Raw genomic sequence first — 113,342 nt, 5'->3', positions numbered from 1 at the left:
GGGTCGCCAACGGCCTCTCGCCGGCGCTGCGCTCGATGATGAAGCGCGGGCGCGGACAGGTCGCGGTCAACGCCTCGCTGGTCGGCTATCGCGGCCTGCCGGGCGCGGCGGCCTATGGCGCCTCCAAGGCTGCCGCGATCCATCTCTGCGAATCCCTGCGCTTCGACTGCGAGGCGGCGGGCGTGCGGCTGCAGGTCGTCAATCCGGGCTTCATCGACACGCCGATGACGCGGCAGAACCGCTTTGCCATGCCGTTCCTGATGACGGTCGAGGAGGGCGCAAGGCGAATCGTCGACGGCTTCGAGCGCGGCGGCTTCGAGATCGCCTTCCCGCGCCGGCTCGCATGGCTGCTCAAGATCGGGCGCTGCCTGCCCTATGGGGCGTACTTCGCGCTGATGTCGCGCGTGGCGCAGCGAACCACCAAGGCAGGGTGATCGGCCGCGTCAGCCGTTGCGGATGCTGGCGAAGGCATCGAGTGCCCTCTGACGGCCGAAGGCGAGATCGACGATTGGCGCCGGGTAGGTCTCGCCGATCCGGACGCTCGCCTCGCGCAGCGCGGCGGCAGACGCCTTCCAGGGCTGGTGGATATCGCCATCGGAGAGCCCGGCCAGCTCCGGTATCCACCGCCTGATGTAAGCGCCCTGTGGATCGTGGGTCTCGCCCTGCGTGACCGGGTTGAAGATCCGGAAATAGGGGGCGGCATCGGCTCCCGATCCAGCCACCCACTGCCAGCTCGCGGCGTTGTTGGCCGGATCGGCATCCACCAGCGTGTCCCAGAACCAGGCCTCGCCCTCGCGCCAGTCCAGCAGCAGGTGCTTGATGAGGAAGGAGGCGACGACCATGCGGACGCGGTTATGCATCCAGCCGGTGTGCCAGAGCTCGCGCATCCCGGCATCGACGAGCGGGATGCCGGTCAGGCCGCGCTGCCAGCGGCGCAGCGAATCGTCGTCCCGATTCCACGGAAAGGCATCGAAGCGCGAATCGTAGTTCCGTGTCGCGAGATCCGGATTGTGGAAGAGCAGATGGTAGGAGAACTCCCGCCAGCCGATTTCCGACAGGAATTTCTCCGCGTCGGTGGCAGAGCCTGCTGCCTCTCCGCTTTCGCGCGCCGTCCCGAGCGCATGCCAGATTTGCCGTGGGCTGATCTCGCCGAAGCGCAGATGCGGGGAGAGCCGCGAGGTCGAATCGCGGGCCGGCTTGTCACGGCCCGGGGCATAGCCGCCGAGCGCGCCGTCCAGGAAATTATCGAACCGCGCCAGCGCGCCATGCTCGCCCGGCGTCCAGCTTTCGCGCAATCCGCCGGCCCAGTCCGGATTCGTCGGTTCGAGGCCGAGCTCGGCCAATCCGCAGATTTTGCCCTTGATCGAATCGGGCAGCGGCAAGGCTGTCAGGCGCTTGGGAGCGGGCAGGGGAGCGTCCGGCTCGCCGCGCTCGCGCGCCGCGCGCCAATAGGGCGTGAAGACCTTCATCGGGGTGCCGGTGCGGGTCGTGACCTGCCAAGGCTCGTTCAGCAGGCTGCCATTGAAGCTGCGGACCTCGACGCCGGCGCCCGAAAGCGCCTCCTTGAGCCGGGTATCGAGAGCGATGGAGGGGGCTTCGTAGCGGCGATTCCAGGTCACGCGCTCAATACGGGCGGATTCGACCAGGGCCGGCAGGAGCTTTTCCGGATCGCCGCGCAGGATGTCGAGCCTTCCGCCCTTGCTGTCTAGCGCTTCGGAAAGAGCGGTGAGCGAGCGCGACAGCCACCAGCGCGAAGCCCCGCCGAGCGGCCGGCGGTCGCTGCCTTCATCCAGAATATAGACGCAGACGGTGGCTTCCGCCTCGGCGGCGCAGGTGAGAGCGGGGTTGTCGGCGAGACGCAGATCGTCCCGGAACCAGTGCAGGGCGCGTTTCGTCATGACCTCGCCGAACGGTGCGGCGCGCATGCGCCTTCTATCGGCGCTGTATACGCCGAAGGCAGGTCATCGGTTCTGTCGAATTTTTTGGAGGCCTCGCCCGGAATCGAACCGGGGTGCAAGGATTTGCAGTCCTCTGCGTAACCACTCCGCCACGAGGCCTTCCGGCGAAAGCAGCGCCTTGGCCGCTTCAGCGAGAGCGCAATAACCACAAGCCGCGCGCGGCCGCAACCCGGCATCGCGCGTTCCACTGAAACGATGATAAAATGCTCCGCCGGCTCGCTAGGGGCTTGCGCGACCGAGATGTCGCGGCTATGACGCCGCCACTGTTCGTTCCCGGATAGCTCAGCGGTAGAGCAATCGACTGTTAATCGATTGGTCGCAGGTTCGAATCCTGCTCCGGGAGCCAGCGCCTCTTGCGGCGCTTTCCAGATCCCAGTCGAAATACTAGCGTTTCCTGGCTTTCCAGGTCGGAGCGAGTTCGGCGGTATCTTTTCGCTTTTGTTGGCGACCACAGTCGTCGTTGGTCCGGTTGCTGGTCGCTGCGACCAAGCAGAATCGGCGAGCCCCGTCTCGGCAAGCCGACCGAGATGCTCGAGAATGTCGGATTTGGTTTTGGCCGGCGGTTCGGATGCCGGCCGTGCGTCTCAGCCGGATTTCCTACAGTCGACAGCGCCCCACTTCCGAATCGAGGACGAGACGGACAACCAATGCCGTCTGAGGACGCAATGTTGCCATTGCGTCGGCTGTCGTTCAGAAGATCCCCGAAGCTTAGGCAACGGCGACGCAAGACGATCCTGCCATCTTGTCTAGACGTCTGGCTGGTGCTCCAAGAGCTCGTCGCGGGGGGATGCATGCGCAAGCTTTACGGAAGGGGAACGCTGGGGCTGGTTGTGGCGCTCGGGGTTTCCGGTTGCGGCTCCTTGCCGCCGCCTGTCGGAAGCACTTCGGTGGCGTGGGTAAAGGGGCCGGTCGAGCCCGCCAAGCTGCCGGCCGCACTCGAGGCTGCGCGAGCGCGCTATCCGAACCGCTCGATCACCGCGAAGGACCTCGTCCGCGTGGTCTGCTCCATGGACGACATATCCTGGTACGAAGGCAATGCGATTGCGCCGGATAGGGCGGGCCTTGCCCGTGGCGCCGTCGTCCGCGTCAAGGTGCTGACGCCGATCGTCGGCATCAACGACAGCCATCTCGACGAGATCGTCGGGGTTGTGGCGCCGCCGGGGCGGGTCGCCACGGAGTTGCCGAGAGCACGAAACGGCAAACTGATCGATTATCCTGCCGCGACACGGAAGAACTACGTTGGCTCGACGGGGTCCACGCTGGCGCTCTCTTGCTTCGCAGAGCTCTGAGAATGTGCAGAGGAGCCCGCTGGCATCAGAAAATGCTCTTCCCCGCGTCGTAAACGCTGCCGCGCCGTACCTCACAAGGTGCGCTTGCCTTTTGCGCTTGCGTCGAACAGAAAGCAGCGATGGACGGCGCAAGCCGCCGCAGCCGATTGCGCGGTCTTAGAGGCCGGCCGGCCGAGCGGGGACTGGCGCTGCGCACGGAGAGTTCTGCGCATGGACGATTTCACCGGGCTTCGCCGCAACATGGTCGATTGCCAGTTGCGCACCTATGACGTGACCGATCGGGCCGTGCTCGCGGCGGCGGACATCGTGCCGCGCGAGGCCTTCGTGCCGGGCAGCCTTTCGCACCTGGCCTATCTCGACCAGTCCATTGCCTTGCCAGGCACCGGGCGCGCGCTGATGACGCCGATGGTGATCGCGCGGATGATTCAGGTGCTGGATCTGCAGCCCGGCGAGGACGCGCTCGAATATGGCGGCGGCTCCGGCTATGGCGCGGCGCTGATGTCGCATATGGGCGCAAAAGTCACGCTTTGGGAGCCCGATGCCGCTGCGCGCAGCTTCGCCGAGACCGCTTTGAAGAGCGCCGGTGCGGCCTCGGTCGCGGTCGTCGCCGCTCAACCGCCGCACGAATCGTTCGATGTGATTCTGGTCAGCGGAGCCTGCGAGACGCAGCCGGAAACGCTTTTTCCGCTGCTGCGGGCCGATGGACGGCTGATCGTGGTGGAGGGCTCCGGGCGGTCCGCGCGGGTCAAGCTTTATCGGAAATCCACTGATATCGTCGCCGGGCGCCCGGTTTTCGATGCGGCCGCTCCGATACTGGCCGAATTTCGTCGCCCGGAATCGTTCGTTTTCTGAAGGGCGGTTCTTAAGGAAGGTGTCGCATTTTTGTGGCAGTTTCTCAGGGAAACGCTTCTGGCATCCGGCATGCGTTGGCGTCGGGCGCCATCACGGGTATGACTTTGAACCTTCTGCCGAGGCTGGGGCGATGCCTGGGCGCGTTTGTACTGCGCACGAGAGACGTCCGGTGAAAAGACATAAAGACAAGGCTTCCGGGTTCGGGCTCTCCGCCGTCATCGCTCTGGCGATAGCGGGAGGATGGGCCGCGCCCGGCAAAGCTCAGACAATGGATGCCGCGCTCGCGCGGGCCTATTCCGCCAATCCTACACTCAATGCCCAGCGGGCTTCCGTCCGCGCTACCGACGAGAACGTTCCCCAGGCGCTGTCGGGCTATCGGCCCCGCATCACCGCCTCCGCCGATATCGGCGCCAGCATCCTCGATACAAATCTGCCCGGAAGCGGCGCGACCACGAGCCGCCTGGCGCCTCGCGGCGCCGGCGTGCAGATCGACCAGAACATCTGGGATTCAGGCCGGACGCGCAGCGCGGTCAGCCAGTCCGAATCGCAGGTGCTCGGCGCCCGCGCCACACTGCGCAACACCGAGCAGAACGTGCTGCTCGACGCTGCCACGTCTTATATGAACGTGCTGCGCGACACGGCGATCCTTGAGCTCAACCGCAACAACGTCGAGGTGCTCGAAGAGCAGCTGCGCCAGACGCGCGACCGATTCCAGGTCGGCGAAGTGACGCGCACCGACGTGGCGCAGGCCGAAGCCCGTCGTTCCTCGGCCCAGTCGCAGGCGATCCTTGCGGAATCGAACCTCAAGACCTCGGTCGCTCGCTATCGGCAGAATGTCGGCGCCGAGCCGCGTTCGCTGGCGCCGGGCCGTCCGATCGAGAATCTGTTGCCGAAGTCGCTCCCCTTGGCGCTTCAGCATGGCCTCACCGGCCATCCGGCGATCATCGCCTCGCTCCACGGCGTCGATGCCGCCGAGCTGCAGGTAAAGGTCACCGAGGCGGATCTCTATCCTGTCGTCGGCGTCCGCGGCCTGGTCCAGCAGCGCTATGACAGCCAGCTCTTCGGCGATAACCGCATGTCGGCGAGTGTCGTCGGCACGCTGACCATCCCGATCTACGAGGGTGGGCAGGTCTACTCCCGCACACGACAGGCCAAGGAAACGGCGGGCCAACGCCGCATCGAGGTCGATACGCAGCGCGACACCGTCCGCGCCGCGATCATCTCCGCTTGGGGCGGTCTCGAGGCTGCCAAGGCGCAGATCACAGCGGCCCAGGCCCAGGTCCAGGCTGCCGAGACGGCGCTCGCCGGCGTGCGTGAGGAGGCCAAGGTCGGCCAGCGCACCACGCTCGACGTCCTCAATGCCCAGCAGGAACTGGTCAGCGCCCGTTCGAGCCTCGTGACCGCGCAGCGCGACCGCGTCGTCGCTTCCTATGCGGTGCTCTCGGCTGTCGGGAAACTCTCGGCCCAGACGCTGAAGCTCAAGGCTGCGGTCTACGACTCACGCCAGCACTACGATCAGGTCAAGGGCCTGTGGTGGGGCACCCAGACGCCTGACGGCCGCTGACGACGCGGCCTGAGCGGCCGTGAGCCGTTCGTGCGCGGCGGCTCAGGCCGCGCACAGGCACATTCGGGCAACATCTCCGATTTCTCTGTGGGATAGCGGCCTGTCGCCTTGTCTGGCCGACAGGTCGTGGAATACTCCCCAATCGGAGAGGCGTTGATTCTGTCGGCGCGCCCGGTGTTCAACAGTCAGGCTTTCATGAGCGCGCAAGCCAAGCCCACCGAGCCGTCAATGGAGGAAATTCTCGCCTCCATTCGTCGGATCATATCGGACGACGACGTAAAGCCGGCCGATGGCGAGGCTGCGGCTGCTACGGACGCCGAGGCTCCCGCTGAAGCGGCGGCGGCTCCTGCGCCAGAACCGGCGCCTGCGACCGCCACTGCGGCCGACGAAGATGTCCTGGACCTCGGCGCGGAGGCAGCTCTGGTCGCAGCGCCTGCCCCCGAGCCGGCCGTTGCTACGCCCGCGCCGTCTCCGATGGCGGAAGAGCCCGACGTCGCGTTCGTCGATCCGCCGCCGCCCGCACCGGCCCCCGAGCCGCCGCCCGCAGCCGTATTCGCTCCTCCGTCGCCTCCGCCTGCACCGCTGCCATCGATGGGGGCGGGGCCAGCCGTCGATATGGCGAGCCTCCTGTCGGATCAGGCGAGTTCCGTCGTCACCAACGCCTTTGGCCATCTCGCCAATACCGTGCTGAGTAACAATGCGCGCACGCTTGAGGACCTGGTCAAGGAGATGTTGAAGCCGATGCTGAAGGCATGGCTCGACGACAATCTGCCGACGATGGTCGAGCGCCTGGTCCGCACCGAGATCGAACGCGTGGCCCGCGGCGGCCGGAATTGATCCGCGCCGCCCAAAGGCAGGCCCGAATTTCTGTAAGTATCTGAACGTTTTATTCGCTCGTCTTGCCATATGATCTTCAAGCGAAGCGGTGCGCGCTTCGCTTGAAGACAATAGCAGGCTCAGCCGGGCCCGGTTGAGCGTACCCGCCGGCTGCGTCGGCGCTGCGCGCTCGCGGACCCGCGGCGCGGGCCCGGAGTGAGGCCGCGCCAGCCTTCGAAGGCACCAGCGTCACGAAGCCGCTTGAGCCCGTAGCCAGCCATGGCGAAGGCGGTCGCCGGCGCGCCGAGCCGGGTCACCAGCATCGTCAGGCCGACGGCGATCGGCCTCGGATAGCGGCCCGAGGCGGCTTCCACGGCGAACCAGGCGCCCAGCCCGTGGACGAGTAGTCTGATCATCATGTTCCACCTTTCTGGCGTTCAGAGCACGACCTTGCGGTTCTCTCCGAATTCGATTTTCGCCCCGGTGAGCGCGGCGGCGGCCATCTTGACGGTGGTGACGATCCGCCCCGGGCTGTCCCAGAACTCGGCCATGCCGGGCCGCACGCGCAGGACGCGGATGTTCGGATCGTTCTCATCGTCCCAGAAAGCCTTGTTGGTCGGGCTCCAGAGCTCGTGCACGCGCTTGCGGTCGTCCAGCACCGTGGCGGTGCCGGTGATCGAAAGGTAGCGCTGCCCGCCAGTGTCGGCGAAAGCGAGGCAGACGTTCTCGTTGACCTGGATCTCGTCGTCCTTGTGGTGACGGCGATCGGTGAGGAAGTAGATCGTATCCTCCTCCCGGATGCCATGCGCGTGCATCGGGCGGGCGCGCAGTTGGTCACCATCGCCGTCATGGGTCACGAGCATGGCGAACTTGATCGAGTCGACGAGGTCCCAGACACGGTCCTGATCATGGCGTTGGCTCATCACGGTCCTCCTGTTGTTGCCGATCCAACGGGCTGCCGGACAGCAGGTTCCCTCATCAGGCACCGTCAAGCATGAGCCGATTGCGGGTCCACCACGCAGCCGGTTAGGCTCGCGGTGCGGCGGAACAGCGGGCGGGCTCGCGCGTAGCGCGATGGCGCCGGCTGTTCGGCTTGCGAGGCGCGCTCAATCCGTCCTGCTTTCGACCCCTGGGAGACCCCGCCATGGCCAAGTCAGCATCCAAATCCGCGACCAAGACAGGATCGTCCAAGACAGCATCGTCGAAGAGTTCCGCTGCGACGAAGATCCCGAAGTCCAGCCGGATCGATCTGGCCTCGAACACCAAGGCCAAGGTGGTCGGCCTCCTCAACGAGCGCCTTGCGGACGGCATCGACCTGGCGCTGGCGACCAAGCAGGCGCACTGGAATCTGAAAGGGCCGGGCTTTATCGCCATCCACGAGATGCTGGACGGCTTCCGCAGCGAGCTGGATAACCACGTCGACACGATGGCCGAGCGCATCGCCCAGCTCGGCGGCATCGCGCTCGGGACGACGCAGGCGACGGCGGATTCGAGCTCGCTATCCGCCTATCCGACCGGGATCGTCTCCGTGCAGGATCATCTCAAGGCGCTGATCGAGCGCTATGCCGATGCCGGCAACAAGGTCCGCGAGGCGATCGACGCCTGCGACGAGGCCGGCGACGCGGGCAGCGCCGATATCCTGACGGGGTATTCGCGCGCGCTCGACAAGTCGCTCTGGTTCCTGCAGTCGAACCTTTGAGCCGGTCTGCCGGGCCAGAGAGTCCGCGCGCCTGCGGAAAACGTTGACGCGCGGGCTCCGCATGGGCTCTTAAGGGCCCAAGACCTTTTGGCCCGTGATGATTTCCGGCCGGGGCAGGTTCCCCGGCCTTTTGGCGTTCGAGCGAAGCGATGATGGACAAGACTTTCGAGCCGGCAGCCGTCGAGGCCCGGATCAGCCAGGCCTGGGACGAGGCGCAGGCCTTCAAGGCGGGCCGGGGCGCCGCGCCCGGCGCCGAACCCTATTGCATCGTGATCCCGCCGCCGAATGTGACCGGCTCGCTGCATATGGGCCACGCGCTCAACAACACGCTGCAGGATGTGCTCTGCCGCTTCGAGCGCATGCGCGGCAAGGACGTGCTCTGGCAGCCGGGCACCGACCATGCCGGCATCGCCACGCAGATGGTGGTCGAGCGCAAGCTCGCCGCCGAGAACCGCTCCGACCGCCGGACCATGGGCCGCGAGGCCTTCCTGTCGGAGGTCTGGAAGTGGAAGGAGGAATCGGGCGGCACAATCTTCAATCAGCTGCGGCGCCTCGGTGCGTCCTGCGACTGGTCGCGCGAGCGCTTCACCATGGACGAGGGTCTGAGCGCCGCCGTCCTCAAGGTCTTCGTCGGCCTGCACAAGCAGGGGCTGATCTATCGCGCCAAGCGGCTGGTGAACTGGGACCCGAAGTTCCAGACCGCGATTTCCGACCTCGAAGTGCTTCAGGTCGAGAAGAACGGCAGCTTCAAATGGGAGCGGGGAGGGGAGGAGCCCTTCGACGCCGCCAAGCTCGACAAGGTGCTGAGCCGCGATCCGAACGGCCATCTCTATTATTTCGACTATCCGCTCGAAGGCGTTGCGTATGACGCCAACGATCCCTCGACCTTCATCACCGTCGCCACGACGCGGCCGGAGACGATGCTGGGCGACAGCGGCATCGCGGTTCATCCCGACAACGAGAAGATCGGCTATCTGATCGGCCGCAATGCCGTGCTGCCGCTGGTCGGCCGTGTCATCCCGATCGTGCCGGACGATTATGCCGACCCGGAGAAGGGCACCGGCGCGGTGAAGATCACCCCGGCGCATGACTTCAACGACTTTGAAGTCGGCAAGCGTCACAAGCTCGATATCATCAACATCCTCGACGGCGAGGCGCGCATCACGCTCGCCGGCAACGAGGATTTCCTCGCCGGCGCCAAGCCGGAAGCCGAGACGCTGGCGCTCGACGGTCTCGACCGCTTCGCTGCCCGCCGCATCGTCGTCGAGCTGATGGCGGCGCGTGGCCTGCTCGCCAAGGTCGAGCCCAATGCCCATACGGTCCCGCATGGCGACCGCTCGGACGTCGTTATCGAGCCCTGGCTGACCGACCAGTGGTATGTCGACGTCAAGCCCCTGGCCGAGCGCTCGATCAAGGCCGTCCGCGACGGCCGCACGAAGTTCACGCCCGAGAACTGGACCAAGGTCTATTACGACTGGCTGGAGAACATCGAGCCCTGGTGCGTCTCGCGCCAGCTCTGGTGGGGGCACCAGATCCCGGCCTGGTACGGGCCGGACGGCGAGTGCTTCGTCGCCGAGTCGGAGACCGCAGCCCAGGCGCTTGCCGTCGGCCATTATGGCGGCCCGGTTGCGCTGACGCGCGACGAGGACGTGCTCGACACCTGGTTCTCCTCGGCGCTCTGGCCCTTCTCGACGCTGGGCTGGCCGGATGAGACGGACGAGCTCAAGCGCTACTACCCGACGGCGACGCTGGTCACGGCCTTCGACATCATCTTCTTCTGGGTCGCCCGGATGATGATGATGGGCCTCAACTTCATGGACGAGGTGCCGTTCAAGGACGTCTACATCCACGCCATCGTTCGCGACGAGAAGGGCGCGAAGATGTCGAAGTCGAAGGGCAACGTCATCGATCCGCTGACGCTCGTCGACAAATACGGGGCCGATGCGCTGCGCTTCACGCTGGCCGCCATGGCGGCGCAGGGCCGCGACATCAAGCTCGCCACCTCGCGCGTCGAGGGCTACCGCAACTTCGCGACCAAGATCTGGAACGCCGCACGCTTCGCCGAGCTGAACGGTTGCGCGCGGGCGGAAGGTTTCGACCCGGCTTCGGTGAAGCAGCCGCTCAATCGCTGGATCCTGAGCGAGGCGGCGCAGGCGGCCGAGGAGATCGCCGCGGGCATCCCGAGCTTCAAGTTCAACGAGGCAGCGGGCGCGGCCTATCGCTTCGTCTGGAACCAGTTCTGCGACTGGTATCTGGAGCTCGCCAAGCCGGTGCTGCAGGGGGAGGGCGTCGATGCAGCCGCCCGCGCCGAGACGCAGGCGACGGTCGCCTACGTCATCGACCTGATCTGCCAGCTGCTGCACCCGTTCATGCCGTTCCTCACCGAGGAACTCTGGGCCCAGAAGGCCGAGGCCGGCGCCCCGCGCAAGCTCGCGGCCGGCGACGACGCTCTGGTCTGCCTGACGCGCTGGCCGGAGCTGTCGGCGCTCAAGGATGCGGCGGCCGAGGCCGAGATCGGTTTCGTCGTGGATCTGATCTCGGACATCCGCTCGGTTCGCTCGGAGGTCAACGTGCCGGCCGGCACGCAGGCGCCGCTCGTCCTCGTCAACGCCTCGGCCGCGACGCGCGCCACCATCGAGAGCTGGCAGCCGATGATCGAGCGCCTCGCGCGCGTCTCCGAGATTGCCTTCGAGACCGCGGCGCCGGCACAGTCGGCGCAGATCATCGTCCGCGGCGAAGTCGCGGCACTGCCGCTCGCCGGGTTGATCGACCTCGATGCGGAGCGCTCGCGCCTCACCAAGGAACTGGCCAAGCTCGACCAGGACATCGCGGTCGTCGAGAAGAAGCTCGGCAACCCCGATTTCATGGCCCGCGCGCCGGAGGAGATCGTCGACGAGAACCGCGAGCGCAAGGCTGCGGCAGAAGCGCGCAAGCTCAAGATCGCCGAGGCGCTGACGCGGTTGTCCTGAGCGGTCCGAGGGCCGTCATTGCGAGCAAAGCGAAGCAATCCAGGGGACGTAGCGCGCTGCCGCCCTTGGATCGCTTCGTCGCGTAGCTCCTCGCAATGACGAGCGAGCCCGGGGGCAGACGCCGAGCGACGCATTCCGGCCACGGCGTTGTCGTCAAATTGACGCTGAGCGAAGAGAGGACTGGCGTTCTCTCGTCGACCTCTATTAGATGCGCCCGACGCAAATCCGCCATGCACCTGCGTGGCGGCGGAAGGACCGGCTGTTCAGGACCCATGCTCAAGCGAGCCTATGACTGGTGCGTGTCCTACGCATCCCATCCCGCGGCCCCTTGGCTGCTTTTCGCACTCACCTTCGTGGAAAGCTCGGTCAGCCCGCTGCCGCCGATTCCGCTGCTGCTGCCGATGTGCATCGCACGTCCGGACCGCGCCTGGTTCTATGCGGGGATCTGCTCGCTCGGGGCCGTGCTCGGTGGCTATCTCGGCTATGCCATCGGCGCGCTGCTCTACGACTCGCTCGGCTCCTGGCTGATCAGCCTCTACGGCCTTCAGGACAAGGCGGCGCACCTGATCTCGACCTCGCAGGACTACTGGTTCTGGGTGCTCGTGACCAAGGGCCTGACGCCGATTCCATTCAAGATCGTCACGATCATGTCCGGCTTCCTGCATTTCGACCTGTGGAAGTTCACGGTCGGCATGGTGGTCTCCCGCGCGACCTTCTTCCTGATGATCGCGGTGGCGCTGCGCTACTATGGCGACGACATCCGCATCTTCATCGAGAAGCACCTGCCGTTTGCGGCGTTGACGCTGCTAGTGATTGTAGTCGGCGGTTTCTTCGTCCTGCCGCTGGTGCTGTGAGCCACCGGCAGACGGCCTGAAGCTTCGATATTTGTGACATCGTCGCAACAGTCTCAGGGGAACGGTAACCACGGCTACTGTCGCTGCCGTCATCGCCGTGAAGCCGCCACAAACCAAGCTCAGCACAACGTCGCGTTAAGTCCCTGAGATATAGACAAAACGGGACACAACGCACCGGCATGGAAATGGTTCCACGCCGCAGCGGGGCTTTGGGGCGGAGCGTTGCTCCCGACATGGCCGGCATGGCACATCTTTGCCAGGCCGGGCTCGGGGGGACGAAGGCGACGTGACAATGGACGCGCGGGTATTCGACAAGTCGAGGCTGCCGAGCCGCCATGTGAGCGTGGGCCCGGCGAAGGCTCCGCATCGATCCTACTATTATGCGATGGGCATGACCGCGAAGCAGATCGCGCAGCCCTTCGTCGGCGTCGCTTCCTGCTGGAACGAGGCCGCCCCCTGCAACATCTCGCTGATGCGCCAGGCCCAGGCCGTGAAGAAGGGCGTCGCCTCGGCCAGCGGCACGCCGCGCGAATTCTGCACCATCACCGTGACCGACGGCATCGCCATGGGCCACCAGGGCATGAAGTCCTCGCTCGCCTCGCGCGAGGTCATCGCCGATTCGGTCGAGTTGACCATGCGCGGCCATTGCTATGACGGGCTGGTGGGCCTGGCCGGCTGCGACAAGTCTCTCCCCGGCATGATGATGGCGATGGTGCGCCTCAACGTGCCGTCGATCTTCATCTATGGCGGCTCGATCCTGCCCGGCACCTTCAAGGGCAAGCCCGTCACCGTCCAGGACGTGTTCGAGGCCGTCGGCAAGCATTCCGTCGGCGCGATGTCGGATGAGGACCTCAAGGAGCTCGAGGAGGCTGCCTGCCCGTCCTCCGGCTCCTGCGGCGCCCAGTTCACCGCCAACACCATGGCGACGGTCGCCGAGGCGATCGGCCTCGCTCTGCCCTATAGCTGCGGCGCGCCGGCGCCCTACGATGTGCGCGACACCTTCTGCTACACCGCCGGCGAGATGGTGATGGAGCTGATAGCGCGGAACCTCCGCCCGCGCGACATCGTCACCCGCAAGGCGCTGGAGAATGCGGCCATGGTCGTCGCCGCGACCGGCGGCTCGACGAACGGCGCGCTCCACCTGCCGGCGATCGCGCATGAATGCGGCATCGACTTCGATCTGTTCGCCGTCGCCGAGATCTTCAAGAAGACGCCCTATATCGCCGATCTGAAGCCGGGCGGGAAATACGTCGCCAAGGACATGTTCGAGGTCGGCGGCATCCCGCTGGTGATGAAGAGCCTGCTCGACGCGGGCTACCTCCATGGCGACTGCATGACCGTCACCGGCCGCACCATCGCCGAGAACATGGCCTCGGTGAAATGGAACGACCAGCAGGACGTCGTCTACCGCGCCGACAAGCCCATCACCGTGACCGGCGGGGTCGTCGGGCTGCAGGGTAATCTCGCGCCGGATGGTGCGATCGTGAAGATAGCCGGCATGCCCGAGGACCAGCTCGTCTTCACCGGCCCGGCACGCTGCTTCGACCGGGAAGAGGACGCCTTCGAGGCCGTCAAGAACCGGACCTACAAGGAAGGCGACGTCATCGTCATCCGCTATGAGGGGCCGAAGGGCGGCCCCGGCATGCGCGAGATGCTGTCGACCACCGCAGCCCTCTACGGCCAGGGCATGGGCGACAAGGTCGCGCTCATCACCGATGGCCGTTTTTCGGGCGCGACACGCGGCTTCTGCGTCGGCCATGTCGGCCCCGAAGCGGCTGTCGGCGGGCCGATCGGGCTCATCCGGGACGGCGACATCATCGAGCTCGACGCCATCACAGGAAAGCTCGCAGTCCGCCTTTCTGATGCCGAACTTCTAGCGCGTCGTGAGGCCTGGACGCCGAGAAAGACGGACTACAATTCGGGAGCGCTCTGGAAATACGCGCAAACGGTCGGCTCCGCGAAAGGCGGCGCCGTGACTCACCCAGGAGGGGCGGCCGAAACCCATTGCTATGCGGACATCTAGCTCAACCATAGCATGCCTGTTGCTGCTCGTCGGCCCCATGGCCGCGCAGGCGCAGGATTTCCCGGGCGGCCGGCCGTTGCTGCCGCCACGGGCGATTCCGGAGGCCACGCTGGCCGAGCCGGAGGATGAGCCCGCACGCGATTCCGGTGGCGCTGCCACGCGCGCGCCGGCCCCGAACACGCCGATGGCGCATTCCGCGCTTCCTCTCGTGCCCTTCAGCAGCGCCCGCGACGCGATCCGGGCCTGGATGCGCGATTCCTCCGCCGGCAACCAGCTCGGCGCAGTGCGGGCGCTCGAATACGCAGCCTCGCAGGGCCATCTCACCGCCCAGTACAAGCTCGGGAAAATGTATGCCGAGGGCGAGGGCGTTTCGGCCAACGATCTCAAGGCCTTCGAGTATTTCTCGAAGATCGCGGACGATAATGCCGATGCCATTCCGGGCACGGCGGACGGCCGCATCGTCGGCAGCGCCTTCGTCGCGCTCGGCAGCTATTTCTCGGACGGGATCAAGGGTTCCTATGTGAAGCCCAATCCCGACCGCGCCTTCGACATGTTCCACTACGCGGCGTCGTATTTCGGCGATCCGGACGGGCAGTACAACCTTGCGCGCCTCTACATGAAGGGGCAGGGCACCTCCCGCGATCCGCGCCAAGCGGCGCGCTGGATGAAGCTCGCGGCGGAGAAGGGCCATGCGCCCGCCCGCGCGGCCTTCGGCGAGATGCTGATCCGCGGTGGCGAAGGCGTGCCGCGGCAGCCGGTGCTCGGGCTGATGTGGCTTTCGCTCGCCCGCGAGGGCGCCGATCCGGCCCGCGAGGCTTGGATACTCGAGCGCTACGACGCCGCCTTCACGGCCGCCTCCACGGCAGACCGCACGGCGGCGCTGGCTCTGGTCGAGCGTCAGCAGGTCGCGGGCGCGCGGGCCGCTGGTGCACCGACCACACGCTGAGCGACGCCGACCTCGTCATGCTCGGGCTTGACCCGGGCATCGTGGGCCGACGGAGGCTCCAACGCTCTCCCGTCACAAGATTCTCGGGTCTGCGGTTCGCTCCGCCCGACAATGACGACCGCGGTCAGGCCGCCAGATCCAACATGACCGGCACATGGTCCGAAGGCTTGTCCCAACCGCGGACATGCTTGGAGATGGTGACGCCTGCCAGCCTGTCGGCTGCCTGAGGCGAGAGCAGCAGGTGGTCGATGCGGATGCCGTTGTTCCGCTGCCAGGCGCCGGCCTGATAATCCCAGAAGCTGTAGAGCCCGCCGGCATCGGTCGTCGCGCGTAGGGCCTCGGTCAGACCGAGATTGAGGAGCCCGCGGAAGGCCGCACGCGTCGGCGGCAGGAACAGCGCGTCGCTGACCCAGGCGCCCGGATCGCGGGCGTCGCGCGGCTCTGGAATGACGTTGTAGTCGCCAGCCAGCACCAGCGGCTCCTCATGCTCCAGCAGCATCCGGGCGTGCGCGGTCAGTCGCTGCATCCAGCCGAGCTTGTAGGGGTATTTCTCGGTATTGGGCGGGTTGCCGTTGGGCAGGTAGATCGAGGCCAGCCGCACCACACCCTGCCCGAACGGCAGGACACCCTCGATATAGCGAGCCTGCTCGTCGCCATCGTCGCCGGGCAGTCCCCGCCGGACATCCTCGAGCTTGCTGCGGCTCAGGATCGCCACGCCGTTGAAGGTCTTCTGGCCATGCGTCTCGACCTGCCAGCCGGCGGCCTCGATCTCCGCGCGCGGGAAGTCGGCGTCGACGCACTTGATCTCCTGCAGGCACAGCGCGTCGGGCTCGGCCTCCTTCAGGAAGTCGAGCAGATGGCCAAGCCGCTGGCGGACGGAGTTGCAGTTCCAGGTGGCGATACGCACGAGACGCTCCGATGATCCAGTTTCTTGTTTTAGCATCGGCTTTTCCGAAAGCCGCATCCCACTTTTCGAGTCGATGCTCCAGCCGCAGCGTAGAGGCCAGCCGAAGATAAAAAAACTCCCCGCATCGCTGCGGGGAGTCGTTGTCCTCGATCGTCGTGTCGCCTGCCGTCAGGGGCAGTAGCGGACCACGCCGCCGGCGCCAATATAGGTGCCGGTCTCGGGGTTGTAGGAGCGGAAGCGACGCGAGCAATAGGCGACCGCATCGACATCCTCGATGCCGTAGACCGGGGCCGGAGGCGGCGCGTAATAAACCGGGGGCGGCGGGGCCGCGAGAGCGCCGGCTGCGAGAGCACCACCGATAACGCCGGCCGCGATGCCGGCGCCGATGGCGGGGCCACGGCGATAGCCGCCATAATAGCGCGGTCCGGGTCCGTAGCCATAACCATAGCCGTAGCGGCGATACTGCACGTTCTGGACGAGCGGGCTGCCGTCCTTCGCCGTAGCGACGGTGGCGGCTCCGCTCGCCAGCGGCGCGGCCGAAGCCGGCGCGGCAAGAGCCGCCGTGCCGACGAGAGCGGCGGCGACGACAAGCGTCCTGATCATGACGAAACTCCTCTGCTGTCCCATGCGAGTGGAACTGAGCATGTTCCCCCGGCCGGCGTCGATTGTAGCGATCTCACGATCGGAGGGAAAGACTAGTCCCGAATCTCGGCGTAATTGCGCCGTCACATCATTGTCGTTGCACGGCAGCAAAGCGGCGGGTAACGCCTTGCGCACGCACCGGTTTCGCGCCATCTACCGCTGCACTGCACCAGGATCGCGTCTTCTATTCCAAGGACCAGTAACAGGCCATGTCCCCCACCAGCGATCCGTCACGCTCTCCCTCATTGGCCCCGATGCGCCCCTTGCCGGCGCTCATCTTCAGCTCACGCTGGCTGCAGTTGCCGCTCTATATCGGCCTCATCGTGGCGCAATGCGTCTATGTCTTCCTGTTCCTCAAGGAACTTTGGCATCTCGTCACCCATGCCTTCGACTTCAGCGAACAGCAGATCATGCTGGTCGTGCTGGGGCTGATCGACGTGGTGATGATCTCGAACCTGCTGATCATGGTGATCGTCGGCGGCTACGAAACCTTCGTCTCGCGGCTGCGGCTCGAGGGCCATCCCGACCAGCCGGAGTGGCTGAGCCACGTCAATGCGAGCGTCCTGAAGATCAAGCTCGCCATGGCGATCATCGGCATCTCGTCGATCCACCTGCTGCGGACCTTCATCGAGGCCGGCAATATCGGCATTGCGGGCAGGACGGCGAATTATACCGAGACCGGCGTCCTGCTGCAGACGATGATCCACGTCGTCTTCATCCTGTCGGCCATCGGCATCGCCTGGGTCGATCGGATGACGGTCGTGCCCAACCATAAGCCGCACTGAAGCAGGCAGCCGATCAAGAGACCTCAGGCTCGGGCTCGCCCCGAGCATCCCATGCCGAAAGAGGCTTCGGCCCCTTGTCCTGGTCGAGATGCTCGGGTCTGCGCTTCGCTGCGCCCGAGAACGATGCCGCGGGGGCGCGAACCCCTCGCGAACCTCTATTGACCGCGGCCGGTGCGGGCGGCGAAGCGGATCGCTTCCTCGGCGGAGCGGAACAGCGCTTTCGCCTTGTTGATGCACTCGTCCTGCTCGGAAGCGGCGTTCGAATCGTAGACGATGCCAGCGCCGGCCTGGACATGCATGCGCCCATCCTTGACCACCGCCGTGCGCAGCACGATGCAGGTGTCCATCTCGCCATTGGCGCCGAAATAGCCGATGCAGCCGCCATAGGCGCCGCGGGCATCGTGCTCCAGCTCGTCGATGATCTCCATCGCCCGGACCTTCGGCGCGCCCGAGACGGTGCCTGCCGGGAAGCCCGCGACCAGTGCCGAGAGCGCGTCATGCTTGGGATCGATCGTCCCCTCGACGTTCGAGACGATGTGCATGACCTGGCTGTAGCGCTCGATGAAGAAGGAATCGGTCACCTTCACGCTGCCGATCTGCGAGACGCGGCCGACATCGTTGCGCCCGAGATCGAGCAGCATCAGGTGTTCGGCGCGCTCCTTGGGATCGGCGAGCAGCTCCTCGGCCAGCGCCTCGTCCTCTGCCTCGCTGGCGCCTCGCCGGCGCGTGCCGGCGATCGGGCGGATCGTGACCGTGTCGTCGCGTAGCCGGACCAGAATCTCGGGGCTCGAGCAGACGATCTGGAAGCCGCCGAAATCGAGATAGCAGAGGAAGGGCGCCGGGTTGACCCGCCGGAGTGCCCGGTAAAGCGCGAAGGGCGGTAGCTGGAAGGGGGCCTCGAAGCGCTGCGACAGCACCACCTGGAAGATGTCGCCGGCGCGGATGTACTCCTTCGCCTTCGCGACCATCTCGTGGAACTCGGCTTCGGTGGTGTTCGAGACCGTCGCCGGCTCCGGCAGGTTCGCGATGTCGATGTCGGCCTCGGCGGGGAGGGGGCCTTCCAGCGCGTGGACGACAGCCTCCAGCCGCTCCTGGGCCTGCTCCTGGGCCTGTCGCGCGGTGATGCCAGGCCGGTGACGAACCGGAGTCACGACATGAATCTCGTCGCGGACCGAATCGAACACCACCATCAGCGTCGGCCGCGTCAGGATGGCGTCGGGCACGCCCGTTCCCGTGTCCTTCGGCTCCGCCAGCCGCTCCATGAGCCGGACCATGTCGTAGCCGAGATAACCGAACACGCCGGCCGCCATCGGCGGCAGGCCCTCCGCCTCGGGAATGGCGCTCTCGTCGAGCAGCGCGCGCAGGCTCTCGAAGGCCGGGCGCGGATCGGGCAGGAAGTCTTCGCCCAGGGCCGGGCGGCACAACGAGGCCTCGCCGCGGTGACAGCGCCAGATCAGGTCGGGCTCCAGCCCGATCATGGAGTAGCGCCCGCGGACCGCGCCGCCCTCGACCGATTCGAGCAGGAAGGCCGGGCCCGTTGTGGCGTGGCGCAGCTTCAGGAAGGCGGCGACCGGCGTCTCGCAGTCGCCGACCAGCACCTGGCGCAGGAGCTGCGGAGTACCCGTCTCGTAGACCTGCGCGAAGCGCTCGAACGCGTCGGTGGGTTGCATCGTCAGTTCTGCGCCCCGCCTGTCGCGTTGCGGAAGGCGGCTTCGTTGATGCTGACGCCGAGTTCGGCCTGCCGCTTGGCGACATATTCCAGCAGGATGTCCTCCGTGACGCTCGACGACAGGATGCGCTCGAAATTCGCCGCCTCCTGCGTCGTGCGGACATAAGGCGGGACGATGGCCGAATCGACCTTGAACAGGATGCGTCCGCCATCGGCGCCGGCGGCGGAATTGCTCTTGCCCGCGGCCGTGCCGAAGATCTGGCTGACGACGCCGGCCGGCAGCTCGGGACGCTGGTCCTGCCTGGCGACATCGGCGGCGGTCTCGATGGTGAGCCCGGCCGAAGCCGCGACCGCGTCGAAGCTCTCGCCCTTGTCGAGGCGCTCGACCAGCTCGCGTGCCTTGGCGGAGAGCTTTGTCGCCGTCTCGTCGGCGCGCCACTGCTTCTCGACCTCGGCCTTGACCTCGTCGAAGCCGCGCTCGCGGGCCGGATCGATCTTGGTGACGTCGAACCAGACATAGCCCGTGTCGCGCGGCAGGCGGATCGCCTCGTTGTCGACGCCGATGTCGGAGCGGAAGATCGCCTGCAGCGCCGCTTCGGCGCCGGGCAGGGCTTCCTCCTGGGAACCGTCGGGCCTGGCGAGGCTCGCGCTCATCGGGCCCGCCGTCCGCAGCTTCAGGCCGAATTCCTTGGCGATCTCGGCGAGCGGCCGGGCCGAGGCGCGCTGATCCTCGATCTTGTCGTGCAGTTCGGTGATCTGGCTGGCGGCGCGGCTGGTCGCGACTTCCTGCTTCACTTCCGCCGCCACCTCCTCGAAGGGGCGCTCATGCGCGCTGTCGACGTTGGTCACGCGCAGCAGCACCGTGCCGAAGGCACCCGTCACCGGAGCGCTGACGCTGCCCTGCTCGAGCGCAAAGGCAGCGTCGCGCACGACGGGGTCGATCATCTGCTCGCGGGTGAAGGTGCCGAGCGTCAGGTCGTTGAAGGCGACGTTCCGCTCGGTCGCGATCTCGTCAAAGGTCTCGCCATCGTCGATCTTCGCCTTGGCGGCCTGTGCCTCCTCGGCATTCGGGAAGGAGATCTGCTGGACCGTGCGGGTCTCGGCCGTGGTGAAGCGCTGCGCCTTCAGCGCCTCGTAGCGCGCCTTGGCCTCATCGTCGGTGACCTTCGCCGGGTCCGCCAGGGCCTCGGCCGAGATCGCGAGGATGTCTGCGGTGCGGAATTCCGGGGCGCGGAAGGCGATCTTGCGATCGTTGAAGAAGGTCTTGAGCTGGTCCTCGCTCGGCGCGGCGATCTCGCCGGCGGCGCTCGCCGGCATGCGGGCGAAGGTGACGTTGCGCTTCTCGTTGCGCAGGCGGCTGCCGAGCTCCTGCAGCGCGACCGGCGCGGCAAGCCCGCCGGCGAGCATCTCCGAGATCTGCTGGCGAAGGATGTTGGAGCGTTGCAGCGCGACGTAGCTCTGCTCGGTATAGCCGTTCGAGCGCAGCAGCTCGTTGAAGCGTGCGGCCGAGAACTGGCCCGAGGCATCGCGGAAGACCTGATCGTCGAAGATCAGGTTGCGGATCGTCTCGTCGGAGACCGCCAGCCGCATGTCCCGCGCCGTCTGGTCCAGCGTCGCTTCGCTGATGAGGCGCGAGAGCACCTGCCGGTCGATGCCGAAGGCACGCGCCATCTCCGGCGAGATCTGCCGGCGCTGCTGTCGCGTCAGGTTCTGGATCTCGTTCTGATAGGCCGTGCGCATCTGCTCAAGGCCGATCTCGTTCTTGCCGACACGCGCCACCTCGTTGCGGCCATAGCCCCGGAAGATGTCGCCCACCCCCCAGATCGCGAAGGAGACGATGAGGAAGCCGAACATGACGGCGATGAGGAGCTTGCCGAAGAAGCCCTGTCCCGCCTTGCGGATGCCCTGCATCATCATCGAAGCTGTCTTTCCTGACCCTGCATGTGGCGCGGGAGCATGCCCCCGCGCGCGGATTTGCGGCGCTGCTTATAGGAACCGGAGGCGAAAGCCGCAATCGCCGTGGCGGATTCGTGTTCCGGCCTCGCATGCGATTGCGGCGGAGGCCGGGCGTTGCTAGAGGCGAAGGACGGATTTTCGGAGGATCGACGTGACGCGTAGCATCAGGCCGCTGGTGGCCGGAAACTGGAAGATGAACGGCCTCAAGGCCGATCTCGCCATCGCAACCGAAGTCGCCAGGGGCTATGACGCTGCGCTGAAGCAGGCTGTCGACCTCGCCATCTGCCCGCCCGCGACGCTGCTCTTCACCGCGACGGCCGCGCTGATCGGCACGCGCATCGCCACCGGCGGGCAGGATTGCAGCATCCAGCCTTCGGGCGCCTTCACCGGCGAAGTTTCGGTCGCGATGCTGGCCGATGCCGGAGCCGCCTACTGCATCGTCGGGCATTCCGAGCGCCGCACGCTGCATGGCGAGAGCAACGCGACGGTGCGCGCCAAGGCGGAAGCGGCGCGCAGGGGGCTGCTCGTGCCGATCATCTGCGTCGGCGAGACGAAGGAAGAGCGCGAGGCTGGCAAGGCGCTGGCCGTGGTACGCAAGCAACTCAAGGGCTCGGTGCCGGAGGGGCTCGACGCAGCGAGCCTCATCATCGCCTATGAGCCGGTCTGGGCTATCGGCACCGGGCTGACGCCGACGGCGAACGACGTTGCGGAGATTCATGCTTCGATCCGCCAGGATCTCGCCCGGATCGTCGGCAAGGCGGCGGCGGCTGGCGTCCGGCTGCTCTATGGCGGCTCGGTGAAGCCTTCCAATGCCGCAGAGCTGATGAACGTCGCCCATGTCGATGGTGCCCTCGTTGGCGGGGCGAGCCTCAAGGCCGAGGAGTTCCTGGCGATCGCCCGCGCCTGCCAGGGTTGAATGACCGTGCATCGGTTGCCCTCCAGGGGTGGCGCTGCCGGCATACGCGTGTTATGTGCGCCGCCGAAATCATCTCGGCCTTCGAGGAGCGGGCGGCCCTTGCCGGCAACCCGCGCCATGCCCATTTCGTGAGATCATGCAGAACGTTCTCATCGTCATCCATCTGATCATCGTCGTCGCGCTCGTCGGCGTCGTGCTGCTGCAGCGCTCCGAGGGCGGCGGTCTCGGCATGGGCTCGGGCGGCGGCGGCGGTGCCGGCGGCTTCATGACGGGGCGCGGCCAGGCCAATGCGCTGACGCGGGCGACGGCGATTCTCGCCGGCCTGTTCTTCCTGACCTCCATCGTTCTCGCCGTGCTGGCGACGCAGGGCCGGGTCCAGCGCTCGATCATCGACGGCGCGCCGGCGGCGACCACCCCTGCAGTGCCGGGCGCCCCCGCGGCTCCGAGCGCACCGAATGCGGGCGGCGTGCTCGATCAGCTGCGCCAGATGCAGAACCAGAATCAGGGCGGCGCACAGCCGCCGACGCCGCCAGCGGCGCCGCAGCAGTAACCAAGGCAAGGGCCGGGCGACCGGCCCTTCTCTTTTGTGTAGGCCGGGTATCCCCGGCCTTATCTTTTGTGGACAAGCGCGCAGGGCAGGTCGGGACTGCTCTGAAGACGCTTAGCGAATCGAACCCGTGGCGATAGAGGAGAACTCCCATGACGCGGTATGTTTTCATCACCGGCGGCGTGGTGTCCTCGCTCGGCAAAGGCCTGGCGGCGGCGGCTCTCGCGGCCCTTCTGCAGGCTCGTGGCTACAAGGTCCGCCTGCGCAAGCTCGATCCTTATCTCAACGTCGATCCGGGCACGATGAGCCCGTATCAGCACGGCGAGGTCTTCGTCACCGATGACGGCGCGGAGACCGACCTCGACCTCGGCCATTACGAGCGCTTCACCGGCCGGCCCTGCAACCGGGGTGACAACATCACCACCGGCCGCATCTACATGGACATCCTGACGAAGGAGCGGCGCGGCGACTATCTCGGCGCCACCATCCAGGTCGTCCCGCATGTGACGAACGCCATCAAGGAGTTCGTGCTGACCGGCAACGAGGGCTACGACTTCACGCTGGTCGAGATCGGCGGCACGGTTGGCGACATCGAGAGCCTGCCGTTCCTGGAATCCATCCGCCAGATCAGCCAGCAGCTGCCGCGCGGCCAGTGCATCTTCACGCATCTGACGCTGCTGCCCTATATCCCGACGGCCGGCGAGCTGAAGACCAAGCCGACCCAGCATTCGGTCGCCGAGCTGCGCTCGATCGGCATTCAGCCCGACATCCTGCTCTGCCGCACCGACCGCGAGATTCCGCGCGAGGAGCGCCGCAAGCTCGCCCTGTTCTGCAATGTCCGCGAGACCGCGGTGATCGAGGCCCGCGACGTCGCCTCGATCTACGACGTGCCGCTCTCCTACCATGCGGAGGGGCTCGACAACGAGGTTCTGGCCGCCTTCGGCATGGACGCCTCGGTTGAGCCCGAAATCTCGAACTGGCGCCGTATCTCCGAGCGCGTGAAAAATCCCGAGGGCGAGGTCACCATCGCCGTCGTCGGCAAGTATACGGGCATGAAGGACGCTTATAAGTCCCTCATCGAGGCGCTGATCCATGGCGGCATCGCCAACAACGTCAAGGTCCATCTCGACTGGATCGAATCCGAGGTTTTCGAGAAGGAGGACCCGGCGCCCTTCCTTGAGCATGTCCATGGCATCCTCGTGCCAGGCGGCTTCGGCCATCGCGGCGCCGAGGGCAAGATCAAGGCCGCGACCTTCGCCCGCAATCGCAAGGTGCCATATTTCGGCATCTGCTTCGGCATGCAGATGGCGGTCATCGAGGCCGCCCGCTCGCTCGCCGGCATCGAGAACGCCAACTCGACCGAATTCGGCCCGACGCAGGAGCCCGTCGTCGGCCTGATGACCGAATGGATGCGCGGCAACGAGCTGGAGCAGCGCGCCGCAGACGGTAATCTCGGCGGAACGATGCGGCTCGGCGCCTACGCTTCCAATCTGGCCGCCGATACCAAAATTGCGAAGATCTACGGCTCGACCGAGATCTCCGAGCGCCATCGCCACCGCTACGAGGTGAACATGGGCTATCGCGAGCGGCTGGAGGCGCAAGGCATGCGCTTTTCGGGCCTCTCGCCGGACGGGCTGCTGCCGGAGACGATCGAATATCCCGACCATCCCTGGTTCATCGGCGTGCAGTATCACCCCGAGCTGAAATCGCGCCCCTTCGAGCCGCATCCGCTCTTCGCCAGCTTCATCGAGGCGGCGGTGGTCCAGAGCCGCCTGGTCTGACCCCGGCGACGGTCGTTCGGAGGGAGAAGCCGGCCGGCTCTCCATGCTCATCTATTGCCGGACGGGCGGCAGGCGCGCTTGCGCCTCTCGAGCCTGCATCCTTGCTTTAGATGACGGCCTGATGAGCTTGTTCCGCCAGGTTCCGTCGCATTGGACAATCCGTCACGTTTGATGAGATGCTGCGGCGTCGGATTGGCTGGGGCAGGGCGGCATGACGATCTCGATGGCGGGCTTGCCCGCATTTCTCCTCTATTTCGTCGTCGGCGTGGCCCTGATCGCCGCTTTCGCGGTGATCTATCTGCGCATGACGGCGCATGACGAGATCGGGCTGATCCGTGGCGGCAACCTGTCCGCGGCGATAGCGCTCGGCGGCAGTGTTGTCGGCTTCTCGATCCCTCTTGAGAAGGCGATCGAGCAGGCCAGCAGCATCCCCGACTGCGTGCTCTGGGCGCTCGCGGCCATGATCATCCAGTTCGCTGCCTATGGGCTGGCGCGGGTGCTGATCCCGGATCTCTCGAAGAAGATCGAGGAGGACCGCCTTCCCGCCGCGGTGATGCTCGCCCTGATCGCCGTCATCTCCGGGACGCTGGCGGCCGCCAGCATGACGGAGTAACGGCGATGAAGCGCTCGACGCAGATCGGCCTTGGCGCCGCCGGCGTCCTTCTCGTGGCGACCGCCTGGTCGCTGACGGGCGACGATCCGCCCGAGAACCTCGTCTACAACAGCCTGAGCGAGTGCCAGGCGGGCGGCCAACTCAGCCTGCAGCAATGCGAGACGGCCTTTTCGGAGGCTGCGGCCGCACGCATCAAGGACGCGCCGAAGTTTCGCAGCCAGAGCGAGTGCGAGGCGCAATACGGCGCCAGCGGCTGCAATTCGGCGAGTATCGGCGGGGCGCAGTATTTCATCCCAGCGCTCGCCGGTTTCATGCTGGCGCGGGGGTTCTCCGGAGGGCAGGCGCAGGCCCAGCCGCTCCTGCCGCCGACGACGGCGAGCTGCCCGCCGGGCTCGACCCAGCCGGAATGCCAGCAGGCGCGCAGTTCCTCATCGTCCTCCGGCGGCAGCGGAGGCACCTCTGGGCGCAGCAGCAGCTCGTCGCGCGCCTACTCCACGACGAGCGGGCGCGCCTTCAGCGCCGCCTCGGGGGCCGCCATCGCGCGCGCCGGGGTCTCCTCGTCCAGCGTGTCGTCGCGCGGCGGCTTCGGCTCCTTCGCCCGCTCCTTCTCCTCGTCCTCGTCGTCCTGAGATGCGCCGCATCGCGCTGCCGCCCCGCCCGGACTGGACCCAGCAGGTCGAGCGGTTGGGATTCGCCTTCCATACCATCGACGGCGAGACCTATTGGGACGAGAGCGCCGCCTTCGCCTTCACGCTGGAGGAGATCGAGCGCGACATCGAGGCGCCCTCGGAAGCGATCGAACAACTCTGCTTCGCCTTCATCGAGAAGGCGCTCGGAAGCGAGCAGACCCTGACGAAGCTCGCCATTCCGGCAGAGCATTGGGACTATATCCGCGCAAGCTGGCAGCGCGGCGAGCGCAACCTCTACGGCCGGCTCGACCTCGCCTATGATGGGCGTGGGCCCGCAAAGCTCCTCGAATACAATGCCGATACGCCGACAGCGCTCTTCGAATCGAGCGCCGTCCAGTGGGACTGGCTCGAGCAGGCGATGGCGCGCGGCGTCATCCCGCGTGGAAGCGACCAGTTCAACTCCCTGCACGAGCGGCTGATCGCGGCCTTCAAGGCCCTGCGCGAGCCGTCGCCTTACCGGCTGCACCTGACCTGCGTCGAGGGCAGCGCCGAAGACAAGGGCACGGTCGACTATTTGACGGATTGTGCCGTGCAGGCCGGGCTCGACGCCCGCTTCACCTATATCGAGGAACTCGGCCTGCTTTCGGATGGCCGCTTCTGCGACGGCGCCAACCAGCCGATCGAGACGCTGTTCAAGCTCTATCCCTGGGAATGGATGTTCCGCGAGAGCTACGGCAAGGCGCTGGCCGGCTCCGGCTGCCAGTTCATCGAGCCGCCCTGGAAAGCGCTTCTCTCCAACAAGGGGCTGCTCGCCTGCCTCTGGGAGATGGAGCCCGGCCATCCCAACCTGCTCCCGGCCTTCTTCGAGGGCGATCCGCGCTGCGCTACGCTGTCGCCCCGGCATGTCCGCAAGCCGCTTTACTCGCGCGAAGGCGCCAATGTGACGTTGATCGAGCGCGGCAGGGTCTTGGACAGCGATGACGGCCCCTATGGCGCCGAGGGCCATGTGCTGCAGGACGCGGCGCTGAATCTGTTCTCGGAGGATGGCAAATATGCCGTGCTCGGCTCCTGGCTCGTCGCCTCGCAGGCCTGTGGCTTATGCCTGCGCGAGGATGCCTCGCCGATCACCAAGAACACCTCGCGCTTCCTGCCGCATTATATCGAGCCCTGAGCAGCCTCCGACATGACCGCGCCGTGAAGTCTTGCTAGCTTCAAGCTCCGATATGCCTGTCGAAAGAGCCTGTCATGCCCGTCCCAGCGCCATCGCCCCGCGGCCTCGACCATCTCGTCATCGGTGTCCGCGACCTCCACAGCGCCGGCCTGTTCTATGAAAAGCTCGGCTTCCGCGTCGGCGCGCGCAATCGCCATCCCTGGGGCACCGAAAATCGGATCGTCCAGTTCCCCGGCTCGTTCCTCGAGCTGATCGCCGTGACCGAGGAGGCGGCGATCCCGCCCCATGCGGAGCGCAGCTTCTCCTTCGGCGCCTTCGTCCGCGATGCGCTTGCAGGTCAGGGCGAAGGGCTGTCGATGGTCGTGCTGGAAAGCACAGACGCGAAGGCCGACGCCGCAGCCTTCAAGGCAGCCGGAATTGGCGACTACAATCCTTTCTTCTTCGAGCGCCGGGCCTCTCGGCCTGACGGCAGCGAGGTGCGGGTCGCCTTCGAACTCGCCTTTGCCGCGGATTCGCGCGCGCCGGAATGCGGCTTCTTCGTCTGCCAGCAGCTCGAGCCGCAGAATTTCTGGAATCCAGAATTCCAGCGCCATGCCAACGGCGCGACCGCGCTGAGTTCGGTGGTGATGCTCGCCGAGGATCCGGCGGCGCATCGCGCCTTCCTCACGGCCTTCTCAGGCGGGGCGGAGGTGCTGGAGGGCAACGAGGATTATGTGCTTGCACTGCCGCGCGGCCGCATCGACGTGCTCGACCCCGAGGCGGCGCAGGGCGCCTATCACGTCGAGCCGGACACGACGCCGGCCCGCTTCCTCGGCTTCTGCGTCTCGGTGCCGGATCTGGACGCGGTGGCTGAGCGGCTGACCGAGGCCGAGATTCCGTTCCAGACCGGCGAGGCGCGCCTGTTCGTCCCGGCCGAGGCCGCCTTCGGCTGCATGATCGCCTTCGAGCAGGTCTGAGCGGCACCGTCATCCCGGGGCAGGATTAAGCCCTGAACCCGGAAGCGATGAACATGACGTTCCGCCAGCCGTCATGCTCGCCCTTGTGGCGAGCATCCACGTCTTGAACACGACACTCGACCAGCGAAGACGTGGATGGTCGGGACAAGCCCGACCATGACGCAAAACTACTGGTTCATGGATCCGGAGCTTTGCTTCGCAAAGCCCCGGAATGACGGCGAGGCTCCGTCAAGTCTTAGACGCTACGCTTCCGCCTTCGCCGGGGGCAGGGCGGCGAGCAGGCCGATCAGGGCGCGGTCGTGCAGGACGACCATGCGCTCCTTCGGCTTCAGCCAGATCGCCGCATCCTCGATCGTCTCGGCATCGACCAGCTTGGCCTGCGCCACGGCGCGATCCGGCTCGATCTCGCCGCGCCGGCGCGACTGCACCTGTGGCAGCATCAGCTCATGGGCGTGGCGCAGCTCCGGCTCGGCATGCAGCGCCCTGAGGCCGTCGGCATCGTCGTAGCCGGCCTTCTCGAATTCGTCCTGCAATTCATTGGCACGCAGCGCGATCGTCGGCGGGGCGCCTTCCTCCGGCGTCATCAGCAGGCCATGCCGCTTCAGCCAGAGCCCGATGGCGAGCTGGCCGGAAGCCCAGGACAGCGGGATGGCCAGCACGAGGCCGACGATCGTCGGAGACATCCAGGCGAAGAGCGAGGTCGCGATCATGAAGGCCGAGATGCCGGTGATCAGGCCGAGCACGGTATGGGTGCGATGCCGGCGCACGATGTCCTTCATCGGAATCGAGCCGTCGTCGCGTCGCTGCGGGTTCCAGCCGGTGTCGCGCCCGAGCAGGATCTGGAACACCGAGCCGGACTGGATCAGCATCATGATCGGCGCGAAGAAGGCCGAGAACAGCACCTCGATCAGCGAGGAGACGATCAGGCGCAGCGCTCCGCCTCCGGCGCGCCGGAGCTTGGAGTTAAAGAGCGTCAGCAGCAGGCCGAACAGCTTCGGCGCCAGCAGGATCGCCATCGTCAGCGCGAAGAGGTTCAAGGCGCGCTCGGGGTCGAAGCGCGGCCAGACCGGGAAGAGCGTGAACTCCTGGGTGAAATATTCGGGGCGCGCGTAGTTGACCTGCAGCACGATCAGGATGCCGACCACGAGCTGCAGCAGCCAGAGGGGCGAGGCGAGATAGCCCATGATGCCGGTGGCGAAGTGCTGGCGCGTCGCCAGCACGAAACCCTTCGCGCCCATGATGCGCGAATGTTGCAGATTGCCCTGGCACCAGCGTCGGTCGCGCACCGAGATGTCGATCAGCGAGGGCGGGCTTTCCTCGTAGGAGCCCGTCAGCTTCGGCAGCATGTAGACCGACCAGCCGGCCCGGCGCATCAGCGCCGCCTCGACGAAATCGTGGCTGAGAACATGGCCCCCGAACGGCGGCTTGCCCTTCAGGTCGGGCAGGCCGCAATGGTCGGCGAAGGCCTTCACCCGGATGATGGCGTTGTGGCCCCAGTAATTGCCGTCGCGGCCGGACCACATGGCGAGCCCGGTCGCGATGACGGGGCCGTAGACTCGCGCTGCGAACTGCTGCAGCCGGGCGAAGAAGGTGTTGCGGTTGATGATCAGCGGCAGCGACTGGATGATGCCCGCATCGGGATCGGCCTCCATCGCCGCGGTGAGGCGCACGATGCAGTCGCCCGTCATCAGGCTGTCGGCGTCCAACACGACCATATGCTCGTAGAGCCCGCCCCAGCGCGTCACGAAGTCGGCGATGTTGCCGGCCTTGCGGTGGTGGTTCTTCGGGCGATGGCGATAGTAGATGCGCGCATTCGGCCCCAGCCGCTCGCGCAATGCCAGGAAGGCCCGCTCTTCAGACACCCAGACGTCCGGATTGGTGGTGTCCGAGACGATGAAATAGTCGAAATGCTCGCCGAGCCCGGTGGCGTCGACCGATTCCCGGATTGCTGCGACGGCCGCGAAGATTCGCGCCGAGGATTCGTTGTAAATCGGCATCACCACGACGGTGCGATGCTTCAGGCTTTCCGGCCGCTCAGCCTTGCCGGCGCCGAAGAGCACGCCGAAGAAGCCGAGCACCGCGCTGGTGAAGGCGAGAGCGATCCAGGAAAAGTTGATCGTGAACAGCACGAGCAGGGCGTACTGCAGCGAGGTCGTGCGGCTGACCGACACGACGCTGTACATCTCCCAGGCGCCATAGGCCGTCAGCGCCAGTCCGCCACCGAAGACGAAGAGGCGCATCAGCCACGGCGTGGCCCAGCGGCCGATGGGCTTGCGCCGCTCGGAGGCCTTCCAGCTCCGGAAGGACTGTACCGGCATGACCAGCCGCTCTTCTGGCGGCGTCGCCGGCTCGCGGGCGGGGCCGTAGCCATGCTGCTCCGCGTCAGCCGGGTCCGGGCGGATGGCGGTCACCACGTCCATCGGTTCAACCATGTTTCCGAGACGGGCTGCCCGCCCGACTGCAGGACGAGCCTGAGCTCGGAGAGCGAATCCGTGCCGGGATCGACCTCGAATCCGACGCGCATCAGCTTGCGCTCCGGATAGGGCCAGAGCCGGACGCCGTGCACCGCGCCAGGCTGGGCCGTGATCATGGGACGGGTCGAAGCGATGAGGGCCGCGTCCGCCAGCCGATCCCCGGTGAAGTCGACGACGAAGCGCCGGCGGCGGCCTTGCGAGCCCTTGCCCTGCCGCGTGCGGCTGGCGATCGCGAGCGGCGGGCGCTCCGGCGGCTGCCAGCACCAGGCCTGGCGATAGCTCACCGAAGTCTCGCTGCCGGCGGCGAGCGGCTGCCGCGGCCGCCAGTACATGATGATGTTCTTGTTGGGCTCCGAGTCGCTTGGAATCTCGATGAGCTGGACAGACCCCGTCGCCCAGTCCCCGAGCGGCTCGTTCCAGACGCTGGGCCTCAGCTCGAAGCGCTGGTCGTCGTCCTGGAACGCGGCCGGGTCACGCTCGCGCTGGACGAGGCCGAAGCCCTTGGGGTTCTCGTCGACGAAGGAGGACACCTGCAGCGTCGCCGGGTTGTTGACCGGCCGGTAGATCCACTCGCCGCCGCCCGACCACATCTGCACGCCCGAGACCTCGCCGATCGAGGGCCGGACATCATCGAAGGTGCGGCGGCTCTGCGGGCCTGAGAGGAAGGTGGCGCTCGTGCAGCCGAAGCCGACATGCTCCAGCGCCTGGCGGGCGAAGAGCGTCATTTCGACATCGATGAAGGTCACGTCGCCGGGGCGCAGCGTCATCCGCACCGCGCCGCTGACGCTTTCCGAATCGAGCAGGCCGTGGATCACGAGCGAGCCCACCGCGGGGCTCGGCCGCTCGATCCAGAAGGCGCGGAAGAAAGGCAGCTCTTCGCCGCGCGTCTCGCCGGGGCGCAGGATGAGCGCGCGCGACATGGCGCCGAAGTTCTGGCCCCGGGCCAGCGCCCGGAAGAAGGTGCCGCCCTGGAAGACCGCGACCTCGAAGGGCCGCTCCAGCCCGGCCGCGATGCGCATGCCGGAGAACTGCAGGTCCGCATTCGCGGCAGGCGGCGTGACGCGGCCATAGTCGAACCGCGCCCGATCGAAGGCGATGCGGCGCACCGTGCCGTCCTCGATCGTGAACAGGCTCACGGGATTGGAGAAGACATAGCCGCGATGCAGCGGCTCGACCGTAAAGCCGCGATTTTCGCCGGCCCAGACCGTCGCGCCGGGCTGAGCCCGGATGCCGGCATACTGGTCTGCCGGCATCGTCGCATAGCCTTCCGGCAGGTCGGTCGCGGCGAGCGGCACCAGCGGGCGCTGCGCCAGCATCCGGGCGGCATCCACCACCAGGGCCGGGTCGAAGCGCTGGCCGTCGAGAAGGGAGGGGATATTGAAGGCTGCTGCGCCGGTCGGGGCCTGGGCCGAAGCCGAGCCGGCAAGGGACAGCAAGGCCGCGCCACCGGCGGCGCCTTCCAGAAACTGCCTGCGATTCAACGGTGTCGACATCTTATCCAAAACTGCTCGGGCGACGCCCTCGCCCTTCGCGCTTCTAGCATTTCCAGCGCGGCTGAAAAGCGTTTCCATTCAGGAAAATAGTGGCATTTCCCATCAGGAAGCGGGACGCCCCTGAACGGGTCCTGAACAGCCTCAGGAGGGTATGGAAGCTGAGTGCGTCATCGGACGATTCCCCTTTGATCCGGCCGGACTTTGGCAAATGCCCTCAGGATCGGCTATCCACGGCGCCTGCAACGCCAGCATGCGCAAATTCGACCACGACAGGCTGGCGAGACGTCCCATCATGGGCCCGGCCGCCGCGGCCGCCCGTCGTGGCCTGCAAGGGAAATGAGAAACATGACCGAAATGCAGCCGGAGCGCTCCTGCCTCGCGATCGTCCTGGCCGCGGGAGAGGGCACCCGCATGAAATCGCGGCGCCCGAAGGTGCTTCATCAGGTCGCGGGCCGGTCCCTGCTCGGCCATGCCTTGTCCGCGGTCGCAGAGGCGGGGGCGGATGCCGTCGCCGTCGTGATCTCTTCCGAGCGGCCCGAAGTCGGAACGGAGGCGCTGAAGCTTCTGCCCGCGGCGCGCATCGCTACCCAGCACGAGCGCCGCGGCACCGCCCATGCGGCGCTCGCCGCGCGTGAGGCGCTCGCCGCCGGCCATGAAGACGTCCTGATCGCCTTCGCCGATACGCCGCTCGTCCAGCCGGAAACGTTCACGGCCCTGCGCGGCGCGCTCGCCGGCGGGGCTGCCGTCGCCGTGCTCGGCTTCGAGGCGCGCGATCCGACCGGCTATGGCCGGCTCGTCGAGCAGGGCGGCAAGCTCGAGGCCATCGTCGAGCACAAGGACGCAACGCCCGAGCAACGCGAAATCCGGCTTTGCAATGCCGGGCTGATGGCGCTCGCCGGCGAGCACGCGCTCACCATCCTCGAGGCCATCGGCTGCGAAAATGCCCAGTGCGAGTTCTATCTAACCGACGCGGTCGCCATCGCCCGTGCCCGCGGCCTCGACGCCGTCGTGCTGACGGCGCCCGAGAGCGAGGTCCAGGGCGTCAACGACCGTGCCCAGCTCGCCGCCGCCGAGGCCGAGTTCCAGCGGCGCAAGCGCCACGCCGTCATGCTCGAAGGCGCCACGCTGATCGCGCCCGAGACGGTCTTCTTTAGCCATGACACTCAGATCGGCCGCGATGTCGTGATCGAGCCGAATGTCATCTTCGGCCCCGGCGTCAGCGTCGCTGACGAGGCTGTGATCCACGCCTTCTCGCATCTGGAAGGCGCGAAGGTCGGTGCGGGCGCCAGCGTCGGTCCCTACGGCCGGCTGCGCCCGGGCACCGTGCTGGCCGAGAAGGCCAAGGTCGGCAATTTCGTCGAGGTGAAGGCGGCCGAGATCGGCCCCGGCGCCAAGATCAACCACCTGACCTATATCGGCGACGCCAGCGTCGGGGCGGCGGCGAATATCGGCGCCGGCACCATCACCTGCAACTATGACGGCTTCTCCAAGTCGAAGACCACCATCGGCGAAGGCGCCTTCGTCGGCTCCAACTCCTCGCTTGTCGCGCCCCTCACGATCGGCGCCGGCGCCTATGTTGGTTCGGGCTCCGTCATCACCAGCGACGTAGCGCCGGATGCGTTTGCCGTCGGCCGTGGGCGGCAGGTCGACAAGCCTGGCTGGGCGAAGACCTTCCGGGAGGCCGCCGCAGCCCGGAAAGCGGCCAAGAAAGCCGCCGAATAACCCGGAATTTCCGCAGATCGGGCCATCCCCCGTTCACAGTTCGTCATCTAGAGTGATTGGGCTTCGGCGCACTTCGCGGCTATGCGCTTTGGCAACGCAACGTCATGAGAGGTTCGCCCATGTGCGGCATCGTCGGGATTCTGGGCAAGGAAGCGGTCGCGACGCAGGTCGTCGAGGCGCTGCGCCGGCTTGAGTATCGCGGTTACGATTCCGCCGGCGTCGCGACGCTGGAAGCAGGCCAGCTGACGCGCCGCCGGGCCGAGGGAAAGCTCAAGAACCTCGAGGTCCGCCTCTCGAACGAGCCGCTGCAAGGGCTGATCGGCATCGGCCATACCCGCTGGGCGACCCATGGCAAGCCCAACGAGACCAACGCCCACCCGCACGCGACGGACAAGCTCGCCGTCGTCCATAACGGCATCATCGAGAATTTCCGCGAGCTGCGCGCCGAGCTTCAGGCCGATGGCTATGTCTTCGCGACCGAGACCGACACCGAGATCGTTGCCCATCTCGTCACCCGCGAGATCGACCGCGGCAAGACGCCGGTCGAGGCGGTGGCCGCGAGCCTGCCGCGTCTCAGGGGCGCCTTTGCGCTCGCCTTCCTGTTCCAGGGCGAGGAAGACCTGCTGATCGGCGCCCGCCGTGGCTCGCCCTTGGCGGTCGGCGTTGGCGATGGCGAGATGTATCTCGGCTCCGACGCGCTGGCTCTGGCGCCTTTCACCAATCTCATCGCCTATCTGGAGGAAGGGGACTGGGTCGTCCTCCACCGCCGGGGCGCGACCTTCTACGACCGCCACAACCGGCAGGTCGAGCGCCGCGCCCAGCGCGTCGCCGCCGGCGCCTTCCTGGTCGAGAAGGGCAACCACCGCCACTTCATGGCCAAGGAAATCTACGAGCAGCCGGAGGTCGTCGGCCACACGCTGACGCAGTATCTCGACATGGCGAACGGCTCGGTGCGCCTGCCGTTCCAGGACAAGGTGGACTGGAAGGGCCTCTCGCGGCTTTCCGTCTCGGCCTGCGGCACGGCCTATTATGCCGGGCTCACCGCGAAATACTGGTTCGAGAAGCTCGCCCGCCTGCCGGTCGAGATCGATGTCGCCTCGGAGTTCCGCTATCGCGAGGCGCCGCTGCCGGAGAACGGGCTGGCGCTCTTTGTCTCCCAGTCCGGCGAGACGGCCGACACGCTGGCGAGCCTGCGCTATGCCCGGCAGGAGAAGCAGACGGTCCTCTCCGTCGTGAACGTCCCGACCTCGACCATCGCCCGCGAGAGCGATGCCGTGGCGCCGACGCTCGCAGGCCCGGAAATCGGCGTCGCCTCGACCAAGGCCTTCACCTGCCAGCTCACCGCGCTCGCCTGCCTCGCGCTCGCCGCCGCTCGCGGCCGCGGCACGCTCTCGGCTGAGCAGGAGGCGCAGCATGTCCAGAGCCTGATCGCGCTGCCCGGCCTGATCGCCAAGGCGCTGGAGATGGAGCCGGAGATCGAGAAGCTCTCCCGCGAGCTCTCGAAGGCCCGCGACGTGCTCTATCTCGGCCGCGGCACCAGCTTCCCACTGGCGCTCGAAGGCGCGCTGAAGCTCAAGGAAATCAGCTACATCCACGCGGAAGGTTATCCGGCGGGCGAGTTGAAGCACGGCCCGATCGCGCTGATCGACGAGGCGATGCCCGTGATCGTCGTGGCCCCGCACGACGCGCTCTTCGAAAAGACCGCCTCGAACATGCAGGAGGTCGCGGCGCGCGGCGGTCGCATCATCCTGATCACGGACGCCAGGGGCGCCGCCGAATGCGGCATCGAGCCCGAGACGACGATCATCATGCCGGACATGGACCCGACCTTCGCGCCCATCGTCTACGCGCTGCCGATCCAGATGATCGCCTACCAGACGGCGGTTTTCATGGGCAAGGACGTCGACCAGCCGCGCAACCTGGCGAAATCCGTCACGGTGGAGTGACCGTTTGCCGTCATTCTCCGGGCTTGCCCCGAGAATCTCAGCCCGGAGGAGGCGCCAGCGTCTCCTCGTCAGGAGATGCTCGGGGCAAACCCGAGCATGACGCGCGGTGTCAGGCCTCGGGCCGGCTCGCCACGTATGCCGCCGAGCCGAGCAGGCAGATCGCCGTCACGACCAATGCCACCGGCGGCGCCGATGTCCGGGTGAGCAGGACGAAGCTCAGCACCATCGAGCCGCAGGCGAGATATTTCGCGCGCCGGGCGATGGAGCCCGTCTCGCGCCAGCGCAGGACATGGGGTCCGAGCCGGGGGTGGCCGACCAGCCAGGCCTCGAAGCGCGGCGAGGACCGCGAGAAGCACCAGGCCGCTGCGATCAGGAAGATCGTACCGGGCATCAGCGGCAGGATGAGCCCTGCGACGCCGAGCGCCGTGAAAATCCAGCCGACCGCAAACAGAAGCGGCCGCGGCCAACGGCGTCGCGGCTGATCGTCCTCGCTCACGGCCTCGTCCTTGCTTGCTGGGCGTAGATCATCGCGCGTCCTATCGGACGCGATAACGATGATCTACCAGATCGTTATCGCATCGGATTCTTCCGAAAAGTGGGTTCCACTTTTCGGTCCGATGCTAGGGGCTGGCAGATGCCGGCGCCTCGCTTATTGTCATATCGCGGCACGATGCTGCGCCTGCAAGCCGACTCAAAGTCGCGCCCGATGGGGATCAGAGGATGACTGCCGGCCCACCCGATCCCCGCCTCGTCCTGCCGCCAGAGCTTACTCACACCACGCTCGGCACGCGGCTGCGGCGCTATTTCCTGACCGGTCTCGTCATCGCCGCCCCCCTCGCGATCACGGCTTCGGTGACCTGGTGGTTCATCAACTTCATCGATGGGTTGGTGAAGCCGTTGATCCCGGCCTCCTACCTGCCCGATTCGTACCTGCCTTATCCGGTGCCGGGCTTCGGTCTGATCATCGCTCTGGTCGGGCTGACGCTGCTGGGCTTCCTGACGGCGAACCTCGTGGGCCGCTCGCTGCTCAATGCCGGCGAGGCGATCCTGCATCGCATGCCGGTGATCCGCGGACTCTACAAGAGCGTGAAGCAGGTCTTCGAGACGATCTTCTCCCAGACGGGCACCTCCTTCCGGAAGGTCGGCATGGTGCAGTTTCCGCAGCCGGGCATGTGGTCGATCGTCTTCATCGCGCAGGAGGCCGCGCCGGAGATCGCCGGCCGCCTGCCGGATGGGGACGAGCAGATCGGCGTCTTCCTGCCTTGCACGCCGAACCCGACGACGGGCTTCTTCTTCTACCTGCCGCGCCGCGAGGTCGTGGAATTGTCGATCTCGATCGAGGACGGCGCCAAGCTCATCATGTCGGCCGGGCTGATCCAGCCGGGGGAGGCCGGGCCGAAGCCGAAGGCGGGAAGCAGCCTGCCGCCATCGGAAGGCGCGGCTAGCCCGCCCGCAGCAGCCTGATCGCGACGTCGCGCTCGAAGAGGTAGAGCAGCACGCGGATCGCCTGGCCGCGCGGCGTTTCCAGATGCGGATCGCGCTCGATGAGGAGGCGCGCGTCGTCACGCGCCGCGGCCAGCAGGTCGCCGTCGATGTCTGGCCGGGCGATGCGCCAGTCGGGCGAACCGGACTGCTTTGTGCCGAGCACCTCGCCTTCGCCTCGCAGCCGCAGGTCTTCCTCCGCGATTCGGAATCCGTCCTCCGTCTCGCGCATGATGGTCAGGCGTGCTTCCGCAATGGGGCCGAGCGGACCCTTGTAGAGCAGCAGGCAGGTCGAGGCGGCCGAGCCGCGCCCGATCCGCCCGCGCAGCTGATGGAGCTGGGCGAGGCCGAAGCGCTCGGCATGCTCGATCACCATCACGCTGGCATTGGGCACGTCGACGCCGACCTCGATCACCGTGGTCGAGACGAGGACGCGCGTTTGCCCGGCGACGAAAGCCGCCATGGCGGCGTCCTTCTCGCGGCCCGGCATCTGGCCGTGCAGCAGCCCGACCTTGTCGCCGAAGATCTCGCGCAGCGCCTCGTAGCGCTCCTGCGCGGCGGCGACGTCGAGCGTATCGGATTCCTGCACGAGCGGGCAGACCCAATAGGCCTGGGCGCCGCTCTCGACAGCCCGGCCGATGGCGCCGACGACCTCGTCATGGCGCTCGGAGGAGACGGCGCGGGTGACGATCGGCTTCCGGCCCGCCGGCTTCTCGGAGAGGATCGAGATATCCATGTCGCCGAACCAGGTCAGCGAGAGTGTGCGCGGGATCGGCGTCGCCGTCATGACCAGCACATCGACCGCTTCGCCCTTGGAGCCCAACAGCAGGCGCTGGTGCACGCCGAAACGGTGCTGCTCGTCGACCACGGCGAGCGCGAGGTCGTGGAAGGTGACGCCCTCCTGAAACAGGGCATGGGTGCCGACCGCAATGTCGATGCTGCCATTCGCCAGCCCCTCCAGCACCTGCCTGCGACCGGCGCCCTTCTCGCGTCCGGTCAGCAAGGCGAGCTTCAGGCCGGCCTTCTCGGCCAGTGGCCCGAGCCTCTCGGCATGCTGGCGGGCAAGGATCTCGGTCGGCGCCATCAGCACCGATTGCCGGCCGGCTTCGGCCGAAGCAGCCATCGCCATCAACGCCACCACGGTCTTGCCCGAACCGACATCGCCCTGGAGGAGGCGTAGCATCTTCTCGGGCTTGGCCATGTCGGAATGGATATCGGCGATGGCCTTGCGCTGGCCGTCGGTCAGCTCGAAGGGCAGGGCGGACTGGATGCGGTAGCGCAGGCCGCCATCGCCGCTGGTCGCGCGGCCGGCGATTTTCTTCTGCTGGCGGCGCACCAAAGCGAGCGCGATCTGGCTCGCGAGCAGTTCGTCATAGCCGATGCGCCGGCGCGCGACGGTGTCGCCCTCGGCGGCCTTGCGGTCGACCGGGTGATGCAGAGCCTCGACCGCCGCGTGGAAGGAGGGGAAGTCGCTCTTGGCGAGGAAGGCCGGGTCCTGCCATTCCGGCATGTCCGGGCAGCGCTCGGCAGCCGCCTGCGCGATCCGCATCATCACGCGCGGGCCGGCGCCTTCCGTCAGCGGATAGACCGGCTCGAAGGCGGGCAACGTATCGGCGAGCTTGGGATCGAGGATGCGCTCGGGATGCACCATCTGGCGCATGCCCTCCCAGAGTTCGAGCTTGCCGGAGATGATCCGATAGGCGCCGATCGGCAGGCTCTGCGCCAGATGCCGGGAATCGGCATGGAAGAAGACGAGCGTGACGTCGCCCGTCTCGTCCTCGACGAGGATGCGATAGGGCGCCTTCTTGCCGGCCGGGGCTGGGCGGTGCTCTGTCACGCGGGCCGCGAAGGTCGCGACATCGCCGATCGGCGCATCCGCGATGGAGGGGCTCGGCCGCCGGTCGACCGCGCCGGTCGGCAGATGGAACATCAGGTCGACGACGCGCGCTGCCTGCGTCTCGCTGCCGAGAAAGCGATCCAGCACCTTGCCGAGCTTCGGCCCGACGCCGGAAAGCGTCGTTACGGCGGCGAACAGCGGGTCGAGGATCGAGGGGCGCAAGGCGTCTCGCGGAAATGTCAGGAGTGCGGAAATCGCAGCCGCGTGGCCGCTGACTCCGCTGGCTTGGGTCGCTATATAACCCGCAGAGGCGGGCTCCGCGACGGGGCCGGCCCCATTGTCATTGCGCCGTCCCCTAGCATTTCACCCGAAATCTTCTTGCCCGAGGTTGTCATGTCCGGCTCGACCCGCTCCAGCGCCGATCTCGATCCGCGCCGTTGCAAGATCCTCTTCCGCGCCTGGCATCGCGGCATGCGCGAGATGGACCTGATCATGGGCCGCTTCGCCGACGACGCGATCGCCGGTTTCAGCGAGGCCGAGCTGGATGAGTTCGAGCGCCTGATCGAGGTGCTCGACCGGGATCTGCTGAGCTGGGTGACCGGTGAGGCCGCCGTGCCGGAGAACTACGACACGGAACTATACCGGCGGCTGAAGGCGTTTCACCGGCACGACAAGCCGATTCATGTGTGAGTAACGCCGGCCCGCTCCCCTTATCGTCATTCCGGGGCTTCGCGCAGCGAAGAACCCGGAACCCACGACCGGGTGAGCTGCCCATAATCGGGCACAACATGTTTGAACCAGTCGTGGGTTCCGGGTTCGCGCCTGCGGCGCGCCTCGGAATGACGAGAGATAGTCAGAACTGAAGCGTCCCGATGAGCATCCCGCCTCCCTCCCAGATCGCAAAGCTCCAGCTCGACCGCCTGCTCGATGCGCTCAATCGCGGCGACAAGCCGACCCTCGCCGGCGTGCCGGACGGGTTCGACGCCGTCGTCCTCGCCGATCTGACGCGCGCCCGCGCCAAGAAGGCCGAGGGCTCAGCGATGCTGGTCTTCATCGCCCGGGACGGCCAGCGCCTGCAGGTTCTGGAGAACGCGCTGCAGTTCGTCGCGCCCGATATCGAGGTGATGAGCTTTCCGGCCTGGGACTGCCAGCCTTACGACCGTGTTTCGCCCGCTCCTTCCATCGTCGCCCACCGGATGACGACGCTTTCGCGCCTCGCCAAGACGAAATCCGGCGACAGGCCGCGCCTGCTGCTCACCACCGTCAACGCCGCGCTCCAGCGCGTGCCGGCCTTCGGCAAGGTCGCTTCAGAGAGCTTCTCGGCGGCGCCGGGCAACATGGTCGATATCGAGGAGCTGGCGCGCTGGCTCGATATCAATGGCTATCTACGCACTTCGACCGTGCGCGAGACCGGCGAGTTCGCCGTGCGCGGCGGCATCGTCGATCTCTTCCCGCCCGGCATGCCGGCGCCGATCCGACTCGATTTCTTCGGCGACACGCTCGAATCCATCCGGACCTTCGATCCGGAGACGCAGCGGACCACCGGGCAAATGCGCGGGCTCGATCTCGTGCCGATGTCCGAGGCGCAGATGACGAGCGAGAGCATTCGCCGCTTCCGCCAGTCCTATATCGCGACCTTCGGGACACCCGGCCGCGACGACACGCTCTACGAGGCCGTCAGCGAAGGCCGCCGCCCGGCCGGGCTGGAGCACTGGCTGCCCCTGCTGGCGGAAAAGCTCGATACGCTCTTCACCTACCTGCCCGACGTGCCTCTGGTGCTCGACCATCAGGCCGAGGATGCGGTGGGCGAGCGCATCAGCCTGATCAAGGATTACTACGACGCCCGCAAATCCGCGCTCGACCAGCAGGGCGCAGCAGGGGGCATCCCCTACAAGCCGTTGCTCCCGGACGCGCTTTATCTCTCGCCGGCCGAGTGGCGCGCGGTGATCGATGCCGCGGGCGTGGCGGCTCTCACGCCGTTCCAGTTGCCCGATAGCGAAGGTAAGCTGATCCTCGATCTCGGCGGCAAGCAGGGCCGCAGCTTCGCGGCCGAGCGAGCCGGCGATTCCGGCAGCGTCTTCGAGGCCGCCGTCGCCCATGTCCGCGCGCTCGAAGCCGAGGGCAAGCGCGTCATCCTGGCCGCCTGGTCCGAAGGCTCGCGCGAGCGCCTCGCCCATGTGCTCGAAGACCACGGCCTGAAGAGCGTCCAGATGACGGGCTCGCTGCGGGCCGCGTTCGATCTCAAGCCCGGTACGGTCGCGCTCGCGGTCTGGGGCTTCGAGACCGGTTTCGAGGCCGGCAAGCTCGCGGTCGTCGGCGAACAGGACATCCTCGGCGACAGGCTCGTGCGGCCGCGCCGCAAGACGCGACGCCCGCAGGATTTCATTGCCGAGCTGTCCTCGCTCGCGGTGGGGGACCTCGTCGTCCACGTCGACCACGGCATCGGCCGCTTTATTGGCTTGAAGTCGATCACGGCCGCAGGCGCGCCGCATGATTGCCTCGAGATCCATTACGCCGGCGATGCCAAGCTGTTTCTGCCGGTGGAAAACATCGAGCTGCTCTCGCGCTATGGCTCCGAGGACACCGAGGTCCAGCTCGACAGGCTCGGCGGCGGTGGCTGGCAGGCCCGCAAGGCCAAGCTCAAGCAGCGCATCCGCGAGATGGCAGGCAAGCTCATCCAGATCGCTGCCGCGCGCGCGCTCAAGGATGCTCCGCGCCTCGTCCCACCCGAGGGAGTCTATGACGAGTTCGTCGCCCGCTTCCCGTACGAGGAGACGGAAGACCAGCAAAACACCATCGATGCGGTACTGGACGATCTCGCCGCCGGCCGGCCGATGGACCGGCTCGTCTGCGGCGATGTCGGATTCGGCAAGACGGAAGTCGCGCTGCGCGCGGCCTTCGCCACCGCGCTGAATGGCAAGCAGGTCGCCGTCGTGGTACCGACGACACTGCTCGCCCGCCAGCACTATCGGAACTTCGTTGATCGCTTTGCCGGCTTGCCAGTTCATGTCGGGCAGGCTTCTCGCTTCGTCGGCAGCGCCGATCTCAAGGCGGTGAAGCAGGGCGCCAAGGACGGCACGATGGATATTGTCGTCGGCACCCATGCGCTGCTCGGCAAGGGCGTCGATTTCAAGGATCTCGGCCTCGTCATCGTCGACGAGGAGCAGCATTTCGGCGTCGCCCATAAGGAGAAGCTGAAGGAGCTGCGTGCCGAGGTGCATATGCTCACCCTTTCGGCGACGCCGATCCCGCGCACGCTGCAACTCGCCATGACAGGCGTGCGCGAGCTCTCGATCATCGCGACACCGCCGGTCGACCGCCTGGCCGTGCGCACCTTCGTCACGCCCTTCGATCCGCTGATCGTGCGTGAGGCACTGCTGCGCGAGCGCTACCGGGGTGGGCGGTCCTTTTACGTGGTGCCGCGCATCGAGGACATCGCCGACGTCAAGGACTTCCTCGACAAGCAGGTGCCGGAGTGCAAGGTCGGCATCGCCCATGGCCAGATGGCGGCGGGCACGCTGGAGGACGTGATGACGGCCTTCTACGAGGGCCAGTATGACGTCCTGCTCTCGACCACGATCGTCGAATCCGGCCTCGATATCCCGACGGCCAACACCCTGATCGTTCACCGCGCCGACATGTTCGGCCTCGCCCAGCTCTACCAGCTGCGCGGCCGCGTCGGCCGGTCGAAGATCCGCGCCTACGCTCTCTTCACCGTTCCGGCGAACCGCAAGCTGACCGAGCAGGCTGATAGACGGCTAAAGGTTCTGCAATCGCTCGATACGCTGGGCGCGGGCTTCCAGCTCGCCAGCCACGATCTCGACATCCGCGGCGCCGGCAACCTGCTCGGCGACGAGCAGTCCGGCCATATCAAGGAGGTCGGCTACGAACTGTATCAGCAGATGCTGGAGGAGGCTGTCGCGGCCCTCAAGGCCGGCATCGAGTTCGAGACCGAGACGCAGTGGTCGCCGGCGATCCAGATCGGCGCGCCGGTCACGATCCCCGAGCATTATGTCGGCGACCTCTCGCTTCGCCTCTCTCTCTACAAGCGCCTCTCGACCATGGATGACGATGCCGAGTTGCAGTCCTTTGGCGCCGAGCTGGTCGACCGCTTCGGCGCGCTGCCGGAGGAGGTCAATCAGCTGCTGGAGATCGTCGCGATCAAGGCGCTCTGCAAGCGCGCCAATGTCGAGAAGGTCGAGGCTGGGCCAAAGGGCATCATCGTCGCCTTCCGCAACAATGAATTCGCCAATCCGGAAGGGTTGGTTTCTTACGTCGCCAAGATCGGGACGCTGGCGAAGGTGCGTCCAGACATGCGTGTCGTCTTCATCGACGATTTCGACAATGTCGAGCAGCGCCTCAAGGCGACCCGGCGACTGCTCACCGATCTCGCGCGCATCGCTGAAAGGAAGAAGGCGGCCTGAGCGGAGCCTCTTTCGTCTTCGACGTGAAGGGCGCCCCTCGCGTATCATCCCGGACAAGCGGCAAAGCCGCGCCGATCGGTCGCCCGGGATGGCCTCTGTGGTTTCGTGCGCGTTTCGCTTCCCTACAGGTCGAAAAAGGCCGTCTCGTTCTCGCCGGCGATATTGATGTCGAGCCACCATGTCCCGTCCGGCTTGCGCTGGGCGATCAGGGTGTGGCGGCGCGATTCCGGCACGAGATTCAGGATCGGGTCGGTCTCGTTGCCCTCGCCATCGGCGAAATAGAGCCGAGTCGCCAGGCGCTTCAGGAGCCCGCGTCCGAAGACCGAGAGCGCGATATGCGGCGCTTGGAGCGTGTTGCCGGGGCCCGGCACGCGGCCAGGCCGGACCGTGCGGAAGCGGAACACGCCGCCCTTGTCGGTCGAACCGCGGCCGAAGCCGATGAAGTGCTCGTCGAGCGGCACGTCCTCGCGGGTGTCGTCAAGGCTGGCATAGCGGCCGGCGTCATTGGCCTGCCAGATCTCGATCATGGCGTCGTTGATCGGCTGGCCATCGGCATCAAGGACGGAGCCGGCGATCTCGATGACTTCGCCCTGCGGCGTGCCGGAGAGGTTCGATTCCGAGAGCAGGAAGTGCTCCGGCGGCATCAGATCGGGCCGGGCGCCCATATCCGAGCGGCTGACGAGATCGGCCCCGCCCTTCCAGGGCAAGCCGTAATGGAAATAAGGCCCGACCGTCTGCCAGGGCGTCTGGCCGAAGATCGACGGATCCTGGCTGTCCTGCCGCGGGGCAGCGTTGCGGCTTTCCAGATCAGTGGTCGTCGTCATGGTCGTCCTCGAACGGCGTCTGGTCGCGGCCCTTGAGCACGATGTCGAAGACATAGCCCAGCGCCCAGTTCGGCACGGTTGTGCCGATGTCGAAGCGCGAAACCATGCGCTGGCGATACGGCATCGGCACGGCGTTGGCGATCGGGTCGATCTCGATCAGCGGATCGTCGGGGAAATACATCTGCGTGACCAGCCGCGTCGCGAAGGCCGGCCCCAGCAGCGAGAGATGGATATGGGCGGGGCGCCAGGCGTTCTTATGGTTGCCCCAGGGATATGCGCCGGGCCGGATCGTGACATAGCGATAGCGGCCTTCGGCGTCGGTGATCACACGGCCGACGCCGGTAAAATTAGGGTCGAGCGGCGCCGGCCAGTCGTCCTTGGCGTGGATATAGCGGCCCGCCGCATTGGCCTGCCAGATCTCGACGACGGTGTTCGGCACAGGCCTGCCATCCTCGTCGAGCACCCGGCCGGTGACGACGATGCGCTGGCCCTGCGGCGCGCCCTTGTGCTGCGTGGTGAGGTCCTGCATCGCGGGGCCCATCAGCCGGGCCCAGTCGCTCGGCCCGGTCACCTCCGTCAGCGTCTGCGGGATCACGAGCGGGGCCTGTCGCGGGCTGCGTAGCACTGTCGAGCGATAGTCCGGATGCAGCGAGGAGGGCTGCCCCGCATCCGGGGACGTATAGGGGAGAATGAGACCACTCATCGAGAAAGCCCCTTTGTCAGGTGCCGGCGAGAACCAGTGGTTTGGTGACTGCTTTCTTGGACAAGTTCAAGGGTCTCGCCTTGGCCAAGCGCTTCCTCAGGCCGAAAGCTCCAGCTCAAGTGCGCAGGCGACCTGGCGGGCGCTGAGAGGGGCGAGGTGCAGCCCGTCTTCAGTCTGGAGCTCACCAGCGGCGGGGGACAACCATCTCAGCCCCGGCAGGGCAGCCCGCACGGCGGCGCGGATCGCGACCTGGCGCGGCGCGGCGGCGACGAGGGGATCGACCGGCCATTCGAGCAGGACGACCTCCGCCCCGCGTCCGGAAAGTTTCTCGACCGCCACCTTGAGCTCGGATACGCGGCGGTCCAGCTCAGCGGGCACCGGTGCTTGGATTTGCCGCTCTACTTCACGCGCCACCACATCAGCCGCGATGGCGTCGGGCGTTCGGGGCAGGGCTTCGCAAGCGGCTTTCAGGCCTCCCGGGCCCGGAGACTGATGGCTTCCCGGCCGAAGCGCCCCGAATCCGGAGAGCAGGAGGTTGATCGGTCGATTTTCGATGCGCAGCCCGCGGACCGCCTTGCGCAGCGCGAGGGGAATCGGCCCGGACGCCTCGGCCTGAAGGTTGCCGTCCAGCCGCACGTCCACGGTGTTGATCTCGACGACGACCCGGCGAGGTCGCAAGCCGCCCGCCTCGATCAGCGCCAGCCCTGTCGTCGGCCCCATGCCGCCGAGCGACAGGTTGAGCCAGTTCTCCGGCAGCCAGTCATCCGGTATCCGCACACCGAGCGAACTGCCGACGAGCACGGTCGAGGGGTGCCCCTCGGCCAGCAGGGCCCGTTCCGCTCGGGCGAGATTGTAGGCCTGCTGATCCGGATAGAGCGTGATCCGCGGCCGACTGATCTCGATCGCGGCGGCATAGACCGCCACAGCCGCGGCGGCCCAGCCGAGGACGATCCTAAAATTGGAAATAAATGAAGGCATTGGAGCTGCCGCTGTTCAGGATGATGGCGCCCAGCAGCAGACCTTCCACGGCCATCTGCCGCTGCACGGTTCCGAACCGCTGCGACGGAAGCAGGTGATAGGCGAAGACGGGCAGGGCATAGGCCGCGATGACGAGGCAGCGCAGCAGGCTCGGCCTGATATGCGTGTTCGTCGCCATGGCCGAGAGGTACTGAAGCGCATCGCTGAAGTCCGGCAGCTTGAACAGCAACCAGCCGAGCGTGACGAAGACGAAGACGCCGGCGATCCGGAAGGCGCGCAGGAGGAAAGATCTGCTCGTCGGTTCGCTGCCGCCGCAGGCCCGTTCGACCGCGAGCCCGACCCCGTGCCAGAGGCCCCAGACGGCGTAGCTCCATTCGGCACCGTGCCAGAGCCCACCGAGCCCCATGACGACGATCAGGTTGGCATAGGTCCTGACCGGGCCGCGCCGGTTCCCGCCGAGCGGGATATAGAGATACTCGCGCAGGAAGCTCGACAGCGAGATATGCCAGCGGCGCCAGAAGTCGGCGATGCTGGAGGCGATGTAGGGGCGGTTGAAGTTGATCGGCAAGCGATAACCGAGCAGGGCGGCGATGCCGATCGCGATGCTGGAATAACCGCAGAAATCGGCAAAGATCTGGACCGAATAGCCGACGAGCAAGGTCGCCAGGTCGATGCTGGAGAGGTTCTGGCAGGCCGGGCAGGCGATGAAGGTAGTCTGCTGCGCCAGATTGTCGGCGATCACCACTTTAAGGAAATAGCCGACGACAGTGTGGTGGAAGACCGTGCGCCAATCGACATCGTCCAGTTTCTTCCAGCCGATCTGCGGCATGAAATCCGCCGCCTTGACGATCGGCCCCGCCACGAGCTGCGGGAAGAAGATGATGTAGAGCAGGGTGTTCCGATAATGCCGCGCCGGCCGGAAGGGCTCTGCCTTCGGAACCTTGCCGCGCCAGGCGTCGACGACGAGCGATATGCCGTGGAAGGTGTAGAAGCTGATCCCGACCGGCAGCGGGAGCAGCAGCAGCGCCTGGCCGAGTGACCCGATCTGGCCGACCTGGGCGCCGAGGCTCGCCGCTACCAGATGATTGTATTTGAAGAAGGCGAGGATCGAGAGGTTCGCCACCACCCCGAGCGTGGCGGCCAACCGCGGCTCGGAACCTCTGAGGATGGCGTAGCTCGCGGCGCTTGTGATCGTCGCGGATACAAGCAGCAGCGACAGCAGCGCCGGCTGTTCCCAAGCATAAAAGAACAGGCTCGTGAGAACGAGCCATTCAACCTGCCAGCGCCGCGCAGAGGGGAGGTATTAGACGAGGACGACCACCGCCAGGAACACGACGAAGGAGAGGCTGCTGAATATCATCCCTGCCTGACGGTTGGACGAGAAACCAAAGGAAGATACGTCAGAAGCAAGGACGCAGGCCCTGTGCGGCAGCGTGGCGGAAGGGGTGGGATTCGAACCCACGGTGGGCTTGCACCCACGGCGGTTTTCAAGACCGCTGCCTTAAACCACTCGGCCACCCTTCCAGCGAGCCGTTCATTGCAGCCCTCAGGGCGGATTTGCAAGGGCGACATCGCGCCGGCACGTCGATCGCGTTCGAAGCTGGGGTCGCCTCATGACCGGCGCTCGTGAAGATCAGCCGATCGCCGTCCGGGTGTGAGGATTCCGCTCATGTCCAAGGCCTCAGAGGATCGTGGCCGGAGGGCAACGGTCGGTGGAAAAATGGCGGGATCGGGTCCCTCGGGTTGACAGTCGCCGCATTTCCAACACCCATATGCCCGCTCTAGGGCATGGGACGGCCTGCTTCGACGTTGCGTTTTTGCGAAGATCCCGCCGTTTAACGCCCCCTTAATGGAATTGGCCGAAAGCTTTCGGCCAGCCGCCGATGCGGCTTGGCCGGTGTGTTCGTTTGTGGCCAGAAGGCGGAATGACGGAATGACACGAGACGCGCGCTTTTCGGCCGGGGAGACCTCTTCCGAAATGACCGGATCGCTATCGGCGTCTTCGCCCCTTCCTTTCATCCTCCGATTCGGCTGCGTGGTGCTGGTCGGGCTGTTCGTGGCCAATTGCTCCAACAGCCAGGTTTCCCGCCGCTCCAAGGAGATCGGTGCTTTCCCGTCGTCGAAATATGGCCCGGCGAGCGAGCGCGTGGTCGGGGAAAACGAGGACGCCCCGAAGGGCGGCGGCCGCCAGCTCGTCGGCAAGACCTATTCCGTCGCCGGCAAGCGCTATACGCCGTTCGAGAAGCCGGTCGGCTTCAGCGCCGTCGGCATGGCCTCATGGTACGGCGTCGCCTTCCACGGTCGCAAGACCGCCAACGGCGAAGTCTATGACCGCAACAGCATCAGCGCCGCGCACCCCACGATGCCGCTCCCGGCCTATGCGCGCGTCACCAACCTGATGAACAACCGCTCCATCGTCGTGCGCGTGAACGATCGCGGCCCCTTCCATGGCGGCCGCATGATGGATCTGTCGCAGAAGACCGCCGACGCATTGGCATTCCGCCATCTCGGGACGGCGCGAATCAAGATGGAATACCTCGGGCAGGCCTCGCTGGCCGGCTCGGACGACAACCTTCTCCTCGCCACTCTTCGTACCGACGGTTCGCCGGCCCCGATTCCGGGCATGAGCGCCCGTACGATGGTCGCGAGCGCGGCGCCTGTCGCGTCAGCCCGTACGAGAAACATCGACATCCAGCCTGTCGTCGAACAGGAACTGGAGCCCGTCGCGAGGCAGAGCGTGCCGGTCACGCAGGCCTATGCCGCGCAGGAAACCCGCACGATCAGCCCGTCCGCCCCGATCGTTGCGACCCTGGCCTCGACCAATTCGGTCCCGCTCGGCGGTACGCCGGTCCGCGCCGCGCCGCTGCCGCCCAACCGGCCCTTCGACCTTGACACCATCGCTAACGCCGGAAAGCCCGTCGCGGTTCCCGCGAGCCTTCGCGTGACGACGCTGCCGCCGCCGCGGACCAGCATGGCCAGCCTCTTCACCGCGCCGGAAAAGGCGCCGACCGAGCGCTTCGCCGCGACGCATCCGTTCAACCGGATGACCGCACAGCAGCTGCAGTCGCTGACGCGGAACTGACGCAATCGTCTTGACCTGATGCAGGGCGCTCTGCTTCACATCGAAGCATGAGCGCTTTTGCCCGTTCCTTCCGGTCTTTCGGGGCGCCACCGTTGGCTCGGTGGCTGGCAGGCGGGGCGCTTCCGGCGCTCTGCATCTTGGCGTTCGCCACCTCCGGCCATGCCCAGAGCTTCCAGTCGCAGGCGCCCTTCGCCATCCTGCTCGATTCGGACACCGGCGCCGTCCTCTATGAGAAGGCGGCGGACGAATTGATGGCTCCTGCGAGCATGGCCAAGCTCGCGACCGTCCTGGTCGCCTTCGAGGAGATCGCGGCCGGCCGCCTGACGCTCGACAGCGAGATCAGCATCTCGGAGAACGCCTGGCGCAAGGGCGGCGCACCCTCCGGCGGATCGACCATGTTCGCGTTGCTCAACAGCCGGATCAGGCTGTCCGACATCCTCCATGGCGTCATCGTCCAATCCGGCAACGACGCCTCCATCGCCCTGGCGGAAGCCATTGCCGGGGACGAACCGACCTTCGGCCGCGTCATGACGGAGCGGGTGCGGGCGCTGGGCCTGACGAAATCGGTCTTCCGAAACGCCACCGGCATGGCGGACCCGCAGCAGCGCGTGACGGCGCGCGAGCTCGCCCGGCTCTCCGACCACATCATCAAGACCTATCCGGAACTCTACAAGATCTTCGGCCTGCGCGACTTCACCTGGAACAAGATCCGGCAGCAGAACCGCAACCCGCTGCTGACGATGGATATCGGCGCGGATGGGCTCAAGACCGGCAATATCGACGAATCGGGTTTCGGGCTCGTCGGGTCCGCTGTGCAGAACGGCCAGCGCCTGATCATCGTCGTCAATGGGCTCAAGAGCGGACGAGACCGGGCGGTCGAAGCCCGCAAGCTGCTGGAATGGGGCTTCCGGGCGTTCGAGCGGCGCCAGCTCTTCAATGACGGCGAGATCGTCGGCGAGGCAAGCGTCTATGGCGGCGAGAAGGGGCGCGTCGGGCTGCGCGCCAGGGGCGCGATCAGCCTGCTCCTGCCGCGTGGCAGTTCGGAGCGGCTGGCTGCGCGCATCGTCTATCGTGGCCCGCTTGCCGTCCCGGTTCAGGAGGGGGCGGAGGTGGCCCGGCTCGTCGTGACGCGTGGCGACGTCAAGACGCTGGACGTCCCGCTCTACGCGGCAGAGACCGTGCGGGAGGGGACGCTGCAGAGCCGCGCGCTCGATGCGCTTTTCGAGGCGACGACCGGTTGGGTTCGCAAGGCGCTGAGCCGGAGCGTAAGCGGGCCGACGTGAGCCGGGGCTGTTTCATCACGCTCGAAGGCGGAGAAGGGGCCGGCAAGTCGACGCTGGCGCGCGCGCTCGCGGCGAGGCTGAGCGAGAGCGGCCGCGCCGTCACGACCACGCGCGAACCCGGCGGCTCGCCCAGGGCCGAGGCGATCCGCGAGCTGATCCTCTCAGGGCAGGTGAAGGACCATGGCGCCTTCGCCGAGGCGCTGATGTTCTCCGCCGCCCGCATAGACCACATCGACAGCCTGATCCGCCCGGCGCTCGAACGCGGCCAGTGGGTGATCTGCGACCGCTTCATCGATTCGACGCGGGTTTATCAGGGCGTGCTGGGCAAGGTCGATGCAGCGCTGCTGGCGGAGCTGGAGGCCGTGACCATCTCCGGGCTGATGCCGGAGCTGACGCTCATCCTCGACCTCGACCCCGAGATCGGGCTCGCCCGTGCCGCGCGGCGGCGCCGGCCAGGAGAAGCGATTGACCGCTTCGAGGGCGAGACGCTCGCCTTTCACCGCAAGCTGCGGCAGGCCTATCTCGACATCGCTGATCGGGAGCCGAGGCGTTGCGCCGTGCTCGATGCGACGCTACCTCCCGATGAGCTTGCGGAGGCTGCCTGGAGCATCCTGCGCGAGCGCTTGCCCACCAATCCGGATCCGTGATGCGAGAGACCAGTGACGAACCCGACCGGCTGCCGATCGCGCCGCATCCGCGCGAGACGCTGAGCCTCGTCGGCCATGAAGCGCAGGAGCGCGCCTTCCTGGATGCGCTGACCTCCGGCCGGATGCACCACGCCTGGCTGCTCGGCGGGCCGGAAGGTATCGGCAAGGCGAGCTTCGCCTATCGCGCCGCCCGCTTCATGCTCGCCGGCGGCAGGCCGGAGGATCGCGCCACCGGCCGGGCCGACCTCGCCATGCCGGAGGCCGATCCCGCGACGCGGCGCATCATGGCGCAGTCCCATCCCGATCTTCATGTGCTGCGCCGCATCGCGAAGCCGGACGGCAAGGGCTATACCAGCAACATCCCGGTCGACGCGGTGCGCCGGCTGATCGACCGCTTCGGATCGAGTGCAGCCGAAGGCGGCTGGCGCGTCTGCATCGTCGATTCGGCTGAGGACATGGACCGCCCAACGGCGAATGCTCTGCTGAAGCTGCTGGAGGAGCCGCCACCGCGGGCGCTTTTCCTGATCGTCGCCCATGCTCCGGGCCGGATGCTGCCGACGATCCGCTCGCGCTGCCGCCTCGTCACCTTCGAGCCCCTCAGGGAGGCGAGCGTCGTGGAAGCCGGCCGGATCGCGCTTGAGCGCATGGAGGCTCCTTTCGACGATTCGGCGCTGCTGCGGGCTGCGAGGCTCGCGGAAGGCTCGGTGCGGCGCGCTCTGACCTATGTCGACCCCGAGACGCTGGCGCTGGTCGAGGCCGTCCGGGCGCGGCTCGACGCCTTGCCGCAGGTCGACACCACCGCGCTGCTGGCGCTGGCGGAGGATGTCGCTGGCAAGGCGGGCGAGCGGGATTTCGCCGTGATGATCGAGACGGTGCAGGGCTGGCTCTCCGACCATCTTCATGCGCACGCCGGCGCGCGGCCGGCGCGCCTTGCACCGCTGGCAGAGGTATGGGAAAAGCTGGGACAGGCAGCGCGCGAGGTAGAGACCTATAATCTCGACCGCCGCCCGCTCGTGATCTCGATGTTTCATGATCTGTCGGCTGCGGTTTCCCGTTCGCGCGCAGCGTGAAGCGAAGCTTTCGGACAGACCATGGCCACGGCCCCGAAATTCTACCTGACGACCGCGATCCATTACACGAATGGGCCGCCTCATATCGGGCACGCCTATGAGATGGTGGCGTCGGACGCGATCGCGCGCTTCAAGCGGCTCGACGGCTACGACGTCTTCGCCATGACGGGTACGGACGAGCACGGCCAGAAGGTGGCGCGAACCGCCGCCCAGAACGGCCTGTCGCCGAAGGATTTCGTCGACAAGATCGCCGGGCGCTTCCAGGAGATGGAGCAGCGGCTCGGCTGTTCGTTCGACCGTTTCATCCGCACCACGGACCCCGACCACGAGGTCTCGACCGACGAGCTTTGGCGGCGGATGGAGGCCAATGGCGACATCTATCTCGCCAAATACTCCGGCTGGTATTCGGTTCGCGACGAGGCCTTCTACGGCGAGGAGGAAACCACCCTTCAGCCCGACGGCACGCGGCTGGGAGGGCAGGGGACGCCGGTCGAGTGGGTCGAGGAGGAGAGCTATTTCTTCCGCCTCGCCAAGTACCAGGACGCGCTGCTGAAGCTCTATGACGAGGTTCCGGACTTCATTTCACCGGAGACGCGCCGCAACGAGATCGTCTCCTTCGTCAAGCGCGGGCTCGACGACCTCTCGATCAGCCGCACGACCTTCGACTGGGGCCTGCCCGTGCCGGGCGCCCCGAGGCACGTCATGTATGTCTGGGTCGATGCGCTTAACAACTACCTGACAGGGACGGGTTTCCCCGACCCGACAAGCCCGCGCGCGCATTACTGGCCGGCCGATGTCCACATCATCGGCAAGGACATTCTACGCTTCCATGCGGTAATCTGGCCGGCATTCCTGCTGTCGGCCGGCCTGCCGCTGCCGAAGCGCGTGTTCGGCCATGGCTTCCTGCTCTCAAAGGGCGAGAAGATGTCGAAGTCTCTCGGCAATGTCGTCGACCCCTTCGAACTCGCCGGGAGCTACGGCGTCGACCAGCTGCGCTATTTCTTCCTGCGTGAAGTCTCGTTCGGGCAGGACGGCAACTACAGCCACGAGGCCATCGTCGGGCGGATCAATGCCGATCTCGCCAACGACCTCGGCAACCTCGCGCAGCGCTCGCTTTCGATGATCGCCAAGAACTGCGAGGGCAGGGTGCCGCCGCGCGGGACGCTGAACGAGGCCGACGAAGCCATGCTCGCCATGGCCGACGGGGCGCTCGCCAGCGCGCGTGCGGCGATGAAGGATTTTGCCCTTCACACCGTGCTGGCCGATCTATGGGCCGTCATTGCCGAGGCGAACCGCTATTTCGCCAATAACGAGCCCTGGCGCCTGACCAAGACCGACCCGGCGCGCCGCGACACCGTGCTCTACGTTACGATCGAGGTTCTGCGCGAGGTCGCGATCCTGGTGCAGCCGGTGATGCCGGTCGCGGCGGGCAAGCTGCTGGACCTGCTGGGCGTCGCGCCCGAGGCGCGCAGATTCGCAGCGCTGGGCGCGGAGCATCGGCTCGTCAGTGGCTTAAGCCTGCCGGCGCCGAGCGCGATCTTCCCGCGCTATGTCGAGCCCGAGGATGGGCAAGCGGCCTGATGCTGATCGACACGCATTGCCATCTCGACTTCCCGGATTTCGCCGAGGAGTTGCCGGCGTATGTCGCGCGGGCGGAAGCTGCCGGCGTCGGGCGTATGGTCACGATCTCGACACGCGTCGCGCGCTTTGCGGAGTATGCGGCCATCGCCGAGCGCTTCGCTTCGGTCTGGTTCTCGGTCGGCACGCATCCGCACAACGCGCATGAGGAACTCGACGTCACGGCCGAGCGGCTCGCAGAGCTCTCGCGCCATCCGCGCTGCGTCGCCATCGGCGAAGCCGGGCTCGACTACCATTACGACAGCAGCCCGCGCGAGGCGCAGGCGCAGGGGCTGCGCACGCACATCGCAGCCGCGCGGATGACGCAACTGCCGCTCGTGATCCACTCCCGCGAAGCGGACGAGGACATGATCGCGATCCTGCGCGAGGAGATGGGGAAGGGCGCCTTCCCTGCGATCCTGCACTGCTTCACGGCTGGTGAGGGGCTGGCCATGGCCGGCGTCGAGCTTGGCCTCTACGTCTCCTTCTCCGGAATCCTGACCTTCAAGACCTCGGAGAACCTGCGCCGTATCGCCCGGATGGTGCCGAAGGAGCGCCTGCTGGTCGAAACCGATGCGCCTTATCTTGCGCCCGTGCCGTTCAGGGGCAAGCGCAACCAGCCGTCCTATGTCGTTGAGACGGCTAAGATATTGGGCGAGACGATCGGCGTCTCCTTCGAAGAAGTCGCCGCGATCACGACCGCCAATGCGCGGCGCTGCTACTGGAAGATGGACCACGCCGCGCCAGTGGCGCAGGTCGCCTGACCGGCACCATGACGCTGACGATCACGATCCTAGGCTGCGGTTCCTCGGGCGGCGTGCCGCGGCCGGGCTCGGGCTGGGGCGCCTGCGATCCCTCGAATCCGAAGAACCGTCGCCGCCGCTGCTCGATCCTGGTCGAGCGCTCCGGCGCCGAGGGCATTACGCGGGTTCTGGTCGATACCTCGCCAGACCTGCGCGAGCAGCTGCTCTCGGCCGATGTGCCAGCGCTCGACGGGGTGCTGATGACGCATGACCATGCCGACCACAGCCACGGGATAGACGATCTGCGCGGGCTCGTCCTGCACACCCGCCAGCGTATCCGGGTTTATGCCGACACGCCGACGGAGACCTCGCTGCGTTCGCGTTTCGGCTATCTCTTCGAGACGCCGCCCGGCAGCTACTATCCGCCGATCCTCGATCTCGACCAGATCACGGCCGGCCGGCCGCAGACCGTGGAAGGCGCCGGCGGGCCGATCACGGCGCTGCCGTTCCGCGTCGAGCACGGCCCCAACTACGAGGCGCTGGGCTTCCGATTCGGCGCGCTGGCCTATCTGCCGGATGTCAGCCTGATCCCGCCGGCCGCGATGGAGGCGATGGCCGGCCTCGACGTGCTGATCCTCGATTGCCTGCGCGAGACGCCACACCCGAGCCATTTCCATCTGGCGCAGTCGCTGGAGGCGATCGCCGCGCTGAAGCCACGCCGAGCGATCCTGACCAATCTCCACGTCGATCTGGATTACGCGGCGCTGTCCAGCCGGTTGCCGGATGGTACCGAAGTGGCGTTCGATGGCATGGCTGTCGCCGTTCAGGCCTGACGGCGTCGAGCCGCCCCACAAGCGAGATTGCGAGCTTACCGAGACCCGTGCGAGCGCCGGCGTGGCCGCCGCCGCTGCCGGCTCGGCGGCTTATGCTGGCGCTGGCGGTTGTAGTGCAGTTGGGGCCGCTGCTGGCTGAATGCGGCATCCGCGCCGTCGAGCGCGAAGGCCGTCTGGGCCGGAAGCGGCTGGGCGGCTCCGGCTTCTGCCGCAGTGCCTTTCGGCGGCAGCGCCAGCGCGCCCAGGAGCGCCCCAAGAAACAGTCGCCTGTCGATCATGTCTTGCCTGTCCGATCCCGCGGCGACAGCCGATACGTGTGTCCTCGGCCGCTTGGCCGCGGGCCTCATGACAGCCTGGCAGACCCGTAACGCAGCAGTCCCGTCGGTGAGGCGCAAGGAGCGCCGCACCGACCGGGCAGGGCAGGGCAACGGATCATCCGCGATTGGCGCGTCCGTCAGGGGCAGCGCGCTTCGAACCTGCGGCCGTAACGGTCCTGGTAGATGCAGTTGTTGGGGGTGGTGGCACGGCCGATCACGGCGCCCGCCACACCGCCGACGGCCGCGCCGATCGCCGCGCCGCGTCCGCCACCGGCGATGCCGCCGACTATGGCACCGGTACCGGCGCCGATCGCCGCGCCGCCCAGCGTCCGCTGATCGGCCGAGTTGGTGTTGCAGCCGGCGAGCGCGAGACAGACCGCGAGAAGAGCTAGCTTCGAACGCATTGTATTTCCTCCCTCAGAAGTGCCAGATCATTGGCACGATGAAGACAGCGACAACGAAGAACCAGATCAGCAGAGGCAATCCGAGCTTCCAGTAATCGCTAAAGACATAGCCGCCCGGGCCCATCACCATCAGGTTCGTGGGGGTCGCGATCGGCGTCAGGAAGGCGCCGGCGGCGGCGACGGCGGTGCTCATCAGCACCGGACGCGGCGAGATGCCCATGGCGGTCGCGGCCGCGACGCCGATCGGGATGACGATCAGGGCCGTCGCGGTATTGCTGATGAGCTGGCCCATGATCGCCGTCAGCACGAACAGGCCGGCGAGCAACGCCGTCGGACCGGCATCGCCGACCAGGCCGACGAGGCGATCCGCCAGCATCTTCGCGGCGCCCGTCTCGATCATCGCGGTGGAAAGGGGCATCATCGCGCCGACCAGGATCACCGTCGTCCAGCTGATGGCACGATAGGACTGCTCGACGGTCATGATGCCGCAAAGGATGATGGCGCCCGCCGCGAGCAGCCCTGCCACCGCCGAGGGAACGATGCCGGTGGCCAGCATCAGCACCATGGCAAACAGAATGATGATCGCCTGCTTGGCGCCCGGTCCCATCGGCACGGCCTGCCGTCGGACCAGCTCGGGGGAGCTGACCACGAGGACGTCCGGGTCGTCGAGATGGGTGTCGAGTGCCTTCCAGGTGCCCTGCAGCAGCATCGTGTCGCCCGCCTGCAGCACGATTCCGGCCGACTTCACCGCATCGGGGGCCTGAACGTCGCCCGCGCCGCGCTGCACGGCGAGGATGATCAGGTCGCCGCTCTCGGTGACCATGCCCGGAAACACCGTCTGGCCGATCAGGCCGGAACGGGGCGGAAGCACGACCTCGGCCAGGCCGGAGCGGCGGTTGAACAGCGTCTCTTCGCTATCCCCGGCGCTTTCCTCACGGAAGGCGAGGTGCATCTGCGCGGCGAAGTTGGCTGCGGCCTCGGCATCGCCGCGCAGGAGGAGCTGGTCGCCCTCGGCAAGCATACGGTGCAGCGGCCCGCCCGTCGTGCCGTCCTGTACCGCCACGAGCTGGAGACCGGACCACGAACCCAGATCGATCTCGCGGGACGGCCTGCCGATATAGGGGCAGGTGGCGCGCAGGCGCAGCTGATGGACGCCGCTCGCCAACCCGTACTGCTCGATCAGCGTCCTGGCGTGACGGCTGAAATCCGCCGGCATGGTGGCGCCGTTGCGCTGCGGCAGGAGGCGCTCGCCGAACAGGACGATGATCGCCATGGTGCCGGCGAGCAGGGGTATGCCGGCCAGCGCGAACTCGAAGAAGCCGAAGCCGCCGACGCCGGCGTCGATGCCGGCCTCCGCGACAAGCACGTTCACCGGCGTGCCGGTGAGGGCGAGCATGGAGCCGGCATGCCCCGCGAAGACGAGCGGCATCAGCAATTGCGAGGAATTTCGCTTCAGCCGAACCGCCGTGACGACGACGACGGGCAACAGCGCTGCAACGGCGCCGTTGAGGCTGATCAGCGCGACCAGCAGCGACACCAGCGCCATCATCAGCAGCAGGAGCCGTGTTCGGCTTTCCTCTCCCGCTCCCTTGATCAGGAGCTGCCCCGCCCAAGCAGTGACACCCGTCATCTCGAGCCCTGAGCTGACGACGAAGAGGGATGCGATGAAGATGACGGCCGGATCGCCGAGGCCGGCGAGTGCCTGCGGCAGCGTGAGCACGCCGGTCGCCCAGAGGCCCAGCGCTGTACCCATCGCGACGAGCACGACGGGCACCTTGTTCGTGACGAACAGAACGACGGCAATGGCGATGATAAGGCCGGTATAGGCGATCGGGCTCACGCATCAGCTCCTTATGGGTTCAGCTCGTCGGCAGACCCGTTTGACGGGTCTCAGTCCTCGAGCGTCGCCATCAGGATGCCGAGACGGCAGCCCTTCTCGTATTCGTCGAGCTTCACGAATTCCTTGATCGTGTGGATCTCGGCCTGGCCCGCGCCGATCGTGATGGTCGGGACGCCGGCCTTGTCGAGCCAGTTGGCGTCGAGCCCGCCGTTCGAGAACAGGTAGCTCGGTTCGATGCCGAGCAGCCCGAGCGCCTTGGTGGCGCGCTTCACGACGGGCGAGTCCTTGTCGAGCTCGAAGGGCGGATAAGCCGCGGCGCGGCGGAAGGTGACCTCGGCGGTGTCGCCTGCGTGGTCGGTCACCGCGGCCTTGGCCTTGGCGAAGGCCGCTTCGTAACCGTCGACGATCTTGGTGGCGAAGCTCAGCTCGGGGCTGCGCGCCTCGCCCTTCAGGAAGGCGTAGTCGGTGACGACGTTGGTGGCGTCGCCGGCCGGCTTGCCGTCCCTGCCGCCGAAAATGCCGATATTGCTTGTGCCGAATTCCTTGCCCTTGACGACCTTGCCGAACCAGCCGGCCGCCTTGGCCTCGGCCAGGCCGATCGCGCCGACCAGAGTCGCCGAGATGCCCTTGTCGGGTGCGACACCGGCATGGGAGGCGCGGCCCTTGATCTCGACTTCCCAGTTCTCCTGGCCGACAGCGCCGATGATCAGCTCGGAGGCGAGCTGGCCGTCGACATTGATGCACATGGCCGGCTGCTTGAGCTCCTTGGGGTCGAGCTCGCGGGCGCCGTGCAGGCCGCTCTCCTCGCGAACCGTGAACAACAGCGTGATGGGAGGATGCGGCAGCTTGTGCTTGATCAGCGTCTCGGCGACCACGACCAGCAGGGCCACGCCCGTGCGGGCATCGCCGCCGAGCGCCGTCGTGCCGTCGGACACGATGCGGTTTCCCTCGCGCTTCGGCTTGGCGCCGGCGCAGAGCGGCACGGTGTCGAGATGGGTCGAGAACAGCAGGCGCGGACCGGGCTTCGTGCCCGGCAGCTCGACGATGAGGTTGCCCGTTTCGGTCGGCAGCGGGATGCGTTTGTTCGCATCGTCGAAGCGGATGGCCGAGGCCGGGACGCCGACGGCCTTCAGGGCATCGCTGACGGCAGCGGCGATGTTCGCCTCCTGGCCGGTGACGCCCTCGACCGAAAGGAAGCGCATGAGATGCGCGATGGCGGCTTCGACGTCGAGCGGGATGGCGGGTGTCGTCATGATCTGCATCCGGTGCGGTTGGAACGGCGACGGGGAGGGTGGCGTGCGCGGGGTCACAGGCCCCAGGGCAGGCCGAGCATCTTCCAGACGGCGAAGAGGGCCGTCCACAGCACGAACATCCACACGACATAAGGCAGCATCAGCGACACCACGGTGCCGACACCGGCGTGCCTGTCGTATTTCTGGATGAAGCCGACCACGAGGGCGAAGTAGGCGTTCAGCGGGGTGATCGCGTTCATGGGCGAGTCGCCGATGCGATAGGCGGCCAGGACGGCCTCCGGCTCAACGCCGAGCTTCATCAGCAGGGGGACGAAGACCGGGGCGAAAATCGCCCACTTCGCGATCGCGCCGGTCAGCAGCAAGTCGATGAGCGCGACCACCACGATGAAGCCGAGCAACAGCGGCAGCGCGCCGATATTGGCCGCCTGCAGCGCTCCCGAAAGGCTCAGCGCCATGACGGTGCCGATATTCGTGTAGGTGAAGTAGGCGACGAACTGGCTCAGCACGAAGAACAGAAAGATCGTGCCGCCCATGCTCTTGATCGACTTCTCGATCGCGGCGATGACTTCGGACAGGGTCCTCATCGTTCCGGCGCCGATGCCGTAGGTCCAGCCGGTGACAAGAAACATCAGCATGATCAGCGCGATCAGGCCGTTCATGAACGGAGAATTGCCGATCAGCTCGCCGGTCGTCGGGTTGCGCAGGGGCGCACCGGCGGGGAGCGTGAGCAGGCAGAAGACCGCGATCAGTGCGAGGAGGCCGAATCCGGCAAAGCGAAGGCCCCGCGATTCCGCCTCGGACAGCACGGCTCCTTGCTCGGTGACGGTCCCCTCGGCGGCGAGCTTGGGATCATAGGCGCCAAGGCGCGGCGAGATCATCTTGTCGGTGATGAACGCGACCACGACGGTCAGGAACAAGACAGATGCGATCGAGAACCAGAGATTGGAGGCCAGGCCGATCGTACGGTTGGGATCGACGAGGCGGGCCGCATCGTTGGTGAATTCCACCAGCACCGCATCCAGCGGCTTGATCAGCATGTTCACAGTGAACGCGCCCGCGACAGCGGCAAAGCCCAGGGCCAGGCCCGCGACCGGATGACGGCCGACGGCGAGATAGGCAACGCCGGCGAGCGGGATCAGGACGAGGTAGCCCGCATCGGCCGCGATGCTGGCGAGGATGCCGACGAAGGCCAGGATGTAGGTCAGCGCCCAGTGCGGCGACACGATGACCAGCTTGCGGATCAGCGCGGTGACGAGCCCGGACTCCTCGGCGACACCGGCTCCGATCATGGCGACGATCATCAGGCCCACGGCCGTGAAGCTCATGAAATTCGGAATGAGCGACGAGTACATGAAGCGGATGCCGTCGATGGTCAGCAGGCTTTGTATCGCCGTGCGCGCCGTCTCGATCTTGTGCGTGTCCGGGTTGATCCGCTCGAAGGTGACTGCGGTGCCGAAAAGCCCCAGCACGGCCGAGAGGGCGATGACGATGCCAATGAGAATCAGGAAGATCACGACGGGGTGAGGAACCATGTTCCCCACTCTCTCGACCGTGTCGAGGAACCTCTGCATGGTCGTCTTCGGCGCAGCGGTGGCAGTTGTCATCGCTCTTATCCCCCTTGAGCCAAAGCCTTTGACGCAAGACCTCCCGTCCAGGCCGGCAGCCGGCGCGGACAAGACTCCGAGTCTCGGGGCGAACCTAAAATCGAGCCGCCGGGAGGGCATCGGCAGAGAATCCCAAACTCTGGACCGCCTGTCCCAAACTCGAACCGACCCACCGGGCCGGGAACGCTGCAGCTTGCCGTCGGCGGAACGGTTTCCTACGGTCGGTGCAGCGTGGAAACCCTGCCGGTCGACGATGATCCCAGACGAGACGATGCCGGCTTGCGGCAAGGTGCATCAGCGTGGAGACGGGGATATTCCGGGCATGGAAGCACGCGACGCGAGGGGGCAGGAGCGGCGCTCGCGAACCCGGCTCATCCGCCTGCTGCTGAAGCCGCTGGTCCTGGTCGTCGCCGCTGGGCTGGGCGCCTGCGCGTCCGTTCCGCAAGGCTTGCTGAGGCCGGTCGCAGCCGCTCCGGGGACAGACCGCGTCGACATGCTCGCCGCCACGACCCGTGCGCGGTCACCTGATCCCGGCGCCCTGTTCACCGGCGAGCGGGGCGAGGGGGTTTCTTTCAACAACATCGTTGTTTCGATTCCGCGCAATCGCGAGGTAGGGACCATCCAGCTCCCGCGCTCCGTCCCAGGCAACCCCGCGACCGACTTCGTGGTGACCAGCGAGACGCCTCTGTCGAAGCCCGAGCTGATCAACTGGTTCAGATCGACGAGCGGGCGCTCCAAGCGGGTCTTCGTCTTCGTCCATGGGTTCAACACGGCGTTCGACCGCGCGGTCTTCCGCTTCGCCCAGCTGGCGCACGACGCGGATGCAGACGCGGCGCCGGTGCTGTTCTCCTGGCCGTCACGCGGCTATCTGCTCGACTATGCCCGCGATTTCGATAACGCGTCCTATTCGCGCTCCGATCTGGCGGATCTGCTGAGGGTGGCGGTGGCCAGCCCCTCGGTCCGCGAGGTCGTCATCCTAGCGCATTCGATGGGCAGCTGGCCGGCTGTCGAGGCCGTGCGGCAGATCGGTCTCAAGGACGGACGCATCTCGCCGAAGATCAGCAACCTCATCCTGGCATCGCCCGACCTCGATGTCGGCGTGTTCCGCCGCCAGGTCGAGGACATGGGGACTAAGAGACCCCGAATCACGCTGTTCACGGCGCAGCACGATCGCGCTCTGCAACTGTCGCGCTTCATCTCGCGCGGCGCGACACGGCTTGGCGGCATCGACCCCACGCAGGAGGAATATCGAAGCCAGTTCGCGGGGCTTTCCGGGATCACGGTGATCGATCTTTCCGCCGTCAATGCGGGCGACCGGATCAATCACGACCTGTTCGCGGCCAGCCCGGATGCCGTCCGCCTGATCGGCGGCAGGCTGCTGCAGGGCCAGGTCATTACCGATTCTGACGTTCCCGCGCCGGTGGCGGCTGCGGGTGCGTTGAGCTCGGCCGCGGCCCTGCTGGTGACAGCCCCGATCCGGGTGTTCGATGCCGCGGCGGTGCCCTAGGGTTGACGTGGCAAGATGCAGGTGCCAATATTTAGCGCATACTAAGAAATTCAAAGTACTTCGGTTCAAGTACTGTTCTTGTCGCATTCAATTTATGTCGATCAATTCCAATCGAAATTCGGAAGTTGCAGAAATCTAATCCATTTCTGCAAGGTGCAGAATAATCGGAGTGTCCGAAGCCGGCTTTCTCTCATGGCGGGGTGAGAAAGGAGGTCAGCGTGTTTTCTGTGGCGCATTTTCGTACAGACGGCCTGCCGGCGCAGGATCAGTTCGACGCTTGGCGGTCATTGCACAAGGGGACGATCGAGCTTCTGCCGACGTGTGCGGCTCAGGGCGGCTTTGCGGCCGCGTTTTCCTCCTGGCGCCTCGGCGGACTCGTGTTGACGCGTGTCGTCTATTCGGGCGCGCCCGATCGGCAATGGCGGCATCATCCCAAATCATATCTCGATCACTGGTGCGTCGTTCTGGCGCGAACGGCGGCCGCCGACGGAACGCCATGCGTGGATTTGAGCTTCCGCTCTCTCGCGCTGCCCTATGAGGGGAGGGCGCAGGACAGCGAGGTCATTACCCTTTACCTGCCGCGCGACCAGCGCCTGGCCGACGAGCAGCGCTTCGACGGCGTCCACGGGCTCGAGGTCAGCCCGGACTTCGCACAGGTGCTGATCGACTACATGGACAGCCTCGTTCGGCAGCTGCCTCAGGTCACCGCCGAGCACGCCGCGAGCCTTGAGATGCCGACCCGCGCGCTCATCGCGGCCTGCATCATTCCGCAATCGGTCTATCAGGATGCGGCGAGGGCGCCGCTGGGATCGGTTCTGATCGACCGGGCCCGCATGGTCGTGCGGCAGAACATGGCATCTCCCGATTTCGGACCGGAGCGGCTGGCGCGGCTCCTGGCCATGTCGCGCTCGAAGCTGTATCGCCTGTTCGAGCATGGCGGGGGCGTGGCGCATTTCATCAACCGCGAACGGCTCCATGAGGCGCATCAGCGCCTGAGTTCGTTCCGCAACGCGCTCTCGATCCATGCGATCGGCAACGAAGTCGGCTTCATCGATCACTCGACTTTCAGCCGGGCCTTCCGACGGGAGTTCGGCTACAGCCCGACCGAGGCTCGCGAGCGAGGGCTTGTCCGTTCCTTCGCCGGGGAACCGGAGGAGACCGCCGGGGGCGAGCAGTGCTCCGCAGGTCCGTCCTGAGACGTCGCTCGTCCAGCCAAGGCGAGGCAGGCCTGCTTCCATGCCGGCGAGAGCCATGGTGAGCGGTGCCGGCTGGCGGCTGGCGCTCCTCTACGCCTTTCTGTTCTTCGAGCTCGGCGTCAATCTTCCGTTCTTCCCGCTGTGGCTGCAGGCTCAGTCCCTCGGAAGCGAGGCGATCGGCATCATTCTCGCCGCCCCGCTGATCGCGAGGGTCCTGGCGAATCCGCTCGTCGCGTCGGTCGCCGATCGCAGCGGGCGCATCTGGCTGGCGCTCTCGGTATGCGCCGTGTTGGTGGCGGCCGGAACCGGGCTGCTGTTCGCAGTGTCGGGCTTCTGGCCGATTCTGCTGGTCGTGATCGCGATCGCCCTGGCGCAAGGACCCCTGATCGCGCTGGCCGATGCCATGACGCTCGGCCGTCTTGTCGGCACATCCCAGCCCGAACTGGCATATGGGCGGATCCGCCTCTGGGGAGCGATCGGCTTCGCCGTCGCCAACCTGGTCGCCGGCTGGTCCTTCGAGTGGTTCTCGGCTTCGTCCGTCATCGTGCTGCTGCTGGCATCCGCGATCCTGACGGCCGCGGCCGCCTTCAGTTGTTCTGGGCCTGCAACAGCCGCGCCCAGGGCAGGAAATGCCGGAGGCGCGTCACCGGTCCGCCCCGCGCTCCTCGCCGGCGTGATTGCCGGTGCCGCGCTCGTTCAGGCGAGCCACGCCGCATTCTACGGCTTCGGGACGCTGCACTGGCAGGCGAACGGCATCTCCGGTGCGGCGATGGGAGGCCTTTGGGCGCTCGGCGTGCTGTCGGAGATCGCGCTTTTCGCCATGCTCGGCTATCGCATCCGCGGTGCGGCGAGTGCTGCCACCCTCCTGCTCGGCGCGGCCCTGGTCACGATGTTGCGCTGGAGCTTCATGGCGCAGGATCCGGGTGTAACGGCGCTGGCGCTCCTGCAACTGACGCACGGCATCACGTTCGGAGCGACACATCTCGGGAGCATCTTCCTGCTGGCGCGGCTGGCGCCGGAAGGGATGGAGGCGCGCGTGCAGGCCTGGCTCGCAGGCGGCTGGGCCGGCGCGATGGCCGGGCTGACGGCGCTGTGCGGCACGCTCTACGAGTCATGGGGCGAGCAGATCTATCTCGGCATGTCCGCCGTCTCCGCAATAGGGCTCGCGCTTCTGGTCGGCGTCGCACTCGGACTGCGCCGCACTGTGGCGCGGGAGCCGGCGAACCTGGCCTGAGTGGCGGCAAGCCTGCCGGCAACAATGGGATGACCAGCCCAGAGTTGGGATTCTGAGCTAATCCGCGCTCCGCCCGCTGTTGCTAGCGTCTCGCATACCGTCCCGACGGACTTCGCAGGGCGCAACGGCGCTCGCGGAGGCATCGTGCGGCGGCCCTCAGAGGAAGAGTTCGATGCAGAGGCGAGGCTTACGGCGTCCGGGCGCAGTGGCGGGGCACCGGGAAGCTGCCGCGGAGCGGGCATGACGCGCAGCAGGGCTTCATCGCGCACCGGCGGGGTCGTGCTCGTGGTCGTCGTCGCGCTCGCCGTCGCCTCCTGCAACCGGGAGGAGAAGGAGGCGGCGCCTCCGGTTCGATACGTTCGGACCGTGACGGTCGAGCCGCCGCGCCAGGCGCCCGACCTCAGCTTCACCGGTCACATCGAGGCTCAGGATCAGGCCTCTCTGGCTTTCCGCATCGGCGGGCGGCTGGCCGAGCGCCGGGTCGGCGTCGGCGCCAGCGTGGGGGAGGGCGAAATCGTCGCGCGACTCGACCCCGAGAACGAGCTCAACGATCTCCGTTCGGCTCAGGCGGCCCTGACGGCGGCGCAGGGCGACCTTCGCAAGGCCGAGAACCAGTTCCAGAGGCAGAGCCATCTGCTCGAGCGCCATATCACCACACAGGCGGATTTCGACGCCGCCAAGCAAGCGCTCACCGCCGCGCGTGCACAGGTCGAGGCAGCCCAGGCGCGCGTGCGCTCAGCCGAGGACGTCGTCGGATTCACGACGTTGAAGGCGGATGCGCCCGGCATTGTCACGCGCGTCGGCGCCGAGCCTTCGGAGGTCGTCACGGCCGGCCGCATGATCGTCCAGCTCGCGCGACGCGAAGGGCGGGACGGCGTCTTCGAAGTGCCGGCCGATCTGGTGCGCCGGCTCACCCCGGACATGCCCGTGAGGGTCACCATCGCCGGGGAGGCCGGAGCCGAGGCGGCCGGCCGCATACGCGAGATCGCGCCGCAGGCGGACCCCGTGACCCGCACCTTTCGTGTCCGGGTCGGGCTGACCGAGCCGCCGCCGGCCTTCAGGCTCGGTGCAGCGGTCTCGGGCGCTATCAGCGGGGGGGCGGCGAGCGCGATGACCATCCCGGCGACCGCCCTGACACGGCGCGACCAGGCGACCGGTGCCTGGGTCGTCGACCCGAAGAACCTGACCGTCTCGCTGCGCAAGCTCGACGTCGCGAACGCAGATCCAGCCACCGCCAGGATCACAAAGGGATTGGACGTTGGCGACATCGTCGTCACCGCCGGAGCCGGGCTTCTGCGTGAAGGCCAGCGGGTACGCCTGATCGGAGCCGAGCCACGATGAGCTTCAACCTCTCCGAATGGGCGCTGAAGAGCCGCTCGGTCGTGATCTATCTCATGATCGTCGCGGTCGCGGCTGGAATCTTCGCGTTCATCCGCCTAGGCCGCAACGAGGACCCGGCATTCGTCATCAAAACGATGGTCGTCTCGGCGGTCTGGCCCGGCGCCACGATGGAAGACACGTTGAGCCAGGTGACAGAGCGTCTCGAGCGGCAGCTCGAGGAGACGCCCGGCCTCGACAGCGTGCGCAGCTACACCAAACCCGGCGTGACGACGATTTTCGTCAACCTCAAGGGCGAGGTCCCGGGCCGCGTGGTGCAGGATACCTGGTACCGCGTGCGCAACCTCATCGCCGACATGCGGCACACGTTGCCGGCGGGCACGCTCGGGCCCTTCTTCAACGACCGCTTCGGCGACACCTTCGGCATCATCTACGGATTTACTTCGGACGGCTTCACCAGCCGGGATCTACGCGACCATGTCGAGACCGTCCGGTCGCGCCTGCTGCTGGTGCCCGACGTGTCGAAGATCGAGATCGTCGGCGCGCAGGACGAACGCATCTTCGTCGAGTTCTCGGTCAGGGAACTGGCCAATCTCGGCCTCGACCGCTCGGCGCTGCTCGCCGCCCTCCAGGCGCAGAATGTCGTACGGCCAGCAGGCGAGGTCCAGACGCAGGACGAGAAGTTCTCGGTGCGCGTCTCCGGCGCCTTCCAGTCGGAAGCAGACCTGCTGAGCATCAATTTCCCGGTGGGCGACCGCATGGTCCGCCTCGCCGACATCGCGACTGTGCGCCGCGGGCAGGCCGATCCGCCGACCCCGATGTTCCGCGTGAATGGGCGCGACGCGATCGGCCTCGGCATCGCCATGCGCGAAGGCGGAGACATCCTCGCGCTCGGCAACAACATCAAGAAGGCGATGGCCGCGGTCACGGCGGGCCTGCCGCTCGGGATCGAACCCTATCTCGTCGCCGACCAGGCCGTGACGGTGTCCCACGCGATCGACGATTTCATGACCTCGCTCTGGCAGGCCGTGGGCATCATCCTGGTCGTCAGCTTCATCAGCCTCGGGGTGCGCCCCGGCCTCGTGGTCGCCCTGGCGATTCCGCTGACGCTGGCGATCGTCTTCGCCTGCATGCTGGTGGCCGGGATCGACATGCAGCGCATCTCGCTCGGCGCGCTCATCATCGCGCTGGCGCTGCTGGTCGACGACGCGATGACCACGACCGATGCGATGGTCACGAGGCTTTCCGCCGGCGATGAGAAGATGAAGGCGGCGACCTTCGCCTTCGACAAATACGCAACGGCGATGCTGGCCGGCACCCTCGTGACGATCGCCGGCTTCGTGCCGATCGGCTTCGCCGCAAGCTCCGCCGGCGAATACACCTTCTCGCTCTTTGCCGTCGTGACGATCGCGCTCGTCGTCTCCTGGTTCGTGGCTGTCCTCTTCGCGCCGGTGCTCGGCGTGGCGCTTCTGAAGGCGCCCGATGCCGCGTCCCAGCGCAAGGAACCGGGCCGCGTCGAGCGCGGCTTCCGCTCGCTGCTTTCGGGTGCGATCAGGCTGCGCTGGGTGACCATCGCTGTGACGCTCGCGCTGTTCGCGGTATCGATCCTCGCGCTGCCACTCGTGCCACGGCAGTTCTTCCCGGCGTCGGACCGCCCGGAGCTGCTGGTCGATCTCACGCTGCCGCAGAACGCTTCGATCTATGGGAGCGAGGACCTCGTGAACCGCTTCGAGGCGTCGCTCAAGGGCGACCCCGATGTCGAGCGCTGGAGCACCTATGTCGGCCGCGGCGCGATCCGCTTCTATCTGCCGCTGAATGCGCAGCTGCCGAACGACTTCTTCAGCCAGGCGGTGATCGTCGCGAAGGACGTGGCGGCGCGCGAGCGGCTTCAGAAGAAGCTCGAGACGCTGCTCGCCAAGGAGTTCCCGAACGTGGTGGGGCGGGTCTCGCCGCTCGAACTCGGTCCACCGGTGGGCTGGCCGGTCCAGTATCGCGTCAGCGGCCCGGACATTGCCGAGGTCCGCGGCATCGCGATGCAGCTGGCTCAGGTCGTCGCTTCGAATCCCAAGGCGCTGCAGATCAATTTCGACTGGATCGAGCCCGCCCGCGAGCTGCGCCTGCGCGTCGATCAGGACGAGGCCCGGCGGCTCGGTCTCAGCTCGGCGGCGGTCGCTGCGATCGTCAACACCATAGTCTCCGGCACTGTCGTGACCCAGGTGCGGGATTCCATCTACCTCGTCGACGTTGTGGTGCGTGCCCAGGATGCCGAGCGTGCCTCGCTCGACACCTTGCGCAGTATGCAGGTGGCGCTGCCTAGCGGCCGTTCCGTGCCGGTGTCGCAGTTCGTGAGCTTCAGCTACGGGCTCGACGCGCCGCTGATCTGGCGCCGCGACCGCGTACCGAACCTGACGGTCGCTGCCGATGTTCCGCCCGGCACCTTGCCGGACGCCGTGGTGAGTTCCTTGCAGCCCTCGGTGGACGCGCTCCGGAAGACGCTGCCGGCCGGCTACGAAATCACCGTCGGCGGCACGGTCGAGGAAAGCGCCAAGTCCCAGGCCTCGGTCATGGCGGTGATCCCGGTGATGCTGCTGATCATGTTCACCGTCCTGATGGCGCAGCTCAGGAGCTTCAGGCTGTTCGCGATCGTGCTCAGCATCGCGCCGCTTGGCCTCGTGGGCGTCGTCGGAGCGCTGCTGCTGTCTGGCAAGCCGCTCGGCTTCGTCGCGCTGCTCGGCATCCTCGCGCTGATCGGCATCATCACCAAGAACGCTGTTATCCTGATCGGGCAGATCGAAGACGAGCGGGCGGCGGGCAAGGGCGTGGTGGAGGCTGCGGTCGATGCAGCCGGCACACGTTTCCGCCCGATCGTGCTGACGGCGATCTCGACGGTGCTGGGCATGATCCCGATCGCGCCGACGGTGTTCTGGGGGCCGATGGCCTTCGCGATCATGGGCGGCCTGCTGGTCGCCACGGTGCTGACGCTCGTCCTCCTTCCCGTGCTCTACGTCGCCGTCTTCGACCGCGCGACGGCGCCCAGTGGGACAAGGCGGGCCGTCAATGCGGGGGGCTCCCTGTCATGAGCGCGGCCAAGACCAGGCGGGGACCCATGAACAGCTTCGGGCGGGCGGCAGTGATCGCGCTGCTTGGCGCAGCCCTCGGCTCATGCGGCAATGAGCCTGCGCCGCAATCCGAGGGCAGGCCCGTCGGGGTCGTCACCGTCGAGGCGGGGCAGTTCTCCGACGACATCCAGCTCAGTGGCGAGATCCAGGCCAAGAAGGACCTCGGGCTTGGCTTCCGCATCGCTGGGCGCGTCCTCGAGCGCCCGGTCAATGTCGGCGACCGGGTGAATGCCGGGCAGATCATCGCCAGGCTCGAGCCGGCCCTGGAACAGAACGCGCTGACCGCCGCCAAGGCGGCGCTGGCGGCGGCGCGCGGAGAGGTCGACACGGCACGCCGCACCTTCGAGCGTCAGGAGCGGCTGATGTCGGAAGGCTTCACCACGCGGCCACGCTTCGACCAGGCGCAGCGCGCGCAGGAAACCGCCCAGGCGGTGCTGGAGAATGCCGAAGCGCAGGTGGAGCTGGCGCGGGACCGGCTGGGCTTCACGGAGCTTCGCACGGATGTCGCCGGCGTCGTCACGGCGCGGCAGATCGAACCGGGCGAAGTGGTGCAGCCGGGCCAGATCGTCGTCCAGATCGCACGAGACGACGACCGCGACGCCGTCTTCAACGTACCCGCGACCGTGCTCGACACCCATCTCAGCGACGCCAGAATTCGTGTCGCGCTCGCCGATGCGCCCTCGGTCACGGCCTACGGCACCGTGCGCGAGGTGGCTCCGCAGGCGGATCCGGTGACGCGAACCTTCGCGGTCAGGGTCGGTTTGCAGAACCCGCCAGAGGCCATGCGGCTCGGCTCGACCGTCGTGGGCACCATCGAGCTGACCACCGCTGCGATCATCTCGGTTCCGGCGAGCGCCCTGACCCAACAGGGGCTCTCGCCGGCCGTCTGGATCGTCGAGCCCGGCAAGTCCACCGTGTCGCTGCGCAGTGTCGACGTGCTGCGTTTCGATCCCGGGAAGGTCATCCTGGCGCAGGGGCTGGAGCCCGGGGAGACGATCGTCTCGGCAGGCATTCAGGCGCTGCACCCTGGCCAGCGCGTCAGGCCCTTGCCGGAGCGGAAGCCTTAAGGCCGGGATGGCTGGTTGCCGCCTCGCCCCTGCCGCTGTGAGCGCGGCGGCAGGATCTGGTTCCGGCGCCGCAGCCGGTGCGTTTCGGGTCTGGCCGACCAATGTGATGTTTCCCTGGCAGAGGGCATCGATGGAGATCATTCCAGCAGTCGGAGAAGCGGAGAAACTGGGAACGGAACTGCTCGTCCTCGGCGTTTTCTGCGATGGCCCCCTGACGGGCTCGGCGCGCGCCGTGAATGACCGCAGTGCCGGCCGGCTTGCCGCGCAACTCGCGCGCGACGGCCTCTGGGAGGATGCCGGAGCCACGCTGCCGATTGGCCGGCTGCCCGGCGTCGCAGCACGGCGCATCCTGCTGGTCGGTTTGGGGCGCGCCGAGGCGTTCTCGGAGCGCGCGTATCGGCAGGCTCTCGCTGCCGTCGCCAGACGTCTCAACGACGAGCCTGTGAACGAAGTGGTCGTGACGCTCGCGGAGAACGAGGTGCCGCGCCGGACGCTCAGCTGGCGGATGCAGCAGGCCGGGCTCATTCTCGCGGACGGCCGCTACGATTTCGGGCTCAACGATCGGAGCGTGCGGGAGGAGCGACGCAGCCTCATGCTGCTCGTCCCTCAGGCGCTGACTTCGGAGCTGGTCGCTGCGCTTCGCCAGGGTGTCGCGATCGGAGAGGGGGTATCCTTCGCCAAGGAGCTCGGAAACCTGCCGCCGGAGGAGTGCACGACGGCCTTCGTGACCCAGACGGCGGAGGCGATGGCGCGGCAGTTCGGCTTTGGCATCGAAATTCTCGGACGGCGCGAATTCGAACGCCACGGTCTCGCGACCTTTCTCGCGCTCCAGCAGCAGACGGCCGACGACTGCAGGCTGATCGTCCTGAAACGGAACCAGCGCATGGCGGCAGGCCGCCCCATCGTGCTGATCGGCAATGGTTTGGCGGCTTCCGAGGCCGTGCCGGAGCTTGAGCACCGCCTGCATCGCGCGCCGATCCGCGACATGCGCAGCATCGGCAGCGTTCTCGGAGCCATGCGGACCGTGGAAAGGCTGCGGCTCGCCTTGAACGTCGTGAGCCTGATCGTGGTCAGCCAGAGCGAGCTTCCACTGAGCGTTCGGCCACGGTCGCGAAGTGCCGCGCCGGGCCATCGGGCCGCCGCGCCGAGACCGTCCCTGCTCGGCGACGTGCTGAGTTATGCCGCGGATTTCTCGCCGAGCTGCGTGATCGACGTCGCCGCGCTGACCCGGGCCTGCGTCGTGGCGCTCGGCAACCAGGCCAGTGGGCTGTTCGCCAATGACGAGGCGCTGGCATCCGAGCTGCTGAGATGCGGCGGGACCTCGGGAGACCGCGTCTGGCAGCTGCCATTATGGGACGAGGAGGGCGCATTGTCCTCGGTCCGTGGCGAGGCGGAACAGGCCGAGGGGCCTCCGGACGCGGTTGCTGCCGCTTCGAACCTGGCCCGCTTCGCGACCGCGTATCCCTGGGCTCATCTCGATATTTCCGGAACGGCCTCGACCGCCGGATGTATGCGCAGGGCGACCGGACGTCCGGTTCCCCTGCTGTCCGAGTTCCTGCTCGGACGCGCGCGGGCGGCCCCGGGCCGTTCCAATTTCCACCACCCCCAGAGTACGGAGCTGCACTCATGAGCGATCTGGTCTTCATCGGATTTCCGACGGAAAAGCAGGCGGAAGAGGTCCGCCAGAAGGTTCTCTCGCTTCAACGCGAGTACCTGATCGAGCTCGGCGATGCCGTGGTCGTCGTCAAGGATGAGAAGGGTCACGTCAAGCTCAACCAGATGATCAACCTGACCGCCACGGGCGCTGCCTCGGGCGCGCTCTGGGGCACGCTGATCGGGTTCATCTTCCTGGCACCGCTCGTCGGCACAGCCATCGGCGCGGCCTCGGGCGCGCTGGGTGGCCGGTTCAGCGACATCGGGATCAACGACCAGTTCATGAAGGACGCAGCCTCGTCGCTGCAGCCGAATACTGCCGGCCTGTTCCTGCTCATCCGCAAGATGACGACCGACAAGGTGCTGGCCGATCTCAAGGGTGCCGGCGGAACGCTGATCAAGACGTCCTTCGACGAAACCAAGGAAGAGCAGCTGCGCGAGGCGCTCGCTGCGGTGACGAGCGCGCATCCGGCTACGACGTGAGCCTGGACTGGAGCCCGGGAGCGGAGGCCGCCTCATGGGCGGCCTCGACTGCGCGTCTCGACGATTTCCGGCCTCTGCTTCCGGCGGAGGAGGAGATCGTTGCCCGGCTCAAATCTGGCAGCTTCGACAGGCTGGGGGACGGTGTCCTCCCGGCGGAGCCCGATCCCGCGCGCGTCGTGCGGGCGGCATTTCTGCGCTTTCTGATCCTGGGCGGCGAGCCAGGCTGCCGCCCGCATGAGAAGGGCGTTCTGGTCCGGGGCGCCTGGATATCGGATGCGCTCGATCTCGAGGCCTGCCGCGTCTTTCGCGACATCGGGCTGAACGATTGCCATTTCGAGGCGACGCCCGTGCTGCGCGCGGCCATCATCAATCGTCTGTTCCTCGATGGCTCGCGTCTACCAGGGCTTCAGGCGGAACGGCTGGAGGCGCGCGGCGGAATCTATCTCCGCGGCGCCGAGGTCGAGGGTGGCATCAATCTCGATCAGGCCCGTCTCGGCGGCAATCTCGAATGTGACGGCGCGGCGGTGCGCAATCGCGGCGGCTATGCGCTGCTCGGCCGCAGCCTGGAAGTTCGCAATCTCCTCCTGCGCGGGGCGACGCTGAAGGGCGGCGCGAGCCTGTCCGGCGCGGCGCTGGATGCCGATCTCGACGCCGCCGGCGCGGTGATCGCGGCCTTCGAAAGCATGGCGCTCGACGCCGCGGAGATCACCTGCGATGGCAGCGTGGTGCTGCGGAACGCGCAGATCGCCGGCGAGGTGCGGCTGACCGGCTCGGCCATTGCCGGCGATCTCGACTGCTCGGGAACCGTCGTCGAGAACGAGGGAGCGGCAGCGATCGAAGCGAGCCGGATCGCCGTCAAGGGCGCGTTCTTCCTGCGTCGCGAGGCCCGGCTCGGCGGCACGCTGGCGCTCACGGGCGCTTCGATCGGCACGATCCATGACGAGGCCGCCTGCTGGCCGAAGGTCGGCGACCTACTGCTCAACCGCTGCCGCTACGGCGCCTTCATCGACGGCCCCGTGGACGCCCGGAGCCGGCTGGACTGGCTGGCCCGCCAGACGCCGGAGCGCTGGGGCGAGGATTTCTGGCCGCAACCCTATGAGCAGCTTGCCTCCGTCTTCCGCGAAATGGGGCATGGCGAGGATGCCAGCTCCGTGCTCGTTATCAAGGAGAGGCTGCAGCGCCGGGCACGCCGGGCGCGCCGCGAGAACCGTGTCTGGCGCGGAGCCCTCTTCGTTTCCGACGGAATCCTCGGCATCACGCTCGGCTATGGCCGCCGGCCGCTTTTCGCCCTCGTCTGGCTCACCTTCTTCTGGCTGGCGGGCGTTGCCATCTTCGCTCATGCAGAAACACAGGGCGCGGTGATGCCCAACAGCGCCGTGGTGCTGCGCGCGCCGGAATGGACCCTGTGCGGCGTCGAGCGGGGCGAGAACAGGCATCTGGTCGCGAGTGGAACCTCGCAGGGCCTGGCGGAACCGGGGCAGAACCAGCTCGCCTGCTTCCGGCAGCGCTGGGAGGCTTCGAGCTACCCTGTGTTCAGCCCCTGGATGTACTCGCTCGACACGCTTCTGCCGGTGCTGGACATGGGCCAGCGCAGCTTCTGGCGGCCGAATCCGAGCAAGCCGGGCGGGCGCATCGCGATCAACTATTTCTACTTTCAGTCGGTCGTCGGCTGGGCCTTGAGCCTGCTCGCCGTCGCCGGCTTCTCCGGCCTGGTCAAGTCGTCATGATGCGGCTGGTCGCAACAGTAGGGGTGACGTTTTGAGCAAGGCACCTTCCAACCCCGGTCGCGCCGACGACGAGCGCGGCGGAAACCCACGGCGCGCGCCGCTGAACATCGACCTCGCCCTGCAGGGCGGCGGCGCGCATGGCGCCTACACATGGGGCGTGCTGAACCGAATCCTCGAAGAGGACTGGCTGACGATCGAGGCGATCTCGGGCACCTCGGCCGGCGCCATGAATGCGGCGGTGCTGGCTTCCGGCTACGCAAGCGGGGGGCGAGAGGGCGCGCGCGATACCCTGAACCGCTACTGGCGGAAGGTTGCCGACGCTGCACGCTTCAGCCCTTTCCAGCGTTCGCCGCTCGACGTGCTGCTCGGCCGCTGGACACTGGACACCTCACCGCTCTTCGTTGCGATGGACATGATGTCCCGTGTCGTCTCGCCCTATAGCCTCAACCCGATGGGCACGAACCCGCTGACGGACATCCTCGCCGAAATCATCGATTTCGACGCCGTCGCGAAAGGCCCGATCAAGCTGTTCATCTCCGCGACCAATGTCAGGACGGGGCGCAACCGCGTGTTTCGCAACGCCGAGATCACGCCGCAGGTCCTGCTGGCATCCGCATGCCTGCCGACCCTGTTCCACGCGGTCGAGATCGACGGCGAGAGCTATTGGGATGGCGGCTATTCAGGCAATCCGCCCATGACCCCGCTGATCGAGGAGAGCACGGCCAGCGATACGATCCTGGTGCAGATCAACCCGGTCGAACGGCCGGGCACGCCCCGGACGGCGCGGGAGATACTGAACCGCCTCAACGAGGTTTCCTTCAACGCCGTGCTGCTGAAGGAGCTGCGCATGATGGCGCTCCTGCAGCGCGAGGCCGTGTCAGGCTCGGGGGAGGGTGCACGCTGGGCGCGCATGCGTGTCCACCGTATCGCCAGCGACGCGATGACGGAGCTCGGTTACTCTTCCAAGCTCAACGCCGAATGGGAGTTTCTCACGATGCTCCATGACGAGGGCAGGCGCTCCGCCGAAGCGTTCTATCGGACGCATCGCGACGAGATCGGGAAGCGATCGACGCTCGATCTCGCCGAATTCACCAAAGGGGTCTGACGCGTGTCTTTACAGCAGTATCGAGCCGGTGCGGCATGGATTCCGGTGCGGGGTTGGGCAGGGCGATGACGAGCGGCAGCATCCCTCAGGCAGCCCAGGTCGTGGTCGCCACCATCCTGGTGGTCGCGGCGCTGTCGATCGCGAGTTCCGTCTTCGCTCCTGTCGCCTTCGCGCTGTTCATCATCGCGCTGGTCTGGCCGCTGCAGAAAGCCCTGCAGCGCTTTTTGCCGCGGCTTCTGGCGCTGGCCGTCAGTGTCGTCGTCATGACCGTCGCATTCATCTATGTCGGTTCGCTGGTGGTGTCGGCGTTCGGGAGCGTCGGGCGCTGGATCGTCAGCGACGCGGCGCGCTTCCAGACGTTCTATGACCAGATCACGACCTGGCTCGAGGGACACGGGATCGCGGTGGCCGGAGCCTGGTCCGAGGCCTTCAGCTTCAGCTGGATGCTGCGCACCGCACAGACCGTCACGGGCCGCCTCAACAGCACGATGAGCTTCTGGCTCGTCGTTCTGGTCTATGTCTTTCTCGGCCTGCTCGAAGTCGACGATTTCGGCCGCAAGCTCCAAGGCATGCGCAATCGTGCCGCTGGCGCTCTGCTTCTGCACGGCAGCATGCTGACCGCGGCCAAGATCAGGCGTTACATGCTGGTGCGAACGCTGATGAGCGTGATCACCGGCGTCCTGGTCTGGCTTTTCGCCAGGGCCGTCGGGCTTCAACTGGCCGAGGAATGGGGCTTCATCGCCTTCTCGCTGAACTATATTCCGTTCCTCGGCCCCCTCGTCGCTACGGTCTTCCCGACGCTGTTCGCTCTGACGCAGTTCGGTTCCTGGCAGGCGGTGGTCGCGGTCTTTGCCTGCCTCAACCTGATCCAGTTCGTCGTCGGCAGCTATGTCGAGCCGCGGGTGGCCGGTAGCGCGCTCTCGATCTCGCCGGTGACGGTGCTGTTCTCGGTCTTCTTCTGGAGTTATCTCTGGGGCGTGTTCGGGGCATTCATCGGCGTGCCCATCACCATCGCCTTTCTGACCTTCTGCGCCCTGCACCCTTCGAGCCTATGGCTCGCCGAGATCTTCGGCTCGCCGCAGAAGGACGAGCAGCCTGCCGAAAGCGCCGCAATCACGTTGTGATGGCCGGTTGCCCGGGCGCCATCACGATGCGCTGCGGCTCGAGCAATGCGAGGGCGTCCGGAGCCGCCGCCAGCGTGTGGATATAGAAACAGGTCGGCTCGGCATCCGTCGCCTCCATGACCGGGGAGGGGGCGGAAACGATCTTCAGCGCGCCGCAACGGCCGATCCAGTCGATATGGCGATGACCGTGCATCGCGACCATCCGGGGTGCGACCGGCCGGAGCAGGCGCAGCAGGCGGCTGCCGTTGATCAGCGCCGTCCCGATCCGTTCCGAAAAGGCTTTCGCCGGCTTCGGGTACTCGATCGGATGATGATGGAGCGCCAGGATCCAGCGCGCGTCCGGAAAGCTGCGGGCCGCGGCGAGCGTCGCCTGAATGTCTTCCTCGGCCACGAGCCCGAGCGCGTTCGTGAAGGAGAAATGGGCCTCCACATTGGAGTTGAGCAGGATGACGCCGAGCCCATCCGGCTCGGACGGCGGCAACACCATCGGAAACGCGTCCGCCCAGACCGCTTCGAGCCCGGCAGACCGACGCAGCCCGCCGCAATCGGCGAAGGCGGCAATCTTTTCGCGATGCGGCTCCAGCGCGGCGTTCAGGCTCCCCGCCAGGCTGGTCCGGCGTTGATCGAAGACCTGCACGCGACCGCCCTGAAGAGCCGCCATGACCGAGAGCGTCCGCATCTGCCGCAAATGCTTGCCGGGGCTGCCCGGCAGTTCGAGCCGCGCTGGATTGGCGCGGTCGACGATGTTGACGTCGTGGTTGCCCGGCAGGATCAGGCAGCGTTCCGCCAGCGCGGGATGACGCTGCATCGCATCGAGGAACTCGCCCCATTCTGCGGAGCGCCCGGCATCGGTCATGTCGCCGGTGATCAGCAGCAGGTCGAGGGGCTCGCGCCGGTGTATCTCTTCCAGCCTGTCGAGGACCTGGAGGAAGCGTTCGTTGCCGCGCGGGCCGGCGCGCCCGCTTTCGATCCGGAATCCATAGCGCTCGCCGACGACGTGGACGTCGGAGAGATGCGCTACACGCCAGCGGCGTGTGCCTTCCGGCACGATGTCGAAGCCGCCCAGGTCGCGCGGCTGGTCCATCAGCCCGTCGGCCAGGCCCCAGAGCAGCGAGGCGAGCGCCAGGTAGAGCGCCATCAGAGCCACGGCATTGGCCAGCGCGGGGAGCAGCAGTCGCTGGGGGGCGATGAAGTCGGCGAAGCCCCCCGACCAGCGCGTCGCCGGCCAGACCAGGGCAAACACCGCTGCGGCGGCGGCGCAACCGAGCAATCCGGCACCGATAGCGCTGCCGGAGCGCAGCTTGGCGCGGCGATCGGGATCGGCGCCGGCCGGAATGAAGCTCTCGGCCAGGTGCTGCAGACCCTCGCGGCAGATGGCGTAGCCGGGCTGAACCACCAGCGCATTGAGCGACCAGAAGCTCTTCTCTGCCATGCGGAACAGCGGCCGGAACGCATACCAGCCGAGGACGCCGACGAGCGCGAGCAGCGTGAGGCTGCCCATCCCGGTCAGCGCCATCACGCGGCCGGACACGGAGGCGATCCATGCCGTGACGACCAGAGGCGCCGCGCCCAGCAGGAGGCTCGGCAGCAGCGCGCCGAGAACCCAGGCGAGGGCGAGCTTGGGCAGGCTGATCTCGCCGAGGAGGCTGCCCGCAATGGCGATCAGCGAACGCTTCTTGGTGCTGCTGACATCGTCCTCGGCGTCGCCGTCGCGCGGCTCGATGATCATCGGCATGGCGGTCTGGCCGGGCAGGGAACCTCGATGGGCGGAAGCCTTGGCTGATGCATGCTGTCCCCGAGATGCGGCACGGAAAGCCATCCTGCATATCGAGGCGCCGGCCGCCACCCGAGGCAGCCAGAATGGGACGGGGCGCACAGGAGTGAGACGTCGGGCTGATGTTGCCCTTCGGGGCTGAGGCTACCTTGCCGTCGAGCGCGACGATCAGCAGAGGCGGAATTGGCATGAAGGCGGCGGCAGCAGCCGAAGAGACGCCGCTCTCGGCACTTCTCGGCCGGGGCTTGGGGCTGCTGCTGTTGTGGCTGATCCTGATCGGGCCGGCACTCGGCGATCTGCCCGTCGGGCTCGCCGCGAGCGCTGCCGGTGTCTGGGCGAGTACATGGCTCTGGCCGCCTGACGGGAAACTGTCCGGGCTTGGCATCGTCCGTTTCGTCATCCGGTTCCTGCCTCAGTCGGTGGCTGCAGGGCTCGAGGTTGCTCGCCGCGCCTTTGCGCCCACGCCCGACCTGCAGCCCGGCTTCACGACCTGCCGCTCCACGATTCCCGCAGGCCTCGCGCGCGACTCCGCCTGCGCGGTCATGAGCCTGCAGCCGGGCAAGCTGCCCATCTCCGCCGATGCCGACGGCACGTTGCTGATCCACTGCCTCGACATCCGCGAGGCCGTGGCCGAGCAAATTGCCGACGACGAGATGTCATTCCGGCGAATCCTCCAGCAGGGGCGAGCCGATGCCTGAATTTCTCGCCGCAGCGGCGCTCGTCATCCTGGCCGTCACGGCAGTCGCGCTGTTCCGGGTGCTGCGTTCCCGGGTCGCCGCGGAGCGCATGATGGCGGTGCAACTGCTCGGGACGGGCGGCGCCGGAGCGCTCCTGCTGCTGGGGGCGGCCTCCGGATCGCCCGCGACTATCGACGTCGCGTTGCTGCTGGCGTTGTTCGCCGCATTCGCCTGCGTCGCGTTCGTGCTCGATCCCGCCGAACCAGCCGGCGAAGATTCGCCGGAGGAACAGCCATGAACGGGCTGGTCGATATCGCCACCATGGTCCTCGTGAGCATGGGCGCGGTTCTCTTCCTGGCGGGCGCTCTGGGGTTGCTGCGCTTCCCCGATACGCTCAGCCGGCTTCATGCCGTCAGCAAGGCGGACAATCTCGGACTCGGCCTGATCGTGATGGGCCTATTGCCGCAGGCCGAGAGCGTCTCCGGCGGCCTCAAGCTGATCTGCGTCTGGCTGCTCGCCCAGATTTCGGCCGCAACGGCGAGCCAATTGCTCGCCCGCAAGATCCATCGCGATGAAGGCAGGTCATGATGGTCCTGCTCGACCTCGCGCTGGCCGCTTGGCTGCTCGCCCTCGCGCTCCATGTCGTGATGGAGCGCAACGAGCGCAGTGCGATCATCGCCTTCCTCGCCCTCGGGCTTCTGCTCGGGCTGGTCTGGGTTCGTCTCGCGGCGCCCGACGTCGCGCTGACGGAGATCGCCATCGGAGGAGGGGGAACCGGAATCCTGCTGCTTCGGGCAGAGGCCGCGCTGCGCGGCCGCGGCAAGCACGAAGAAGGAGCGACGCGCGGGGGCAAGCTCGCCGTGGCGGCCGGCTGCGCCGTGATTTCCGCGGGGCTCGGATTCGCCGTGCTGGCTCTGGCGTCCCCCGCGCCCACGCTTGCACCGGCGGCATCGGACGCGATCGCCGCGACCGGGCTCGGCAACCCCGTCACCGCCGTGCTTCTGGCCTATCGCGCACTCGACACTCTGCTGGAGAAGGTGGTGGTGCTGCTCGCACTGGTCGGCATCTGGTCGCTGGCGCCCGACGGCATCTGGGGCGGCGCTCCCGAGGTCGCACCCGCTGCCGTTCCCGGCCCGCTCGCCTGGCTGGCCCGCATCCTGCCGCCCTTCGGCGTCGTGATCGGCGTCTACATGTTCTGGGTCGGGGCGGACGCGCCGGGCGGCACCTTCCAGGCCGGAACGGTCCTGGCCGCGATGTGGCTGCTGGTGATCATGGCTGGCCTTCTTCCCCCGCCGGATGCCGCAAGCCCTGCGCTGCGGCTCGTGCTGGTCGGCGGCCCAGCCCTGTTTCTCGCCATCGCCTTTCTCGGCTTCATCGTCGCGGACGGCTTCCTCGCTTACCCGGAGGGGTTCGCAAAGCCGCTCATCGTCGCGATCGAGGCCGCATTGACGCTGTCCGTCGCAGCCGCGCTGGCCATGCTGGTCGCCGGCCCGGCCCGAAAGGCGCCGGCACGATGACGGCGGTGCTTCAGCCCGGCGTCCTGTTCGGTCTGTGTGGCGCGGTGCTCGTCGGCATCGGGCTGTTTGCCATCGTCACGCACCCCGCGCTGCTGCGGCGGATCGTCGGCTGCAACATCCTCGGCGCCGGCATCTTCCTCGTCTTCGGCGCCGTGGCCCGGCGTGGCGCAGGCGCCGGGCTCGATGCCGACCCTGTGCCCCAGGCGCTGGTGATCACCGGCATCGTCGTCGCCTTCTCGGCAAGTGCGCTTGCGGTGGCCCTGCTGAAGAGGCTGTCCGAGCTGAGCGTGGGCGAGGGGCGAGCAGCGGAACCAGCCGCCCCCCGGAGTGAGACGTGACGTCAGTCCACGCCACCACGCCGAGCGGCTTCCTGCTGGTCCTGGCCGTAATCCTGCCGGTTTGCGCCGTCCTCGCCATCGTCGCCTGCGGGCCCCGCAGCGCCGCCCGGATCGCGATGACGACGCTGGCGGCCGGTCTTGCCGTCGCCATCGCGATTGCCATGGAGTTAGTGGCCGGCGGGACGGCGCTCTCCTACGTCGTGGGCGGCTGGCAGCCGCCGCTCGGCATTGCGCTACGGGCCGACGGCCTGTCGGGCGCAATGATCGTCATGACGGCGCTGGTCCTGGGCGCGGTCGGGCTTTTCGCGCGGTCCCAGTACGCGCTTCACGACGGCGGGGGCGCCGGCCGGGCGCAGACGACGTTCTGGATTCTGCTGCTGGCGCTCGCGAGCGCCCTCAACGCGACGTTCGTCGGCGAGGATCTGTTCAATCTCTATGTCGCGCTCGAGCTGCTGACCTTTGCGGCGGTGCCGCTGGTCTGCCTCGACGGCCGGGCGGAAACCGTGAAGGCCGCCCTGCGCTACCTCTTGTTCGCGCTGCTCGGGTCGCTGCTCTATCTGCTCGGGACCGGGCTGATCTACGGGCAGTACGGAACGCTGGATCTGCTGGCGCTTTCGCAACTGAGCCGCGAGGATCCAGCCCTGTCGGCCGCGCTCGCGCTGATGATCGTCGGGTTGCTCGCCAAGGCGGCGCTGTTCCCGCTGCATCTGTGGCTGCCACCGGCCCATGCCGGAGCGCCCGCTCCGGCCAGCGCCGTGCTCTCGGCGCTGGTGATCAAGGCGCCCGTCTTCCTGATCCTGCGGCTGGTGCTCGATGTCGCTCCGCCGCAGGCGGCCGCCGTCGCGGGCCAGATGCTGGCCGTCCTCGGGGCTGTATCGATCCTCTTCTGCAGCGTCATGGCGCTTCGGCAGGCGCGGCTGAAGCTGATGATCGCCTATTCCACCGTCGCGCAGATCGGCTATCTCTTCATCGTCTTTCCGCTCGCGGCCGGCTCCGCCGATCTGCCGCCCTGGAGCACCATCGCCTGGACCGGCGGCGCGCTGCAGCTCATCTCCCATGCGCTTGCCAAGTCCGCGATGTTCCTGGCCGCGGGCGTCGTCTACGAGGCTTTCGGCCATGACCGCATCGCCGATCTGCGCGGCTTCGGCCGGGTGCTGCCGATCAGCGCGGCGGCGTTCGGCCTCGCGGGCCTGTCGTTGATGGGGATTCCGCCGAGCGGCGGCTTCGTTGCGAAATGCCTTTTGCTCACGGCCGCCGTGGCCGAGGGCTATCCCTGGCTGGCGGCGACGATCCTGGCCGGCGGGCTTCTCGCCGGCGGCTATGTCTTTCGCGTCATCGACAAGGCGCTGGCCAATCCCGCCGCTCCGATCGTTGTGCAGCGTGCGGTGCCGCGCCGGCTGGAAATCGTGGCCCTGGCGCTGGCCGCAGCTGCCGTGATGCTCGGCTTTCTGCCTTTACGCCCCTTCGAGTTCCTGCAGATCGGCCGCAGCGGCGTCAGCATGGCGGGGCTGCCATGACCGCCTCGGGCCTGGTTCTCGTCGCAGCACTGCTCTTTCCGCTCGCTCTCGCGGCAGGCTGCCTGTCGGAGAGGCTCCGGGCTCGCGCGCTGGGCGTGCTCGTCCTGGCCCCGCTCCCGGCGCTCGCGGCGGCGCTCCTCGTTCCGGACGGGCGTTTCGCGCTCTTCCCGGCGCCATTTCGCCTCACGCTCGTGCTCGACCGGCCGGGCGCGATCCTGCTCGGCGGTGCGGCCTTGCTCTGGAGCGCGGCCGGCGCCTATGCCGCCTCGTCGATGGCGCGCGATCCAGCGAGGTCCCGCTTCGCAATCTGGTGGCTGCTGACGCTCGCGGGCTGCCTGGGCCTCTTCATCGTCGGCGATGTCGTCAACTTCTACCTCCTGTTCACGCTGGCGAGCCTCGCTGCCTACGGCCTGATCATCCATGAACAGAGTGCGGCGGCGCATCGGGCCGGCGTCATCTACGTCGTGCTGGCGCTGTTGGCGGAGGCATTCCTGCTGATTGCGTTGGTCATGCTCGCAGCGACCTATCCCGACGCGAATCCGCAAATCCGCAGTGTGGTCGCCAATCTCTCGGGCAATCCGATGCGGGACGGCATCGTAGCGCTGTTCATCCTCGGCTTCGCGCTGAAGATGGGGTTGGTGCCGCTGCATGTCTGGCTGCCCCTGGCACATCCGGCCGCGCCCACGCCGGCCTCCGCCGTGCTCAGCGGCGTCGTGGTCAAAGCCGGCGTGATCGGGCTGATCCGCTTCCTGCCTTTCGAGGCGGGCATGCCGGTCTGGGGGGGCGTGCTGATCGGTTTCGGCATTATCACCGCCTATTACGGTGTGATCGTGGGGGTGACCCAGCGGCGCGCCAAGACGATCCTGGCCTACTCCACGGTGAGCCAGATGGGGCTTCTGGCGGTGCTGCTCGGTGTCGGCCTCGACGCCGCCGATCCAGCCGCGACGGAGCTGACGGCCTATTACGCGGTTCACCACACGCTGGTGAAGGGCGCGCTCTTCCTCGGGATCGGCGTTCTGGGCGCGACGGGCGGGCGGCGGCTAGGGCTTGTATTGCTGCTGACGGCCGTGCTCGCGCTGAGCCTCGGCGGGTTGCCGCTGACCAGCGGCGCGCTGGCAAAGCTCGCGACCAAGCCGATGCTCGGCTATGGCTGGATTGCCGGCGCCATGACGATGGCCGGCGCGGGCAGCACCATGCTGATGGTGCACTTCCTGCTGACTGTCCGGAATGACACGCGCGACAACCCGGCTGCATCGCCGCCACGCGGCCAGCTCGTGCCCTGGCTGACCGTGACGGCCGCGTCGCTCATCATCCCGTGGGCTCTCTATCCGATCGTTTCCGGCGAGCCGGTGGCCGGTTTGCTCCAGCCGGCCGCGCTCTGGAAGGTCGCGTGGCCGATGCTGCTCGGCGCGGCGGCGATGCTGATTCTGCTCCGCTTCCCGCGGAGGCTCGGCGCGATCCCGGAGGGAGACATCGTCGAGCTGGCTGGGGCAGGGGAGCCGTTGGTTCGCCGTGCTTCGGATCGTGTCGGCGATGTCGACGCCCATCTCCGCCGCTGGCCGATGGCCGGTTTCGGCCTGATCGCTCTTGCCATCCTGCTTGGCGGGGCTTTGATGCTCCGGGCCTGACGAGCCGCCTCCAAGGGATCGCCGCGTGACACCGATCGAAAGCACTGCAGCCGTCACCGTGGCCGCGATCGCGCTGTTCACCTGGAACCGGCTGCCGGTCGTCGTCGTCGCGATCGGGGCGGCACTGGCCCTATGGGCGACAGGGGTGGTCTCTCTGGAGCAGGCCTTCGCCGGCTTCGGCGACAGGGCCGCGCTCTTCGTCGCGAGCCTTTTCATTGTCAGCGCGGCGCTGGAGAAGACCGGCGTCACGGCCTGGGCCGGGCAGTATCTGATCGCCAAGGCCGGAACCGGCCAGACAAGGCTGCTGATCATCATCATGGTCGCGGCCGGCTGCCTCAGCGCGCTGATCAGCGGCAGCGGCGCGGTCGCGGCGCTGATGCCGGTTGCGGTCATGGCCGCTGTGAGGCTGCGTCAGTCTCCGTCGCAGCTGCTGATGCCGCTCGCATTTGCCTCGCATGCCGGCGCCAACCTGCTGCTGACCGGCGCGCCGAAGAACATCCTTGTGTCGGAAGCGCTAGAGGATATCGGGCTGCAGGGCTTCGCCTTTGCGGAATTCGCGTTGATCGGCGCGCCCCTGCTGGCGGGAACGATCGCGATCATCCTGCTGCTCGGCAAGCGTCTGCTGCCGGCGCAGAACAGCGCGCGGCTGCCGGCCGATTTCAGCCGGCACGCTCAAACGCTTGTCGAGCATTATGGGTTAAGCGACGGGATTCACAGGCTTCGTGTCCGCCGGACGTCGTCCTATGTCGGGATTTCTCCAAACGATGTCGAAGTCGGCGGAGAGCGGATCAGCCTGATGGCCGTGCAGGCCGGAGACACGGGAATGCCGTTGCGGGCGCCCGCCGTTTCCGAAGGCGACTACCTGCTGGTGCGCGGAGACGCCGAGGCTGTCGCTACGCTGGCAGCCGACAGGCACCTGGCTTTGCGGGAGGAGGGCGCCGCGACCGGGCTGTTCAGCCGCCGCTCGGGCCTTGCCGAGGTCGTGATACCGCCGCGTTCGGCGTTGATCGGCCGCGCCCTGTTTCCCGGGATGGTGACGGATAGCGGCGATCTCGTGGTGCTGGCCATCCAGCGCGCCGGCGTCGATATCGCGCCCGGCGAAACCTTGCTGGCAGGCGACACGCTTCTGCTCGAAGGCAGCTGGGAGGCGCTCGATCTGCATCTGGACGATCCCGATGTGCTGGTGGTCAACTCTCCCGATCTCGTCCGGCGCCAGGCCGTGCCGATGGGACCCGGCGCGGGCGTGGCGCTGGCGGTGCTCGCAGGGTTGGTCACCGCGCTCGCGACAGGCATTCTGCCGCCGGCCGTCGCCGGGCTGCTCTGCGCCGGAGCGCTGATCGGCGCTGGAATCCTGAATGTCGAACAGGCCTACCGCGCGATCAACTGGACGACGGTGATCCTGATCGCGGCGATGATGCCGCTGTCCACGGCCATGGTTCAGTCGGGCGCCGCCAAGGTCGTCGCCGACCATCTCGTGGCGCTGACCGGCGGCGGCGGTCCGATCGTCTTCCTCGCGGGCCTCTTCGTGCTGACCGCGTGCCTCGGCCAGGTCATGAGCAACACGGCGACCACGATGCTGGTGATCCCGATCGCCATGGCCGCGGCTGCCGGCATGGGCGTCTCGCCGAGGCCGGTGCTGATGAGCCTCTGTATCGCCGGCTCGGCCTCGTTCCTGACGCCGATCGCGACCGCGACCAACATGATGGTCATGGGTCCGGGCGGCTACAACTTCAACAGCTACTGGAAGCTCGGCACTCCGCTGATGATCTGGTTCTTCGTCGTCGCGGTTTTCGGCGTCCCGATGATCTGGACGTTCTGACAGTGCTTTGCGCCGCTCGCTTAAAGCGCTTTTTCCCATTAGGGCCATACGCGAAAGGTTGCCGGCCTAGGTAATTTAAGTTCCATAATATATCTTATGCGAATCATGAATGTGTGGACTGAGGGCCCGACCGACGCTCTGAGCCGCCTCCCTCTCGTTTCGAAGAAGATGCCGAGTCTCTGTTCTGCTGTGCGCGATTTGGCTGCCGCGAATGCCTCGGTCCGATATAGCGGTTCATCACAGCGACGCTGTACCGGCTCAGCCGCCGCGATTGAGGCGCTGCTTGAAACATGAATGAAGAGCGGACGGAGGGAGATCGGCCCCCTCGGCTCGTAGCTGGCGGAAACCGGCTCGGCCGCACCATCCATTCAGTGGTCGGCCGCGGCGAACCGCTCTCAGGAAATGAGAGACGGCTTGGGGCTGTCGGCGGCGTCGGCGCTTCCTGAAACGCTCCGGCTGGCATCCAGCAGCGCATAGGCGAAAGCCACGAAACCGAGAATGCCGAAAATGGGAAGGATCGCAGTCATGGAGCCTCCGGGCTAGGTCTCCCATCGGCTTAGAGGGCTCGCGCTAACGCTCCGGTGCCAATTATCCTAAAATTGCGCCTATCCCGCCAAATGCGGTTTCGTGTCAGGCGGCACAGCGGTAAATGAAATAGCGCCCTTCGGGCACCTTCCCCGGCCGTGGCAAGGGTTCCAGCCTGTCGTGATCGAGTGGCCAGCCGCTGACCACGATGGCACCGACCTGTGCCAGAGCGACGACGTCGGCAGGCAGGCTGGCAAAGACGACGCGATCACGCTCCGGCACACCGGTCGTGACATCGGCATGGATCAGGATTGCCGCGGCGTCGTGGCGCTCGCGGAACGCCGGCAGCGTCTCGGCGATGTCGCCGACGACGAGAAACGGCGCAGGCGGCATCGAGACCGGGTTCGGGTGCGGATCGCGCTCGAAGACGTAAATCTCGCGGTCAGGCAGCAATTCGCGCAGGTGGTCATAGGTCCGCCCGTTGCCGAGCCCGATCTCGATGACGAGACCCTCCCGCCCCTCGATCGCGGCAGCCGCCCAATCAAGCACGGCGCGTTGCGCTTCGAGGCGGCGGATGAAGCTGTCCAGGCGACTCACGTCCGCTTCCAGCCCTTTCGTTTCCTGTCCGGCCGGATCATGGCCACGCCATGGGCGCTTGCCAAGCCGATCGGGTCGATGGCCTAATCGCGGCACGACTCCGGCGCCAAGACCGGGAGCGACAGCAAGAGCCGCACAGGCTTCTACAGGGAGAGAACTAACCGATGATGACGAAGCGACATCTGCTCGCTGCCGCTATGGCTGTGTCCGTTCTGGCGCTGAACGCGCCGGCTGAAGCCCAGAGCTGGCCGCAACGGCCGATCACCTTCATCGTGCCCTTCCCGGCGGGCGGCGGCACCGACGCCTTCGCGCGGCCGCTCGCGGCACAGCTCGACCAGCAGCTCGGCCAGAGGATCGTGATCGAGAATCGCGGCGGTGCCGGCGGCACGGTCGGCGCCTCGGCCGCGTCGAAGGCGCAACCCGACGGCTACACCTTCTTCGTCGGCGCGGCCCACCACGCCATCGCGCCGGCGCTCTATCCGAAGCTCGACTTCGACATCAAGACGGACTTCATCCCGATCGCGGTCATCGCCCAGCCGCCGCAGGTGATCGTCGTCCACCCGGGCAAGGTCCAGGCCAAAACCGTGGCCGAGCTGATCGACTTCGCCAAGAAGAACCCGGAGAAGCTCAACTACGCCTCGGCCGGCAACGGCACGACGCACCATCTCGCCGGCGAGCTCTTCCAGCTCTCGACCGGGACCAAGCTGACCCATGTGCCCTATCGCGGCGCAGGCCCTGCCCTGCAGGACACGGTCGCCGGTCAGGTCGATATCCTGTTCGATGGTCTCGGCTCCTCCGCGCCGCAGATCCAGAGTGGCGCATTGCGCGGGCTTGCGGTCGCCGCAGCCACGCGTTCGGACGCCGTTCCCGATGTCCCGACCGCGAAGGAAGCGGGCCTGACCGGCTATGAGGTGTCGACCTGGTATGCGCTCTGGGCGCCCAAGAACACGCCGGCCGAGGTCGTGACGCGGATGCGTGCCGAGGTGGCGAAGGCGCTGAAGACGCCGGCCATCGAAGCCGCCTGGAAGAAGAGTGGGTCGCCGATCCCGACGCTGGCCGGCGATGATTTCGCCAAGTTCGTCACCGCCGAGATCGAGCGCTGGGGCAAGGTCGTCAAGGAGGCGCAGGTGAAACTGGAGTGAGGCGCTCCCTCGCCGCTCAGGCCTCCATCTCCGCCTCGCCGTCGATGACGGCGCGCGCCGTGGCATAGTCGAAGCCGAGACGCGCCAGCGCGGCGAGGTCCTTCTGGCGGCAGGCGGCGCGCTGAGCTGCCACCCGCCAGGGGCCGAGACGCCGGCGCCGGGCCGCCACCCGCGCCGCTATCATTTCCTCGCCGGCATCCGCCCTCGCGAGTTCTCCGACGAGGTCGCGCGAGACGCCCTTCGCTGCCAGTCGGGCGGCGACAGCGCGGCTCGACTGCCCTTTCCGCCGCAACGTCGCCGCCCTCGCCTCCGCAAAGCGCCGGTCGTCGACGAGCCCGCTGGCAATGCAGCGCGCGACAACGCCATCGAGCGTGACCGTGTGAAGCGCCGGGTCCTCGCCATGATGGCGGCAACTCGCGGCGATCTTGCGCGCCAGCACCCGGCGCAATTGCGCAGCCGGCACGGAATAGCGCTCGAGATAGTGCAATGCCGCCCGCTGCAGATACGCGGCGGTGATGCGCCGCGGCGCGCGGGCTGTTCGAGGCCCCTGCCCTGGCCCGGTCTTCTGGTCGGCCATTCGCAGCAGCGCCCTAGTCCGATATCGGCTTGGAGCGGCCGGCCTTGACGCCCGAACGGCGCTCCTTCGAGGCGAGCCGGCGCTCTTTCGAGGCCTTCGTCGGCTTGGTCGCGCGCCGTACGGTGGGGCGAACGGCCGCGGCGCGGATCAGCTCCAGCAGGCGCTCCACCGCCTCTTCGCGGTTGCGCTTCTGGCTGCGATGGGCCTGGGCGACGATGACGATCACGCCTTCCTGCGTCAGGCGGCTGCCGGCGAGCTTCATCAGCCGGATCGCGACATCGTTGGGCAGCGTGGGCGAGCGGCGTATGTCGAAGCGGATCTGCACTGCGCTCGACACCTTGTTGACATGCTGCCCGCCCGGCCCGGAGGCCCGCACGAAGCTTTCCTCGATCTCGCTTTCGTCGATCGCGATGGACGGGGTCACTTGAATCATGGGAGGAGGCTACTTCACTTCCCGCAGACTTGCAGCGGAGAGTTTCAGTGGAGATTTGCGGCCTTGAAGCCTTCCCGCGACATCGACCGGCTGATCGAGATCATGGCGGCGCTACGCACGCCCGGTACCGGCTGCCCCTGGGACCTGGAGCAGGATTTCGCCTCCATCGCTCCTTATACGGTCGAGGAAGCCTATGAGGTCGCCGATGCGATCGCGCGCGGCGACCGGCTCGATCTCAAGGACGAGCTGGGCGACCTGCTGCTCCAGGTCGCCTTTCATGCCCGCATGGCCGAGGAGGAAGGCTCCTTCGCCTTCCCCGACGTGGTCGAGGCGATCACCTCCAAGCTGATCCGCCGCCACCCTCATGTCTTCGGCGAAGCGCGCGATCTCTCGCCTAAGGAGGTGAAGGCGCTCTGGCACCGGATCAAGGCCGACGAGAAGGCCGCCAAGGCCGCGGAGCGAGAGACCGCCGGCCTGCCGTCCAAGCAAGAGGATCAAAGCGTTCTCGCCGGCGTGCCGCAGAGCCTCCCCGCCCTCACCCGTGCCTGGAAGCTGCAGGCGCGCGCCTCGACCGTCGGCTTTGACTGGAATGATGCGCGGCTCGTGCTCGACAAGGTGCGCGAGGAAACGCTGGAGATCGAGGAAGCGCTCGCCGGCGGCGACAAGGCGGCGATCCGCGAGGAAATCGGCGACCTGCTCTTCGTCGTCGCCAACCTCGCCCGCCATGTCGATGCCGATCCGGAAGGCTGCCTCGCCAGCGCAAACGCCAAGTTCGAACGCCGCTTCAAGGGTATCGAGGAGGCGCTTGCGACCGAGGGCCGGACCGCGAAGGAGGCGAGCCTCGACGAGATGGAAGCGCTCTGGCAGGCGGTGAAGAAGGCGGAGAAGGCAGGCGGATAGTTCGTTGGCCGAGATGGTCGGGTCGGCGCTTCGCTTCGCCCGAGAATATCGCCGGTCAATTCTGCCGCTGAGCCTCAGGGAAACGCACCGAAAACGCCCCTTCCCGCTCCGGAGGCAGCCTGACCAGAAGGTTGAGCGCGCCGTCCTCGGCATCCTCGCGCGACAGGATCTCGCCATTGGCGTGAAGCCAGGCGAGCGATTTGCCGTCGCCGGGCGCAAGGCTCAGCGCATAGACGGGCCGGGAGAGAGCGATGCGAGCCTCGATGGCGCGCGTCAGCCTGTCCATCCCCTCCCCCGTCAGGGCCGAGACCAGCATGGGCTGCGTCCCCTCTGGCCGAAGCGAAGCGATGCCGAGCTGGCGCTCGCGCTCGGCCGGGTCGAGAAGATCGGACTTGTTCCAGACCTCGACGACGCGGTTGCCGTCATCCGGGTTGATGCCGAGGTCGCGCAGGATCGCCTGGACATCGGCGGCCTGCGCCTGCGTGTCCTCATGCGAGACGTCGCGGACATGCAGCAGGACGTCTGCCTCGATCGCATCCTCCAGCGTCGCGCGGAAGGCGGCGATGAGCTGCGTGGGCAGGTCGGAAATGAAGCCGACGGTATCGGACAGCATGATCCGCGCGCCATGCGGCAGCTTGATCGCGCGCGCCGTCGGGTCGAGCGTGGCGAAGAGCATGTCCTGCGCCAGCACCTCGGCTGAAGTGAGCCGGTTGAACAGGGTCGACTTGCCGGCGTTCGTGTAGCCGACCAGTGCGACGACGGGATAAGGCACGCGCTTGCGGCTGGCGCGGTGCAGGGAACGGGTGCGCTTCACGGACTCCAGATCGCGCTCGATCTTGGTCATCCGCTCCTGGATGATGCGCCGGTCGGCCTCGATCTGGGTCTCGCCGGGACCGCCGAGGAAGCCGAAGCCGCCGCGCTGGCGTTCGAGGTGAGTCCAGGACCGCACCAACCGGCTCTTCTGATAGTTGAGATGGGCAAGCTCGACCTGAAGCGCGCCCTCCTTGGTGCGGGCGCGCCGGCCGAAGATCTCAAGAATGAGGCCGGTACGGTCGATGACCTTGCAGCCGAAGACCTTTTCGAGATTGCGCTGCTGGACCGGCGAGAGCGCGCAATCCATCACGACGAGGCTTATCTCCTCGATCTTGATGCGCTCGGCCAGTTCTTCGACCTTGCCCTTGCCGAGATAGGTCGCGGGCCTCAGCGCCGTGAGCAGCACCTGCACCGGCTCGACCACGGTGAGGTCGATCGCAGCGGCAAGGCCGACCGCCTCATCGAGGCGGGCGGCGAAGGAACGCTGGTTGGCATCGAGCGCGACGCCGCGCTTCTGGAGATAGGGACCGACGACATAGGCGCGCGTGTTCGCCGCGATCTCGCGTTCGATCTCGTCGAGCGGCTTGAGGCCTGTAACCTTCGTAGCCGCTCGTTCCTTGTCGCTTCCGCGGCTGGCCGCCAAATCAGTTCTTGTCCGTTTCCTCGGGCTCGAACAGCTGCACAGGATGGCCCGGCATGATGGTCGAGATCGCGTGCTTGTAGACCAGCTGCGAATGCCCGTCACGCCGCAACAGCACGCAGAAATTGTCGAACCAGGTGACGACGCCCTGCAGCTTGACGCCGTTCACGAGGAAGATCGTCAGCGGAATCTTCTGCTTGCGGACGTGATTGAGAAAGGTGTCCTGGAGGTTCTGTGCCCGCTCAGCGGCCATGGGTAGTCCCTTTTGTTGGGATCGCCGATCGGTTTACGCCCCGCGATCCAGTTCGCCCCGTTACGACCGACGGCGTATTCCGCCGACCTCGGAGCCCGATGCCTTATTAGACCGTCGAGTTCACCTACAACGCAAGTGCAGCATAGCCGCGTTTTTACGCAGGGCCCCTGCGTTGAGCGCAGATGCGCCCAAGCGACAGGCAGTCCAGCCGCTCTCAGCCGACGCCGAGCGACTTGAGCTTGCGATGCAGTGCCGAGCGCTCCATGCCGATGAACTCGGCGGTACGCGAGATGTTGCCGGAGAAGCGCGAGATCTGCGCAACGAGGTACTCGCGCTCGAAAATCTCGCGCGCATCGCGCAGGGGCAGACTCATCAGCCGCTCGCCGCCGGAGCCAGAGGGCGTCGTCGGCACCATGGCGCCGACCTCGGCCGGCAGCATCTCGACCGTGACCTCGGCGCTCGGATCCCCCTTGGTCAGGATCATCAGCCGCTCGACGTTGTTGCGCAGCTCCCGGACGTTCCCGGGCCATTCATGGGACTGCAGCACCGCCATGGCATCCGAGCCGATCCTGCGCTTGGGCAGGCCCGTCGCGACCGAAATCTGGTCCATGAAGAACTCGATCAGCTCCGGCACGTCCTCGCGTCGCTCCGAGAGGGGTGGCACCTTGATCGGGACCACGCTCAGCCGATGGTAGAGGTCCTCCCGGAAGTGCCCATCGGCGATGAGCCGCGCCAGATCGCGGCTCGACGACGAGACGATCCGGACATCGACATGGACCCTTGTCGCGCCGCCGACACGCTGGAAATTCTGGTCGACCAGCACACGCAGGATGCGGTTCTGCGTCTCGCGCGGCATGTCGCCGATCTCGTCGATATAGAGCGAGCCGCCATGCGCCTCCTCGAGCGCGCCGATCCGCCGTGAACGTCCGTCGCCGCCCTCGACGCCGAAGAGCTCCTCCTCCATCGTCTCGGGGGTAATCGTCGCCGCGTTGATGACGACGAAGGGCCCGCTCGAGCGGCTGGACGATTCGTGCAGCGTGCGCGCTGTCAGCTCCTTGCCGCAGCCGGGCTCGCCGGTGATGAGCACGCGCGCATTGGTCGGCGCGACGCGCTCGATCGTCTGGCGCAGCTGGTTCACGACGGTGGTGCGGCCGACGATGCGGTTGGCCTGGACCGAGCGCGTCTTCAGGTCGCGGACCTCGCGGCGCAGGCGCGAGGCCTCCAGCGCGCGCTCGGCGACGAGCACGAGCCGGTCCGCCTTGAACGGCTTCTCGATGAAGTCGTAGGCGCCGCTCTTGATGGCGGAGACGGCCGTCTCGATGTTGCCGTGGCCGGAGATCATCACGACAGCGAGGTCGGGATGGTTCTCCTTGATGATCTCAAGCACCTGCAGCCCGTCGAGCCGGCTGCCCTGCAGCCAGATGTCGAGGAAGACGAGGTTGGGCCGGCGCGCGGCGATAGCCGCCAGCGCCTCGTCGGCGGAGCCCGCCTTGCGGGTGCGGTAGCCCTCATCCTCGAGAAGGCCGGCGACCAGATCGCGGATGTCGACTTCGTCGTCCACCACCAGGATGTCAGCGCTCATAGGCGTATCCCATTCCTCATCTCTTGATCGGACGATGAGGGGCCCTTTTGGGCCGCCACATCGCCACTCTCTTCGTCCTGGGCGGGGCCGGTCTCGGGGAACCACAGCCGGATGCGGGCGCCCCTGGTCCCGCTGGCTGCGTCGGGGCGGTCGAGCAGTTCGATGCCGCCGCCGTGGTCTTCCAGAATCTTGCCCACGATGGCGAGGCCGAGCCCGGTGCCGCCTTCGCGCGTGGTCATGTAAGGCTCGAGCAGCTTCTGGCGCTGGTCGGCTGGCAGTCCCTTGCCGTTGTCCATGACGTCGATGACGATCCGCCCGTCATCACGCCGTTCCAGGCTGACCTCGATCCGGCCCGGCCCGCCGCGCTCTTCCGCCGGCACGGCCTCGATCGCCTCCGTGGCGTTCTTGATGACGTTGGTCAGCGCCTGCGAGATCAGCCGCCGGTCGAAGCGGGCGGTTGCGGGCTCAGCCGGCAAGCTCTCCTCGATCGTCATCTCGGGATTGCCGACCCTCCAGAGGAAGACGATCTGGCGAACGGTCTCGACGATGTCCTCCTGCGCCAGCGAGGGCTTCGGCATGCGCGCGAAGGAGGAGAACTCGTCGACCATGCGCCTGATGTCCTCGACCTGCCGAACGATCGTATCGGTGCACTGGTCGAAGACATCCTTCCCTTCGGTGATGACGCGGCCGAATCGGCGCTTGATGCGTTCGGCCGAAAGCTGGATCGGGGTCAGCGGATTCTTGATCTCATGGGCGATGCGGCGGGCCACGTCGGCCCATGCCGCGGTGCGCTGGGCCGAGACAAGGTCGGTGATGTCGTCGAGCGTCACGATGAGCCCCGCGCCAATCCCCTCCCCTTCGCGGGCGGCGCGGATGTTGACCATGCGGTCCTGCCCGCCCCGGCTGAGCGTCACCTGCCCCGCGCTCTGGCGCTGCCGGCCGTGCAAAGCCTCCGAGACGAACTCGGTCACCTCAGGCGCGATCTCCTCGATCGGCTTGCCGAGCAGCCGCCCGCCGGTTCCGAGCAGGCTCTCGGCCGAGCGGTTGATCGTCGTGATGTGGCCGTCGCTGTCGATACTGAGCACTCCGGAGGATACGCCCGAGAGCACCGTCTCGGTAAAGCGGCGGCGCTTGTCGATGACCTCGCTCGCCGTCACCAGGCTGTCGCGCTGGCGGCGGAGTTCCGCAGTCATCTTGTTGAAGGTCTCGCCCAGATGGGCCAGGTCGCCCTCGGATCTTCGGATCGGGACCTGCACGTAGAAATTGCCGCTGGAGACCTGGTCCGTCGCGTGGATCATCCGCCGGATCGGCGCAACCAGCCCGTTGGCGAAGCTCAGGCCGAGCCAGATCGCCGAAAGCAGCAGGATGAGCGCGATCAGCCCGTACATCGAGGCGAAGGCGATCTGCACGCCTTTGCGGCGCGCATCGATCGAGAGATACTCGACTGCCGCCCCGCGCGCGACCGCAGGGAACTCGACCGCGAGCGGATCGACTTCGCGCGCGATGTGCAGGAAGCCGTTGTCATAGGCCGGCAGTTTCATCAATGCGCCGAAGACGCGCCCGGTGCGCGGGATTACACAGATCGGCTCGGGCGAGGATTGCGCGTCGTCGAAGGCTGCCTGATCGGGCTTGGGCGCATCGCGCAGCACGTCGATATTCGCGCGCGCAAGAACGTTGTCGGGCCCCGACATGATGGCCGCGACGGGTACGCCCAGCGCCGTGGCGCGCGCGGTCATGAAATTGTCGAACCATTTGCGGTCGACGGTATAGGTCGGCCTGGCGCGGGTGAGATCGTCGGCAAGGATGCGGATTTCGCGGCCGAGCGAGCGGCACTGCCCGGCAGCGTAGGCGTCGGCCACCTCGACCGATTTGAAGATCGCGTCGCGCATCCGGTCCGAGAACCAGGGCTCCAGGCCGCGCTCGATCGTGAAAGTGGCAATCACGGCCACGAGCACGGCCGGCAGGGCCGCGATGATGCTGAACAGGCCGACAATGCGGACGTGCAGTCCGGCAGCGGCTGCGCCGGCCTTGCGAGCCCGGATCAGCACCGCCGCCTCGAAGGCGACGATGACGATGAGGGCGAGGATTAGCAGCGCATTGAGGATGAAGACGCCGACCACCACCTCGTGGACTGGCGCGATCGGCGTGGCGCCGGAGAGAACGAGAAAGGTGAACAGCGCAGAGACCAGCGCCAGGACGACGACGGTCGCCCCGATCCATCCGGAGACGCGGCGGGACTTCTCCTCGCCGCGCGGCACCATCCTGGTCTCGCTGACAGAAGCGGACACGTTCTCTGACAACTCCGTTGCAACGCGATCACAAAACGATCGCCTCTCGGCGCGCACTGATGCGCCGCCGCAACGGTGTTGTCAAAATATGACAGGAAGGAGGCAGGCAGGTCGCTCTTTTCCGACGGATCACCGCGGCGAGCGCACCACCTGCATGTCGAGCTCGCGAATCTTCTTGCGTAGCGTGTTCCGGTTGAGGCCGAGCAACTCGGCGGCCCGGATCTGATTGCCCCGAGTCGCAGCCAGCGCAGCGGCGATCAAGGGCGGTTCGATCTCACGCAGAATGCGGTGATAGAGCCCGGGCGGCGGGATATTGTCGCCGAAGCTACCGAAATACTGGCCGAGATGACGTTCGACGGAGCCGGAGAGCGTCTCCGCGCGCTCAGGCGACGCCTGCCCGCCCGAAAAGCCCGTGCCCGCGGCCGCAGGCTGCAGTTCGGCCTCGACGATCGGCGCGGTGATGGTCTCCTGTGGATAAAGCGCGGCGAGACGGCGGACGAGGTTTTCGAGCTCACGCACGTTACCCGGCCAGCGATAGCGCCGCATGACGTCCATCGCTTCCGAATCGACCTGCTTGCGCGGCAGTCCCTCCTTCTCGACCAGCGAGAAGAAGTGACGGACAAGGTCCGGGATGTCCTCCACGCGCTCCCGCAGGGGGGGCAGGCGGATCGGCACGACGTTCAGGCGGAAAAACAGGTCCTCGCGGAACAGGCCCTGCGCGATCGAAATGCGCAGATCCTTGTTGGTCGCAGCGACGATGCGGACATTGGTCTTGATCGGCGTGCGTCCGCCGACCGTGGTGTATTCGCCCTGCTGCAGGACGCGCAGGAGCCGGGTCTGAGCCTCCATGGGCATGTCGCCGATTTCGTCGAGAAAGAGCGTGCCGCCTTCCGCCTGCTCGAAACGGCCGGACGAGCGGGTCAGCGCCCCGGTGAAGGCACCCTTTTCATGGCCGAACAGCTCGGACTCGATCAGGTCTTTCGGGATCGCCGCCATGTTGATCGCGACGAAGGGGCCGTTCTTGCGCTTGCCGTAATCGTGCAGCGCCCGGGCCACCAGTTCCTTGCCGGTGCCGGACTCGCCATTGATCATCACGGTCAGGTCGATCGGCATGAGCCGCGCCAGCGCACGGTAGACATCCTGCATCGCCGGCGAGCGGCCGATCAGCGGGATATCCTCCGGCTCTGCCGCATGGCTGCGGGCGTCGCCGCCGCGCGGCCGCGACATGGCCCGCCCGACGATGGCCACGAGCTCCTTCAGGTCGAAGGGCTTCGGCAGATATTCATAGGCTCCGCGCTCGGACGCCTTGATCGCCGTCATGAAGGTGTTCTGCGCGCTCATCACGATGATCGGCAGTTCGGGCCGAACCCGCTTGATGCGGGGCAGCAGATCGAAGGCGTTGCCGTCCGGCATGACGACGTCGGTGATGATCAGGTCGCCCAGTCCCTGGGCAGCCCAAGTCCAGAGCGTCGCAGCCTGGCCGGTGGTCCGCACCTCATAACCGGCGCGGGCGAGCGCCTGATTGAGCACGGTGCGGATCGCGGCGTCGTCGTCGGCGACGAGGATGTGACCTGTCGGCATCTGTTCTGTTAGGCCTTGCGTTGACTGCCGTGACCGAGCTGGTGCAGCGGCAGGAGAATCCTGAAATGCGTGCGGCGGGGAACGGACTCGCATTCGACGATTCCGCCGTGGTCCCCGATCACTTTGGCCACGAGTGCAAGTCCAAGGCCACTTCCCTGGGCCTTGGTCGTGACGAAGGGATCGAACAGGTGCTGGACCAGATCCGGCGGCACTCCGGGGCCGTTGTCGCGGACGCCGATCTCGAGCGGCAGCGCGATGCGCTCCTGCGAGCCGGGAACCTGCATGCGGATACCCGGGCGATAAGCCGTAGTCAGCATGATCTCGCCGTCGATCGCATGTTCGCCAATGGCTTCCGCGGCGTTCTTCACCAGGTTGAGCAGAACCTGAACCAGTTGGTCCCGATTGCCGGAAACCGGCGGCAGCGAGGGGTCGTAGACCTCTGTGAAGCGGATGTGCCGGGCGAATCCGGACTGGGCCAGCCTCTTCACATGGTCGAGCACGTCATGGACGTTGACAGGGTCGCGCTCGCTCGGGCGTTCGTCGCCGAAGAGTTCCACTCGCTCGACCAGTTTCACGATCCGATCCGTTTCGTCGCAGATCAGCTGGGTCAACATCCGGTCCGAATCCGGGATCGAGCCTTCGAGCAGCTGAGCCGCACCGCGAATGCCGGACAGCGGGTTCTTGATCTCATGAGCCAGCATGGCGCCGAGTGCGGTGATCGAACGGGCAGCCCCCCTGTGCGTCAGTTGTCTGTCCATTTTTTCAGCAATTGTCCGTTCTTGCAGCATTAGGACGACTGCATCGCCCTGGCTGGGCAACGGAGAGGCAAAAACATCGACGATGCGATCAATGCCGAGGCGGGGCGAGCCCAGATCGAGGCGATATTCGCTGACGCTGGCACCGCGGCGCTGCACCTCTTCGATCAACCCCAGCACAGGCGAGCCGAAGGCGATGAGATCATCAATGCGCTGGCGTTTCAGCAGCGCGGCGCTGGACTGGAAGAAATCCTCGGCCGCCGTATTGGCATAGATCACCGCATGCCCGTCGCCGATCACCAGGACGGGCATGGGCAGGACGTTCAGGGCCTGCACCTCAATCGGGTCAAGCAGGTATGTACTCCTGCTTTCGAGCCCCTTTTCGGCAAACATCGCCGTCATCTGGCCCCTCCTTCCACTACTCAGGCTGCAACGCGGTCATATTCGGTGGAAAACAGTCCCCTCAGGGCCGCAAGGACCACTTGGGGATCGTCTGAAGTCAGCAGGCTACGGCGGCGTTCGGCATCGGGTGCGCAGCCCGCCGCGACGGCCTCATCCGCATAGGCGGCGAGATGCTTGCGCGCATGGCGCACGCCATGCGCAATGCCCATCAGGGACAGCAGCCCTTCGTAATGCTCGCAGGCGAGCGCGAGCTTCTCCGAAACCGTCAGTTTTTCGGGGTCGCGGCCATCGAGCTCTGCACCGATCTCGCCGACCAGCCAGGGGCGCCCGAGCGCGGCACGCCCGACCATCACGAAATCGGCACCGGACTGCTCCAGGCAGGTTCGGGCGTCCTCGGAATCGTGGATGTCACCATTCGCCACCAGCGGGAAATCTCCGGCGGCGCGGACCGCGGCGATGGCGCTCCAATCCGCCCTGCCCTTGTAGAATTGCTGGCGCGTGCGGCCATGCACCGTGATCATTTGCGCCCCGGCAGCGACCGCCCGGCGGGCGAGCTCAGGCGCATTGCGCGAGGCGTCGTCCCAGCCCAGCCGCATCTTCACAGTGATCGGAATCTTGACCGCAGCCACGGCCGCCTCGACCAGCGTCAAGGCATGGTCGAGGTCGCGCATCAGCGCCGATCCGGCCCAGCCGCCCGTCACCTTCTTGGCGGGGCAGCCCATATTGATGTCGACGATCGCAGCACCATTGGCCTCCGCCAGGCGGGCCGCCTCGCCGAGCCAGTGCGGATCGCAGCCGGCGAGCTGCACGACATGCGGCGAGACGCCGTCGCCCTCGGCGCGGATGCGCGCTTCCTCGCTGCCGCGGACGAACTCGTCCGAAGCGACCATCTCCGAGACCACGATCCCGGCATGCCGGCGCGCAGCGATGCGGCGCATCACGATGTCGGTCACGCCGGACATCGGCGCCAGGAAGGCGCGGGAGCGAATTGAAATTCCAGCGATATTCAAAATGTTCAGCCTGCTTTTGAGGCAGCCGCGATTATGCATATTTATTGGACATTGCTGCAGAAGCGCAAGCCAATGCAAGCGGATATTGCAATGCAGCAGCGCCGCCCCCCCTGCCGCATGCCGACGAAATTGGCTATGGCTGCCCGTGTAACCCGCTTGCTTAGCCAGGACGCCCGCCCTTGCAGAACAATCCCGACGCGTCGATGCCCGTCGCCGCCCTGCTCGTCGCGGCCGGAAAAGGCCTGCGCGCCGGAGGCGGAGAACCGAAGCAGTATCGCCTCGTCAATGGTCGTCCCGTGCTGGCCCATGCCCTGCTGCCCTTTCTCGCCGATCCGTCCATCGGCCGCATCGGCGTGGTGATCGGCGATGGCGACGAGGGCCGCTATGCCGACGCGGTGGCCGGCCTCGACAGCTCTCGTCTTTCCGCGCCGACGCTCGGCGGCACGACTCGTCAGGAGTCGGTGAGGCGCGGTCTGCTCGCCCTCTCGCGGCAGGGCTTCGAAGGCATCGTGCTCGTTCACGATGCCGCGCGCCCCTTCGTCTCTCCTGCGCAGATCGCGGCGGCCGTCGGGAGGCTCGGCGGGAGCGAGCTCGCTGCGATCCCGGCCTTGCCGGTGACCGACACGGTGAAGCGGACCGACGCCAGCGGCCATGTCGCCGAAACGCCGCCACGCGACCAGCTCGTCAGCGTCCAGACCCCACAGGCCTTCCGTTTCGGACCCCTGCTGAAAGCCCATGAGGCTGCCCAGGCCGCGCAGCTGCACGGGTTCACCGACGATGCCGCCCTGATGGAATGGGCTGGCCATCCTGTCGCGACCTTCCCGGGGGATCCGGCGAATATCAAGCTGACCCATGCCGAGGATTTCCTGCGCGCGGCGTCCCGCTCCGGCAAGGTGCTCGTGACGCGTGTCGGCACCGGCTACGACGTCCATGCCTTCGGGCCCGGCGATCATGTCTGGCTGGGCGGGATCAGGATCGGACACGACCACGGCGTCGTCGCCCATTCGGATGGCGATGTCGCGCTGCATGCCCTGACGGACGCCCTCCTCGGTGCGCTGGCCGATGGCGATATCGGCACGCATTTCCCGCCAAGCGACCCGCAATGGCGCGGCGCGGCCTCGGCTCGCTTCCTGGCCTTCGCGGCGGATCGCGTGCGCGAGCGCGGCGGGCGGATCGACCATCTCGACCTCACCATCGTCTGCGAGGCGCCCAAGGTCGGCCCGCATCGCGACGCCATCCGTGCCGAGATCGCGGCCGTCGCGGGCGTGCCGGTCGGGAAGGTCGCGATCAAGGCCACGACCTCCGAGCGCATGGGCTTCACCGGCCGGCGCGAGGGGCTGGCGGCGCTGGCGACGGCGACGATCCGCCTGCCCGAAGAGGAGTGAGCCCATGTTCGACCTCGACATCCGTTCGTTGGCGGCGGAGCTGCTGAACATCAGCAAGGAGCGCGGCTTCACGATCGCGACCGTCGAATCCTGCACCGGCGGGCTCGTCTGCGGGGCGCTGACGACGGTCGCCGGTTCGTCGATCATGGTTCAGGGCGGGCTCGTCACCTATGCCAACGAGGCGAAGGTCGCGCTCGCGGGCGTCCCGATCGAGCTCATCGAGCGGCACGGCGCCGTCAGCGAGCCTGTAGCCCGGTCCATGGCGGAGGGCGGCCGCGAGCGGCTCAACGCGACCTATGCCGTCTCGATCACCGGCGTCGCGGGCCCCGGGGGCGGCGGCGTCGAGAAGCCTGTCGGGCTTGTGCATTTCGCCTGCGCCGGCCCCTCCGGCACGAAGCATCGCGAGAAGCGCTTCGGCGAGCAATCACGCGACGAAATCCGCCGCCTCAGCGTGCTGGAAGCGCTCGACCTGCTGCGCGAGACGGCGATGACCGGCCCCTAGGAGCCGATCGCCGGCGCTTGCTTGCCATAGACGAGATCGGCGCGCTTCTCGAAGGCTTCTGCGAATTTGCGGAAAGCCCTGTCGAACATCGTGCCCATCAGCAGGCCGAGCATACGGCTGGCGAATTCGTAGGATATGAAGAAGCCGATCTCGCAGCCGTTCTCATGCGGTTTGAAGGTCCAGCGGTTCTCCAGATGCCGGAATGGCCCGTCGACATACTCGACGAGGATCTTGAGGTTTTCCGGATCGAGCGTGACGCGGCTGGTGAAGGTCTCGCGGATCGCCTTGTAGCCGACGGTCATGTCGGCGAGCAGCACCTCGCCGCCGCCCTCCCGTGGCAGGCGCTTGCGCACGGCCAGCCCCTCGCAGAGCGGCAGGAACTGCGGGTATTTCTCGACATCCGCCACCAGCGCGAACATCTGCTCGGGTGAATATTTCACCCGACGGGCGCTTTTGAACATCGGCATGGCGGCGGCGCCGTCAGTGACCCAGACGCTCGGCCCGCGTGGCCTTGAGCCGCGCGAAATCCTCGCCAGCATGATGCGAGGACCGGGTCAGCGGCGTCGAGGACACCATCAGGAAGCCCTTGGCATAGGCGATGGTCTCGAAGCTCTTGAACTCGTCGGGCGTGACGAAGCGCATCACCGCATGGTGCTTGCGCGAGGGCGCGAGATACTGGCCGATGGTCATGAAGTCCACTTCGGCCGAGCGCAGGTCGTCCATGAGCTGGAGCACCTCGTTCCGCTCCTCGCCGAGGCCGACCATGATGCCGGACTTGGTGAAGATCGTGGGGTCGAGCTCCTTCACCCGCTGCAGCAGCCTGAGCGAATGGAAATAGCGCGCGCCCGGCCGCACCTTGAGATATCTGCCCGGCACGGTCTCGAGATTGTGGTTGAAGACGTCGGGCTTCGCCGCCACGACCACTTCGAGCGCGCCCGGCTTGCGCAGGAAGTCCGGGGTGAGGATTTCGATGGTGGTGCCGGGCGAGGCCTTGCGGATCGCGCCGATGACCTGGGCGAAGTGCTCGGCGCCGCCATCCTTCAGGTCGTCGCGGTCGACGGAGGTGATGACGACATGCTCCAGCCCGAGCTTCGCGACGGCGTCAGCGACCTTGCGCGGCTCCTCGGCATCAAGCGGCAGCGGCACGCCGGTCTTCACATTGCAGAAGGCGCAGGCCCGCGTGCAGGTGTCGCCCATGATCATGAAGGTGGCGTGCTTCTTCTCCCAGCACTCGCCGATATTGGGGCAGCCGGCCTCCTCGCAGACCGTGACCAGCTTCTCGGCCTTCACGATCGCCTTGGTCTCGGCCCATTTGGGCGAGCCCGGCGCCTTCACCCGAATCCAGTCCGGCTTGCGCAGGACCGGGTTCTCCGGGCGCTTCTGCTTCTCCGGGTGCCGCAGTTCCGCGGCGGGCTGGCGAGCCTCTGCCTTCGGATTGCCGACGTTGGGCCGCGGATCGCGGTTCAGCAGGTCTAGAACAAGCGCCATGTCAGGGTCCGGGTCATCAGCGGAGCCGGCAATACCGGCTTCGACCTAGCTAATCCTCAAAGTGCTGCGCCGCAACAGCCTGCGGCGCAACAGGGTTTCAGCCGCGTTTGCGCAGCGCGTTCCAGATCACGATCACGACCACGGCGCCGCATACCGCCGCCAGCAGCGTGCGCCAGAAGCCGAACACCGGGATCTCCAGCAGTTCGGCGAGCTTGGCCCCGACGAAGGAGCCGGCGACGCCGACGAGCATGTTGGTCAGCAGGCCGTGATCCTCGGAGGTCAGGCGCTCGGCGATCCAGCCGGCGAGAAGCCCGATCAGAAGGGTGGCGAAGAAGCCGTAGCCCGGCTGGGCCATGGTGGCGGCGAAGCTTTCCATATCAGACACTCTCCAAGCCTTGCGCCGATGCGCGTCCGTCGAACCATCCCGGCTAGGCGATGAAGCGCGCCAGCAGGATCACCATGATAGCCCCCAGCACGGCCATTCCGGCATCGTCGAGGAAGGAATAGCCTGTCCTCAGCCGCCAGCCGGTCAATCTCACGATCCCCTGCCCCACCAGCATGCCGAGCACGCCGACCACGGCATGGCGTATCAACCCTCCGCCGCCGACGATCAGGCTCGCGACGAAGCCGATCACCATGCCGGACGCCACCGTGGGGATGATGACGCTCCAGTCCAGCCCCAGCTCCCGGCGCGGCGGCAGGATCTCCACCTTCTCGTCCGGGACGGGGCGCGGCCCGCGTTTTGACTGGCGTGGGGTCATGCGTGCCACCATGAGCATGGACGGTTCCGGAGGAAAGCTCTTCCCGCCACCTCAGCGTGCCATCCCGCCCAGCGCCGAGACCGCCGCGCTACCGACGCCGCTGCCGAAGCCGTGCCCGCCGCCGACGAGCTGCAGCCGGGCATTCAATCCAAGCGCCTGGGCCCTGGCCACGTAGTCGTTGGCCAGCTCTGGGCGCGTGTTGTCGTCCGCCTTGCCTGTGACGGCGACGATCGGGATCCCCCGCGGGATGCCGGACAGGTAGTCGACCGGCGATTGCGAGGAATACCGCCCTCCGCGCCCGCGACTGGCTCTCCAGGCCGTAACGTCGCAGGGGCAGGACGCCAGGACGAGCCCGTTGATCAGCCCGGGATCGCTACCCGCGATGACGCCGAGCGCGCCGGCCCCGCCGGAATGGCCGATCGCCACGATCGCACGGGCCTTGTAGATCTGGCGCAATTCGCGGATCGCGCCGGAAACGGCCCTGTTGTTGCCGGAGTGAAAGGTGTCGCGCCGGCCGTTGTCCGAGCCGTCGCTGCGCCGTCCGGCCCGGTCGTAATAGCCTGGCCGCAGCAGCGCGATCGCGACGACGTTCTTGCGCGAAGCGGCGAACTGCCTCGCATAGGAATACATGTAGTCCGCGGGGCCACCGTCCGAGACGTCGCCATGCACGAAGATGGCGAGCACCGGCGAGCCCGTCCCCGGCGCCGGGCCGAAGGCCTCATAAGCCAGCCCGTTGACGCAGCTACCGCCCTCGCAGGCGAGCGCCGCCGTCGAAGTGACGAGCCCCAACGCGGCGACCGCCGCCAGCACGATTCTCCTCACCGCGATCTCCTCCGGACAAGAGCCGAGCCTCTTCGTCCCTCAGGCGTTCAGCACCTTGCCGTAGGCGTCGAGCACGCTCTCCTTCATCACCTCCGACAGGGTCGGATGCGGGAAGACGGTGTGCATCAGCTCTTCCTCGGTCGTCTCGAGGTTCATCGCGACGACGAAGCCCTGGATCAGCTCGGTCACTTCCGGGCCGACCAGATGGGCGCCCAGCAGCTTGCCTGTCTTGGCGTCGAAGATCGTCTTCGCCAGCCCCGCATCCTCGCCGAGCGCGACGGCCTTGCCGTTGGCGACGAAGTTGAAGCGGCCGACCTTCAGCTCGTAGCCGGCAGCCTTGGCCTTCGCCTCGGTCAGGCCGACGCTGGCGATCTGCGGGTGGCAATAGGTGCAGCCCGGAATCATCTGCTTGTCCATCGGGTGCGGATGCAGGCCCTTGATCGCTTCGACGCAGATGACGGCCTCGTGCTCGGCCTTGTGGGCCAGCATCGGCGGGCCAGCAACGTCGCCGATGGCGTAGACGCCCTTGACGTTGGTCCGGCAGAAGTCGTCGATCACGATGGTGCCGCGATCGGTCTTCACCCCGAGCGCCTCCAGCCCGATGTTCTCGACATTGCCGACGACGCCGACGGCCGAGATCAAGCGGTCGGCCGTGATCGTCTGCTTGCCGCCCTTCTCATCCTCGATATGGGCGGTGACGGAGTCTGCGCCCTTCTCGACCTTGGTGACCTTGGCACCGGTCAGGATCTTGATGCCCTGCTTCTCGAAGGCCTTGCGCGCGAAGGCCGAAACCTCGGCATCCTCGACGGGCAGGATCTGCGGCAGCAGCTCGACCACGGTGACCTCGACACCCAGCGTCCTGTAGAAGGACGCGAATTCGATGCCGATGGCGCCGGAGCCCATCACGAGGAGTGATTTCGGCAGCTTTTTCGGGACCAGCGACTCAAAGTAGGTCCAGATCAGCTTGCCGTCCGCCTCGATGCCGGGCAGCGCGCGCGGCCGGGCGCCGGTCGCGACGATGATGTGATCGGCCGTATAGGTGCCCTCGCCCTTCGCATTCTTCGGGATCGGCCCCTGCGGCTGCATGATCGCCTTCTTGGTCGGCGCGACGGTGATGGTGCCGGGTTTGGTCAGCTTGGCCTCGCCCCAGATCACGTCGACCTTGTTCTTCTTCATCAGGAACTGGACGCCGTTGTTCATCCGGACGGCGATTCCGCGCGAGCGCTGCACCACGGCCTCGAGATCGGCCTTGAACGAGCCTTCCAGCACGAGCCCGTAATCCTTGGCGTGCTGGCCGTTGTGCAGCACCTCGGCCGAGCGCAGCAGCGCCTTGGTCGGGATGCAGCCCCAGTTGGAGCAGATGCCGGCGAGATGCTCGCGCTCGACGATCGCGGTCTTGAAGCCGAGCTGGGCGGCCCGGATCGCCGCGATATAGCCGCCGGGGCCGGAGCCGATGACGATGATGTCGTAGTCAGCCATGGGTAATACCTCGGCTCATTGCTCCCAATGCGGGAGGCGTTGCTGTTGGGGGGCAGGCCCCCGGTCGAATGGTGTTCATGGACCGGTGATCTGCAGCGCGGGACCGCGCGCTGGCAGCGGCAGGCCGAGCAAGCTGTCAATGACCGGAGCCAGCGCCAGGCCGATGGCACGGGTGTTCTCGGCGTCGAGATGGATGCCGTCCTCGCCGGATACCTTCGCGACAGCCGCCGCATCGAAGAAGTTGACGCCGATCTCGTCGGCGATGCGGCGATAATAGGTCGCCAGCAGCGCCATCTTCTCGGAGGCCCCCTCCATGGTGAAGTGGGCCTCGTGTTCCGGATCGTCAGGCTTTCGTACGATCGGCGGCGCGACGATCAGCACCTCCGGCACGGGCATGCCGGGCTCAACGGGTGGGCGCTGTGCCACCTGCGCCAGCATCCGCATCGAACGGGCGACATCGTAAGGCGAGAGCGAGTGCTGGCGCTGGCAGTCATTGGTGCCGAGCATGAGGATGACGAGGTCGAGCGGCGCGTGACACTCGATGAACAGCGGCAGCAGCGAGATGCCGGAGCGGTAAGGGCGCAGCGGGTCCTCGAGCGCGATCCGCCGCCCATTGAGCCCTTCCTCGATGACCGTCGCATAGCCGCCGAGCGCCTTTTCCAGCACGCGCGGCCACCGCACATCCTCGCCATGACGCTCAGGTCGGTTGGCAATCCGCCCCCAGGTGAGGGAATCGCCAAAGGCGAGGATGCGGGCGCGGCGGGTCATCGCCGCCTCACACCAGCATTGCCATGGGCTTCTCGATGAAGCCCTTGAAGGCCTGGAGCAGTTCGGCTCCGAGCGCGCCATCGACGGCACGGTGGTCGGTCGAGAGCGTCACCGACATCACGGTCGCCACGGCCGGCTGGCCGCCCTTGACGATGACGCGCGGCTCGCCGGCGCCGACCGCCAGGATCGTCGCATGAGGCGGGTTGATGACCGCGGCGAAGTCCTTGACCCCGAACATGCCGAGGTTGGAGACGGCCGTCGTGCCGCCCTGGTACTCCTCGGGCTTGAGCTTGCGGGTCTTGGCGCGCGCCGCCATGTCCTTCATCTCGTTGGAGATCTGCGACAGCGTCTTGTGGCAGGCATCGCGCACGATCGGCGTGATCAGCCCGCCCGGGATCGAGACCGCGACGCCGACATCGGCGTGCTTGTGCTTGAGCATGGCGCCGTCGGTCCAGCTCACATTGGCGTCCGGCACGGCCTTGAGCGCCAGCGCCAGCGCCTTGATGACCATGTCGTTGACCGAGAGCTTGTAGGCCGGCTTGCCGTCCTTCTCCGGGGCGGCGGCGTTGAGCTCGCCACGCAGCTTCAGCAGCGCATCGAGCTCGCAATCCACCGTGACGTAGAAATGCGGGATGGTCTGCTTTGCCTCGGTGAGGCGCCGCGCGATGGTCTTGCGCATGCCGTCATGCGGGATCTCCTCATAGGAGCCCGGCGCGAACAGCTTCTTGACCGCCTCGTCGGACTGCCCAGTGGCGAGCGGCGCGGCGACGGGCTTCGGCGCAGAAGCGGCTGCCGAAGCAGCCGCGGGCGCGGGCTTGGCGCCGCCACCCGCCTTCGCGGCCTCGACATCCTTCTCGACGATACGGCCATGCGGGCCGGAGCCCTTGATGGCGGAGAGGTCGAGGCCGGCATCCTTGGCCATGCGACGCGCCAGCGGCGAAGCGAACGGACGGCTGCCGTCCGATTTCACCGGAGCAGCCGGCGCTTCGGGAGCCTTGGCGGCAGCGGGCGCCGCCGCCGGAGCAGCTTCAGCCTTGGCAGGTTCGGCCTTGGGAGCATCCGCCTTCGGGGCGGCGCTCGCAGCCGGAGCGGAGACGCTCTTGGCATCCTCGCCCTCGCCCGCAATCACGGCAATGACCTCGTTGACGGCGACATCGGCCGTGCCTTCCGGCACCACGATCTTGGCGAGGATACCCTCGTCGACCGCCTCGACCTCCATGGTCGCCTTGTCGGTCTCGATCTCGGCGATGATGTCGCCGGCCTTGATCGCGTCGCCTTCCTTCTTCAGCCACTTGGCGAGATTGCCCTTCTCCATCGTGGGAGAGAGCGCGGGCATCAGGATGTTGGTCGGCATCGGTCAGCCCTCTCAGCGATAGCAGACGGCCTTGGCCGCCGCGACGACCTCGCCGACATTCGGCAAGGCGAGCTTCTCGAGGTTCGCCGCGTAGGGCATCGGCACGTCCTTGCCGGTGACGCGGGCGACGGGAGCGTCGAGATAGTCGAACGCCGCCTCCATGATCTTCATGCCGATCTCGGCGGTGACGCCGGACTGCGGGAAGCCCTCCTCGACCGCGACGCAGCGATTGGTCTTCCGCACCGAAGCGATCACGGTCTCGATGTCCATCGGCCGGATCGTGCGCAGGTCGATGACCTCCGCTTCGATGCCTTCCTTCGCCAGCGCCTCGGCGGCACCGAGCGCATAGGTCATGCCGATGCCGAAGGAGACGATGGTGACATCCGTGCCGGGGCGCACGACCTTGGCCTTGCCGATCGGGATCAGGAAGTCGTCGCCCTTCGGAACCTCGAAGGACTTGCCGTACATGATCTCGTTTTCGAGGAAGATCACCGGGTTCGGGTCGCGGATCGCGCTCTTCAGCAGGCCCTTGGCGTCGGAAGCGCTATAGGGCACCACCACCTTGAGGCCGGGCACGTTCGAGTACCAGGCGGCATAGTCGTGGCTGTGCTGGGCGCCGACGCGGGCGGCGGCGCCGTTCGGGCCGCGGAAGACGATCGGCGCGCCCATCTGGCCGCCGGACATGTAGAGCGTCTTGGCTGCGGAGTTGATGATCTGGTCGATCGCCTGCATGGCGAAGTTGAAGGTCATGAACTCGACGATGGGCCGAAGGCCCGAGAGCGCCGCGCCGACGCCGATGCCGGCGAAGCCATGCTCTGTGATCGGGGTATCGATGACGCGCCTGGGCCCGAACTCCTGGAGCAGCCCCTGCGTGACCTTGTAGGCGCCCTGGTATTCGGCGACCTCCTCGCCCATCACGAAGACATCGCCGTCGCGGCGCATCTCCTCGGCCATGGCATCGCGCAGCGCCTCGCGGACCGTCTGCATGCCGATCTCGGCACCGGCGGGGAACTCGCTCGACGCGTCATAGGCCTTCGCCTGCGCCGGCACGCTGACGGGCGCACTCGCTGCCGGGGCGGCGGCCGGAGCGACCTCCTCCTGCTTGGAGGGCGCCGCTGCTGCCTGCGGCGCAGTCGGGTTGATCGTTGCCGGGTCGACAGCTGCCGCGGCGGAGACGTCCTCGCCCTCGGCCGCGATCACCGCGATCGGGGTGTTGACCGCGACGTTCTCGGTGCCGTCGGCGACGAGGATCTTCGCGAGGATGCCCTCGTCGACCGCCTCGACCTCCATGGTGGCCTTATCGGTCTCGATCTCGGCGATGATGTCGCCGGCCTTGACCTGATCGCCTTCTTTTTTCAGCCACTTGGCCAGTTTTCCTTCCTCCATGGTGGGAGAAAGGGCAGGCATGAGAATGTCGATCGGCATGAACGCACCCGGATCTGAATACGCGGGAAAGGACGAGGCAGGCGTTGCGCTGAGGCGTCAGCCCTGCGCCGGCTCCAGCAGGATATCGGTGAAGAGCTCCGAGGGATCGGGCTCGGGATCATGCGTGGCGAACTCGGCGGCGTCGTTGACGATCTCGCGGACCTTGGCGTCGATCGACTTGAGCTCGTCCTCGGCGATCTTGAAGTCACGAACGAGACGCGCCCTCACCTGCTCGATCGGATCGTGCTCCTCGCGCATGCGCTGGACCTCGTCCTTCGAGCGATACTTCGCCGGGTCGGACATCGAATGGCCGCGATAGCGATAGGTCTGCATCTCGAGGATGTAGGGGCCCTTGCCGGAGCGTGCATGCTCGATGGCGCGCAGGCCGGCCTCGCGGACCGCCCGCACATCCATGCCGTCGACCTGCTCGCCCGGGATGCCGAAGGACACGCCGCGGCGGGAGAAATCGGTCTGCGCGGAGGCGCGGTTCACCGCGGTGCCCATGGCGTAGCGGTTGTTCTCGATGATGAACACGACCGGCAGCTTCCAGAGCTTGGCCATGTTGAAGCTCTCGTAGACCTGGCCCTGATTGGCGGCGCCGTCGCCGAAATAGGTCATCGAGACCGTCTTGTCGCCGCGATACCAGTCGGCGAAGGCCAGGCCCGTGCCGAGCGAGACCTGGGCGCCGACGATGCCGTGGCCGCCGTAGAAGTTCTTCTCGCGGGAGAACATGTGCATGGAGCCGCCCTTGCCGCGCGAATAGCCGCCGCGCCGGCCGGTCAGCTCCGCCATCACGCCGCGCGATTCCATGCCGCAGGCCAGCATGTGGCCGTGGTCGCGATAACCGGTGATGACCTGATCGCCGTCCTTGGAGGCCATCTGCATGCCGATGACCACGGCTTCCTGGCCGATATAGAGGTGGCAGAAGCCGCCGATCAGGCCCATGCCGTACATCTGGCCGGCCTTTTCCTCGAAGCGCCGGATCAGCAGCATCTCGCGATAGGCGTGGAGATCTTCGTCCTTGCTGAAGCTGGCGACATTGCTGAGGGCGGGAGCCGCCTTCCCGGCGCCGTCCTTGGCGGAGCGCGCCTTCGCCGGCTTCGCAGCGGCCTTGGGTTGAGCGGGGGCTTTCGACTTACGCGCAGCAACTGCCATGAACGATCCTCCGGGTCTTTCGACCTTTGTTGTAGAGGATCGCAAAATGCTTGGCGAGGACGCTATCTCGCATTGCAGCATGAGCTAAGTCATTGAAAACATGACTGGCTAAAAGGATAACTGGAATCCAGTTAATCGATACGTCCGGGACTAAATTTCACCTTTGTTACCAAGGCTCAGCGGCCCATGATGATCACATCGTTCTTATGCGTCCGGCCGAGAACGAGCCGGGCGTTTTCCTCCAGCAGATCGCGGTCGATCGCTTCGTCGCGCACAAGGGCGAGGCGCTGCTCCCAGGACTTGCGCTCGGAGACGAGCCCGGCGAGCTCGGCCTCCATGTCCCGCAGCGATTCCCGAACGGCGCCGCGCGCCTCCAGGCCGCGCGCTCCATGCTGGGCATGGAACATGAAATAGGACACCGCCGCTCCCGAAACGAGATAGAGCGCCAACGTCACGAAAACGGAGCGGAGACCACGGCGAATAACCATGTGGTGACGCTAGATCGGCTTGGTTTCCGATCCGTTAAGACTTCACCGATGAGCCAGTCCGACCGACGATCGCGCTGGCCCTGTCCACCGGCGAGTTGACCAGCGCATCGCGGCTCCGTATGTCAGCGCCACGCTGAGGGCGGGTAGCTCAGTGGTAGAGCACGTGACTTTTAATCATGTGGTCGTGGGTTCGATCCCCACCCCGCTCACCAAACGCCTTTCGCCGATCTTGCCGCTTCGGTTGCTCCGACTGCGGCGAGATTCGGCGTAAGGACGCCCTCCTTCCGATCGAAAAGGCCATCGAAGGGCGCGGGATGGAAGCGGCCGGAGCCCCCCATTCGCTCCGCGGGCTCCGGGCGATGCTTCAATACACATCCGGCACATACATTTCCGGCGGAACCGGGTGGCGGAGGTAGTCGGGGTTTCTCACGCGTTCCGGAAGGACGATATCCGGCTTGGGCACGTCCTCATAGGGAATCTGGCCCAGCAGATGCGCGATGAAATTGAGCCGCGCCCGCTTTTTGTCGACAGCCTCGACCACCCACCAGGGGGCGTGGGTGCTGTGCGTGCGCTCCAGCATCTCCTCCTTGGCGCGGGTGTAGTCTTCCCAATGCACCCGGCTCTCCAGATCCATGGGCGAGAGTTTCCACTGCTTCATCGGGTCCTCGATGCGCATGCGGAAGCGGAATTCCTGTTCCTCGTCGGTGATCGAGAACCAGTATTTAATCAGGATGATGCCCGAGCGGACGAGCATGTGCTCGAACTCCGGCACCGAGCGGAAGAACTCCTCCAGCTCGGCCGGCGTGCAGAAGCCCATGACGCGCTCGACGCCGGCGCGGTTGTACCAGGAGCGGTCGAAGAGCACCATTTCGCCCGCCGAAGGCAGATGCGGGACGTAGCGCTGGAAGTACCACTGGTTCCGCTCCCGCTCGGTCGGAGCCGGCAGGGCGACGACGCGGCAGATGCGCGGGTTGAGCCGCTGGGTGACGCGCTTGATCGCGCCGCCCTTGCCAGCGGAATCGCGCCCTTCGAAGAGCACGACGACCTTGAGCTTCTTGTGCTGCACCCAGTCCTGTAACCGGACCAGCTCATGCTGGAGCCGGAAGAGTTCGCGGAAATAGATCCTGCGATCCAGCGTCGCCCCGTTCGGGGCTCCGAGGCCTTCCGCCACCAGTTCGTCGAGCCTTTCCTCCTCGAGCTGCAGTTCCAGCTCCTCGTCGAAGGAGTCGGTGATCTCGGCCTTGATGCGGTCCATGGTGCTGGAGGGCATGGGGTCGACTTTCGCTATGTTGGTGTTGGGCTTGAAGCTGTGAGCCGCCCGGGCGACGGACTCGAGGAGGCCGTGCGTCAGGAAAGCGGAAACCCGGCCCGTCGGCGCTCTTCGAGATTGTCGCGGCGGAAGACGACGGAAACTCGACGCAGCAGCATGCAGACGGGCCCTCGGTCCCCGATTGTCACTCTGCGGCGAGGCTAGGGACCGATTGCGAAACTACTTTGACAACTCAGGAAATTCTCACGTCGCCGTTTTTGCCGAAGCTGCTTGCCGACGATCCGTTCAGGATGTGTGGGCGTATCAGCCCAGACGCTGGGTCACGCCGGCCTTGGGCCAGCGCGCCCCCGGCGGCTTGGAGCCGCCCGGAAAATAGCCACCGGCCGCGCCGAGCGCCGGCCAGCCGGAATCCACGTAGCCGTCGAGCTCCCAGCAGCGATGGCGCTGGCGCTCGCTCTCGGTCGTGGCGTCCCTGCAGTGGGAAAACTGGGAGCGTTGCCAGAAGGCCGCCGCGGGAGCGGATGCGAGCGTCGCCCCGACGCTGGAGACAAGCGCGCAGACGAGCCATCTGTTCATCGCCGGGCCCTTCCAGCCAACCAAAGGAGCCCTATGATGGGAGCTCCGCCTTGCCGAAGGCTTAAGTTGCGGCGCGGCGGAACCGGCGAGGCCGATCCGGCGTCTATCTCCGCTGTACCGACACAGCCTCGAACCAACCCCTGGAGGTCCGCGTGAAGCTGCCCATCGTGATCCACACCGACGAGGACTACGAACGCGCGCAGCAGCGCCTCGAAGAACTCAACGCAGCGCCGGACAGCTCCGAGAAGGAGCGCGAGCTGCAGGCACTTGCCGAGGCCATGCTGGCCTTCGAACTCCGGCGCGATGAGGCGGAGAGCTGAGCGGCCGAAGCCGCGCTGTTCCCGCGCCGCTCAGGAATCGTTGCTGGCGTTGAGATCCTCGGGGCGCATGCCCTCGTCCGGGCTCGACGGCCGGCTGCCCTGCGAGGCGGCCCAGAGCGCGACGATCTCCGCCACGGCTTCCGCCCGCGACCGGCCGGGCCTGTGACTGTCGATATAGCGATCGATCGCCGCAATCTCTTCCTCGCTAAGAGGAACCGTTAGCGTGACCGGCGGCATTCCCAACCTCCCCTGTCGGGCGGAACAGCGTCGCGACTGCGGCGTTTCCACGTGACGGCATACGAGCACGGCCTTACACGACAAGCAAGCTGTAGCCGCGGGCGTAACCGTGTTTCTCTAAAGAGAAGCTTCATGTGAATTTCAATTTGCCACAGATTTGATGATTTCGATCTGAACAAAAACGCCGATCGATTGTTGTAGAGGCGACCCGCCTCTTGGCGGAAACACTTTCAGGAGGAAAAAATGATCAGGCATGTTGTCTTCGCTTCCCTCGGCGCGGGGCTTCTGGCTGCTACGGCCGTCGCGCAGACCAGCGCTCCGACCCCGCCCTCCGCGGCTCCGAACAGCGCGACCACGGCACCGGCAACCACTGCGCCGGCGCCCGTCAAGACGCCCGAGACGAACCTGGCTGGCCAGGGCAAGTGGCGTTCGAGCAAGCTCATCGGCGTCGACATCTATGGCCCAGACGACAAGAAGGTCGGGGACGTCACCGAGGTGATCGTCGACAAGACCGGGAAGGTCGAGATGGTGACGATCGGTGTCGGCGGCTTCCTCGGCATCGGCGCTAAGGATGTCGCAGTCCCCTTCGAGCAGGTCAGTTGGAGCGATCAGCCGATCGCCTCGCCGGCTCCGGCGCCGAGCGCGTCCGGCAGCGGCTCGGCCGGCTCCGGCAGCATGGCCTCGCCCCCGGCGGCTTCCGCCGCGCCGAAGGCTCCGGCGATGTATCCGGATCACGGCAAGATCACCCTGACCAAGGACCAGCTCCAGACCGCTCCGGCGGTGACGTATTCCGGCAGCTAAGGTCCCGATGGACTGAAATATCGGCCCGCTCCGCAAGGGGCGGGCCTTTCGTCGTTTCAGGCCAGAGACGAC

At 66.9% G+C, this 113,342-nt stretch carries 102 protein-coding genes and 4 tRNA genes (2 of these 106 cut by a window edge); 57 read left to right on the top strand and 49 right to left on the bottom strand.

Going from position 1 to position 113,342, the window contains the following annotated elements; translation table 11 throughout:
• Positions 1-434, top strand: partial view of an SDR family NAD(P)-dependent oxidoreductase gene (locus BoBH3_RS10980; protein WP_262330822.1) — the 3' portion only. 364 nt of this gene lie to the left of the window's left edge; only the last 434 of its 798 coding nucleotides appear in the window; its start codon lies beyond the left edge, outside the window; its stop codon occupies positions 432-434.
• A gap of 9 nt (positions 435-443) precedes the next feature.
• Here the strand turns inward: BoBH3_RS10980 and BoBH3_RS10975 are convergent, their stop codons facing one another.
• Both BoBH3_RS10975 and BoBH3_RS10970 read right to left on the bottom strand, forming a co-directional pair.
• On the bottom strand, positions 444-1,898 hold the full coding sequence (locus tag BoBH3_RS10975; protein ID WP_262330821.1) for a cryptochrome/photolyase family protein: 1,455 nt from the start codon (positions 1,896-1,898) through the stop codon (positions 444-446).
• 85 nt (positions 1,899-1,983) lie between these two features.
• Positions 1,984-2,057: transfer RNA gene (locus BoBH3_RS10970), tRNA-Cys, on the bottom strand.
• A gap of 172 nt (positions 2,058-2,229) precedes the next feature.
• Here BoBH3_RS10970 and BoBH3_RS10965 point away from each other — a divergent pair.
• The 5 genes from BoBH3_RS10965 (at position 2,230) to BoBH3_RS10945 (ending at position 6,500) form a co-directional block, all read left to right on the top strand.
• Positions 2,230-2,304: transfer RNA gene (locus BoBH3_RS10965), tRNA-Asn, on the top strand.
• 541 nt (positions 2,305-2,845) lie between these two features.
• Complete coding sequence (locus BoBH3_RS10960; protein ID WP_262330820.1) at positions 2,846-3,247, top strand: hypothetical protein; 402 nt, start codon at positions 2,846-2,848, stop codon at positions 3,245-3,247.
• A 210-nt stretch (positions 3,248-3,457) separates the two neighbouring features.
• Positions 3,458-4,099 carry a protein-L-isoaspartate O-methyltransferase family protein gene (locus BoBH3_RS10955; RefSeq protein WP_262330819.1) on the top strand — a complete coding sequence of 214 codons (642 nt, stop codon included), beginning with the start codon at positions 3,458-3,460 and terminating at the stop codon, positions 4,097-4,099.
• Between the two features lie 169 nt (positions 4,100-4,268).
• The gene (locus BoBH3_RS10950; protein WP_262330818.1) at positions 4,269-5,663 is read left to right on the top strand and encodes a TolC family outer membrane protein; all 1,395 of its coding nucleotides are present in this window, start codon (positions 4,269-4,271) and stop codon (positions 5,661-5,663) included.
• A 195-nt stretch (positions 5,664-5,858) separates the two neighbouring features.
• Positions 5,859-6,500 carry a PopZ family protein gene (locus BoBH3_RS10945; protein WP_262331185.1) on the top strand — a complete coding sequence of 214 codons (642 nt, stop codon included), beginning with the start codon at positions 5,859-5,861 and terminating at the stop codon, positions 6,498-6,500.
• 119 nt (positions 6,501-6,619) lie between these two features.
• Here the strand turns inward: BoBH3_RS10945 and BoBH3_RS10940 are convergent, their stop codons facing one another.
• Positions 6,620-6,898: a hypothetical protein gene (locus tag BoBH3_RS10940; RefSeq protein WP_262330817.1), complete on the bottom strand. Its 279-nt coding sequence runs from the start codon at positions 6,896-6,898 to the stop codon at positions 6,620-6,622.
• A gap of 18 nt (positions 6,899-6,916) precedes the next feature.
• Positions 6,917-7,402, bottom strand: coding sequence for a pyridoxamine 5'-phosphate oxidase family protein (locus BoBH3_RS10935; RefSeq protein ID WP_262330816.1), 486 nt, complete (start codon positions 7,400-7,402; stop codon positions 6,917-6,919).
• 221 nt (positions 7,403-7,623) lie between these two features.
• On the opposite strand from BoBH3_RS10935, the gene dps reads away from it, so the two are divergent.
• From dps to BoBH3_RS10910, 5 genes are all read left to right on the top strand, one after another.
• A complete protein-coding gene (gene dps, locus BoBH3_RS10930; protein WP_262330815.1) occupies positions 7,624-8,178 on the top strand; it encodes a DNA starvation/stationary phase protection protein Dps in 555 nt (184 codons plus the stop codon).
• Between the two features lie 149 nt (positions 8,179-8,327).
• On the top strand, positions 8,328-11,147 hold the full coding sequence (locus BoBH3_RS10925) for a valine--tRNA ligase (protein ID WP_262330814.1): 2,820 nt from the start codon (positions 8,328-8,330) through the stop codon (positions 11,145-11,147).
• 272 nt (positions 11,148-11,419) lie between these two features.
• Positions 11,420-12,001, top strand: coding sequence for a YqaA family protein (locus BoBH3_RS10920; RefSeq protein ID WP_262330813.1), 582 nt, complete (start codon positions 11,420-11,422; stop codon positions 11,999-12,001).
• 292 nt (positions 12,002-12,293) lie between these two features.
• Positions 12,294-14,024, top strand: coding sequence for a dihydroxy-acid dehydratase (gene ilvD / locus BoBH3_RS10915; protein ID WP_262330812.1), 1,731 nt, complete (start codon positions 12,294-12,296; stop codon positions 14,022-14,024).
• Positions 14,025-14,043: 19 nt separating this feature from the next.
• Entirely contained in the window at positions 14,044-14,970 is a 927-nt protein-coding gene (locus BoBH3_RS10910; RefSeq protein ID WP_410050582.1) for a tetratricopeptide repeat protein, read from the top strand.
• A 124-nt stretch (positions 14,971-15,094) separates the two neighbouring features.
• Here BoBH3_RS10910 and xth read toward each other — a convergent pair whose 3' ends face one another.
• Positions 15,095-15,877: an exodeoxyribonuclease III gene (xth, locus tag BoBH3_RS10905; RefSeq protein WP_262330811.1), complete on the bottom strand. Its 783-nt coding sequence runs from the start codon at positions 15,875-15,877 to the stop codon at positions 15,095-15,097.
• Between the two features lie 168 nt (positions 15,878-16,045).
• Complete coding sequence (locus BoBH3_RS10900) at positions 16,046-16,480, bottom strand: BA14K family protein (RefSeq protein WP_262330810.1); 435 nt, start codon at positions 16,478-16,480, stop codon at positions 16,046-16,048.
• 248 nt (positions 16,481-16,728) lie between these two features.
• Here BoBH3_RS10900 and BoBH3_RS10895 point away from each other — a divergent pair, with 248 nt between their 5' ends.
• Complete coding sequence (locus tag BoBH3_RS10895) at positions 16,729-17,304, top strand: TIGR00645 family protein (RefSeq protein ID WP_410050581.1); 576 nt, start codon at positions 16,729-16,731, stop codon at positions 17,302-17,304.
• A 155-nt stretch (positions 17,305-17,459) separates the two neighbouring features.
• Here BoBH3_RS10895 and trpE read toward each other — a convergent pair whose 3' ends face one another.
• The gene (trpE, locus tag BoBH3_RS10890) at positions 17,460-18,974 is read right to left on the bottom strand and encodes an anthranilate synthase component I (protein ID WP_262330809.1); all 1,515 of its coding nucleotides are present in this window, start codon (positions 18,972-18,974) and stop codon (positions 17,460-17,462) included.
• A gap of 2 nt (positions 18,975-18,976) precedes the next feature.
• Positions 18,977-20,890, bottom strand: coding sequence for a peptidylprolyl isomerase (locus BoBH3_RS10885; RefSeq protein WP_262330808.1), 1,914 nt, complete (start codon positions 20,888-20,890; stop codon positions 18,977-18,979).
• A 190-nt stretch (positions 20,891-21,080) separates the two neighbouring features.
• On the opposite strand from BoBH3_RS10885, the gene tpiA reads away from it, so the two are divergent.
• The 7 genes from tpiA to BoBH3_RS10850 all read left to right on the top strand — a co-directional run bounded on the left by tpiA (position 21,081) and on the right by BoBH3_RS10850 (position 27,542).
• Entirely contained in the window at positions 21,081-21,845 is a 765-nt protein-coding gene (gene tpiA, locus BoBH3_RS10880; protein WP_262330807.1) for a triose-phosphate isomerase, read from the top strand.
• Positions 21,846-21,981: 136 nt separating this feature from the next.
• Positions 21,982-22,395: a preprotein translocase subunit SecG gene (secG, locus tag BoBH3_RS10875; protein ID WP_262330806.1), complete on the top strand. Its 414-nt coding sequence runs from the start codon at positions 21,982-21,984 to the stop codon at positions 22,393-22,395.
• Positions 22,396-22,544: 149 nt separating this feature from the next.
• A complete protein-coding gene (locus BoBH3_RS10870; RefSeq protein ID WP_262330805.1) occupies positions 22,545-24,173 on the top strand; it encodes a CTP synthase in 1,629 nt (542 codons plus the stop codon).
• A gap of 211 nt (positions 24,174-24,384) precedes the next feature.
• The gene (locus BoBH3_RS10865; RefSeq protein WP_262330804.1) at positions 24,385-24,786 is read left to right on the top strand and encodes a DUF350 domain-containing protein; all 402 of its coding nucleotides are present in this window, start codon (positions 24,385-24,387) and stop codon (positions 24,784-24,786) included.
• A 5-nt stretch (positions 24,787-24,791) separates the two neighbouring features.
• Positions 24,792-25,415 carry a DUF1190 domain-containing protein gene (locus tag BoBH3_RS10860; protein ID WP_262330803.1) on the top strand — a complete coding sequence of 208 codons (624 nt, stop codon included), beginning with the start codon at positions 24,792-24,794 and terminating at the stop codon, positions 25,413-25,415.
• 1 nt (position 25,416) lies between these two features.
• A complete protein-coding gene (locus BoBH3_RS10855) occupies positions 25,417-26,586 on the top strand; it encodes a glutathionylspermidine synthase family protein (RefSeq protein WP_262330802.1) in 1,170 nt (389 codons plus the stop codon).
• 74 nt (positions 26,587-26,660) lie between these two features.
• Positions 26,661-27,542, top strand: coding sequence for a VOC family protein (locus BoBH3_RS10850; protein WP_262330801.1), 882 nt, complete (start codon positions 26,661-26,663; stop codon positions 27,540-27,542).
• Positions 27,543-27,784: 242 nt separating this feature from the next.
• Here the strand turns inward: BoBH3_RS10850 and mdoH are convergent, their stop codons facing one another.
• Together mdoH and BoBH3_RS10840 are read right to left on the bottom strand one after the other, a co-directional pair.
• Complete coding sequence (gene mdoH / locus BoBH3_RS10845) at positions 27,785-29,974, bottom strand: glucans biosynthesis glucosyltransferase MdoH (protein ID WP_262330800.1); 2,190 nt, start codon at positions 29,972-29,974, stop codon at positions 27,785-27,787.
• Positions 29,950-31,509 (bottom strand): OpgD/OpgG family glucan biosynthesis protein, encoded by a 1,560-nt coding sequence (locus tag BoBH3_RS10840; RefSeq protein WP_262330799.1) that lies wholly within the window; start codon positions 31,507-31,509, stop codon positions 29,950-29,952. The genes mdoH and BoBH3_RS10840 overlap by 25 nt, the downstream gene beginning before the upstream one ends.
• Positions 31,510-31,863: 354 nt before the next feature.
• Here BoBH3_RS10840 and glmU point away from each other — a divergent pair, with 354 nt between their 5' ends.
• Both glmU and glmS read left to right on the top strand, forming a co-directional pair.
• Positions 31,864-33,231, top strand: coding sequence for a bifunctional UDP-N-acetylglucosamine diphosphorylase/glucosamine-1-phosphate N-acetyltransferase GlmU (glmU, locus tag BoBH3_RS10835; protein WP_262331182.1), 1,368 nt, complete (start codon positions 31,864-31,866; stop codon positions 33,229-33,231).
• A gap of 119 nt (positions 33,232-33,350) precedes the next feature.
• Positions 33,351-35,177: a glutamine--fructose-6-phosphate transaminase (isomerizing) gene (glmS, locus tag BoBH3_RS10830; protein WP_262331181.1), complete on the top strand. Its 1,827-nt coding sequence runs from the start codon at positions 33,351-33,353 to the stop codon at positions 35,175-35,177.
• A gap of 109 nt (positions 35,178-35,286) precedes the next feature.
• Here glmS and BoBH3_RS10825 read toward each other — a convergent pair whose 3' ends face one another.
• On the bottom strand, positions 35,287-35,673 hold the full coding sequence (locus BoBH3_RS10825; RefSeq protein ID WP_262330798.1) for a YbaN family protein: 387 nt from the start codon (positions 35,671-35,673) through the stop codon (positions 35,287-35,289).
• A 224-nt stretch (positions 35,674-35,897) separates the two neighbouring features.
• Here BoBH3_RS10825 and BoBH3_RS10820 point away from each other — a divergent pair, with 224 nt between their 5' ends.
• Positions 35,898-36,641 (top strand): DUF502 domain-containing protein, encoded by a 744-nt coding sequence (locus BoBH3_RS10820; RefSeq protein WP_262330797.1) that lies wholly within the window; start codon positions 35,898-35,900, stop codon positions 36,639-36,641.
• Here the strand turns inward: BoBH3_RS10820 and recG are convergent.
• The gene (recG, locus tag BoBH3_RS10815; protein ID WP_316045095.1) at positions 36,619-38,718 is read right to left on the bottom strand and encodes an ATP-dependent DNA helicase RecG; all 2,100 of its coding nucleotides are present in this window, start codon (positions 38,716-38,718) and stop codon (positions 36,619-36,621) included. The genes BoBH3_RS10820 and recG overlap by 23 nt on opposite strands.
• A gap of 171 nt (positions 38,719-38,889) precedes the next feature.
• On the opposite strand from recG, the gene BoBH3_RS10810 reads away from it, so the two are divergent.
• The gene (locus BoBH3_RS10810; protein ID WP_262330796.1) at positions 38,890-39,186 is read left to right on the top strand and encodes an FAD assembly factor SdhE; all 297 of its coding nucleotides are present in this window, start codon (positions 38,890-38,892) and stop codon (positions 39,184-39,186) included.
• A gap of 182 nt (positions 39,187-39,368) precedes the next feature.
• The gene (gene mfd / locus BoBH3_RS10805) at positions 39,369-42,920 is read left to right on the top strand and encodes a transcription-repair coupling factor (RefSeq protein ID WP_262330795.1); all 3,552 of its coding nucleotides are present in this window, start codon (positions 39,369-39,371) and stop codon (positions 42,918-42,920) included.
• A 122-nt stretch (positions 42,921-43,042) separates the two neighbouring features.
• On the opposite strand, the gene pcaG is transcribed toward mfd, so the two are convergent.
• The 5 genes from pcaG to BoBH3_RS10780 form a co-directional block, all read right to left on the bottom strand.
• Positions 43,043-43,744 (bottom strand): protocatechuate 3,4-dioxygenase subunit alpha, encoded by a 702-nt coding sequence (pcaG, locus tag BoBH3_RS10800; RefSeq protein WP_262330794.1) that lies wholly within the window; start codon positions 43,742-43,744, stop codon positions 43,043-43,045.
• Positions 43,728-44,447, bottom strand: coding sequence for a protocatechuate 3,4-dioxygenase subunit beta (pcaH, locus tag BoBH3_RS10795; protein ID WP_262330793.1), 720 nt, complete (start codon positions 44,445-44,447; stop codon positions 43,728-43,730). The genes pcaG and pcaH overlap by 17 nt, the downstream gene beginning before the upstream one ends.
• A 96-nt stretch (positions 44,448-44,543) precedes the next feature.
• Complete coding sequence (locus BoBH3_RS10790; RefSeq protein WP_262330792.1) at positions 44,544-45,371, bottom strand: hypothetical protein; 828 nt, start codon at positions 45,369-45,371, stop codon at positions 44,544-44,546.
• A 28-nt stretch (positions 45,372-45,399) separates the two neighbouring features.
• Entirely contained in the window at positions 45,400-46,569 is a 1,170-nt protein-coding gene (locus BoBH3_RS10785) for an MBOAT family O-acyltransferase (protein WP_262330791.1), read from the bottom strand.
• Between the two features lie 290 nt (positions 46,570-46,859).
• Positions 46,860-46,949: transfer RNA gene (locus tag BoBH3_RS10780), tRNA-Ser, on the bottom strand.
• A 454-nt stretch (positions 46,950-47,403) separates the two neighbouring features.
• On the opposite strand from BoBH3_RS10780, the gene BoBH3_RS10775 reads away from it, so the two are divergent.
• From BoBH3_RS10775 to BoBH3_RS10745, 7 genes are read left to right on the top strand one after another with little or no spacing between them, the layout of a single operon-like run.
• The gene (locus BoBH3_RS10775; protein ID WP_262330790.1) at positions 47,404-48,507 is read left to right on the top strand and encodes a septal ring lytic transglycosylase RlpA family protein; all 1,104 of its coding nucleotides are present in this window, start codon (positions 47,404-47,406) and stop codon (positions 48,505-48,507) included.
• A 47-nt stretch (positions 48,508-48,554) separates the two neighbouring features.
• Entirely contained in the window at positions 48,555-49,790 is a 1,236-nt protein-coding gene (locus tag BoBH3_RS10770) for a D-alanyl-D-alanine carboxypeptidase family protein (RefSeq protein ID WP_410050580.1), read from the top strand.
• Complete coding sequence (gene tmk / locus BoBH3_RS10765) at positions 49,787-50,437, top strand: dTMP kinase (RefSeq protein ID WP_262330788.1); 651 nt, start codon at positions 49,787-49,789, stop codon at positions 50,435-50,437. The genes BoBH3_RS10770 and tmk overlap by 4 nt, the downstream gene beginning before the upstream one ends.
• On the top strand, positions 50,437-51,507 hold the full coding sequence (locus BoBH3_RS10760) for a DNA polymerase III subunit delta' (RefSeq protein WP_262330787.1): 1,071 nt from the start codon (positions 50,437-50,439) through the stop codon (positions 51,505-51,507). The genes tmk and BoBH3_RS10760 overlap by 1 nt, the downstream gene beginning before the upstream one ends.
• Before the next feature lie 21 nt (positions 51,508-51,528).
• Positions 51,529-53,088 (top strand): methionine--tRNA ligase, encoded by a 1,560-nt coding sequence (gene metG, locus BoBH3_RS10755; protein ID WP_262330786.1) that lies wholly within the window; start codon positions 51,529-51,531, stop codon positions 53,086-53,088.
• The gene (locus tag BoBH3_RS10750) at positions 53,088-53,888 is read left to right on the top strand and encodes a TatD family hydrolase (RefSeq protein WP_262330785.1); all 801 of its coding nucleotides are present in this window, start codon (positions 53,088-53,090) and stop codon (positions 53,886-53,888) included. The genes metG and BoBH3_RS10750 overlap by 1 nt, the downstream gene beginning before the upstream one ends.
• 8 nt (positions 53,889-53,896) lie before the next feature.
• Positions 53,897-54,700 (top strand): MBL fold metallo-hydrolase, encoded by an 804-nt coding sequence (locus BoBH3_RS10745; protein WP_262330784.1) that lies wholly within the window; start codon positions 53,897-53,899, stop codon positions 54,698-54,700.
• A 35-nt stretch (positions 54,701-54,735) separates the two neighbouring features.
• Here BoBH3_RS10745 and BoBH3_RS10740 read toward each other — a convergent pair whose 3' ends face one another.
• The 5 genes from BoBH3_RS10740 to BoBH3_RS10720 form a co-directional block, all read right to left on the bottom strand.
• On the bottom strand, positions 54,736-54,978 hold the full coding sequence (locus tag BoBH3_RS10740; RefSeq protein ID WP_262330783.1) for a hypothetical protein: 243 nt from the start codon (positions 54,976-54,978) through the stop codon (positions 54,736-54,738).
• Positions 54,979-55,154: 176 nt separating this feature from the next.
• Positions 55,155-55,421: a YMGG-like glycine zipper-containing protein gene (locus tag BoBH3_RS10735; RefSeq protein ID WP_262330782.1), complete on the bottom strand. Its 267-nt coding sequence runs from the start codon at positions 55,419-55,421 to the stop codon at positions 55,155-55,157.
• Between the two features lie 13 nt (positions 55,422-55,434).
• Positions 55,435-57,261: an SLC13 family permease gene (locus BoBH3_RS10730; RefSeq protein ID WP_262330781.1), complete on the bottom strand. Its 1,827-nt coding sequence runs from the start codon at positions 57,259-57,261 to the stop codon at positions 55,435-55,437.
• A 50-nt stretch (positions 57,262-57,311) separates the two neighbouring features.
• The gene (locus BoBH3_RS10725; RefSeq protein ID WP_262330780.1) at positions 57,312-58,514 is read right to left on the bottom strand and encodes a M20/M25/M40 family metallo-hydrolase; all 1,203 of its coding nucleotides are present in this window, start codon (positions 58,512-58,514) and stop codon (positions 57,312-57,314) included.
• Between the two features lie 53 nt (positions 58,515-58,567).
• Positions 58,568-60,118, bottom strand: coding sequence for an AbgT family transporter (locus BoBH3_RS10720; protein ID WP_262330779.1), 1,551 nt, complete (start codon positions 60,116-60,118; stop codon positions 58,568-58,570).
• Between BoBH3_RS10720 and BoBH3_RS10715 the strand changes: the two genes are divergently transcribed.
• The 11 genes from BoBH3_RS10715 (at position 60,084) to BoBH3_RS10665 (ending at position 75,671) form a co-directional block, all read left to right on the top strand.
• Positions 60,084-61,625 carry an alpha/beta hydrolase gene (locus BoBH3_RS10715; RefSeq protein WP_262330778.1) on the top strand — a complete coding sequence of 514 codons (1,542 nt, stop codon included), beginning with the start codon at positions 60,084-60,086 and terminating at the stop codon, positions 61,623-61,625. The two genes, BoBH3_RS10720 and BoBH3_RS10715, sit on opposite strands and share 35 nt — an antisense overlap.
• Before the next feature lie 500 nt (positions 61,626-62,125).
• Complete coding sequence (locus tag BoBH3_RS10710) at positions 62,126-62,821, top strand: helix-turn-helix domain-containing protein (RefSeq protein WP_262330777.1); 696 nt, start codon at positions 62,126-62,128, stop codon at positions 62,819-62,821.
• 55 nt (positions 62,822-62,876) lie between these two features.
• Complete coding sequence (locus tag BoBH3_RS10705) at positions 62,877-64,055, top strand: MFS transporter (protein WP_262330776.1); 1,179 nt, start codon at positions 62,877-62,879, stop codon at positions 64,053-64,055.
• Between the two features lie 240 nt (positions 64,056-64,295).
• A complete protein-coding gene (locus tag BoBH3_RS10700) occupies positions 64,296-65,396 on the top strand; it encodes an efflux RND transporter periplasmic adaptor subunit (RefSeq protein ID WP_262330775.1) in 1,101 nt (366 codons plus the stop codon).
• Entirely contained in the window at positions 65,393-68,473 is a 3,081-nt protein-coding gene (locus BoBH3_RS10695) for an efflux RND transporter permease subunit (RefSeq protein ID WP_262330774.1), read from the top strand. Before BoBH3_RS10700 ends, BoBH3_RS10695 begins: the two co-directional genes overlap by 4 nt.
• A 26-nt stretch (positions 68,474-68,499) precedes the next feature.
• Positions 68,500-69,579: an efflux RND transporter periplasmic adaptor subunit gene (locus tag BoBH3_RS10690; RefSeq protein WP_262330773.1), complete on the top strand. Its 1,080-nt coding sequence runs from the start codon at positions 68,500-68,502 to the stop codon at positions 69,577-69,579.
• Between the two features lie 130 nt (positions 69,580-69,709).
• The gene (locus BoBH3_RS10685) at positions 69,710-71,209 is read left to right on the top strand and encodes a M17 family peptidase N-terminal domain-containing protein (RefSeq protein ID WP_262330772.1); all 1,500 of its coding nucleotides are present in this window, start codon (positions 69,710-69,712) and stop codon (positions 71,207-71,209) included.
• Positions 71,206-71,715: a DUF1269 domain-containing protein gene (locus BoBH3_RS10680; protein ID WP_262330771.1), complete on the top strand. Its 510-nt coding sequence runs from the start codon at positions 71,206-71,208 to the stop codon at positions 71,713-71,715. The genes BoBH3_RS10685 and BoBH3_RS10680 overlap by 4 nt, the downstream gene beginning before the upstream one ends.
• The gene (locus BoBH3_RS10675; RefSeq protein WP_262330770.1) at positions 71,712-73,442 is read left to right on the top strand and encodes a hypothetical protein; all 1,731 of its coding nucleotides are present in this window, start codon (positions 71,712-71,714) and stop codon (positions 73,440-73,442) included. The genes BoBH3_RS10680 and BoBH3_RS10675 overlap by 4 nt, the downstream gene beginning before the upstream one ends.
• 31 nt (positions 73,443-73,473) lie before the next feature.
• Positions 73,474-74,547, top strand: a complete 1,074-nt coding sequence (locus BoBH3_RS10670) for a patatin-like phospholipase family protein (RefSeq protein ID WP_262330769.1) — start codon at positions 73,474-73,476, stop codon at positions 74,545-74,547.
• Positions 74,548-74,612: 65 nt separating this feature from the next.
• On the top strand, positions 74,613-75,671 hold the full coding sequence (locus BoBH3_RS10665; protein WP_262330768.1) for an AI-2E family transporter: 1,059 nt from the start codon (positions 74,613-74,615) through the stop codon (positions 75,669-75,671).
• Here BoBH3_RS10665 and BoBH3_RS10660 read toward each other — a convergent pair.
• Positions 75,661-77,406: a metallophosphoesterase family protein gene (locus tag BoBH3_RS10660; protein WP_262330767.1), complete on the bottom strand. Its 1,746-nt coding sequence runs from the start codon at positions 77,404-77,406 to the stop codon at positions 75,661-75,663. The two genes, BoBH3_RS10665 and BoBH3_RS10660, sit on opposite strands and share 11 nt — an antisense overlap.
• A 227-nt stretch (positions 77,407-77,633) precedes the next feature.
• On the opposite strand from BoBH3_RS10660, the gene BoBH3_RS10655 reads away from it, so the two are divergent.
• The 8 genes from BoBH3_RS10655 to BoBH3_RS10620 are packed head-to-tail and all read left to right on the top strand — an operon-like array spanning position 77,634 to position 84,941.
• On the top strand, positions 77,634-78,143 hold the full coding sequence (locus tag BoBH3_RS10655; protein WP_262330766.1) for a Na+/H+ antiporter subunit E: 510 nt from the start codon (positions 77,634-77,636) through the stop codon (positions 78,141-78,143).
• Entirely contained in the window at positions 78,136-78,420 is a 285-nt protein-coding gene (locus BoBH3_RS10650; protein ID WP_262330765.1) for a monovalent cation/H+ antiporter complex subunit F, read from the top strand. The genes BoBH3_RS10655 and BoBH3_RS10650 overlap by 8 nt, the downstream gene beginning before the upstream one ends.
• Positions 78,417-78,710, top strand: coding sequence for a monovalent cation/H(+) antiporter subunit G (locus tag BoBH3_RS10645; RefSeq protein ID WP_262330764.1), 294 nt, complete (start codon positions 78,417-78,419; stop codon positions 78,708-78,710). Before BoBH3_RS10650 ends, BoBH3_RS10645 begins: the two co-directional genes overlap by 4 nt.
• Entirely contained in the window at positions 78,707-79,639 is a 933-nt protein-coding gene (locus tag BoBH3_RS10640; RefSeq protein ID WP_262330763.1) for a Na(+)/H(+) antiporter subunit B, read from the top strand. Before BoBH3_RS10645 ends, BoBH3_RS10640 begins: the two co-directional genes overlap by 4 nt.
• A complete protein-coding gene (locus BoBH3_RS10635) occupies positions 79,636-79,977 on the top strand; it encodes an NADH-quinone oxidoreductase subunit K (protein WP_262330762.1) in 342 nt (113 codons plus the stop codon). The genes BoBH3_RS10640 and BoBH3_RS10635 overlap by 4 nt, the downstream gene beginning before the upstream one ends.
• Entirely contained in the window at positions 79,974-81,494 is a 1,521-nt protein-coding gene (locus BoBH3_RS10630) for a complex I subunit 5 family protein (RefSeq protein ID WP_262330761.1), read from the top strand. The genes BoBH3_RS10635 and BoBH3_RS10630 overlap by 4 nt, the downstream gene beginning before the upstream one ends.
• Complete coding sequence (locus BoBH3_RS10625) at positions 81,491-83,122, top strand: complex I subunit 5 family protein (protein ID WP_262330760.1); 1,632 nt, start codon at positions 81,491-81,493, stop codon at positions 83,120-83,122. The genes BoBH3_RS10630 and BoBH3_RS10625 overlap by 4 nt, the downstream gene beginning before the upstream one ends.
• Before the next feature lie 25 nt (positions 83,123-83,147).
• The gene (locus BoBH3_RS10620; RefSeq protein WP_262330759.1) at positions 83,148-84,941 is read left to right on the top strand and encodes an SLC13 family permease; all 1,794 of its coding nucleotides are present in this window, start codon (positions 83,148-83,150) and stop codon (positions 84,939-84,941) included.
• A gap of 395 nt (positions 84,942-85,336) precedes the next feature.
• On the opposite strand, the gene BoBH3_RS10615 is transcribed toward BoBH3_RS10620, so the two are convergent.
• Together BoBH3_RS10615 and BoBH3_RS10610 are read right to left on the bottom strand one after the other, a co-directional pair.
• The gene (locus BoBH3_RS10615; RefSeq protein ID WP_262330758.1) at positions 85,337-85,468 is read right to left on the bottom strand and encodes a hypothetical protein; all 132 of its coding nucleotides are present in this window, start codon (positions 85,466-85,468) and stop codon (positions 85,337-85,339) included.
• A 103-nt stretch (positions 85,469-85,571) separates the two neighbouring features.
• Entirely contained in the window at positions 85,572-86,063 is a 492-nt protein-coding gene (locus BoBH3_RS10610) for a class I SAM-dependent methyltransferase (protein WP_262330757.1), read from the bottom strand.
• Between the two features lie 164 nt (positions 86,064-86,227).
• On the opposite strand from BoBH3_RS10610, the gene BoBH3_RS10605 reads away from it, so the two are divergent.
• Positions 86,228-87,205 (top strand): Bug family tripartite tricarboxylate transporter substrate binding protein, encoded by a 978-nt coding sequence (locus tag BoBH3_RS10605; protein ID WP_262330756.1) that lies wholly within the window; start codon positions 86,228-86,230, stop codon positions 87,203-87,205.
• Between the two features lie 16 nt (positions 87,206-87,221).
• Here the strand turns inward: BoBH3_RS10605 and BoBH3_RS10600 are convergent, their stop codons facing one another.
• Together BoBH3_RS10600 and arfB are read right to left on the bottom strand one after the other, a co-directional pair.
• Entirely contained in the window at positions 87,222-87,782 is a 561-nt protein-coding gene (locus tag BoBH3_RS10600) for a regulatory protein RecX (protein WP_262330755.1), read from the bottom strand.
• A gap of 13 nt (positions 87,783-87,795) precedes the next feature.
• On the bottom strand, positions 87,796-88,215 hold the full coding sequence (gene arfB, locus BoBH3_RS10595) for an alternative ribosome rescue aminoacyl-tRNA hydrolase ArfB (protein WP_262330754.1): 420 nt from the start codon (positions 88,213-88,215) through the stop codon (positions 87,796-87,798).
• Between the two features lie 63 nt (positions 88,216-88,278).
• Between arfB and mazG the strand changes: the two genes are divergently transcribed.
• Positions 88,279-89,115 carry a nucleoside triphosphate pyrophosphohydrolase gene (gene mazG / locus BoBH3_RS10590; protein ID WP_262330753.1) on the top strand — a complete coding sequence of 279 codons (837 nt, stop codon included), beginning with the start codon at positions 88,279-88,281 and terminating at the stop codon, positions 89,113-89,115.
• A 55-nt stretch (positions 89,116-89,170) separates the two neighbouring features.
• On the opposite strand, the gene hflX is transcribed toward mazG, so the two are convergent.
• From hflX to dusB, 7 genes are all read right to left on the bottom strand, one after another.
• The gene (hflX, locus tag BoBH3_RS10585) at positions 89,171-90,499 is read right to left on the bottom strand and encodes a GTPase HflX (RefSeq protein ID WP_262331179.1); all 1,329 of its coding nucleotides are present in this window, start codon (positions 90,497-90,499) and stop codon (positions 89,171-89,173) included.
• Positions 90,500-90,572: 73 nt separating this feature from the next.
• Complete coding sequence (gene hfq / locus BoBH3_RS10580) at positions 90,573-90,821, bottom strand: RNA chaperone Hfq (RefSeq protein ID WP_038365847.1); 249 nt, start codon at positions 90,819-90,821, stop codon at positions 90,573-90,575.
• A 214-nt stretch (positions 90,822-91,035) separates the two neighbouring features.
• A complete protein-coding gene (gene ntrX / locus BoBH3_RS10575) occupies positions 91,036-92,403 on the bottom strand; it encodes a nitrogen assimilation response regulator NtrX (RefSeq protein ID WP_262330752.1) in 1,368 nt (455 codons plus the stop codon).
• The gene (locus BoBH3_RS10570) at positions 92,400-94,691 is read right to left on the bottom strand and encodes a sensor histidine kinase NtrY-like (RefSeq protein ID WP_262330751.1); all 2,292 of its coding nucleotides are present in this window, start codon (positions 94,689-94,691) and stop codon (positions 92,400-92,402) included. Before BoBH3_RS10570 ends, ntrX begins: the two co-directional genes overlap by 4 nt.
• Positions 94,692-94,820: 129 nt before the next feature.
• Positions 94,821-96,272, bottom strand: a complete 1,452-nt coding sequence (ntrC, locus tag BoBH3_RS10565) for a nitrogen regulation protein NR(I) (RefSeq protein WP_262330750.1) — start codon at positions 96,270-96,272, stop codon at positions 94,821-94,823.
• Positions 96,273-96,280: 8 nt separating this feature from the next.
• Positions 96,281-97,339 carry a two-component system sensor histidine kinase NtrB gene (locus tag BoBH3_RS10560; RefSeq protein ID WP_262331178.1) on the bottom strand — a complete coding sequence of 353 codons (1,059 nt, stop codon included), beginning with the start codon at positions 97,337-97,339 and terminating at the stop codon, positions 96,281-96,283.
• 110 nt (positions 97,340-97,449) lie between these two features.
• Positions 97,450-98,478: a tRNA dihydrouridine synthase DusB gene (gene dusB, locus BoBH3_RS10555; RefSeq protein WP_262330749.1), complete on the bottom strand. Its 1,029-nt coding sequence runs from the start codon at positions 98,476-98,478 to the stop codon at positions 97,450-97,452.
• A 164-nt stretch (positions 98,479-98,642) separates the two neighbouring features.
• On the opposite strand from dusB, the gene BoBH3_RS10550 reads away from it, so the two are divergent.
• Entirely contained in the window at positions 98,643-99,824 is a 1,182-nt protein-coding gene (locus BoBH3_RS10550) for a bifunctional 2-C-methyl-D-erythritol 4-phosphate cytidylyltransferase/2-C-methyl-D-erythritol 2,4-cyclodiphosphate synthase (RefSeq protein WP_262331177.1), read from the top strand.
• A gap of 4 nt (positions 99,825-99,828) precedes the next feature.
• Positions 99,829-100,326: a CinA family protein gene (locus BoBH3_RS10545; RefSeq protein ID WP_262330748.1), complete on the top strand. Its 498-nt coding sequence runs from the start codon at positions 99,829-99,831 to the stop codon at positions 100,324-100,326.
• Here the strand turns inward: BoBH3_RS10545 and BoBH3_RS10540 are convergent.
• From BoBH3_RS10540 to BoBH3_RS10490, 11 genes are all read right to left on the bottom strand, one after another.
• Positions 100,323-100,793 carry a type II toxin-antitoxin system RatA family toxin gene (locus BoBH3_RS10540; protein WP_262330747.1) on the bottom strand — a complete coding sequence of 157 codons (471 nt, stop codon included), beginning with the start codon at positions 100,791-100,793 and terminating at the stop codon, positions 100,323-100,325. The genes BoBH3_RS10545 and BoBH3_RS10540 overlap by 4 nt on opposite strands.
• Before the next feature lie 13 nt (positions 100,794-100,806).
• Positions 100,807-101,814: a lipoyl synthase gene (gene lipA / locus BoBH3_RS10535; protein ID WP_262330746.1), complete on the bottom strand. Its 1,008-nt coding sequence runs from the start codon at positions 101,812-101,814 to the stop codon at positions 100,807-100,809.
• 97 nt (positions 101,815-101,911) lie between these two features.
• Positions 101,912-102,190: a GlsB/YeaQ/YmgE family stress response membrane protein gene (locus tag BoBH3_RS10530; protein ID WP_262330745.1), complete on the bottom strand. Its 279-nt coding sequence runs from the start codon at positions 102,188-102,190 to the stop codon at positions 101,912-101,914.
• A gap of 52 nt (positions 102,191-102,242) precedes the next feature.
• Positions 102,243-102,575 carry a GlsB/YeaQ/YmgE family stress response membrane protein gene (locus tag BoBH3_RS10525; RefSeq protein WP_262330744.1) on the bottom strand — a complete coding sequence of 111 codons (333 nt, stop codon included), beginning with the start codon at positions 102,573-102,575 and terminating at the stop codon, positions 102,243-102,245.
• Between the two features lie 51 nt (positions 102,576-102,626).
• Positions 102,627-103,397, bottom strand: coding sequence for an alpha/beta hydrolase family protein (locus BoBH3_RS10520; RefSeq protein ID WP_262330743.1), 771 nt, complete (start codon positions 103,395-103,397; stop codon positions 102,627-102,629).
• 39 nt (positions 103,398-103,436) lie between these two features.
• A complete protein-coding gene (lpdA, locus tag BoBH3_RS10515; RefSeq protein WP_262330742.1) occupies positions 103,437-104,876 on the bottom strand; it encodes a dihydrolipoyl dehydrogenase in 1,440 nt (479 codons plus the stop codon).
• Positions 104,877-104,951: 75 nt separating this feature from the next.
• Positions 104,952-105,644 carry an SGNH/GDSL hydrolase family protein gene (locus tag BoBH3_RS10510; RefSeq protein WP_262330741.1) on the bottom strand — a complete coding sequence of 231 codons (693 nt, stop codon included), beginning with the start codon at positions 105,642-105,644 and terminating at the stop codon, positions 104,952-104,954.
• Between the two features lie 7 nt (positions 105,645-105,651).
• Positions 105,652-106,998 (bottom strand): pyruvate dehydrogenase complex dihydrolipoamide acetyltransferase, encoded by a 1,347-nt coding sequence (locus BoBH3_RS10505; protein ID WP_262330740.1) that lies wholly within the window; start codon positions 106,996-106,998, stop codon positions 105,652-105,654.
• Positions 106,999-107,010: 12 nt separating this feature from the next.
• Positions 107,011-108,423 carry a pyruvate dehydrogenase complex E1 component subunit beta gene (locus BoBH3_RS10500; protein WP_262330739.1) on the bottom strand — a complete coding sequence of 471 codons (1,413 nt, stop codon included), beginning with the start codon at positions 108,421-108,423 and terminating at the stop codon, positions 107,011-107,013.
• Between the two features lie 57 nt (positions 108,424-108,480).
• Entirely contained in the window at positions 108,481-109,578 is a 1,098-nt protein-coding gene (pdhA, locus tag BoBH3_RS10495; protein WP_262330738.1) for a pyruvate dehydrogenase (acetyl-transferring) E1 component subunit alpha, read from the bottom strand.
• Positions 109,579-109,754: 176 nt separating this feature from the next.
• Positions 109,755-110,066, bottom strand: a complete 312-nt coding sequence (locus BoBH3_RS10490) for an FtsB family cell division protein (protein ID WP_262330737.1) — start codon at positions 110,064-110,066, stop codon at positions 109,755-109,757.
• A 137-nt stretch (positions 110,067-110,203) separates the two neighbouring features.
• Between BoBH3_RS10490 and BoBH3_RS10485 the strand changes: the two genes are divergently transcribed.
• A tRNA-Lys gene (locus BoBH3_RS10485) sits at positions 110,204-110,278 on the top strand.
• 152 nt (positions 110,279-110,430) lie between these two features.
• Here BoBH3_RS10485 and ppk2 read toward each other — a convergent pair.
• Both ppk2 and BoBH3_RS10475 read right to left on the bottom strand, forming a co-directional pair.
• Positions 110,431-111,336, bottom strand: coding sequence for a polyphosphate kinase 2 (ppk2, locus tag BoBH3_RS10480; protein ID WP_262330736.1), 906 nt, complete (start codon positions 111,334-111,336; stop codon positions 110,431-110,433).
• A 303-nt stretch (positions 111,337-111,639) separates the two neighbouring features.
• A complete protein-coding gene (locus BoBH3_RS10475) occupies positions 111,640-111,912 on the bottom strand; it encodes a hypothetical protein (protein ID WP_262330735.1) in 273 nt (90 codons plus the stop codon).
• A gap of 152 nt (positions 111,913-112,064) precedes the next feature.
• Between BoBH3_RS10475 and BoBH3_RS10470 the strand changes: the two genes are divergently transcribed.
• Positions 112,065-112,232 (top strand): hypothetical protein, encoded by a 168-nt coding sequence (locus BoBH3_RS10470; RefSeq protein WP_262330734.1) that lies wholly within the window; start codon positions 112,065-112,067, stop codon positions 112,230-112,232.
• Positions 112,233-112,262: 30 nt separating this feature from the next.
• Here the strand turns inward: BoBH3_RS10470 and BoBH3_RS10465 are convergent, their stop codons facing one another.
• Positions 112,263-112,469: a hypothetical protein gene (locus BoBH3_RS10465; protein ID WP_262330733.1), complete on the bottom strand. Its 207-nt coding sequence runs from the start codon at positions 112,467-112,469 to the stop codon at positions 112,263-112,265.
• A 243-nt stretch (positions 112,470-112,712) separates the two neighbouring features.
• Between BoBH3_RS10465 and BoBH3_RS10460 the strand changes: the two genes are divergently transcribed.
• Positions 112,713-113,270: a PRC-barrel domain-containing protein gene (locus BoBH3_RS10460; RefSeq protein ID WP_262330732.1), complete on the top strand. Its 558-nt coding sequence runs from the start codon at positions 112,713-112,715 to the stop codon at positions 113,268-113,270.
• A 56-nt stretch (positions 113,271-113,326) separates the two neighbouring features.
• Here the strand turns inward: BoBH3_RS10460 and BoBH3_RS10455 are convergent, their stop codons facing one another.
• Positions 113,327-113,342, bottom strand: partial view of an NAD(P)H-hydrate dehydratase gene (locus BoBH3_RS10455; RefSeq protein ID WP_262330731.1) — the 3' portion only. Its footprint extends 1,514 nt past the window's final position; 16 of the gene's 1,530 nt are visible here — the last part of the coding sequence; the start codon falls outside the window, past its right edge; its stop codon occupies positions 113,327-113,329.

The organism is Allobosea sp. BH3, assembly GCF_025499465.1.
Lineage (GTDB): Bacteria > Pseudomonadota > Alphaproteobacteria > Rhizobiales > Beijerinckiaceae > Allobosea.
The sequence above is the reverse complement of the archived record's forward strand: the minus strand, read 5'-3'. Positions and strand labels throughout refer to the sequence as shown.

What these genes read in the sequence shown, in the direction of transcription:
- BoBH3_RS10820 (WP_262330797.1), top strand. Translation starts at nt 35,898, where the DNA reads ATGACTGCCGGCCCACCCGATCCCCGCCTCGTCCTGCCGCCAGAGCTT.
- BoBH3_RS10695 (WP_262330774.1), top strand. Translation starts at nt 65,393, where the DNA reads ATGAGCTTCAACCTCTCCGAATGGGCGCTGAAGAGCCGCTCGGTCGTG.
- BoBH3_RS10760 (WP_262330787.1), top strand. Translation starts at nt 50,437, where the DNA reads ATGCGAGAGACCAGTGACGAACCCGACCGGCTGCCGATCGCGCCGCAT.
- BoBH3_RS10640 (WP_262330763.1), top strand. Translation starts at nt 78,707, where the DNA reads ATGATGGTCCTGCTCGACCTCGCGCTGGCCGCTTGGCTGCTCGCCCTC.
- ilvD (WP_262330812.1), top strand. Translation starts at nt 12,294, where the DNA reads ATGGACGCGCGGGTATTCGACAAGTCGAGGCTGCCGAGCCGCCATGTG.
- arfB (WP_262330754.1), bottom strand. Translation starts at nt 88,215, where the DNA reads ATGATTCAAGTGACCCCGTCCATCGCGATCGACGAAAGCGAGATCGAG.
- BoBH3_RS10945 (WP_262331185.1), top strand. Translation starts at nt 5,859, where the DNA reads ATGAGCGCGCAAGCCAAGCCCACCGAGCCGTCAATGGAGGAAATTCTC.
- pcaH (WP_262330793.1), bottom strand. Translation starts at nt 44,447, where the DNA reads ATGAGTGGTCTCATTCTCCCCTATACGTCCCCGGATGCGGGGCAGCCC.
- metG (WP_262330786.1), top strand. Translation starts at nt 51,529, where the DNA reads ATGGCCACGGCCCCGAAATTCTACCTGACGACCGCGATCCATTACACG.
- BoBH3_RS10545 (WP_262330748.1), top strand. Translation starts at nt 99,829, where the DNA reads ATGTTCGACCTCGACATCCGTTCGTTGGCGGCGGAGCTGCTGAACATC.
- BoBH3_RS10700 (WP_262330775.1), top strand. Translation starts at nt 64,296, where the DNA reads ATGACGCGCAGCAGGGCTTCATCGCGCACCGGCGGGGTCGTGCTCGTG.
- BoBH3_RS10615 (WP_262330758.1), bottom strand. Translation starts at nt 85,468, where the DNA reads ATGACTGCGATCCTTCCCATTTTCGGCATTCTCGGTTTCGTGGCTTTC.
- BoBH3_RS10860 (WP_262330803.1), top strand. Translation starts at nt 24,792, where the DNA reads ATGAAGCGCTCGACGCAGATCGGCCTTGGCGCCGCCGGCGTCCTTCTC.
- BoBH3_RS10705 (WP_262330776.1), top strand. Translation starts at nt 62,877, where the DNA reads ATGGTGAGCGGTGCCGGCTGGCGGCTGGCGCTCCTCTACGCCTTTCTG.
- BoBH3_RS10505 (WP_262330740.1), bottom strand. Translation starts at nt 106,998, where the DNA reads ATGCCGACCAACATCCTGATGCCCGCGCTCTCTCCCACGATGGAGAAG.
- glmS (WP_262331181.1), top strand. Translation starts at nt 33,351, where the DNA reads ATGTGCGGCATCGTCGGGATTCTGGGCAAGGAAGCGGTCGCGACGCAG.
- BoBH3_RS10635 (WP_262330762.1), top strand. Translation starts at nt 79,636, where the DNA reads ATGACGGCGGTGCTTCAGCCCGGCGTCCTGTTCGGTCTGTGTGGCGCG.
- lpdA (WP_262330742.1), bottom strand. Translation starts at nt 104,876, where the DNA reads ATGGCTGACTACGACATCATCGTCATCGGCTCCGGCCCCGGCGGCTAT.
- mfd (WP_262330795.1), top strand. Translation starts at nt 39,369, where the DNA reads ATGAGCATCCCGCCTCCCTCCCAGATCGCAAAGCTCCAGCTCGACCGC.
- BoBH3_RS10775 (WP_262330790.1), top strand. Translation starts at nt 47,404, where the DNA reads ATGACCGGATCGCTATCGGCGTCTTCGCCCCTTCCTTTCATCCTCCGA.
- BoBH3_RS10500 (WP_262330739.1), bottom strand. Translation starts at nt 108,423, where the DNA reads ATGCCGATCGACATTCTCATGCCTGCCCTTTCTCCCACCATGGAGGAA.
- BoBH3_RS10645 (WP_262330764.1), top strand. Translation starts at nt 78,417, where the DNA reads ATGAACGGGCTGGTCGATATCGCCACCATGGTCCTCGTGAGCATGGGC.
- pcaG (WP_262330794.1), bottom strand. Translation starts at nt 43,744, where the DNA reads ATGACGACGACCACTGATCTGGAAAGCCGCAACGCTGCCCCGCGGCAG.
- BoBH3_RS10940 (WP_262330817.1), bottom strand. Translation starts at nt 6,898, where the DNA reads ATGATGATCAGACTACTCGTCCACGGGCTGGGCGCCTGGTTCGCCGTG.
- BoBH3_RS10900 (WP_262330810.1), bottom strand. Translation starts at nt 16,480, where the DNA reads ATGATCAGGACGCTTGTCGTCGCCGCCGCTCTCGTCGGCACGGCGGCT.
- pdhA (WP_262330738.1), bottom strand. Translation starts at nt 109,578, where the DNA reads ATGGCAGTTGCTGCGCGTAAGTCGAAAGCCCCCGCTCAACCCAAGGCC.
- glmU (WP_262331182.1), top strand. Translation starts at nt 31,864, where the DNA reads ATGCAGCCGGAGCGCTCCTGCCTCGCGATCGTCCTGGCCGCGGGAGAG.
- BoBH3_RS10885 (WP_262330808.1), bottom strand. Translation starts at nt 20,890, where the DNA reads ATGATGATGCAGGGCATCCGCAAGGCGGGACAGGGCTTCTTCGGCAAG.
- BoBH3_RS10770 (WP_410050580.1), top strand. Translation starts at nt 48,555, where the DNA reads ATGAGCGCTTTTGCCCGTTCCTTCCGGTCTTTCGGGGCGCCACCGTTG.
- BoBH3_RS10955 (WP_262330819.1), top strand. Translation starts at nt 3,458, where the DNA reads ATGGACGATTTCACCGGGCTTCGCCGCAACATGGTCGATTGCCAGTTG.
- BoBH3_RS10475 (WP_262330735.1), bottom strand. Translation starts at nt 111,912, where the DNA reads ATGAACAGATGGCTCGTCTGCGCGCTTGTCTCCAGCGTCGGGGCGACG.
- trpE (WP_262330809.1), bottom strand. Translation starts at nt 18,974, where the DNA reads ATGCAACCCACCGACGCGTTCGAGCGCTTCGCGCAGGTCTACGAGACG.
- BoBH3_RS10715 (WP_262330778.1), top strand. Translation starts at nt 60,084, where the DNA reads ATGGTCGTCTTCGGCGCAGCGGTGGCAGTTGTCATCGCTCTTATCCCC.
- BoBH3_RS10735 (WP_262330782.1), bottom strand. Translation starts at nt 55,421, where the DNA reads ATGCGTTCGAAGCTAGCTCTTCTCGCGGTCTGTCTCGCGCTCGCCGGC.
- BoBH3_RS10690 (WP_262330773.1), top strand. Translation starts at nt 68,500, where the DNA reads ATGAACAGCTTCGGGCGGGCGGCAGTGATCGCGCTGCTTGGCGCAGCC.
- BoBH3_RS10680 (WP_262330771.1), top strand. Translation starts at nt 71,206, where the DNA reads ATGAGCGATCTGGTCTTCATCGGATTTCCGACGGAAAAGCAGGCGGAA.
- BoBH3_RS10850 (WP_262330801.1), top strand. Translation starts at nt 26,661, where the DNA reads ATGCCCGTCCCAGCGCCATCGCCCCGCGGCCTCGACCATCTCGTCATC.
- BoBH3_RS10600 (WP_262330755.1), bottom strand. Translation starts at nt 87,782, where the DNA reads ATGGCCGACCAGAAGACCGGGCCAGGGCAGGGGCCTCGAACAGCCCGC.
- BoBH3_RS10745 (WP_262330784.1), top strand. Translation starts at nt 53,897, where the DNA reads ATGACGCTGACGATCACGATCCTAGGCTGCGGTTCCTCGGGCGGCGTG.
- BoBH3_RS10655 (WP_262330766.1), top strand. Translation starts at nt 77,634, where the DNA reads ATGAAGGCGGCGGCAGCAGCCGAAGAGACGCCGCTCTCGGCACTTCTC.
- BoBH3_RS10530 (WP_262330745.1), bottom strand. Translation starts at nt 102,190, where the DNA reads ATGGAAAGCTTCGCCGCCACCATGGCCCAGCCGGGCTACGGCTTCTTC.
- dps (WP_262330815.1), top strand. Translation starts at nt 7,624, where the DNA reads ATGGCCAAGTCAGCATCCAAATCCGCGACCAAGACAGGATCGTCCAAG.
- BoBH3_RS10750 (WP_262330785.1), top strand. Translation starts at nt 53,088, where the DNA reads ATGCTGATCGACACGCATTGCCATCTCGACTTCCCGGATTTCGCCGAG.
- BoBH3_RS10720 (WP_262330779.1), bottom strand. Translation starts at nt 60,118, where the DNA reads ATGACAACTGCCACCGCTGCGCCGAAGACGACCATGCAGAGGTTCCTC.
- BoBH3_RS10490 (WP_262330737.1), bottom strand. Translation starts at nt 110,066, where the DNA reads ATGGTTATTCGCCGTGGTCTCCGCTCCGTTTTCGTGACGTTGGCGCTC.
- lipA (WP_262330746.1), bottom strand. Translation starts at nt 101,814, where the DNA reads ATGGCGCTTGTTCTAGACCTGCTGAACCGCGATCCGCGGCCCAACGTC.
- BoBH3_RS10740 (WP_262330783.1), bottom strand. Translation starts at nt 54,978, where the DNA reads ATGATCGACAGGCGACTGTTTCTTGGGGCGCTCCTGGGCGCGCTGGCG.
- BoBH3_RS10870 (WP_262330805.1), top strand. Translation starts at nt 22,545, where the DNA reads ATGACGCGGTATGTTTTCATCACCGGCGGCGTGGTGTCCTCGCTCGGC.
- BoBH3_RS10685 (WP_262330772.1), top strand. Translation starts at nt 69,710, where the DNA reads ATGGAGATCATTCCAGCAGTCGGAGAAGCGGAGAAACTGGGAACGGAA.
- BoBH3_RS10465 (WP_262330733.1), bottom strand. Translation starts at nt 112,469, where the DNA reads ATGCCGCCGGTCACGCTAACGGTTCCTCTTAGCGAGGAAGAGATTGCG.
- BoBH3_RS10840 (WP_262330799.1), bottom strand. Translation starts at nt 31,509, where the DNA reads ATGTCGACACCGTTGAATCGCAGGCAGTTTCTGGAAGGCGCCGCCGGT.
- BoBH3_RS10725 (WP_262330780.1), bottom strand. Translation starts at nt 58,514, where the DNA reads ATGACGACACCCGCCATCCCGCTCGACGTCGAAGCCGCCATCGCGCAT.
- BoBH3_RS10975 (WP_262330821.1), bottom strand. Translation starts at nt 1,898, where the DNA reads ATGACGAAACGCGCCCTGCACTGGTTCCGGGACGATCTGCGTCTCGCC.
- BoBH3_RS10865 (WP_262330804.1), top strand. Translation starts at nt 24,385, where the DNA reads ATGACGATCTCGATGGCGGGCTTGCCCGCATTTCTCCTCTATTTCGTC.
- ntrC (WP_262330750.1), bottom strand. Translation starts at nt 96,272, where the DNA reads ATGCCGACAGGTCACATCCTCGTCGCCGACGACGACGCCGCGATCCGC.
- BoBH3_RS10540 (WP_262330747.1), bottom strand. Translation starts at nt 100,793, where the DNA reads ATGCCGATGTTCAAAAGCGCCCGTCGGGTGAAATATTCACCCGAGCAG.
- BoBH3_RS10550 (WP_262331177.1), top strand. Translation starts at nt 98,643, where the DNA reads ATGCCCGTCGCCGCCCTGCTCGTCGCGGCCGGAAAAGGCCTGCGCGCC.
- BoBH3_RS10925 (WP_262330814.1), top strand. Translation starts at nt 8,328, where the DNA reads ATGATGGACAAGACTTTCGAGCCGGCAGCCGTCGAGGCCCGGATCAGC.
- BoBH3_RS10460 (WP_262330732.1), top strand. Translation starts at nt 112,713, where the DNA reads ATGATCAGGCATGTTGTCTTCGCTTCCCTCGGCGCGGGGCTTCTGGCT.
- dusB (WP_262330749.1), bottom strand. Translation starts at nt 98,478, where the DNA reads ATGCATAATCGCGGCTGCCTCAAAAGCAGGCTGAACATTTTGAATATC.
- BoBH3_RS10650 (WP_262330765.1), top strand. Translation starts at nt 78,136, where the DNA reads ATGCCTGAATTTCTCGCCGCAGCGGCGCTCGTCATCCTGGCCGTCACG.
- BoBH3_RS10895 (WP_410050581.1), top strand. Translation starts at nt 16,729, where the DNA reads ATGTCCCCCACCAGCGATCCGTCACGCTCTCCCTCATTGGCCCCGATG.
- ntrX (WP_262330752.1), bottom strand. Translation starts at nt 92,403, where the DNA reads ATGAGCGCTGACATCCTGGTGGTGGACGACGAAGTCGACATCCGCGAT.
- secG (WP_262330806.1), top strand. Translation starts at nt 21,982, where the DNA reads ATGCAGAACGTTCTCATCGTCATCCATCTGATCATCGTCGTCGCGCTC.
- BoBH3_RS10625 (WP_262330760.1), top strand. Translation starts at nt 81,491, where the DNA reads ATGACCGCCTCGGGCCTGGTTCTCGTCGCAGCACTGCTCTTTCCGCTC.
- BoBH3_RS10920 (WP_262330813.1), top strand. Translation starts at nt 11,420, where the DNA reads ATGCTCAAGCGAGCCTATGACTGGTGCGTGTCCTACGCATCCCATCCC.
- BoBH3_RS10935 (WP_262330816.1), bottom strand. Translation starts at nt 7,402, where the DNA reads ATGAGCCAACGCCATGATCAGGACCGTGTCTGGGACCTCGTCGACTCG.
- BoBH3_RS10560 (WP_262331178.1), bottom strand. Translation starts at nt 97,339, where the DNA reads ATGCCCGTCCTGGTGATCGGCGACGGGCATGCGGTGATCTATGCCAAT.
- BoBH3_RS10525 (WP_262330744.1), bottom strand. Translation starts at nt 102,575, where the DNA reads ATGACCCCACGCCAGTCAAAACGCGGGCCGCGCCCCGTCCCGGACGAG.
- BoBH3_RS10665 (WP_262330768.1), top strand. Translation starts at nt 74,613, where the DNA reads ATGACGAGCGGCAGCATCCCTCAGGCAGCCCAGGTCGTGGTCGCCACC.
- ppk2 (WP_262330736.1), bottom strand. Translation starts at nt 111,336, where the DNA reads ATGCCCTCCAGCACCATGGACCGCATCAAGGCCGAGATCACCGACTCC.
- BoBH3_RS10660 (WP_262330767.1), bottom strand. Translation starts at nt 77,406, where the DNA reads ATGCCGATGATCATCGAGCCGCGCGACGGCGACGCCGAGGACGATGTC.
- BoBH3_RS10510 (WP_262330741.1), bottom strand. Translation starts at nt 105,644, where the DNA reads ATGACCCGCCGCGCCCGCATCCTCGCCTTTGGCGATTCCCTCACCTGG.
- BoBH3_RS10855 (WP_262330802.1), top strand. Translation starts at nt 25,417, where the DNA reads ATGCGCCGCATCGCGCTGCCGCCCCGCCCGGACTGGACCCAGCAGGTC.
- BoBH3_RS10810 (WP_262330796.1), top strand. Translation starts at nt 38,890, where the DNA reads ATGTCCGGCTCGACCCGCTCCAGCGCCGATCTCGATCCGCGCCGTTGC.
- mdoH (WP_262330800.1), bottom strand. Translation starts at nt 29,974, where the DNA reads ATGGTTGAACCGATGGACGTGGTGACCGCCATCCGCCCGGACCCGGCT.
- BoBH3_RS10605 (WP_262330756.1), top strand. Translation starts at nt 86,228, where the DNA reads ATGATGACGAAGCGACATCTGCTCGCTGCCGCTATGGCTGTGTCCGTT.
- hfq (WP_038365847.1), bottom strand. Translation starts at nt 90,821, where the DNA reads ATGGCCGCTGAGCGGGCACAGAACCTCCAGGACACCTTTCTCAATCAC.